The following is a 115,343-nucleotide window of genomic DNA, read 5'->3' as shown; positions in this document are numbered from 1 at the left end:
GCGAATTACATCAGGTGCGGCTTAATGCGCAGGGTGAGCGGGTGACCCTCCTGCTGCGCTGGCGACTGCCAGGCCGTCAGGCTCACCAACAAACGGAGGTCGCATGGCGTTAACCCTTGAGAAACCGCAGTTTGTGAACGCAGACGCCCAAGCCATTACCCGCGAGATGATCGCGGCCTATGAAGCGGCCAGCGGTAAAACCCTGTGGCCCGCGCAGGCTGAGCGGCTATTGATTGACCTGTTCGCCTACCGGGAAACCCTGGTGCGGAGTGCTATCCAGTCAGCGGCTGAGCAAAACCTGGTGGCCTTTGCCCGTGCGCCAATGCTGGACTATCTGGCCGAGCTGGTCGGCGTTTACCGTCTACCGGCGCAACCGGCACGCACTACGGTGGAATTTTCACTGGCGGTCGCGCCCCCGGTGACGATACCGATACCGGCAGGCACACGGCTCAGCGCCACCGACAGCCTGATATTTACCACCGACAGCGAGGTCAGGCTGACGCCGACGGCATCAACGGTGACGGTGAGTGCGACCTGCAGCGAGGCGGGAACAAAGGGTAACGGCTGGCAACCGGCGCAAATCAGCACCCTGATGGAGGCCATCGATGACGGGGATATCCAGGTGACCAATACCACGCCAAGCGAAGGCGGCTCAGACGCTGAGGACGATGCGCATTTGCGGAGCCGTATTCGCCTGGCTCCGGCGTCCTTCAGTACCGCCGGTTCACGCGAAGCCTATCGTTTTCATGCCATGAGTGCCCATCCGGGGATTTGTGATGTGGCGGTGACCCGCCCGAAGCCGGGGACGGTTAACCTGTATCCGCTGCTGACCAGTGGGCTGCCGGACAAGACGATACTCAGCCTGGTAACGGCGCTGTGCTCGGAAGAGCGGGTACGCCCGCTGAATGATACGGTGCAGGTGCTGGCCCCTGAGAAAGTCGACTATGCGATTAGCGCGCAACTGACCTGTTATGCCAGCCAGCCGGGCGCGCCGGTACTGAAACAGGCGCGGCAGGCCGCCGAGCAGTATGTCGCCCGCCAGGCTAAACAGCTGGGTCGGGATATTGTGCCCAGCCAGATTATCGCCGCCCTGTCCGTCCCTGGCGTTTACCGGGTGCAGCTCAGTAGTTTCAAGACCCTTGAGCCGACGGTACTGGCCGCGCAGCAATGGGCGCATTGTAGCGACATTCAGTTAACCCTGGGCGCGGAGAGTGCTGATGACCGATAACAGCCTGTTACCGCCGCTGCTGGCGGCAGAGAAACATTTTCAGGCGCTGGCGGCACAGGCCGCTTGGTTACAGCAGATTGACCTGACGCCGCTGCTGGTTTACCTGCTGGATATGACCGAGGCGTCGGCCTTGCCCTGGCTGGCAGAGCAGCTGGCGTTAACCGGGGTCAATGGCTGGTCTCTGGCAGAATCGGATGATGCGCGCCGGGCGATGCTGAAATCAGCCATCACGCTGCATCGCTATAAGGGTACCCCCTGGTCGATTCGTGCCATGATACGGGCGCTGGGGTTTGGGGAGGTGACGATAACCGAAGGGGGAGCGGCCCTTAAACCGGAACAGGCGACCGCGTATCCCGATAGTGAGACGCACTGGGCGCTGTATCGGGTGATGCTCAATCGGCTTATCACCAATGACCAGGCAGCAAAATTACGCGAGACCCTGGCGGCGTTTGCGCCGGCGCGTAGCGAACTGGTGGCGCTGGATTATACGGCAGTGCCGTTACGCTATAACGCTCAGACGACCTATAACGGGCGCTATAATCATGGCAGCAGTTAATGGTATGCAAAAACACTTAATCTATACACAAAAACAGACTACACTGTGACTAAAAAACCGCCCACGATGGAATAAAGCCCGATGGAGCACGATGAAATGAGTTATTTAAAAGAAACGGCTGCCTGGGAGGACGGTATCTACCAGATAGAGACCTCCGACCCGGTATTGGGCGGGCCAGACGGTATTACCAACCGACCCGCACGTGAACTGGCGAATCGGACCGCCTGGTTAAAGCAGCAATTAAAAGAGGCCGAAGCGGCGTTGACTGCACATACGCGCTCCCGAAACCACCCGGATGCAAGCGTAAGTGAAAAAGGTTTTGTCAGGCTCAGCAATGCCAATCAGAGCAGCAGTGAAACGGAAGCGGCGACCCCGAAAGCGGTAAAAATTGTTAATGACAGGCTGAACGCGGTGATCGACAGTGCACCCTCAACATTAGACACACTGAATAAACTGGCAAAAGCCATCGACAATAACCCTAAATTTGCTGAAAAACTCAATCAGCTTCTTGAGCAGAAGTTATCAAAAAATGACAACGGCGCCGACATCCCGGACAAAAATCAATTTATAAAAAACCTTGGTTTAACGGAAACGGTAGATTGTGCAAAAAATGCACTGGATAAACGGACTGGCGGAACGGTCAATGGCGACATTCTTTCACAGGGTGGCCAAATCGGAATGAAGGGGGATAACAGTAAGCCTTTTATTCTCGCGAATGCTGATGGCAACGTGCGCGCCTATATCTGGAAAGATAAGGGCGGTGATGGAATACACATCAATAACGGTATTGACGGCGGCGGCGATTATATTTTTCATAAAGATGGCGGTTTTCGTGCCCCTTCTTCCGTGTATGCCGGAGCTGCAAGGATAGCCGCTGACGGCAATATCTACGGTAGCATGTGGGGCAATCAGTGGCTGGACGCTTACCTGAAAAAGACCTTCCAGCCCAAAGGGGCCTACGGCAAAGCGAATACAGCGAAGCTCGGGGTCAATGGATGGTTTAAATGCGGGGACACGGGATTAATTATTCAGTGGGCAAGATATGGAAAAGATAAAAGGGAAGGAACCTATGATTTCCCGTTGCCCATGAAATTTCCCAGCGCGGGATTGTTCTGTATCGGCTATGTTGCTTCTGCGATAAATTTTCATGCAGATCGTCAATCACAGTCAGCCCATCTGGTCGATAACGGGATCGTCAGGGTGACGGTGGATAACAGCCTTGAAACCGTGGTTCTGGCGATTGGTTTCTGAAGGAGGTCTGGCCAGTCGATATCCGTGGCTGCGCTGAGATCGATACGATTAAGCAGCACGCGGTATTTTTTCCAGGACAGCAGTAACGCTTTTTCGGCATCCGTTGCCATATCGAGGTCTACGGCGTCCTGAAGAGGTGCAATGGCGGCGGTAGCAATCTGCATCAGCGAGGATTTTCGCTTCTCTGCTGCTGATATCAGATCTTCTTTTGTTGGTGGTGGTATATCTCCCCATGCTGGAAAACCATCCGTACCAACTATACGCTGCTTACCTTTGGGAGACAGATTGCCTGCAAATTCCAGCCAGACATCATCACCGACTTCAACGGTATCTTTGGGAAAGCTGCCTGCCCTGATATAGTCCTGTTTTAATTCTTCAGGGAAAAAAGCATTTTCACCCGGACTGTAGTAATACATGATTAATATCCTATTGCTATCCTGGCTGTAGCCAGGTTGTAGTCAGTTGTAACCTTGATATGCGCCTTATCGACTAATCCGGCAGAGTGTGAACATAGATCTTCACCCATCCCTATAGCTTCAGCAACCCAGCCCAGCGCCCACAGACCTTCATTTGGAAACGGAAGGGGCAGCGGAAGGATTTTCCTGTCAAAGTTTTCGCTATCAGTTTTACCCCACTGGATAATCAATCCCGTGTCCCCGCATTTAAACCATCCATTGACCCCGAGCTTCGCTGTATTCGCTTTGCCGTAGGCCCCTTTGGGCTGGAAGGTCTTTTTCAGGTAAGCGTCCAGCCACTGATTGCCCCACATGCTACCGTAGATATTGCCGTCAGAGGCTATCCTTGCGGCTCCGGCATATATGGAAGAAGGGGCACGAAAACCGCCATCTTTATGAAAAATATAATCGCCGCCGCCGTCATTGCCATTGTTTAGCCGAACGCCATCACCGCCCTTGTCTTTGTAGAGCCACATGCGAACGCTATCATCCTGATTATGAATACCCAGATGCTTGCGGCCATCCCCCTTCAGGGTGATCTGGCCCCCCTGTGACATAATGTCACCATTGACCGTTCCGCCAGTCCGTTTATCCAGTGCATTTTTTGCACAATCTACCGTTTCCGTTAAACCAAGGTTTTCTTAAATCTTGGATTTGGCTAAAATATTGACCTAAACCAGCGATGACAAGGCTTTCGGAGGGAGGATTAGGGGCTAAAATGGCAAAAATTGGCTATATGAGGGTGTCAAAAAATGACCAAAACACCGATTTACAGCAAAAATCCTTGATTTGTGCAAATTGCGAACAGATTTTTGAGGATAAAATCAGTGGAAAAACAGACCAGAGACCCGGATTAAAACGCGCGTTAAACTGCCTGAAATCGGGGGATACTCTGGTGGTCTGGAAGCTCGACAGGCTGGGTCGCAGCATTAAACATTTGATTACTTTAATATCCAATCTGGAAGATGAAGGTATTCATTTTCATAGTTTGACGGATGCCATTGATACCTCTACGTCCGCAGGCCGTTTTTTCTTTCATGTGATGAGCGCGTTAGCACAAATGGAGCGCGAACTGATTGTTGAGCGTACTCAGGCTGGTTTAGCTGCAGCGAGAAGCAGAGGACGTATTGGCGGCAGACCTCAGTCGCTATCTTTTGCACAGCAACAGGAAGCTCAAAAATTATTGGCGAATGGTCATAGCAGAAAACAGCTTGCATTACTGTATGGTGTTTCATTGACCAGCATCTACAAATATTGTCCCGTTGATCGTACCACTCGAACAGGCCAAAGTGCCTCCGATGAAAAATGACAGTGTAATTTCGTTGCACTGATGGAAACAAAAGTAGCCTGTCATTTATCGCACGTTTTGGCTTCAAATATCGCACGCCGCATCAACACGCCAATCGCGCCCGAGGCGAGGAAGTAGCGGATAAAGATATCCGACGTGACCGTTTCGATGAAGTGATCGTAATTCGCCAGCACCGCCGGCACGATGCCGCAGGCACCGTTGGTCGGTGCGGTGACCACACGACCACCGGCCGCATTCTCTTCATTCACCGCCAGCGCAAACATATTGACCCAGTCGATGACGTTCATCGGATCGTTGGAATGTTTGGTCGAGGAGACCAGCAGACGTCGCAGCGACGCCGCCCGGCGCGGCACGCGCAGCGGCCCCGGCAGCACGCCTTCGGTATTCAGGCCACGATCGATACACGCCTGCATGGTTTGCCAGATATTGCCAAAATAGGCGTAAATTTCGTCACGGCTGTGCAGAGCGCCAGCTCGTTTTTCATCACCAGCCCGGAAAGCGACATGCCGGTATCGCGGCAATGACTGAGCAACTCTTTGGCTAAATGGAACGGGTAGGGTACGGCGACCTCATCCAGCACTGACTGACCAAAGTGCGCTTCGTCGACAATAAAGCCGCCGCCAATCGAGTAATAGGTTTTGCGCTCAAGCAGACGATCGCCGGCAAAAGCGTACAGGGTCATGCCGTTTTCATGCAGCGACAGGTTTTCGCTACGGAATACCATGCCGCCCTCACGCGGGAAGTCGACCTCGCGCGCGCCCTGTGCCAGCAGCAGGCGCTCACGCGCTTCAACATCTTTGATAAACACCGGAATGCTGTCGATGTCGACGCTGGCAGGCTCAAAGCCGGCCAGACCCATAATGATGGCAATGTCGGTGTGGTGTCCTTTACCGGTGAGCGACAGTGAGCCGTAGACGTCCACCGCCACGCGCGTCACGTCCTGCAGCTTGCCCTGTTCGATCAGCAGATCAACAAACTGCTTGCCCGCTTTCATCGGGCCAACGGTATGCGAACTGGACGGGCCGATACCCACTTTGAACATGTCAAAAACACTTATCACCGGTGACGCTCCTCACAAATCTTCTTTTCTACGGCGCAGGCTGTTAATGCGGCTAATAGTAATCGCCAGCGGGCGGCAGCGAGCAGCTTTTCGCATGAAATAAACTAATTATAAACCACAGAAATAGTTATCCATATCCCCGGATGTGAACGGGATCAATATTCCGGGCAGTGTGAAACGGGACGGGGGATCAGGGCAGGGCGATCTGCTGACCGAGCGCGCGCAGGATACCGGCGGTCATGCCCCAGATAAAATAATCTTCATACCACGACAGCCACACCTGGTGCTGGTGATGACCGCGGCGCAGCGCTTCTGCGAGCGGCATGGAAAACGCGCTTTCAACTTCATCCGGGTTGAGCCGCAGCGGCAGATGCGGCGGGATGATGCCGACCACTGGCGTGACGGCGAAACCTGTACTGCTGGTGACTGGCGGTAACACGCCGACCACCCGCACCTGTTGCGGCGCGATGCCCATTTCTTCCTGCGCTTCACGCAGCGCGGTGGAGATCAGCGAGTCGTCAGTGGCATCCATCATGCCGCCAGGGAACGCCACCTGCCCGGCGTGTTTGCGCAGCAGCGCGGAGCGGCGGGTCAGCAGCAGTTCGGGCTGGTCGCCATCAATTACCGGCACCAGCACTGCGGCACGGCGTCCGCTGATCACGCTGTGCGCGATCGCCAGCGGCGGCTGCAGCATAAAGCGACTGAGAAACTGCGCCAGCGTCAGCTCCATATCAGGCCTCATCACGCAGACAGGGCAGAATACGGTTGAGCTTGTGCAGCGTCTCCTGATATTCCGTCTCAGCATCGCTGTCAGCCACCAGACCGCCGCCCGCCGCGCAGTACAGCTGCTGGTTTTCGGCAATCAGCGTGCGGATGGTAATGCTGCTGTCCATACGCCCGCACAGGCTGAGGTAGCCGATACTGCCGCACCACGCATTGCGCCGCTGCGGTTCGAGTTCCTCGATGATCTCCATTGCGCGGATCTTGGGCGCGCCGGTAATGGAGCCGCCGGGGAAACAGGCGCGCAGCAAATCGGTAGCGCAGAGCGCGTCTGGCAGCCTGGCCCGCACCGTGCTCACCAGGTGATGCACCGCCGGGAACGGCTCCACCACGAACAGTTCCGGCACGCTGACGCTGCCCGGCTCGGCGACGCGGCCAATATCATTACGCAGCAGGTCCACAATCATCAGGTTTTCCGCCCGATCTTTTTCGGCGCTGGCCAGTTTCTCCGCCTGCAGCCGATCGGCCTGCGGATCGGCCAGACGCGGCAACGTGCCTTTAATCGGGCGGGTTTCAATCTGCTGCTGCTGCAGCGAGAGAAAACGCTCTGGCGACAGACTCAGCACTGCACTGTGCGGCAGACGAATGAAGGCGCTGAACGGCGCGCGGTTGGCGCGGTTGAGACGTAAAAACGCCTGCCACTCATCGCCGCGATAGCTGGCCTGAAAACGCTGTGCCAGATTAACCTGGTAGCAGTCGCCCGCCTGAATGTAGGCCTGCACCGCATGGAAACGCGCGGCGTACTGCGCATAGCTCATATTGGCCTGCCAGTCGCTGGTCAGGGCAAAAGGTTTGGGCTGCGGCACCGCCAGCGCCTGCAGCCACTGCCAGCGCTGATCCGCGTCGTTCAGGGCAATCAGCGTCAGCGTCTGGCGATGGTGATCGGCAATCAGCGCCCAGTCATAAATGCCCACCGCCATGTCCGGCGTGTGTAAATCCTGCTGCGCCCGCTGCGGCAGCGTTTCGAAACGGCGACCGAGGTCATAACCAAACAGACCCAGCGCGCCGCCCTGAAACGGCAGATTCGCATCAAACGCCGGCCGGATGCCCAGCGCGTCCAGCTGCTGCTGCACCAGCTGCAGCGGATCGGCGGTGGAGTGGCTGATGCCTGTGCCGTCGTCGATGGCGGTGCTGTCACCGCGCGTCGTCAGGGTCACTCGCGGGTCGGCGGTGAGAATATCGAAACGGTTATCCGCGTGTTCGGCCTGGCCAGAGGTCAGCAGCATTGCCCACGGACGGTGCGCCAGCGTGGAAAAACGGTGTAAAAGTGTATCGGGCGTATACTGTAGCGAGAGGGTTTTCACGTTCGTTTGGCTAAATCAGTTCAGCAGGCAGGCGCGTAGCTTGGCATATTTTTTTGCTGCTGGCACCTGTTTGTTCAGCGTGGAATAATGCGTCCCCCCCCATTACTGGAGTGCATCATGTTTTCAGGTCTTCCGGCTTTATCGCATGAACAGCAGCAGCAGGCAGTAGAACGTATTCAGGAACTGATGGCCGGCGGCATGTCCAGCGGGCAGGCGATTGCGCAGGTGGCGCAGGAAATTCGCCAGAACCATCAGGGCGAAGCGATTCGGGCGCGCTTCGAAGAGGACGAATAGCGCCCGGCGAGCGTTATAGTGCGGCGATGATTTTGATTTCCACTTTAATAGCGCGGATTCATCAGGCCGGCCTGCACCGTGCAGCGTACCGGCGCATTACCCGGCGAGACCCACGCATCCCAGGCGCGGTTCATCGCGGCAAAGTCCTCTTTGTCCACCAGGAAAATGGTAGCGTCCAGAATTTTGCTTTTAACCGAACCCACGCGCGTCAGGATGCGGTCAATCACCGCCAGCGCGTTGGCGGTCTGCGCTTCCGCATCGTCATCCAGATTCTCCGGCACGCTGGTGTAATAGACGGTCTGGTCATGTACAACCGCTTCGGACATGCGGTGCTCCGCATCAATACGCGTAATGGTCATGCTGTTCTCCTTTATTTTTGCTGCGTTAGCCTGCCATATCCCATGGCCGGCTGTCATCTGTTGTGGTCGCCTGCGGTGAATCCTGACATAATTACAGTAGTTTTAAGAGCAATCGGTGAGGATGTGTGGCAGACGATTTTGCAGCGGATGGCGCGTTAGCGCAGGCGATTCCCGGCTTTAAACCGCGCGCGGCACAGCGCGAAATGGCGCAGGCAGTGAGCGAAGCGGTGCAGCAGGCGGGCGAGCTGGTGGCCGAGGCCGGCACCGGCACCGGTAAAACTTATGCTTATCTGGCACCGGCGTTGCGGGCGAAGAAAAAAGTCATCGTGTCGACCGGTTCCAAAGCGTTGCAGGATCAGCTCTACAACCGCGATCTGACAGCCATTGCCCGCGCCCTGGCGTTCAGCGGCAAAACCGCGCTGCTGAAAGGGCGCTCCAACTATCTGTGCCTGGAACGGCTGGAGCAGCAAAATCAGACCGGCGGCGATCTGATTAACGTGCGCAGCTGGTCATCGGAGACCGTTGATGGCGAAGTCAGCAGCTGCGTCTGCGTCGCGGAAGACAGCCCGATCTGGCCTTACGTTACCAGTACCAACGATAACTGTCTCGGCAGCGATTGCCCGCTGTATAAAGATTGCTTCGTGGTGAAGGCGCTCAAAAAAGCGATGGATGCGGATGTGGTGGTGGTGAACCATCACCTGTTTCTCGCCGACCTAGTGGTCAAAGAGGGGGATTTGGCGAGCTGATCCCGGAAGCCGACGTGATGATCTTCGAGGAAGCGCACCAGCTGCCGGATATTGCCAGCCAGTATTTTGGCCAGCAGCTGTCGAGCCGGCAACTGCAGGATCTCGCCAAAGACATTATCCTTGCCTACCGCACCGAGGTGCGCGATGTGCAGCAGCTGCAGAAATCCGCCGACCGGCTGGCGCAGTGTGCACAGGATTTCCGCCTGACGCTGGGCGAGCCCGGTTTTCGCGGCAATTTGCGCGATCTGCTGAGCGACAACAACATCATGCGTATGTTTACGCTGCTGGATGATGCGCTCGAGCTGTGTTACGACGTAATTAAGCTGTCGCTGGGCCGTTCCGCGCTGCTGGACGCTGCCTTCGAGCGTGCCGCGCTGTATCGCACCCGGCTCAAGCGTTTACGTGCGATTGATGAACCGGGCTTCAGCTACTGGTACGAATGCAGCAGCCGGCACTTTACGCTGGCGCTGACCCCGCTGTCGGTCGCGGAGCGCTTCCGCGAAGTGATGGACGGACGCAAAGCAGGGTAGGTGTTTACCTCGGCGACGCTGGCGGTCAACGAACAAATGAGCCACTTCGCCAGCCGGCTCGGCGTGGATAATGCCCGCACCCTGATCCTCGAAAGTCCGTTTGATTATGCGCAGCAGGCCTTGCTGTGCGTGCCGCGCAACATGCCGGAACCCAACTATCCCGGCGGTGCGCGTCAGCTGGCACGCATGATGAAACCGCTGATTGAAGCCAACAAAGGGCGCTGCTTCTTCCTGTGTACCTCGCACAAAATGATGCGCGAGCTGGCGGCGGAGTTCCGTGCCTCCATGACCTTACCGGTGCTGTTGCAGGGCGAAACCAGCAAAGGGCAGCTGCTCAAACAGTTTCTCGATGCCGGCAACGCACTGCTGGTGGCCACCAGCAGCTTCTGGGAAGGCGTTGACGTGCGCGGTGATGCGCTGTCGCTGGTGATCATCGACAAGCTGCCGTTTACCTCGCCGGAAGATCCACTGCTTAAAGCGCGCATGGAGGATTGCCGTCTGCGCGGCGGCGATCCGTTCAACGATGTGCAACTGCCGGACGCGGTGATCACCCTGAAGCAGGGCGTGGGCCGTCTGATTCGCGATACCGACGATCGCGGCGTGCTGGTGATTTGTGACCAGCGGCTGGTGTCGCGTCCGTACGGCGGTCTGTTCCTTAATAGCCTGCCGCCGACACCGCGCACCCGCGATTTACAGCGTGCGATTGACTTTGTGCGTCAGCCAGAGCAGCACTAATTTGTGCCAGACTGTGGTAAGATGCGTGCCATTTTGATTCTCTGAGGTTGTTATGTCCGCCCGAATTTTAGCCATGGACACCGCGACAGAAGCCTGTTCTGCCGCGCTGCTGAATCAGCAGCAGATCGATGCCCGCTTCGAAATCGCGTCCCGCGATCATACTCAACGTATTCTGCCGCTGGTGCAGGAATTGCTGCAGGCGCAGCAGCTGGAGCTGAGCGCGCTGGACGCGCTGGCGTTTGGCCGCGGGCCCGGCAGTTTTACCGGCGTGCGCATCGGCATTGGTATCGCGCAGGGCCTGGCGCTGGGCGCAAATCTGCCGATGATTGGCGTATCCTCGCTGGCAACCATGGCGCAGGGCGCCTGGCGTTTGACCGGGGCAACGCGCGTGCTGGCGGCGATTGATGCGCGCATGGGTGAAGTCTACTGGGCAGAATATCAGCGTGACGAGCAGGGCGAGTGGCAGGGCGCTGAGAGCGAAGCCGTGCTCAAGCCGGAAGTGGCACAGGCGCGCATCGCGCAGCTGAGCGGCGAGTGGGCCACTGTCGGCACCGGCTGGCAGGCTTATCCGCAGCTACTGGCTGGCGCGACCGGCGCACAACTGCTGACCACCACGGTCACGCTGCCTGCCGCGGAAGATATGCTGCCGCTGGCGCTCAGCGCCTGGCAGCGCGGCGATAGCGTGGCGGTGGAAAATGCTGAGCCGGTTTATCTGCGCAATGAAGTGGCATGGAAAAAATTGCCGGGACGCTAGGCGCCCACGCAACTTATTTTTGCACCTTCAGTCTAACGGAGAAATAACAGGAGAAGTGCTATGCCAATTAGTCGTAAAGGGATGTCTGGCGCTCTGTTAGCCTGTGCGCTATTGCTCAGCGGCTGCGTGTCAGTGCCGGATGCCATTAAAGGGAGTTCTCAGCTTCCACAGCAAGATTTATTACGCGTGATGAATGCGCCGCAGCTGTATGTCGGCCAGGAGTCGCGCTTCGGCGGCAAAGTCGTGAAGGTGACCAACCTCAACGGTCTGACCCGGCTGGAAATTGCCACTCAGCCGCTGGATGACAGCGCGCGACCGCGCCTGGGTGCCGCCTCAATTGGCCGCATTTATGCTGACATTCATGGCTTTGTTGATCCGATCGACGTCAATAATCAGTACGTCACGGTGCTGGGCAACATCAAAGGCACCGAGAAAGGGGAAATTGGCAAAGCCAGTTACAACTTTGTGGTGATTGATGTGCGCGGTTATCAGCGCTGGCATCTGACTCAGCAGGTGATGACGCCGCCGCAGCCCATCGATCCGTGGATTTGGTACGGGCCGACGCGTCGCCATCCCGGCTATTGGGGCCCTAACCCCTACTGGGGCATGAACACCGGCGGTCCGGCGCAGGTCGAGACCATTCTTACCGAATAGCGCTAAACAGGTTTTTTTACGGCCCGGTCGCGGTGCTCGCGAACGGGCCTTTTTATTGGGCGCGCAACCGATGCGCGAAATTTAGTGATGCGCCTCGCAACCTGAAAATGCCGAAACAGGCAAACTGGTACAATCAGTTAAAATATTGTTAACAACACTGATTGCAGAGGCGGCGATGGCTACGCAACAAGAATATCGGGGTGAATCTTTGAACAAGGTTTGGCTGAAACGCTATCCGCCAGATGTACCAGCGGAAATTAACGCAGACCGTTATCCCTCTTTGGTCGATCTTTTCGAACACGCAGCACAACGTTATGCCGATCAGGTGGCTTTCATTAACATGAGCCAGCCGATGACCTACCGCCAGCTGGAGCAGCAGAGCCGCGCCTTTGCGGCCTGGCTGCAACAGGGATTAGGCTTGCAGCAGGGCGATCGCGTCGCGCTGATGATGCCGAATCTGCTGCAGTATCCGGTGGCGCTGTTTGGCGTCCTGCGTGCGGGCATGGTGGTGGTAAACGTTAATCCGTTGTACACACCGCGCGAGCTGAAGCACCAGCTTAACGACAGCGGTGCCAGTGCGATTGTTATTGTCTCCAACTTCGCCCATACGCTGGAAAAAGTGGTCGCGGAAACTCCGGTTAAGCACGTGATGCTGACGCGCATGGGCGATCAGCTGGCGCCGGTGAAAGCCACGCTGGTGAATTTCGTCGTTAAATATATGAAAAAACTGGTACCGAAATAACATCTGCCGGGTGCGGTACCGTTCCGTCATGCGCTGCAGCAGGGCGAGCAGATGAGCTATCATCGTCCTGTGATCAGTAATCAGGATCTGGCATTTCTGCAGTACACCGGTGGCACCACCGGCGTGGCGAAAGGCGCCATGCTGACCCACGGCAACATGCAGGCTAATCTGGAGCAGACCAAAGCCACCTACGGTAAACTGCTGCGCGCCGGCCAGGAGCAGGTGGTAACCGCGCTGCCGCTTTATCACATCTTTGCCCTGACGGTGAACTGTCTGCTGTTCCTCGACCTGGGCGGCACCAACCTGCTGATTACCAACCCGCGCGATATTCCCGACTTCGTTAAAGAGCTGAGTAAATTTCCCTTTACCGCCATCACCGGTGTCAATACGTTGTTCAACGCCCTGCTGAACGATGCCAATTTCAACCAGCTGGATTTCTCCACGCTGCGTCTGTCTGCCGGTGGCGGCATGGCGGTGTAGAAAGCGGTGGCCGGGCGCTGGGAGAAACTCACCGGGCACTATCTGCTGGAGGGCTACGGACTCACCGAATGCTCACCGCTGGTCTCGGTTAATCCGTATGATATTACCTGCCATACCGGCAGCATCGGTTTGCCGGTTCCGTCCACCGACGTGCGCATTGTCGATGATGAAGATCGCGACGTGCCGCCGGGCGAACCGGGCGAGCTTTGCATTCGTGGGCCGCAGGTCATGATTGGCTACTGGCAGCGGCCGGATGCCAGCGAGGAAGTGCTGAAAAATGGCTGGCTGCACACCGGTGATATTGTTAACGTGGATGCCGAAGGGTTTATCCGCATCGTCGATCGTAAAAAAGACATGATTCTGGTGTCCGGCTTTAACGTGTATCCTAACGAAATCGAAGATGTACTGATGCAGCACGCCAAGGTGCGCGAAGCGGCGGCCATTGGCGTGCCGAGCGATCTCTCCGGCGAAGCGGTGAAAGTGTGCATCGTGAAAAAAGATCTGTCGCTGACCAAAGAGGAAGTGCTGGATCATTGTCGCCGTCAGCTCACCGGCTATAAAGTGCCGAAGATTATCGAGTTTCGTGATGAGCTGCCGAAGACCAACGTCGGCAAAATTTTACGTCGCGAATTGCGTGACGAGGCGAAGCGCGAAGCTTAGCACTGGCTTCCGCTTAACGCTCAGGTTAACGCCGGCACCGTCCGGCGTTTTTATTGCTTTTAACATGGAGCGCTGTGCGAGGTTTGCCGCAGCGAGAAAGACAACGTGAATTACACCCTGATCGACCACAATGACCAGCTGGCCGCCGTATGCCAGCAGGCCCGTCAGCATCGCGCCGTGGCGCTGGATACCGAATTCGTGCGCACCCGCACGTACTATCCGCAGCTTGGCCTGATCCAGCTCTTCGATGGCGAGCAACTGGTTCTGATCGATCCGTTAACCATCAGCGACTGGGCACCGTTTATTGCGCTGCTGCAGGATCGTCAGCTGACAAAGTTTCTGCACGCCGGTGGGGAAGACCTCGAAGTTTTCCTGCATCGTTTCGGCTGCCTGCCGGAGCCGATGATCGATACGCAGATTCTGGCCGCTTTCGCCGGGCAGCCGCTGTCGTGGGGCTTTGCCGCGATGGTAAATCATTTCAACCAGATTGAGCTGGATAAGAGCGAAGCGCGCACCGACTGGCTGGCGCGTCCGCTTACCGAGCGGCAGTGCCAGTACGCTGCGGCAGATGTGGCTTATCTGCTGCCGATCGCCCATCAGCTGGTGGCGCAAACCGAAGCGGCAGGCAACATGGCGGCGGCGCTGAGTGAATGCGCTACGCTGTGTCAGCGCCGTCTTGACGTGCTGCAGCCAGAAGAGGCGTGGCGCGATATCACCAACGCGTGGCAGCTGCGTCCACGCCAGCTGGCGGTGCTGCAGCGTCTGGCCGCGTGGCGTCTTAACCTCGCCCGGCAGAAAGACATGGCGGTGAATTTTGTGGTGCGCGAAGAGAACCTGTGGAAAGTCGCGCGCTTTATGCCCGGCAGCCTTGGCGAGCTGGATCATCTCGGCCTGAACGGTCACGAAATCCGCTTCCACGGTAAGGCCCTGGTGGCGATGGTGGTAGAAGCACAGGCGCTGGATGAGTCTGCGTTACCGCCGCCGTTGCCTAATCTGATTGACCACGCGCATTACAAGCAGGCGTTTAAAGCGATTAAAGCGCTGGTACAGCAGGTGAGTGAGCAGACCGGTTACAGTCAGGAGCTGTTAGCATCACGGCGCCAGATTAACCAGGTGCTGAACGTGCACTGGGGACTGAAAAGCGCCACGCGTCCGCCGGAACTGCTGGCAGGCTGGCGGGGTGAGGTGTTGAAAGCCGGTATCGACGAGATTTTACAAACGCTGTAAGCGGTGAGTTTTCCCCTGCGCAACCACGCAGGGGAAAGTCAAGAACCCGCTACAATCATTTAGGAACGTCTTCCGTCTCCGGCAGCGTCACGTTGAGCTCGAGAATAGAGATGTCATCCCCTTTCTGATCCAGCTGCACCGTGACCATGTCCGGGTCAATTTTCACGTATTTACAGATCACTTCCAGGATATCGCGCTTCAGCTGCGGCAGATAGTGGGGCTCACTGTCGCCCCTTCTGCGTTCGGCCACGATAATCTGCAGCCTTTCCTTGGCTATGTTGGCTGTGTTCTTCTTACGGGATAAAAAGAAATCAAGTAATGCCATTGGTTATCCCCCGAACAGGCGTTTCAGGAAACCCTTCTTCTCTTCTTCGATAAAGCGGAAGGGGCGTTCTTCGCCAAGCAGGCGATCTACGGTATCAGCGTAAGCTTTACCGGCGTCAGAGTTTGCATCGAGGATCACGGGCTCACCCTGGTTAGACGCGCGCAGCACCGACTGATCTTCCGGTATCACGCCGACCAGAGGAATGCGCAGGATTTCCAGCACGTCTTCCATGCTCAGCATGTCGCCACGCGTTACGCGTCCCGGGTTATAGCGGGTCAGTAACAGGTACTCTTTTACCGGCTCTTCGCTGTTTTCAGCGCGACGCGATTTCGAAGAGATGATGCCGAGAATACGGTCTGAGTCACGCACGGAAGAGACTTCCGGGTTGGTGGTAATGATCGCTTCATCCGCGAAGTACAGCGCCATCAGCGCACCGGTTTCGATACCGGCCGGCGAGTCGCAGACGATAAAATCGAATTCCATTGCCGCCAGGTCGTTCAGCACTTTTTCCACGCCTTCGCGGGTCAGGGCATATTTATCACGGGTTTGTGAGGCGGGCAGAATATAAAGCTGCTCGGTGCGCTTGTCGCGAATCAGTGCCTGATTCAGCGTCGCATCGCCCTGGATAACGTTGACAAAGTCATACACCACGCGGCGTTCACAGCCCATGATCAGGTCGAGGTTACGCAGACCGATATCGAAATCGATCACCACGGTTTTTTTGCCTTTTTGCGCTAACCCTGTGGCGATGGCCGCGCTTGACGTGGTCTTGCCAACGCCCCCTTTACCCGATGTAACTACAATGATGCGTGCCATAAATGTTGATTTCCTTAACGAAAGAAAAGGGGCCAATTAAGTGTCTGGATGGTGAGCGCGCCCTCTTTAAGGCACAGGCGCGCAGCTTTACCAAAGAATTCCGCCGGGATCTGGTCCATGACCCAGTATTCGCCGGCAATTGAGACCAACTCTGCTGACAGGTTGGTGCAAAAAATCTGGCAGTCGCGATCGCCGCTGGCACCGGCCAGCGCGCGGCCGCGCATCATGCCGTAAATATGAATGTTGCCGTCTGCTACCAGTTCGGCACCGGCGCTGACGCTGCTGGTGACGATCAAATCGGCGTTGCGCGCGTAAATCTGCTGACCGGAACGCACTGGCGTATTGATGATACGCGTTTTGCTGGCCGGTTCGCTGACCGGCGGCGCGACCGCTTCCGGCTCCGGTGCGGGCACGTCAGCACGTTTGCGGTTCTCTTTACCCTCTGACAGCACAGGCAGGCCTGCGCGGGCAATCATCTTTTTCAGGGCTTCATCTTTACAGCCGCTCACGCCCACAATGCGTAAGCCGGTGGCGCTGACGGCCTGCTGCATCTGCTTCCAGTTGATGTCACCGTTCAGGGCTGACACGTTCAGCACCACCGGCGCGTTGTGCAGAAAAGCTGGGGCCTGGTCGATTTTGTCCTGCAGCGCCTGACGAATCACCTCGGGTTGCGAATGGTGCAGATGAACAACTGACAGGGTAAAACTACTGCCCTTGAATTCGATTGGCGATTGCGACATCTGTCCTGACTCAGTCCTGTTTTACTACCCTGAAGTAAACGCCGATAAAATCGTCATTAACACCCGCGGGTCAATATTCGAAGTTCTGCAAGCATGTTATAGTTACTGCTATATTCAGGCAAGTGACGCCCTTAGTTAATTCGAGTAAAAAATATGTTTTGTGTGATCTATAGAAGCCCGCAACGCGACCAGACTTATCTGTATGTAGAAAAAAAAGACGATTTTTCGCGCGTCCCTGAAGAACTGCTGCGCGACTTTGGTAAACCGCAGCTGGCGATGGTGCTGTCGCTCGACCAGCGTGACAAGCTGGCCAACGCTGACATCAATAAAGTGAAGCAGGGTTTAAGCGAACAAGGTTATTATTTGCAGATCCCACCACCGGTTGAAAGTCTGCTCAACATTCATCTTGAACAGGGTAAAAAGTTTAATTCAGATTCATCTATAAAAATATATCATGTAAATATAATCAGTGCTTCGGCATTAATTTAATTGCTCACCTTAACCCATTATTGTGGGCAATAATCGTTGTCTTAAGCGGCGGACCTGATGAACAGGGGAACGGCTTTTGCCGCTTTCCGTCACGTGCGCCTCGATAAACCCGCTAATATAGTGCTCAGCAGCCTGCCACGTTCCGGCGGCTGATGAGACATCTTCGCCAGTGCGGCTGGCACCTAACACAACTCAAGCAGGGGATTAGCATGTATCAGCATCGTAACTGGCAGGGCGCGCTGTTGGATTATCCGGTCAGCAAAGTGGTGTGCGTCGGCAGCAACGATGCAAAGCATATTAAAGAGATGGGCAGCGCCACCCCGAGTGAGCCGGTGGTTTTTATCAAACCGGAAACCGCGGTGTGCGATTTGCGGCAGCTACTGTCGATCCCGGCCAGCTTTGGTGAGGTGCATCATGAAGTGGAGCTGGCGGTGCTGATTGGCGCCACCCTGAAGCAGGCCAGTGAAGAGCACGTGGCGAAAGCGATCGCCGGTTATGGCGTCGCGCTGGATTTAACGCTGCGCGATCTGCAGGCCGGGTTTAAGAAAGCCGGTCAGCCATGGGAGCGCGCCAAAAGTTTCGATAACTCTTGTCCGCTGTCCGGGTTTATCCCGGCGGCTGAATTCAGCGTCGATCCGCAGGATGCCGAACTGAAGCTGGTCATTAACGGCGAGGTGCTCCAGCACGGCACCACGGCAGATATGATCCACAAAATTCTGCCGCTGATTGCTTACATGAGCCAGTACTTCACGCTGCGCGCCGGTGACGTGGTGCTGACCGGTACGCCTGACGGCGTGGGCCCGCTGCGCTCCGGCGATAAGCTGTAAGTGTCGCTGGCCGGTCACGGTATCAGCACCCGCGTGCTGTAATACTTGCATCACCGCACCTGAAGCTTTATAAGGTGCGGTCTTGTTGCTCAACCCGGACCGCTATCATGACCGAACTGCGGATACCGATGAGATTTACTTCACCAACGTCGCCTGCAATCAGCTCAACATCAAGACCTGTCAGTGCCGCAATTATGAGCGTCGCTTCGAGTACGAAGAAGATTGCATCAAGCTGACGCGCGAGAATCTCACCACCTTTAACTGGCTACCGCGTACCTGCGCTTACCGGCTGTTAGGGGAGGGCAAAACGCTGCTGGCGTGGCACCCGCTGATTGCCGGCTCGAAAAAGGCGATGCATGCTCAGCGTATTTCGGTGCGATACATCGCGGTGCGCGAGAGTGAAGTGCGCGATTGGGAAGAACACATTATTGATCGGCCGGATCGTAACGGCTGATAACGCAACAGGCAGCCGCGGCTGCCTGTTTTGTCTGAGACTTAGTTTGACTGGGACTCAGCGACCAAACAGATCGCGACGTTTCGCTTTGAACGGTTGCGCAATCAGCACCAGAACACCCACCAGCAGATAAGCGGCAAAAATCACGATCATCCACTGCGGCATGCTCCAGGTCAGGAAAGTCCATCCGCGTTCAGCGCAGTTACCGCTGGCGACAAATACCGCGGGCAGCCATTTATCCAGCGGCAGCCAGCTCGGGAAGCGAGCAGCAAAATCGCAGGTCACAAACGGGTTGGGATGCAGCTGAATCATGGTGTGCTCATAAGAGAGGCGTACTCCTTCATAAGCGCTGTAGAGCCAGATGGCGATGGCTGCCCAGCGCAGCGGCGTTTTAGGCGCAATTGCACCCACCAGGCCGGCGCCCATGATGCCAAACAGCGTACAACGCTCATAGATACACATTACGCAGGGTTGCAGTCCCATCAGGTGCTGAAAGAACAGCGCAACCATTTCAAAAACCAGGGCGGTCAGGGCCATTAATAACCAGGCACCGCGTCCGCGTGAGCATTGATTCAAGTATCGCAACATATTGCTTTTCCCGTAGCCGTTAATGCATCGCAGTGTAAACCAAAAGCGTACCCGTGCCAGCCAGGCAGGGGAAAAAAATCATGTATAAAAATGACTTATCCCTGATCCACACCAAAAATCGTGGCTTTTAGCACACGGCATCAAAAGCGCCCACGCAAGCGCAGCGTAACCCGTGGCTTTTTTCGCTGCGCAGCTGCTGAATTTTGCGCCAGCGCGCGCTTTTAATCCGCTGGCAGGCTATTTTTTTCGCTATGACCCCTCTGGTATGATGAGTGCCATTACGACAAAGAAAGCAATGAGAAATAAATGCTATGGTGATTAAGGCACAGAGCCCTGCAGGATTCGCTGAAGAGTACATAATTGAAAGCATCTGGAACAGCCGTTTTCCGCCGGGATCGATTCTTCCTGCCGAACGTGAGCTTTCTGAACTGATCGGCGTGACCCGCACCACTCTGCGTGAAGTGCTGCAGCGGCTGGCTCGTGATGGCTGGCTGACCATTCAGCATGGTAAACCCACCCGCGTCAATGACTTCTGGGAAACGTCTGGTCTTAATATCCTCGAAACGCTCGCCCGTCTTGACCACGACAGTGTGCCGCAGTTAATTGATAACCTGCTGTCAGTGCGCACCAATATCGCGTCGATCTTTATCAGCCGCGCGCTGCGCCATCATCCGGATAAGGCGCGTGAAGTGCTGGAGAGTGCGCTGAGCGAGGAAGATCAGGCTGAAGCCTATACCGAGCTGGATTACCGCGCGTTTCGCGGCTTGGCCTTTGCTTCAGGCAACCCGATTTACGGGTTGATTCTCAACGGTCTGAAAGGGCTGTACACCCGCGTTGGCCGTCATTACTTCTCGAATCCGGAAGCGCGTGAACTGGCGCGTAACTTTTATCGTCAGCTGGCGGACCTGTGTGGCAAACAGCCGACGCAGGATCAGATCGTTGACAGCGTGCGTAATTACGGCCGCCGCAGCGGTGAAATCTGGCACAGCATGCAGAAAAGCATGCCGGATGATTTGAGCAGTAAGCGCTAAGTTGGCCCTGCCAAGTAGGGTTTTAGCCGGGCACAATTTTGACTGACCTGACGCATTGGCTGATGCAAGGGCAATCCGCAGGTACCGCGTAGCGGCGCGAGGACCTGGCCCGGCAGCAGCCGATGCGGCAGGTCCAGCGCAACCCTGCGCGTTTTATCTTACTCTCAAAGCGCCGGTCCGCGCGACGGGCAGCGATCCATCAGCTCCACGCTGCCATCTTCGTTCTGCTGTTCCAGATTGACATCAAAACCCCACAGCCGATGCACATGCTTCAGCACATCGCGACGGCTCTTATCCAGCGGGGCGCGCTGCTGCGGCACATAGCGCAGCTTCAGCGAACGGTCACCGCGCAGGTCAACGTTGTACACCTGAATATTCGGCTCCAGATTGCTGAGATTGTACTGGGCCGACAGCTGCTGACGAATCGCGCGATATCCCGCCTCATCATGAATGGTCGCAATCTCAAGATAGTTATTGCGATCGTCGTCTATCACCGTAAATAAACGGAAATCCCGCATCACTTTAGGCGACAGGAACTGGCTGATGAAACTCTCGTCTTTAAACTCCCGCATGGCGAAATGCAGCGTCTTCAGCCAGTCGAAGCCGGCGATGTCCGGGAACCAGTAGCGATCTTCCTCGGTTGGCGACTGACAGATGCGCTTGATGTCCTGGAACATGGTAAAGCCCAGCGCATACGGGTTGATACCGTTATACCACTGGCTGTTATACGGCGGCTGATACACCACGTTGGTGTGGCTGTGCAGGAACTCCATCATAAAGCGCTCCGACACTTTGCCCTCATCGTACAGGTGATTCAGGATGGTGTAGTGCCAGAAGGTCGCCCAGCCTTCATTCATCACCTGGGTCTGTTTCTGCGGGTAAAAATACTGGCTGACTTTACGCACAATGCGCAGCACTTCACGCTGCCACGACTCCAGCAGTGGCGCGTTCTTTTCCATAAAGTACAGCAGGTTTTCCTGCGGCTCAGAGGGATAGCGCGCCGCCTCTACCTGAGTAAACTCTTTTTCTTTGCGTGGCAGGGTGCGCCACAGTGTATTGACCTGGCTCTGCAGATACTCTTCCCGGCTTTTCTGCCGCGCTTTCTCTTCCTGCAGCGAAATCTTTTGCGGGCGTTTATAACGATCGACGCCATAGTTCATCAGCGCATGACAGGAGTCCAGCAGCCGCTCGACCTCTTCCACGCCATAACGCTCTTCGCAATCGGAGATGTAGTTACGCGCAAACAGCAGGTAATCGACAATCGAGCTGGCATCGGTCCAGCTGCGGAACAGATAGTTGTTTTTGAAGAAAGAGTTGTGGCCGTAGCAGGCGTGCGCCATCACCAGCGCCTGCATGGTCATGGTGTTCTCTTCCATCAGATAAGCGATACAGGGATTCGAGTTAATGACGATTTCATACGCCAGTCCCTGCTGGCCGTGTTTATAGCGCTGCTCGGTTTCGATGAACTTCTTGCCGAACGACCAGTGGGCATAATTGATGGGCATCCCCACGCTGGAGTACGCATCCATCATCTGCTCGGAGGTGATCACTTCGATTTGGTGCGGGTAGGTATCGAGCCCATAGCTTTTGGCCACGCGGTCGATCTCCGCTAGGTAGACATCAAGCAGTTCAAAGGTCCAGTCGGGACCGTCACTGAGTCGTTTGCTGCTGCGGGTTGGCTCGTCAAAAATTGTCGTCATAGCGCACCTCTGTTTTGCAAGCGGCAGGCAACAGAGTGTCACCTGTCACGATCGTTAAGACTTCATCCTGAGAAAGACAGCCCAAAAAAACTGAGCGAACACTTCAATGATAGTCCACTGTCGCTTATCCGATGCGGGAACTCAATCGAATTCTTTTGGTACAAAATCATCATAATAGGCGTGCTTTGGTAGCTAATAAGGTTATGTGTTATCTGAGTGATAAATTGCAGCATTAAATCCTGTTTTAAGCGCACAATATGACTGCGGCGCTTTCTCCTGAAAAAAGTGAGATGCTCTGCCTTTCGAATAATCATTCGCTGGTTAACGCTTTTAAGGCACAAAAAACTCTGATTTTTGCGCGACCGCATAATTTCAGTGTGCAGTAAGTGAAAAACATGTGAAATGAAAGGGTCGAATGTAATATCAGTTCAGCCATCGGGTTATGCTAAACCCGATGGTGATACCAGTTAATTATGCTTTTCGCGATGAGGGGCTTATGCGCGTAGTCATTCTGGGTAGTGGTGTCGTAGGGGTAGCCAGTGCGTGGTATCTGGCGCAGGCGGGGCATGACGTCACCGTAATCGATCGCCAGCCCGGCGCGGCGCTGGAAACCAGTGCCGGTAATGCCGGGCAGATTTCGCCCGGCTATGCGGCACCTTGGGCGGCGCCCGGTGTACCGCTCAAGGCGGTAAAGTGGATGTTTCAGAAACACGCACCGCTGGCGGTGCGACTTGACGGCAGCAAGTTCCAGCTGGAGTGGATGTGGAATATGCTGCGCAACTGCGACATGCGTCACTACCAGGAAAACAAGGGCCGTATGGTGCTCATCGCCGAATACAGCCGTGACTGCCTGAAGGCACTGCGCACCAGCACCGGCATTGCCTATGAAGGGCGCCAGGGCGGTACTTTGCAGCTGTTCCGCACGCAGCAACAGTTTGACAGCGCCAGCAAAGACATCGCGGTGCTGCGTGAAGCGGGTGTGCCTTATGAGCTGCTGGAAGCGCATCAGCTGCACTGCGTGGAGCCGGCGCTGACGGGTACCGCACACAAGCTGACCGGCGGCCTGCGCCTGCCGAATGACGAAACCGGTGACTGCCAGCTGTTTACCCAGCGGCTGGCGGCGATGGCTGCCGCAGCCGGCGTCACTTTCCGTTATGACACGTCGGTGGATCAGCTGTTGCGCGAAGGCAATCGCATCTATGGCGTGAAGTGCGGCGATGGGGTAATCAAGGCCGATGCCTATGTCGTGGCGTTTGGCTCTTACTCCACTGCGCTGCTGAAAGACATCGTGTCGATTCCGGTCTATCCGCTGAAAGGCTATTCCCTCACTATTCCGATCAAAGATCCGCAGGGCGCGCCGGTCTCCACCATTCTGGATGAGACCTATAAAGTGGCGGTGACGCGGTTTGACGACCGCATTCGCGTCGGTGGCATGGCCGAAATCGTTGGTTTTAACACCAAACTGTTGCCGGCACGACGTGAAACGCTGGAGATGGTGGTCCGCGATCTCTATCCTCAAGGCGGGTATGTTGAACAGGCTACGTTCTGGACCGGACTGCGCCCGATGACGCCGGATGGCACGCCAATTGTCGGGCGCACGCCGCTGAGCAATCTCTGGCTGAACACCGGGCACGGTACGCTGGGCTGGACGATGGCCTGTGGTTCCGGCCAGTTGCTGGCCGATCTGATTTCGGGACGTAAACCGGCCATCGCCGCCGACGACTTGTCGGTGCTGCGTTATCTGCCGGGTTTTGCGGCCCCGGCATCGCCGCTGCGTAATGCCAGCGCGACGCGCTGATACTTCAGGGAGAGTAAAAACATGTCACGTCCTACGGGTGCCACCATTAATCAACAGGCGCTGCGCCACAATCTGGCGATTGTGCGTCAGGCGGCACCGCACGCGCGCGTCTGGTCGGTGGTGAAGGCCAATGCCTACGGCCACGGCATTGCCCGCGTATGGCAGAGTCTGGCGGAGACCGATGGTTTCGCGCTGCTGAATATGGAAGAGGCGATCCTGCTGCGCGAGCAGGGCTGGAAAAAGCTAATTCTGCTGCTGGAAGGCTTCTTTCACGCCGATGACCTGACGCTGATCGATCGCTATCGCCTGACCACCAGCGTACACAGTAACTGGCAAATTCAGGCGCTGGCGAAGGCGCAGCTGTCGGCGCCAGTCGATGTTTATCTGAAGATTAACAGCGGTATGAACCGTCTCGGTTTTCGTCCGGAACAGGCACAGGCGGCCTGGCACAAGCTGCGTGCGTTGCCCAGCGTGGGAGAAATGACGCTGATGGCGCACTTTGCCGATGCAGAAAATCCTCAGGGCTTGGTGGAGCCGATGCAGCGCGTGGAACAGGCGGCGGAAGGGCTGAATTGCCCGCGCTCGCTTGCCAACTCAGCGACCACGCTGTGGCATCCGCAGGCGCATTTTGACTGGGTGCGGCCCGGGATTATTCTCTACGGCGCGTCACCGAGCGGCGACTGGCAGGATATCGCCAGTACCGGTCTGCAGCCGGTAATGACGCTCAGCAGTGAAATCATTGGCGTGCAGCAACTCAGCGCCGGTGAGGGCGTTGGCTACGGTTATCGCTACCACGCCGCTGCGCTACAGCGTATCGGTATTGTGGCCTGCGGCTATGCTGACGGCTATCCGCGCCATGCACCGACCGGTACGCCAGTCAGCGTTGATGGCATCCGCACGCAAACGCTCGGGGCGATCTCGATGGACATGATGATGATTGACCTTGAACCGTGTCCGCAGGCCGGCATCGGCTCGCGCGTGGAGCTGTGGGGCAACGAGGTGAAAATTGATGAGGTGGCGAAAGCCGCCGGAACGGTAGGCTACGAGCTGATGTGTGCACTCGCGCCGCGCGTCCCGGTTACGCTTAGTTAAGCGCCGTTACCGTACCATGCATGTTCTTACTGCAGCGCTAGGCGATCAGCGCCAGCGCTGCACCCACCAGCATCATTAGCGCTAACGCTGATTTCTCTGCCACCGGTAGCGCCACCATCGCTAGGCTGCCGCCCGGCACCGCCCGCCATCTGAATAAATCCCTGCAGCGCCGCCGCTACACCCGCCTGCTGCTGATATGGCTCCAGCGCATAGCTGGTGGCCGGACCGACGGTGAAGGCCAGGCCGGCCACCGAGATCGCGACCGGAATCATGTACAGCGACCAGTGGGTTTGCTAGGCCGCAGGTAACAGCGTCATCCCCGCCACCAGCAGCAGCGCACCGAGCAGCATGGTGACAAACACCATGGCCAGACAAAACGGGCGGCTCGCCTTGCGAATGGTTTTATTAAAAAAGGCGCTGACCAGCATGATCCAGAAACCGTTGGCGCCAAAGGCAAAGGAGAACTGCAGCGGCGTCAGGCCACCTTCGGTCATTAACACGTGCTGCGCCAGCGAAACGTAGATCAGCACCATGCCGAGCGCGCCCGCGTTGGCAAAGGCGAAAGCGAGAAAGCGCGGCTGCCGGCCGATGGCAGCATACTGCGCCAGCGGCAGCCCTTTAACGCGCAGCGTGTCCGCAGGACGTGTTTCCGGCAGCGCGACCACAACAATGACGCCAATCACCAGCGCATAGCCGCACAGGAACCAGAAGGGCGCACGCCAGCCATAGGCTTCCGCCAGAATACCGCCCAGCAGCGGTGCCAGCGCCGGCACGATGTTCAGCGCACCATTGAGGAAACCATAAGCCCGCGCCGCGGCATCGCCGCTCAGCCGATCGCGCACGCCGCTAAATGCCACCACCGCGCTACAACATACCGCGCAGCCCTGAATCAGGCGCGCCAGGAAGAACACCGGCCAGACGGTGGCGGTTGCGGCCACTGCGCTGCCGATGATGTAGAGCGCGAGGCCGATCAGCGCGATCGGCTTACGGCCAAAATTATCCACCAGCGGACCGGTGACCAGCTGACCGATACCCATCACCAGCAAAAACAGCGGAATGGTGGTCTGGATCAGACTGACCGGGCTATGAAGACCTTCGGCAATCTGCGGCAGCGTGGGGAGGTAGAGATCGATGCCCAGCGGTGCCAGCAGCACCAGGCTCAAAAGGAGTAGGGTAAACTTTTGCATTACGAACCAGTAACGTCCTGTTAAACAGGCGAGAAGGGTAATGAGTCTGCGACCAAAAAGAAAGGGCTAAAACGAAAAGGCGATGTCTGCCGGCACTGCGCAGACATCGCGTCGAGGGTATCAGTAAGCACCGTCGCGGCGCAGCACGACGCCAGCGGTTTTGAATAGGATGGCGATGTCGGTCTACAGCGCCCAGTCCTTCACGTACCAGGAGTCAAAATAGACGCGCGTGTCGTAGTCGATATCGTTACGCCCGCTGACCTGCCACAAACCGGTCATGCCCGGTTTGGCCATCAGATAGTAGTCGACATCGCCCGCGTAGCGTTCCAGTTCGGCTTCAATCACCGGACGTGGTCCCACCAGACTCATTTCGCCGCGAATTACGTTCCACAGCTGGGGCAGTTCATCCAGGCTGGTTTTACGCAGGAAGCCACCGATTTTTGTGATGCGCGGATCGTTCTTCAGTTTGAAATCACGATCCCACTCAGCGCGCGCTTCGGCACTGGTGGCCAGCAGATTCTGCAGCACTTCCTGCGAGTTGGTCACCATTGAACGGAACTTCAGGCACTTAAACTTCACGCCATCCTGACCGATGCGTTCGTGGCCGTAAATGGCATTCCCGCCATCGCGTTTTACCATCCAGCACAGCAGACCGAATACCGGGGCAAGAAACAGCAGCAGCAGGGAGGCAACCACCACGTCGAAGGTGCGCTTGAGGAAACGCGATGAGCGTTTCGCTAGGTTGTTACTGACGCACAGGATCATCACTTCATGGCTGAAGATAAACGACATATCGGTGCCATACAGCGGCACACCGCGCAGCGTAGGGATAACCGAAATTGAGCGGCATTTCATCTTGGACAGAAACTTCAGCCATTTATCGCGCACCACCTTCTGTTCAAATTCGGTGGCGACGATAAATTGCGTGTTGTCACGGTCCATGGTTTGCCAGTTGATGTCTTTCCAGGTAATGACCGGCACGCCGTTAACACTTTCCTGGTGAGGCTCATCATCCAGCGAGATAAACGCCTGCACGTTATAGCCCAGAATCTCCTCGCTCTGCAGCGCTGCGTAGGCTTCCATGGCGTTTTTACCGGAGCCGATGATAATGGTCTCTTTTTGCCACTGACCAGCGCGATTGATGGCACGCTTCACGCCGGCGCGCATCAGCGGCAGCAGCAGCAGGGCATAGGTCCAGCTAAACACCCACACCATGCGCGAGAAGTCCCATTTGGAAAATGGCAATCAGCGCCAGATCCAGCAGCGAAAACACAAACAGCGTTTTGACAATTTCTTTCAGCTCAAACCAGAACGGTTTGCGGTAGGTGTAGTGGCGCATACGCACCCAGAACCAGGCTGTGCACAGCACTGACAGGCCTAACTGTGCGACAAAGCGGTATTCAATTTGCTGCGGCGGAATAAAACTGTCCAGTTCTCCCAAATACCTTGGACGGTGGCCGCGGATAAAAATAATGCCAAATTCAGTGCAATTAAATCCGAAAAGCTGAGTGCCACTTTCGCGATGAGATTTTTGCGCAGTCCGCTCCACGAGCGGGTTGCATCTTCATTACCAATGTACTTGCCATAAAACCTGCTCTCTTTTCTTAAGTAAAAGATGGCCTGACCAGAATCAAGTACGCGCTCAGGAGTCATCCGCTGAAAGCAGAAATAAAATAATATTCAGCGAGATATGAGTCAGTGCTGCCATAAGCGCTGCATGGAAAGGGCCGTTTGAGACGTGATTTACGTCACGAAAAGCTGCAGCAACGTTTAAGAGTATGCAGGAGTTATTTGACAGAGTTAATATGGAAAGAGTCTGAAAAAACAATATTTGATTAAAGTGCAGACTGCCTAATCTGTTGAAAAATAATATTAAAAGTAAAAGATGCTGTGAAATAACAAACTATTTTAAGACTACTTTTCGGAATGACCGCCAGTCAAAGTGAATGGCGGTGAGGAAAATATCAGGCCGGTTTTTTCAATACCCAGCGGTCTTGCTGCTTGTCATAGTGCCCGATCTGCAGATCGACCGGTTCGCCATCAATCCACGCCGGTACGCTGGTTTCATGATCCCAGCCGTCGAGCTGATAACTCAGGCCGGGGTTGGTATGGCAGGGGATGCCGACGGTATCCAGCTTCTCCACATCCATTACTGCATCGACGATCTCATAACTACCAATCTTCACCACGTGTCCCATCATCTTCTCCCGTTTGCTGGGTGGAATAGTGATCATAGACGCTGACACGCAGTTTACGAGCGATACGGCCTCGGATTATTCCTTCTCTTCCCGCACGCGCACCCCGATTTTGACGATTTGGTTATCCTCTTTTTCCGCCACCGTCCACGTCAGCTGGTTCCACTCGACCTGATCCCCAACCACCGGCGTGCTGCCGAGCAGACCCATAATCAACTGGCCGAGCGACTGCTGATCGTTGGTCTCTTCATCGAGCTCTAGGCCATAGATCTGCGCGACATCGCGCAGGCGCGCCTCGGCATCAAGGATAAAGTCACCAAAGAAGCGCTGATCCAGCGCCACCGGCGGCGTCTGGCTGAACATTTTGCCCAGCGCCGGCAGATCGCGCTCGCGGCCAATAACGCACAGCACGTCACCCTCTTTCAGAGGCGTATTGCCGTTGGGGTGCATCAGCGCGTTATCGCGGAACAGGGCGGCAATGCGCGTTTCGCGCGGCATTTGCAAATCGCGCAGCGCGGCGCCGACGCACCATTTGTCGGCGCTGAGCTGATAAACAAACTGCTCCCACGGATTTTCCTGATGGATATCCAGCCCGACGCGGCTGATGGGCGACGCGGTCGGCGGTACCACCACCTTAGCCCGTTTAGCGGCATAGCCCAGCGACGTGCCCTGCAGCATCAGTGACACCAGTACCACGAAGAAGGCGATATTGAAGTAAAGTTTGGCGTTCTCCAGCCCGGCCATCATTGGGAACACCGCGAGGATGATCGGCACCGCACCGCGCAGGCCCACCCAGCTGATAAAGATGCGTTCACGTCCGGTAAAGCCTTTAAACGGCAGCAGCCCGACCAGAATCGACAGCGGACGCGCCACCAGAATCAGCCACAGCGAGAGAATCATCGCCGGCAGCGCGATATGCCACAGGTCAGACGGCGTCACCAGCAGGCCGAGCACGATAAACATACCAATCTGACTCAGCCAGGCCATCCCGTCGAAAGTCTGCAGAATGCCGTGGCGGTTACGAATCGGGCTGTTGCCCAGCAGAAAACCACACAGATAGACCGCCAGAATACCGCTGCCTTCCATCACCGTGGTCAGGGCAAACACGATAATGCCGCCGCTCAGCGCCAGCAGCGGATAGAGCCCTTGTGCCAGGCTGATGCGGTTGATCAGTTGCTGCAGCGCCCAGCCGCCGCCCAGTCCGAGTACGATGCCAAGGCCGAACTGCTGTACCAGATGCACCACAAACATCCAGCTCAGGCCGCTTTGCCCCTGCTGAATCATGTCGATCAGCGTAATGGTAAGAAACACGGCCATCGGATCGTTGCTGCCTGATTCAATCTCCAGCGTGGAACTGACGCGCTCGTTAAGCCCTTTGTCGCCCAGCAGTGAAAACACCGCTGCGGCGTCGGTCGAGCCGATAATGGCGCCAATCAGGAAGCCCTGCATCAGATCGAGTTTAAACAGCCAGGCGGCAGCCAGACCGGTGAGGCCGGCGGTAATCATCACGCCAACGGTGGCCAGCGACAGCGCCGGACCGAGCGCCACCTTGAACGAGCTGGCCTTGGTGCGCATGCCGCCGTCGAGCAGGATGATGGCCAGCGCCAGGTTGGACACTAGATAGGCTACCGGATAGTTATCAAAAGCAATGCCGCCGATGCCGTCCACGCCGGTCAACATCCCCAGCGCCAGGAAAATCACCAGAATCGGGATGCCGAGACGCGACGAGAAGGAACTCAGCAGAATACTTGCTGCGACCAGCACGGAACCAATAATGAACAAACTGTAAATCATGCTGGTATTCAACGGCGTTCTCCTGCGGCGGGGCATAAAAAAGCAAACTGTGGGCAATTCACACAGACAAGGTGAAAAGATAATGCCTTATCAATAGCTTGTCAGCGCTTAATTGCACATTTTTTCATTCTGTAGCGCGCTATCCCATAGAAGGTTAAATCCGCACAGAAAAACAGCAGGGTTTTCAGAGGGGTTAAGCCGGGCGGGGTAAAGAAAAAGCCGGTCGGTGACCGGCTGGTAAACTCAGGCTTCAGCGACCTGTTTGTGGAAAAGCTCACGAAATACCGGGTAGATGTCTTCCGGCTCGCGGATGTGCTGAATGGCAAAGTTATCAAATATCGCCTGCAGATGCTCATACTCGCGCCACAGGGTTTGGTGCGCCCGTCGGGTAATCTCAATGTAACTGTAGTAGCGCACCACCGGCAGAATATGCTTCGCCAGAATTTCATGACACAACGGTGAGTCATCCGCCCAGTTATCGCCGTCCGAAGCCTGCGCCGCATAGATATTCCACTGCGACGGGTCATAACGCTCTTTCACCACTTCGTCCATCAGCTTAAGTGCGCTGGAGACGATAGTGCCGCCGGTCTCCTGCGAGTAGAAGAACTCCTGTTCATCGACTTCTTTCGCCTGAGTATGATGACGGATATACACTACATCGACGTTTTTGTAAGTCCGGCTGAGGAACAGATAAAGCAGGATATAAAAGCGTTTCGCCATATCCTTGGTCGCCTGGTCCATCGAACCGGAAACGTCCATCAGACAGAACATCACCGCCTGGCTGGACGGTTCAGGCCGCTTCTCGAAATTCTTGTAACGCAGGTCAAAGGTGTCGATAAACGGCACGCGCTCAATGCGCGCCCGCAGTTCAGCAATCTCTTTGCGCAGCCGCTCCTCTTCAAGCAATTGCGTCGGCTCGCTGTTCTCGACTTCACTCAGTGTAGCTTCCAGTTCGTGCAGCATACGACGTTTGCCTGCGGTCATGGCGGTACGTCGCGCCAGCGAGTTTTGCAGCGAGCGCACCACGCTGATGTTGGCCGGCACACCATTCGAGGTGAAACCCGCGCGGTGGGTTTTGTACTCATTGAGCTGTCGATGCTGATTTTTGCGCAGATTAGGCAGCGCTAAATCTTCAAACAGCAGATCGAGGTATTCATCCTTCGAAATCTGAAACACAAACTCGTCCTGACCTTCTCCGTCCTGGCTGGCATTGCCCTGACCGCTGCCGCCGCCACCGCCGCCCTGCGGCCGCTCAATGCGGTCGTTTTGCACAAAGTGGTCGTTCCCGGGATGCACGCGATGGCGGCTGCCGCCGCGCCCCTGATGGAAAATAGGCTCGTTAATGTCGTCGATAGGAATCGACACCGATTCGCCACTCTCCACGTCGGTGACCGAACGCTTGTTGATGGCCTCGGAGATCGACTGTTTGATTTGCGACTTGTAACGGCGCAAAAAGCGCTGCCGGTTGACCGCACTTTTATTCTTGCCGTTAAGACGCCGATCGATGAAATAGGCCATAAATTCCCCCAAACTACGCTGTAAGCCAAGCCGGAACGGGTCCTGCCTCCTCAGGCGGCATTGTGGATGCCGCGTAGCTTACCGCTGTCGATTATGACGATTTGCGCACGCGCAGATACCATTCGCACAGCAGACGCACCTGCTTGCGGGTATAACCTTTTTCCATCATGCGATCGACAAAATCGTCGTGTTTTTTCTGTTCGTCCGTGGATGTTTTGGTGTTGAACGAAATCACCGGCAGCAACTCCTCGGTGTTGGAGAACATTTTCTTCTCGATCACCGTGCGCAGTTTTTCGTAGCTGGTCCAGTTTGGATTGCGTCCGTTATTCTGCGCCCGTGCGCGCAGCACAAAGTTGACAATCTCGTTACGGAAATCTTTTGGGTTAATGATCCCGGCAGGTTTCTCGATCTTTTCCAGCTCGGCATTGAGTGATTCACGATCAAACAGCTGGCCGGTATCCGGATCGCGGTACTCCTGATCCTGAATCCAGAAATCCGCGTAAGTGACGTAGCGGTCGAAGATGTTCTGACCATACTTCGAATAGGATTCGAGGTAAGCGGTCTGAATCTCTTTGCCAATAAATTCCGCATATTTCGGAATCAGATAGCCTTTCAGATGTTCCAGATACTTCTCAGCCTGATCCTGCGGGAACTGCTCGCGCTCGATCTGCTGTTCCAGCACGTAAAACAGGTGCACCGGGTTAGCCGCCACTTCGGCATGGTCGAAGTTAAACACGCGTGACAGAATCTTAAACGCGAAGCGGGTCGACAGGCCGTTCATGCCTTCATCCACACCGGCGTAATCGTGATATTCCTGCCACGATTTCGCTTTCGGATCGGTATCTTTCAGGCTTTCACCGTCGTAGACGCGCATCTTCGAGTAGATGCTGGAGTTTTCCGGTTCTTTCAGGCGCGACAGAATCGAGAAGCGCGCCAGCGTTTCCAGCGTGCCGGGTGCGCAAGGCGCGGTGGTCAGCTCACTGTGGTTGAGCAGTTTTTCATAAATTTTGATCTCCTCGGACACGCGCAGGCAGTAAGGCACCTTCACGATGTATACGCGGTCAAGGAAAGCTTCGTTGTTCTTGTTGTTACGGAACGTCACCCACTCTGATTCGTTGGAGTGCGCCAGAATGATGCCGTTAAACGGCAGGGCGGAAATACCTTCGGTACCGTTATAGTTACCTTCCTGAGTGGCGGTCAGCAGCGGATGCAGCACTTTAATTGGTGCTTTGAACATCTCCACGAATTCCATAATGCCTTGGTTGGCGCGGCACAGCGCACCCGAGTAGACGTAGGCATCCGGATCGTTCTGCGCGTGGTTTTCCAGCTTACGGATATCCACTTTACCCACCAGCGCCGAAATATCCTGGTTGTTCTCATCACCCGGTTCGGTTTTGGCAATAGCCAGCTGTTCAAGAATTGACGGCCACACTTTCACGACTTTGAAGCGGGTAATATCGCCGCCAAAGTCATGCAACCGTTTTGCCGCCCACGGCGACATGATGGTGCCAAGGTAACGCCGCGGCACGCCGTACTCTTTTTCCAGAATATTGGCGTCTTCCTGCGGATTAAACAGGCACAGCGGATGGTCATTGACCGGGCTGCGTTCACCGTCAGCACTTAGCACATAGATCGGTACGCGCTGCATCAGCGCTTTAAGCCGTTCGGCCAGCGAGGATTTACCGCCGCCCACCGGGCCGAGCAGGTACAGAATCTGTTTCTTCTCCTCCAGCCCCTGCGCGGCGTGTTTCAGGTAGGAGACGATCTGCTCAATCGCTTCCTCCATACCGTAAAACTCTTCAAAGGCCGGGTAGCGTCCGATGACGCGGTTAGAGAAGATACGGGAAAGGCGAGGCTCTTGGGCAGTATCGACCATCACAGGCTCACCGATGGCCATCAATAGTCGTTCTGCCGCGTTGGCGTATGCACTGCGATCCTGCTTACAGATGGTGAGGAATTCCTGCAGTGTGAACTCTTCGTCCTTGGCAGCTTCATAACGCTGACGATAGTGATCGAATATATTCATAGCGATGCCCGTCCTTTCGTTTTTAGCACAGGTAAAGGAGCGTAATAAGATGCTCTTGCAGCTCCCGGAAGATATTCTTTATTGAGTACAGCAACCCTTATGCCAACCTGACGATTTTTTATCGGGATTCACAATTCTTATGGTTACTCTGCTCGTACAAAAAATTCTCGTCTTACTTTTACTGTAGAAGGCAATCAGAAAAATTGCTCCGTCTTTTCTCCTTATTTAGCGATATATCAATAACAAAGTCTCATAAGCGCTAAGGCCGTCACGCCCTTGCGGCGACAGGTGCGCTGCGTCTCAGACGCTTCTGACAGGATAAAAAGGAAATTAACATTAAAAGTTAAACCAGTGGCAAAATTTGGTTAGACTCTGCGTGTGATTGTTATATTAATGGAATGAATAAATTGTGAACCATTTCAAACTTAAAGCGGTTGCTCTGATGTGTCCTTGCTATTTTGCGGCGTTCAGCACTTACGCTTAACCCGTGTCACTCGGGGCTTCGGTTATTTATGCCCAGTCGCCGTACCGCGGCGGCCAGGACCGATATCTGCCGATCCCGGTCATCAATTATGAGGGGGAAAACTTTTGGTTCCGCAGCCTGCAGGGCGGTTATTACCTGTGGAAAGACCCGCAGAATCAGCTGTCGTTAACGCTGTTAGGCTCGCCGCAGCAGTATGACCCGAAATATAACGATCTGGGCGATATGAAAGGGCTGGACAAGCGTCGCATGACGCTGATGGTCAGCGCGACTTATCGTCATGTTGTGCTGACTGGGGGATTGTGTGTACCGCGCTGCTGGGCGATGTGCTGAATAACCGCAACGGCATGATTTGGGACCTGACCTACCTGTACCGCTTTGATTTCGGCGCGATCAGCCTGACGCTGGGCATTGGCGCAATGTGGAACAGTGCCAACCAAAACCGCTATTACTACGGCGTTTCCGGCCACGAAAGCGCGCGTACCGGCATTGATCGCTATCACCCGGACGACAGCTGGTCGCCTTACGTCGAGATGAACGCCAGCTACCAGATCAGCGAGAGCTGGAACGCCAGCCTGTCAGGCCGTTACACTCGCTTCGCCAGTGAAATCAAAGACAGTCCGATGGTTGATAAGACGGTCAGTTTACGTTGTGGACCGGCGTCAGCTACAGCTTCTGATGACCGCACGAACGCCTCATAATTAGGCGTTTTTGTTACCTTGCACCAATATTGCGCCTTGAAATGGCGCAACAGGAGGTGAGATGAAGACGATTCAGTTTAACGACGATACGCCGTTACCGGCAATCGGTCAGGGCACCTGGTATATGGGCGAAAAACCGGCACAGCGGGCGCAGGAAATCGCTGCGCTGCAGGCTGGACTGGACGCCGGACTGAAACTGATCGATACCGCTGAGATGTATGCCGAAGGCGGCGCGGAAGAGGTGGTCGGCGCAGCGCTGCGCGGACGGCGCGATCAAGCCTGGCTGGTATCAAAAGTTTACCCGCGGAACGCCGGTGAGGTCGATGCGATTGACGCCTGTGAACGCAGTCTGCGCCGTCTGCAGACGGACTATCTCGATCTTTATCTGTTGCACTGGCGCGGTAATGTTCCACTGGAAGAGACCGTGCGCACCATGCAAACGCTGCAGCAGCGGGGCAAAATCCCCCACTGGGGCGTCTCCAATTTTGATAGCGACGATCTGCAGGAGCTGTGGAGTGAGGCCGGAGGGCTGCGTCAGGCGCTGTTTGACGATGCGACTTTGCAGCAGATTGCACAACAGAAGGGCATTAGCATCGCACAGTTGCTGTTGAGCTGGGTGATTCGCCAGCCGGGCGTAATGGCCATTCCCAAGGCGGGCAGCGTGGCGCACGTGCAGGAGAATGCGGCGGCCCTGAATATCACCCTGACCAGCGATGAACTGGCGCTGCTGGATCGCGCCTTTCCGCCGCCGCAGCACAAACTGGCACTGGATGTGGTGTAAACGGCGCGTGCGCCGTTCAGCATTACTTATTGCGGATTCTCAGCGTGACGCCAAGGCGGGCAGGGGTTTCTCCGGCACTTTTCATCGGCTTGTTGATACGCGCCGTCTCCACGCACACCATCGTTTTATAACCATATTAGGCATATCGGCCATGCTGCATGAGAGTGCCGGGCCGGGGTTGTAGGTGACAACGTCACTTTGATAATCGTGATAGACTTCAATCTGGCGCTTACCGGCGCGATCGTGAATCACGCTGCAGTCTTCCGCTGCGGTATGAATGCGATCAACCCGATCGGGATAGGTTTGTTTACCGTCCGCTGCGCTGCCGATGGCATTTTCCTGTACCTTATCGATATAGCTGTTACCGAGCCCGCTAACTTCAACCTGCGCAATGTCCGCCACCTGAAAATAGCTGTGCAGCGCGGCAGTGGCTTCATAATCGCCCTAGGCTTCCAGCTCAATCTCACAGTGTTCAGCAATGCGGAAGCGCGCCAGCAGCGTGAAATCGTGCGGCCACAGTTTTTTCGTTTGTACGTTACTTTCCAGCGTGAACGTCAGCATGACCGCATCTTCGTTCTCATCATGCGCCGTCAGCGTCCACGGCTGATTAAGGGCAAAGCCATGCGCAGGTTCACCCGCCGGACCAAACCACGGCCAGCATACCGGCACGCCGCCGCGAATGGCTTTACCGGTGACGAACGGCGTCTTGTCGCTGAGCCAGATGGCGGGCTGCTGACCGGCCGGCTGCCATGCCAGCAGGTGCGCACCCTGCAGGGCAATGGCGGCGCGCACTTTCGGATGGCTGATCACCAGAATCGGCAATTCACCCATCTGACGCTGCGACAGGTAAGGGGTGATCTGCGTCACCACGGGCAAGTTAAAGAGCGAATTGTGCATTGTCAGACCTTCTCTCATCCAATCGAAAAAAAAAGGGCGACCGAAGTCACCCCTTATCTGTTTAGCCGGTTAGCTTACTTAGCAGCAACCAGTGCAATCAGATCCAGAACCTTGTTGGAGTAACCCGTTTCGTTATCGTACCAAGAAACCAGTTTCACAAAGTTGTCGTTCAGAGCGATACCTGCTTTCGCGTCGAATACGGAAGTCAGGGTTTCGCCGTTGAAGTCGGTAGAAACCACGTCGTCTTCGATGTAGCCCAGCACGTCTTTCATGTCACCTTCAGCAGCGGCTTTGATGGCTGCACAGATGTCTTTGTAAGACGCTGGTTTTTCCAGACGAACAGTCAGGTCAACCACAGAGACGTTTGGCGTCGGTACGCGGAACGCCATACCGGTCAGTTTACCGTTCAGCTCTGGCAGAACTTTGCCTACTGCTTTCGCTGCGCCAGTTGAAGATGGGATGATGTTCTGCGCTGCACCGCGGCCGCCGCGCCAGTCTTTGTGAGATGGGCCATCAACGGTTTTCTGGGTTGCGGTGGTGGCGTGAACCGTGGTCATCAGACCTTCAACGATACCGAACTTGTCGTTGATCACTTTAGCCAGCGGCGCCAGGCAGTTGGTGGTGCAGGAAGCGTTAGACACGATGTCCTGGCCAGCATATTTGTCGAAGTTGGCACCACGAACGAACATTGGGGTGTCGTCTTTAGACGGGCCAGTCAGAACCACTTTCTTCACGCCGGCAGTGATGTGTTTACGTGCGGTTTCGTCGGTCAGGAAGATACCGGTTGCTTCAGCAACAACGTCAACGCCCACTTCGTCCCATTTCAGGTTAGCCGGGTCTTTCTCAGCGGTAACACGGATTTTTTTACCGTTAACAATCAGCGCGCCATCTTTCACTTCTACGGTGCCGTCGAAACGACCGTGTGTAGAGTCATACTTCAGCATGTAAGCCATGTAATCGGCGTCGAGCAGGTCGTTGATCGCGACAATTTCGATGTCAGAACGCTGCTGAGCAGCACGGAAAACGATGCGACCGATACGGCCAAAACCGTTGATACCTACTTTTATAGTCATATATTCCACCAGCTATTTGTTAGTGAATAAAGGTTGGCTGTAAAATTACAAAAACCTTACCAGGCGTCAAGCGGAATCGTGTCAATTGTTGCGACAGGTCAATTCCGGCGCCAGGAATAATTGGGTGCGCAAACGCTTGCGCACCCAATTATTGCGCACCTATCTTACGCCGAATGCAGACTAAAAAGGGATGACTGTTGCAAAGAGTGATCGTCATCACAAAATTGCGCAGTGCTGGTCGGGGCAAAAGCATCCGCACGAAAAAAGACCCGAAAGATGTTGTTCGTTTGTTAGAATACCAGACGATTTTTACAGAATGACACTCTGGAACTCAAAATGGCTAAAGACACCGCACCCGAGGCAAAAATTGCCCAGCTGTCGGAAATGCAGCGCTACGTCACTCAGCATCGCGGAACCGAACCGCCTTTCACCGGCGCGCTGTTGCACAACAAGCAGGAGGGTGTTTATAACTGCTTGGTCTGCAACGCACCGCTGTTTCTCTCCGAAACCAAGTATGACTCCGGCTGCGGCTGGCCGAGCTTTTATCAGCCGTACAACGATGAAGCTATCCGCTATCTGAAAGATGATTCGCACGGTATGCACCGCGTCGAAATCCGCTGCGGTAACTGCGACGCCCATCTGGGCCACGTCTTCCCGGATGGCCCGCAGCCAACCGGCGAGCGTTATTGTGTCAACTCAGCGTCGCTGAACTTTACCGACGAGCAGGGCAATCAGCACGAGGGCTGAGCATGAAGCAGGAACTGGAAGCAATGCTGGCGGCGATGACGCCGGAAGTCTACGAGCGCCTCGCCACCGCAGTGGAAACCGGCAAGTGGCCGGACGGCGTGGCGCTGACGCAGGATCAGAAAGATAACTGCCTGCAGCTGGTGATGCTGTGGCAGGCGCGGCACAACGACGAACTGCAGGACATGACCATCGGTAAAGGCGGCGAGATGGTGATGAAGTCGAAAAAACAGCTGAAGGAAGAGTGGGGAATCGAGTCCGACGTGACTCGCATCAACCTGCATTAACCGGCTGCAGGGCTGGAGAGTTCCAGCCCTGATTTTCAGATAATAACCGCACCCTGCGCCTGCATCTGCGCGATCTCGCTGTCGTCCGGATTGAGATTGACGCCGCGGCAGCCTTCCTGCACCACCTCAACATGATATCCCAGTTCCAGCGCATCCAGCACGCTGTACTTCACGCAATAATCGGTCGCCAGACCCAGCATCACTAGGTCGGTAATGCCGCGCTCGCGCAGCCAGCTGTCGAGCTCGGTTTTGCGGCGGTGCCCGTTATCGAAAAAGGCGCTGTAGCTATCCACATCCACATCGCCGCCTTTATGGAACACCGCATCAATCAGACTGCGATCGAGATCCGGATGGAAATCAGCGCCGTGTGAATGCTGCACGCCGTGATCTGGCCACCAGATCTGGGCCAGACCATTCAGTTCACCGAGCGTATACACCGGCTCGCCAGAGCCCGAGGCAAAGCTGCCGTGATTGGCCGGATGCCAGTCCTGCAATGCCACCACGCATTCCCGCGCGCGCGGAATTCGCGTGCATAGCGATTGGCAACGGCAACCGTCTGGTCACCTTCACGCACGGCCATCGGGCCGCCGGGGCAAAAATCGTTCTGAATATCGATGATTATCAATGCCCGCTTCATGGGATTTTGCTCCGTATCAGTCTTCGGTCAGTTCGCCACGTAAATTCTGCTGCATTTTAGCACGAATTTCAGCGCTGGTGAGGTTCTGGCTTAACAAAAAGTGCAGTTTAGTCAGGATGGCCTCGACGGTAAGATCAAAACCACTGATCACGCCGGCGTGTTCTAGTGCGTTGCCGGTGGCGTAACCGCCCATGTTGACCTTGCCGGACATGCACTGCGTCAGATTCACCACCACAATTCCGCGCTCGCTGGCCTGCTGCAGTTCGGCAAGAAACTCGGCATTTTGTGGCGCGTTGCCCACACCGTAAGAACGCAGAATCAGCGCCTTCACCGGCTGACGCAGGAAATTGCGCACCACGTCGGCAGAGATGCCCGGATAGATCGTCACCACGCCAATCGACTGGGGGGTGATCGGATGGACGATCAGCTCACCGCTGCCGCGCGGTGCCGGCGGCGTATTGAGACGGCGAATGTGGATGCCCGCTTCCAGCAGCGGCGACAGGTTCGGTGACGCGAACGCATTAAAACCGTTGGCGTGGGCTTTGGTGGTGCGGTTACCGCGGAACAGCGTGTTGTTGAAGAACAGCGCCACTTCATTAATCGGGTAATTTGCCGCGACGTACAGCGAGTTCAGCAAATTTTGCTGGCCGTCTGAACGCAGCTCGGCCAGAGGAGTCTGCGACCCGGTGACGATCACCGGCTTGGCCAGGTTCTCCAGCATGAACGACAGCGCCGACGCGGTGAACGCCATGGTATCGGTGCCATGCAGAATGACGAAACCGTCATAGCGATCGTAGTTCAGCTGGATGTCGTCAGCGATTGACTGCCAGTCCTGCGGCGTCATATCCGAGGAGTCAATCAGCGGATTGTATTCGTGGATGGTGAAATCCGGCATTTCCGGACGGTGAAACTCTGGCATCATCGCCAGCTGCTGCTGCAGATGGCCAGAGACCGGAATGTAACCCTGCGCGGAGCGTTGCATACCGATGGTCCCGCCCGTGTAGGCTACATAGATATTTTTCTTTTGCATGAATGGACTCAGACTTGCCGTAAAACGCGCAGTATAAGGGGATTAGCGGGGAAAAGCAGCCCGACCAGCGGCCGGGCTGTAAAGATTAGCGTACGTTGCCGCAGGTCAGGCAGAACGCGTAACGGTTTTGCGGATCGTTGAGATTATTCAACAGGCCCGGCTGCGCCTGCAGCGCGCCCATCACTTCGCTGACCGGTGCCGGCAGCCACACTTTCAGCGCAGCCGGCAGCACGGCCTGCGCCGACGCATTCATCTGGTTAAGCAGCAGATCGATCATCCCCGGATCGTCATGATACCAGCTCAGTTCAGGTTTCGCGACCTTCGCCAGCTCGGCGGCTTTAGCCACTGCATCGTCGAAGTCGCCCAGCGCATCCACCAGCCCATTGGCTTTGGCATCGCTACCGGTCCAGACGTGACCCTGCGCGATGGCATCAATCTGCTGTGGCGTTTTATGGCGTGACGCCGCGACCAGACCGACAAAGTTGCGATAACCGTTTTCAATGGTCAGCTGCATCAGCTGCTGCGCTTCAGTCGGCAGTGCTTTGGTGGTCGACACATCCGCCAGCGGCGAGGTGGCAACGCCGTCGCTGTGTACGCCGATGCTGCTCAGGCTATTCTCCACCGTATTGATCACGCCAAAGATGCCGATCGACCCGGTCAGAGTGCTCGGCGCCGCGACGATATAGTCGGCCGGCGTGGAGATCCAGTAGCCGCCCGATGCCGCCATGCCGCCCATCGAAACCACCACCGGCTTACCGGCATCGTGCGCAGCCGCCAGCTCTTCACGGATGGCTTCAGAGGCCGTTACGCTGCCGCCCGGGCTGTTGACGCGCAGCACGATGGCTTTGATTTTGTCGTCGAGGCGGGCGTCGCGGATCTGTGCAGCGGTGGTGTCGCCACCGACGTTGCCGGCGCTCTCTTCGCCGTCCATGATGGCGCCGCTGGCGAGAATCACCGCAATGTTGCCATCCTGCTGCGTCGGTTGTTTGACGTTGTAGTAATAGATGCTGACGTTGCGGTAGTCATTGCTGGCTTTATCCCAGCCAAAGGTTTTCACCAGCTCGCGATCGGCGGCAGCGCGCGAATCCAGCACATCCACCAGTTTGTTCTCCAGGGCATATTTAGCGGTATCGCCCTGAACTTCCTGCAGACCGCTGATTATTCCCGCCGCCCCCGGGAACAGCTGCTGCGGCGTGATTTGCCGGTTGGCCGACACCGTATTGAGGTAATTCTGCCACAGCTGGCCGACCCAGCGGCCATCAGCATCGCGCGCTTCCGGCGACATATCATCACGCAGGAAAGGTTCAACCGCGGACTTATAGGTGCCGACACGGAACACGTGCGAGCTGACTTTCAGCTTATCCAGCAGGGATTTGTAATAGAGGCCGTTGGTGGCGAAACCATGCAGATCCACCGTGCCCTGCGGGGACAGATAGACCTTCGTGGCGTAGCTGGCGAGATAGTATTGCGCCTGGCTATAGCTGTCGCCGAGGGCAAAAATGGGTTTGCCCGCGTCGCGGAATTCGCGCAGCGCCTTACCAACGTACTGCAGCGAAGGCTGATCGCTGCCGGCAAAATCGCGCAGATCCAGCACCATGCCGGTGATATTTTTATCGCTCTTTGCCTGACGAATGGCATCGACCACATCAAACAACGAATTTTCCTGCAAACGATCGCTGCTGGCACCAAGCAGCTGGCGGCTGATGCGGCTCAGACGATTGCTGACCGACGGTTTGTCCACCAGCACGCCGCTCAGGTCCACTTTCAGCGCACCCTGCTGCACCGGTTCACTGCTGCTGGCGCTGGATAGCTGCAGCCAGATGCCGACGCCGGCCAGAATTAACACAATCAGGAACAGATTCAGGATAAATTCCCGGATAAAATTCAGCACCCGCCAGCTCCAGCGGAACAGGCCAGCAATAATTCGCCACAATGTGCGCATAAACTCTCCATATTCACGTAGCCAGGGCAGCCGGTATGCGGTCTGCCCCGATGTCGGGTTCATCCTAAAGAGCAGCGTGCGAAAAGTCAGCAGGAAATCGCGCCAGACTGTTACAAAAGATCGCGCTGTGCCAAGATTAGCACACGCTTTGTTAATCACGGGAGAATCAAGATGGATGCACTGGAATTACTGGTAAACCGTCGTTCAGCGTCGCGTCTGACCGAGCCGGCACCGGCCGGTGAGGTGCTGCAGAATATTCTGCACGCGGGTATGCGCGCACCGGATCACGGGACGCTGCAGCCGTGGCGCTTCATCATCATTGAAAATGAGGGGCGCGAACGCTTTAGCCATCTGCTGGAGCAGGCCGCACGCGACAGCCAGCTGGATGACAAAGCCATCGGGAAGGCCCGGACGTCACCGTTCCGCGCGCCGATGATCATCACCGTTGTCGCGCACTGCGAAGACTCCACCAAAGTCCTGCGCTGGGAGCAGGTCGTGTCCGCTGGCTGCGCGGTGATGGCGATGCAGATGGCGGTCGTCGCGCAGGGCTTTAACGGCATCTGGCGCAGCGGGCCATGGACCGATCATCCGCAGGTACGCGCCGCCTTTGGCTGCCGCGAGCAGGATGCGATTGTTGGTTTCCTCTACCTCGGTACGCCCCAGCTGAAAGCCAATACCACCGTGGTTGCGCCCGACAGCGAGGCGTTTGTCAGTTATTTCTGACAGACAGCCGCGGGTTTCTGCGGCAAGGTGCATGCAACGACACTGATTGCACAGTCGCTGTGCGAAAGATCGCGCTTAGCGGCGACAGCGCTTACCAGCAGCGGGCAGCCAGGCTAACATAGCCCTCTCTGTTCAGCGCACAAGGAACCCGCCATGAGCGAACCGCTTCGTTTGACGCAATACAGCCACGGCGCTGGCTGCGGCTGTAAAATTTCACTTCAGGTGTTTGAGACCATTTTGCACAGCGAACTGGCTGCCTTTCACGATCCGCAACTGCTGGTCGGCAATGAAACCCGTGACGATGCTGCAGTGTACGATCTTGGCAACGGCACGGCGGTAGTCAGCACTACTGACTTCTTTGATGCCCATCGTTGACGATCCGCACACCTTTGGCCGTATCGCGGCCACTAACGCCATCAGTGATATTTACGCCATGGGCGGCAAACCGATCATGGCCATCGCCATTCTCGGCTGGCCGGTTAATGTGCTGGACGCAAAGGTGGCGCAGCAGGTGGTGGAGGGCGGTCGCGCGGCCTGCCAGGCGGCTGGCATCGCGCTGGCGGGCGGTCACTCAATCGATGCGCCGGAACCGATTTTTGGCCTTGCCGTTACCGGCATCGTTGACGTGGCGCGCGTGAAAAAGAACAGCGCCGCGCAGGTGGGCTGCGAGCTGTTCCTCACCAAACCGCTTGGCATCGGTATTCTGACTACCGCAGAGAAAAAAGGGCTGCTGGTGGCGGTGCAGCCTGACGCTGTCGCGGCGTTTCGCGCGTGCGCCGCGCAGGCTGGCGTTGAGGCCACGGCGATTGGCACACTGCTGCCGGCCGACCGCGCCCATCCACTGATTACTGTAGTCACCTGACGTAAAGGAACGACGCCATTCATGCGTTTGTTTATTGCTGAAAAACCCAGTCTGGCACGCGCCATCGCCGATGTGCTACCTAAACCGCATCGACGTGGCGACGGCTATATTGCCTGTGGTAATGACCAGGTTGTGACATGGTGTGTCGGGCATCTGCTGGAGCAGGCGCAGCCTGACAGCTATGACAGCCGCTATGCGCGCTGGAATCTGGCGGACTTACCCATCATCCCGGATAAATGGCGCCTGCAGCCGCGCCCCTCAGTGGCGAAACAGCTCAAAGTGATTGAGGGGTTACTGCAGCAGGCCAGCGTGGTGGTGCACGCCGGTGACCCGGATCGCGAAGGACAACTGCTGGTCGACGAAGTGCTCGATTATCTGCAGCTGCCGGCTGAAAAGCGCCAGCAGGTGCAGCGCTGCCTGATTAACGACCTCAACCCTGCGGCGGTCCAGCGCGCGGTGAGCCGTTTGCGCGAGAACCGTGAATTCATTCCGCTGTGCGTCTCGGCACTGGCCCGGGCGCGCGCTGACTGGCTGTATGGCATCAACATGACGCGCGCCTGGACGCTGCTGGGCCGCAACGCCGGTTACGACGGCGTGCTCTCGGTGGGACGCGTACAGACGCCGGTGCTGGGGCTGGTGGTGAGGCGCGATGAAGAGATCAAAAACTTTGTGCCGAAGGATTACTTCGAAGTGAAGGCGCACATCGTCACCCCTAAAGAGGAGCGCTTCGTTGCCAGCTGGATCCCCAGCGATGTCTGTGAACCGTGGCAGGATGATGAGGGCCGTTTGCTGCATCGTCCTCTCGCTGACCACGTGCTTGAACGTATCAACGGCAAACCGGCGTGGGTTACTGGCTACAACGATAAGCGGGAGTCGGAAACGGCGCCGCTGCCATTTTCCCTCTCCAGCCTGCAAATCGAAGCGGCGAAGCGTTTTGGTCTGAGTGCCCAGACGGTACTGGACTGCTGTCAGCGTTTGTATGAAACCCATAAGCTGATTACGTATCCGCGCTCGGACAGCCGCTATCTCCCGGATGAACATTTTGCCGGACGCCATGCGGTGCTGAACGCCATTCAGGCGCATCAGCCGGACGTATCACTGCCGGCGGATTTCAATCCGGATCAGAAAAATCGCTGCTGGGACGATAAAAAAGTGGATGCGCACCATGCCATCATTCCTACGGCGCGCGCCAGCAAGGTGAACCTGAGCGACAATGAAGCCAATATTTACGGTCTAATTGCGCGCCAGTATCTGATGCAGTTTTGTCCCGACGCGGTATTTCGCAAATGCGTCATCGACCTCGATATCGGCGGTGGCAAGTTCGTCGCCAAAGCACGTTTTCTTGCCGAAGCCGGCTGGCGTGCGCTGCTGGGCAGTAAAGAGCGCGATGAAGAGAATGACGGCACGCCGCTGCCGGTGGTGAGTAAAGGCGATGAGCTGTTGTGTGAGCGTGGTGAGGTGCTGGCGAAGCAGACTCAGCCGCCGCGGCCGTTCACCGATGCCACGCTGCTATCGGCCATGACCGGTATCGCCCGCTTTGTGCAGGATAAAGAATTAAAGAAAGTGCTGCGTGCGACCGATGGTTTAGGAACGGAAGCGACGCGTGCCGGCATCATAGGATTGCTGTTCCGCCGTACATTTCTGGTGAAAAAAGGTCGCTATATTCACTCAACCGAGGCGGGCAGGGCGCTGATTCATGCGTTACCTGAGATGGCCGCGCGGCCGGATATGACGGCTCACTGGGAGTCAACGCTTACCCGCATCAGTGAAAAAGCCTGTCGCTATGATGAGTTTATGCAGCCGCTGGTCAGTACCTTGATCGGACTGATCGGTGAGGCGCGCCAGAGGCCGTCGCTGCAGGCTTTTCGTGGATTAGCCGCGACCGGAGCGAAGACGCGCAGTAAAGGCAAAACGCCCCGGCGCAAAACGAAGGAGACGGAATAATGCGTTACGCAACGCTGTTCCTGAGTGTGCTGCTGCTGTGCAGCCATGCCGCGCTGGCTAATCGCCAGCCGGAGCCCGCTCGGATGGGCAATACCGACGTGGTGGTGGATATGCCGCCAGAAGTGTGGACGCAGGGGCAGAATCGCCAGCAGAACAACTGCCTGCAGTGCTGTATCTATGAAAATCGCAGCTACTCCGAAGGAGTCGTGGTGAAAGCGGAAGGCGTACTGCTGCAGTGTGCGCGTGACGAAAAAGTGCTGGGCACCAATCCGCTACTGTGGAAAATCATTAAGTAAGCGGGCATGGCGCGCAGGCGCCATGCTGTTCAGTTACAGCTTGAAACTGGACCACACCGGCGCGTGATCGGACGGTTTGTCCATGCTGCGAATAGCGTAGTCGATGCCGCTATCGATGCAGCGCGACGCCAGCGGTGGGCTGGCCAGCAGCAGATCGATGCGCAGACCGCGGTTGTCATCAAATCCTTTGGAGCGATAGTCGAACCACGAGAAGCGATCTGCGGTTTCCGGGTTTTTCTCACGCCACGTATCGACCAGTCCCCACTGCAGCAAACGGTCCATCCACTCGCGCTCTTCCGGCAGGAAAGAGCATTTGCCGGTGCGCAGCCAGCGCTTACGGTTCTCTTCACCAATACCAATGTCCAGATCGGTACTGCTGATGTTCATATCTCCCATGATCAGCACCGGCTTGTCGGCCGCCAGTTGCTGCTCGAGATAGCTTTGCAGGTCGCGATAAAACTTCTCTTTGGCCGGGAACTTGATGGGATGGTCACGGCTTTCCCCCTGCGGGAAGTAACCGTTGATGACGGTTATATCGCCAATCGGGCTGGGAATTTCTGCCATGATCAGACGTCGCTGGGAATCTTCGCCGTCATCGGGAAAACCGCGTCGAACTGCCACCGGCTGCGTCTTGGTCAGCAGCGCCACGCCGTAATGGCCTTTCTGGCCGTGATAGAACATGTTGTAACCCAGCTTGCTGACCTCTTCCAGCGGGAACATATCATCGTGCACTTTGGTTTCCTGCAGGCCGATGACATCCGGTTGATGCTGTTCAACCAGCGCCGCCAGCTGATGAGGACGTGAGCGCAAACCGTTGATGTTAAAAGAGATAAATTTCATTTCACTGCCATTTTTCGTCGCAAATGGTTGCGGCGATGGTAACCAGGTTTGCGGCAAAAGTCATGGCTTGCGTCGTAAGAGCGTGACGATAAGAGCAAGAGGCAGCGCGCGGGTTATTTGTGGTGGGGGACGCAGGATAGCTGGGTGAGGAGGGCGATGCCGCTCAGCCTGGAGGCGTTGATGTGAATATCCAGGTGCGCATTAATGCGCACCCTACAATCCGGGCGACAACAGGGACGATGTGGGTAGAAACCGGTCACATGGGTAACACTTGAGTCCGTATCACTACAGGGCGCCATTGATGGCGACCAGGCATTGCCTGAATTCAGATGTCAACTAGGAGAAAAGTGCAGCATGAGATGGTGGCGGGAGAAGGATTCGAACCTTCGAAGTCGATGACGGCAGATTTACAGTCTGCTCCCTTTGGCCGCTCGGGAATCCCGCCACTGGCCTGAATCTTTATGCCTGAAAGCGGGGCGCATCATACCAAATGCGTTCAGTCTGTAAAGCGCCCGCAGTAAAAAACTCAATCGTTTGCCCACTTTTTACGCGTGACGCTGAAGAGTTGCGCAAATTAGCGCCGCAGTGGTTAAAGAATGATCGTGCGGTTACCGTAAACAAACACGCGCTGGCCCAGCACTTTGTACAGCGCGCGGCTCAGTACATTCTTTTCCACGTCGCGTCCGGCACGCATCATCTCTTCAGCGGTATAGCTGTGATCGACGTTAATCACGTCCTGCATGATGATAGGGCCTTCATCCAGGTTGTCGTTCATGTAGTGCGCTGTAGCACCGATGATCTTCACGCCGTGCTCATAGGCCTGATGATAAGGACGGGCGCCAATGAAGGCTGGCAGGAACGAGTGGTGAATATTGATGATCTGGTTGGGATAACGCTGCACAAACGCCGGCGTCAGCACGCGCATGTATTTCGCCAGCACCACGTAATCCGGCTGATAGCGATCGATCTCATCTGCCATGCGGTTATCGTGCTCTTCGCGCGTCAGGCCTTCATGGCTGACCAGCACGAACGGGATGTCAAAACGCTCGACCAGGGAACGCAGCGTTTCATGGTTGCCAATGACGGCGGCGATTTCCATGTCCAGACCACCAAAAGCGCTCTTCATCAGCAGATCGCCCAAGCAATGTGCCTCTTTGGTGACCAGAATCACCACGCGGCGACGTCCGGCGCTGTGCAGCTCACGTACCGAACCGGCCGGCAGCGCGCTGTCGAGATCAGCCAGCAGCGTGTTGTCGTTGAAAATGCCTTCCAGCTCTGTGCGCATGAAAAAGCGCCCGGTACGGTGATCGACGAACTCATTGTTCTGCACAATGTTCAGTTCGTGCTTGTAGCAAATGTTGGTGATCTTGGCGATCAGATCCTTTGGATCGGGGCAAATGGTCCGTAAAACTTTTCGTTGCATGGTTTGCGCTTGCATCTCGATCAGAGTCCTGTCAAAGCGATGAATAGTGAAGCTGTTGGGCATCTGTCCAGATTAGCCACAACATTTTTTGTATTTTTTATCGGAGCCACAAGGACAGCGATCGTTACGCCCTAACTCCGGCGTTGTTCCGTCGACATAGTACCAGCGTTGATCCTCGCGAAGAAAGCGTGAACATTCATACAGGCTGCAGGTACGGCCTTTTTCGAGATAACGCGCAAAAAAAGTGACGAAGGCTTCATTCTCATGGCTTCCGTGATTACAACGGGTTACATTCAGGCCAAGCCATTCTGTGGTGGTGAAACTTTCGGATAATAGCGTCTCTAGTCCGGCCACGCGCTGGCTGGGATGCCAAGTTTCTACCAGCCAGTCGGCGTTTTGCATAACGTAAGCGCTGTAACGCGAGCGCATTAACTGTTCAGCACGCTGTGGCGTTTGTTGCCCGTTCAGAAAGGGCTGACAACATAGGCTATACTGCTCTCCGCTGCAGCAGGGGCACTTTTCGGACACATCATCTCCTGAGAGTGATTAAAGTTAATGAAAGTGTGCGCTATGTTAGCCGACTGGCCAGCGTGAAGCTACGCATCAGGTTGATCACGAGGTGAGATGAGAAAAGTCAGGATTGGGCTGGCCCTGGGATCGGGCGCTGCCAAAGGCTGGGCGCATATCGGTGTCATTAACGCGCTGGAGCGCACCGGTATTGAGGTGGATGTCGTCGCAGGCTGTTCCGTCGGCGCGCTGGTGGGCTCTGCCTACGTCAACGGCCGGCTGGCGTTGATGGAGAAGTGGGTCAGCGCATTTCGCTACTGGGATGTTATCCGTCTGATGGATCTCTCATGGCAGCGTGGCGGCCTGCTGCGCGGCGACCGGGTGTTTAGCCATATCCGTCAGTTGATCCCTAACGAGCTCATCGAAGACGCGGATAAGCGCTTTGGCGTGGTGGCAACGAACCTCTGCACCGGACGCGAGCTGTGGCTGACCGAAGGTGATTTGCACCAGGCGGTGCGTGCATCGTGTAGTATGCCAGGCTTATTGCCTCCGGTTGGCTACAATGGTTATTGGCTGGTGGATGGTGCGGTGGTCAATCCGGTGCCGATTTCGCTGACCCGCGCGCTGGGCGCTGACATTGTGATTGCTGTTGACCTGCAACATGATGCGCACCTGATGCAGCAGGATCTGCTGTCGGTCACGCCGCAGAGCGGTGAAGAGGCGGCAGAAGCACTGAGCTGGGGCAAAAAACTGCGCCAGCGTCTGATGGGGTTGACCCATCGGCGCGCCAGCCAGTCTCCAGGCGCGATGGAAATTATGTCAACGTCAATCCAGGTATTGGAAAATCGCCTGAAACGTAATCGTATGGCAGGCGATCCGCCGGATGTGCTGATTCAGCCTTTTTGTCCACAGATTTCAACGCTGGACTTTCATCGGGCTGAAGAGGCAATTGCGGCAGGCAAGGCCGCCGTGGAGAAAAAAATGGATGAACTATTACCGCTGGTCCGTAGCAGATAATCAGTTGTTCATTCACGGGGGTTGTGACTTCAGCCAATTCTGAAAGGCGCAACGGCGTTTTATGAACCACTATTGAAATATCTGGTACGCAGGGGGAGAGAATGGAAAAACCGCTAATCGGCAAAAAGATACTCATTGTCGAAGATGAGGTCGTTTTCCGTTCATTGCTGGACACATTGTTAACTGGCCTCGGTGCCAGCACGTTCGAAGCGGGCGACGGACTCGACGGCCTGAATTTACTCGCCGCGCAGTCGGTGGACCTGGTCATCTGCGAGCTGGAAATGCCGCGCATGGGCGGTATTGAGTTTGTCGAGCGTATTCGTACACGCGGTAATAGCGTGCCAATCCTGATCATCTCCGCCACGCAGAACATGGCCGAGATTGCCCACGTGCTGCGCCTTGGCGTGCAGGACGTGCTGCTCAAGCCGCTAAAAAACCTGGAACGTTTCCGTGAAGCGGTGTTTGAGTGCCTCTATCCTTCGATGTTCACCTCGAAAGTGGAGGAAGATGAACAGCTCTTTCAGGACTGGGATGCCCTGGTACGCGATCCGCTCGCTGCCGCCAAGCTGCTCAAACAGCTGCAACCGCCAGTACAGCAAACCATCGCCAGCTGCCGCATAAACTACCGTCAACTCACCATGGCGGAACAGCCGGGCCTGGTGCTGGATATCGCCGCGCTGTCGGATAAAGATCTGGCGTTTTATTGCCTTGACGTGACGCGTGCCGGCGACAACGGCGTGCTGGCTGCATTATTGCTCAGAGCACTGTTTAACGGTTTATTGCATGAGCAACTGTCCGGGCAAAAGCAGCGTCTGCCGGAACTCAATGGTCTGCTGCGCCAGGTGAATATGCTGTTGCGCCAGGCCAACCTGAACGGGCAGTTCCCGCTGCTGGTGGGCTACTATCATCGTCAGTTGAAAAATCTGATTCTGGTTTCAGCCGGTCTGAATGCCACGCTGCACATAAATACTCAGCAAATCCAGCTCAGTAACGGCGTGCCGCTTGGCACTATGGGCAGCACCCATCTTAATCAAATCAGCCAGCGCGCCGATGCCTGGCAATGTCACGTCTGGGGAGCCGGCGGCCGGCTTCGTCTGATGTTATCGTCCGAAGAATAGCCACTCAGATTTATATTTTCCGCGGGTTAAAGACAGGGCCAAAGCTTAGCTTTACACTTGGGTAATAGTCTTAAATTCCGCGGATTAACTCCATCCAGGATAAATCCGTCTGACACTAACTGATATACTTATTTCGTTTTTAAACCGACATATCAAGTATTAACTTAAACGGCCTATTAAGAGAGGTATTTGATGTCTGCCTATAAGTCTAAAGTAAAAAAAGCGGTAATCCCGGTTGCAGGTCTGGGTTCGCGTATGCTGCCTGCCACTAAAGCTATTCCAAAAGAGATGTTACCGCTGGTCGATAAGCCGTTGATCCAGTATGTCGTAAACGAGTGTATTGCTGCGGGTATTAATGAGATCGTGCTGGTTACGCACTCCTCTAAAAACTCCATCGAAAACCATTTTGATACCAGTTTCGAACTGGAAGCGATGCTGGAAAAACGCGTGAAGCGTCAGCTGCTGGATGAAATCCAGGCAATCTGCCCGCCACACGTCACCATCATGCAGGTACGTCAGGGTATCGCCAAGGGCCTCGGTCATGCAGTGATGTGTGCTCATCCGCTGGTCGGTGATGAGCCAGTCGCGGTGATTCTGCCAGACGTGATCATTGATGAGTACGAATCTAACACAACCAAAGATAACTTGGCAGAAATGCTGACGCGCTTCGAAGAGAGCGGTCGCAGCCAGATCATGGTTGAGTCAGTTGCAGATGTTACCGCTTACGGCGTGGTTGACTGCCAGGGCGCGGAGCTGGCACCGGGCCAGAGCGCACCGATAGTGGGCGTGGTTGAGAAGCCAAAAGCCTCGGAAGCGCCATCCAACTTGGCGGTAGTGGGTCGTTACGTGCTGTCTGCAGACATCTGGCCCCTGCTGGCGAAAACCCTTCCGGGTGCCGGCGGCGAAGTGCAGCTGACCGACTCCATCGCCATGCTGATGGAAAAAGAGACCGTAGAAGCTTACCACCTGACCGGCTTGAGCCATGACTGCGGTAACAAACTGGGTTATATGCAAGCTTTTGTTGAGTATGGCGTGCGTCATCCGGTGCTGGGCAAGGATTTCGCTCAGTGGCTCGACGGCGTTGCAGGCAACAAAAAGTAATTCATTAAGCACAGGATAATTCAATGAAAGTCACTGTATTTGGTATCGGCTATGTCGGTCTGGTTCAGGCTGCGGTGTTGGCCGAAGTCGGACATGACGTTCTCTGTATTGATGTCGACGAAAAGAAAGTTGAAAGCCTGAAAAAGGGCATCATCCCAATTTTTGAACCGGGCCTGACGCCGCTGGTTATGTCGAACTATGAAGCGGGGCGTCTGAAATTCAGCACCAATGCAGAAGAGGGCGTAAACCATGGCGTAATGCAGTTTATTGCTGTGGGCACGCCGCCGGATGAGGATGGCTCTGCCGACCTGAAATATGTGACTGCGGTTGCGCGTACTATTGCGCAGCACATGAACGATCACAAAGTCGTCATCGACAAATCTACTGTACCGGTGGGCACCGCTGACCGCGTGCGCGCAGTGATGAGCGAAACGCTGAAGCAGCGTGATGCGAATATTGCGTTCGATTTGGTCTCTAACCCGGAGTTCCTGAAAGAGGGCGCCGCAGTTAACGATTGCATGCGTCCGGAACGTATCGTGGTGGGCACTGACAATGATGAAGTGGTCGAACTGCTGCGTGAACTGTACGAGCCGTTTAACCGTAATCACGATCGTATGATTCTGATGGATATCCGCAGTGCAGAGCTGACCAAATATGCAGCTAACTGCATGCTGGCGACGAAAATCAGCTTCATGAACGAGATATCCAACCTTGCGGAACGCCTGGGTGCTGACGTGGAAAAAGTACGTCAGGGCATCGGTTCTGATTCACGCATCGGTTATCACTTTATTTATCCGGGCTGTGGTTATGGCGGTTCCTGCTTCCCGAAAGACGTGCAGGCGCTGATTCGCACTGCAGAGTCAATCGGCTACACCCCGCGCCTGCTGCAGGCGGTAGAAGACGTCAACGATTCGCAGAAGAACAAGCTGCCGACGTTTATTAAACGTCACTTTGGTGACGATCTGCGTGGCAAGACGTTTGCGCTGTGGGGTCTGGCGTTTAAACCGAACACCGACGACATGCGTGAAGCCTCAAGCCGCGTCCTGATGGAAGCACTGTGGCAGGCGGGCGCAACGGTGCAGGCTTTTGATCCGGAAGCGATGGAAGAAGCCCAGCGCATCTACGGTCATCGTGACGATCTGAAGCTGTGCGGCACTAAAGAAGCTGCGCTGCAGGGCGCCGATGGTCTGGTGATCTGCACCGAGTGGCAGAACTTCCGTGCTCCGGATTTCGACGTGATTAAATCCTCGTTAAAACAACCCGTGATTTTTGATGGTCGTAACCTGTATGATCCGGAGCGTATCAGCAAACGCGGTTTCGTTTATTATGCAATCGGCCGCGGAGCGTCTATTCAAATTGTGTAATAAATGAGGGACGTATGAATTTTCTGGTCACCGGCGCGGCAGGGTTTATTGGTTTTCACGTTAGTCAGCGTTTGCTGGCTGCCGGTCACCAGGTTGTTGGTATCGATAACCTGAATGATTACTACGATGTTAGCCTGAAACAGGCGCGCCTCGACCAGATTACCGCACATCCCGCGTTTACTTTTCTTAAAATGGACCAGGCAGATCGCCAGGCCATTTCTTCCCTGTTTGAACAGCATGCTTTTGCGCGTGTGATCCATTTAGGTGCACAGGCGGGTGTTCGCTATTCCATCGAGAATCCGCACGCCTACGCTGATGTCAACCTGATTGGTCACTTAAATATTCTGGAAGGTTGCCGTCATCATAAGATTGGACACCTGCTGTATGCTTCATCGAGTTCGGTTTATGGCCTGAACCGTAAAATGCCGTTCTCCACGGATGATTCGGTTGATCATCCGGTATCACTTTATGCTGCGACGAAAAAAGCCAACGAATTAATGTCGCATACCTATTCACATCTTTACCAATTACCCACCACCGGATTGCGCTTCTTTACCGTTTATGGTCCGTGGGGCCGTCCGGACATGGCGCTGTTTAAGTTCACCCGCGCGATGCTAGCCGGTGACGCAATTGATGTGTATAACCGCGGTCAGATGACGCGTGACTTTACCTATATTGATGATATTGCCCAAGCGATTGTGCGTTTGCAGGACGTGATTCCGCAGACAGATGAAAACTGGACGGTGGAAAACGGCTCGCCTGCTACCAGTTCGGCGCCGTATCGTGTGTACAATATTGGAAATAGTCAGCCTACCAGCCTGATGACTTACATCGAATCGCTGGAAAAAGCGCTGGGGATTGAGGCGAAGAAAAATATGCTGCCGATGCAGCCCGGCGATGTATTAGGCACCAGTGCCGACACGCAACCGCTGTATGACGCGATAAATTTCTGCCCGCAGACCAGCGTAGAAAAGGGTGTGCAGCGTTTTGTTGACTGGTACCGCGACTTCTATCAGCAATAAGTCGCGATAAAAAAAGGAAGCCGGCGGCTTCCTTTTTTCTTACCCTGTGTAAAACAGAGCACAGCGCCAGGGCTGGCATGCTGCGAAGCACTGGTTCCTTACAGTAGGAAATCGTCCAGTTGCTTACCTTGTTCTTCAATCGCTTTTTTAATCACGACTGGCGTACGTCCCTGACCGGTCCAAGTACGGTTCTCGCCGTTTTCGTCGACGTAACCATATTTCGCCGGGCGTGCCGCACGTTTGGCTTTGCCTGGCGCTTTGGTCTCCGCTAATGCCTGCAGCAGTTCGTTTGGATCAATACCGTCTGCCATCAGCATTTCACGATATTGTTCCAGCTTACGGCTGCGCTCGGCATTTTCCGCCTGGGCAAGAGATTCTTCTTCACGACGTTCATTCACCACAACCTCAAGTTTTTCCAGCATCTCTTCCAGTGTTTCCAGAGAGCATTCCCGAGCCTGCGCGCGCAATGTACGGATATTATTAAGAATTTTAAGTGCTTCGCTCATTGTCCTAATCTCAAAATATAATAAATGGAGTTGTTCTGCCGCCTCATAATTGTGGCGGCGAAAAATAACTGCAATAGCCAGATTAAAAAGCAAAACGTAAAGTTAATGTTGTTAAGCTTTTTAAGGCGCTATTTATTATTCTTTTTATAGATTTGATAGCACAGGTTTTGCAGGGATAAATACCGCTGCGCGCCTTTCGCCCGGGCATCAGCGCTATTTATAATGAATAAAATTGCTGCATGATGACGGCTTTGACATAACGTGCGAAATGTTGATAACGATGCCGCTGATCTATGATGATGGCGTTAATTTGAGCAGTTGATAAAAATAATGCATCGCAACAGTGCAGCAGCTTTTGATAGACTCACGCGCAACAGTTTCGGGCAGTGACAAAAGACATTTTATGGCGCAACTCTATTTTTATTACTCAGCGATGAACGCGGGAAAATCCACCGCACTGCTGCCGTCTTCCTACAATTACCATGAGCGCGGCATGCGTACGCTGGTGTATACCGCGGAAATTGACGACCGCTTCGGCGCCGGAAAAGTCAGCTCGCGTATTGGTCTTTCGTCTCCGGCTTTTTTATATAACGCGCAGACCAACCTGGAAAGTGAAATAGCGGAACAACACGCGAAGCAAACGGTTCACTGTGTACTGGTGGATGAGAGCCAGTTCCTGACGCGTGAGCAGGTGAAAGCCCTGTCGGACGTGGTAGATAATCTGGATATTCCGGTGCTGTGTTATGGTCTGCGTACCGACTTTCGCGGTGAGTTATTTATCGGCAGTCAGTATTTACTGGCCTGGGCCGATAAGCTGGTGGAATTGAAAACCGTGTGTCACTGTGGACGCAAAGCCAGCATGGTGTTACGGCTGGATGCTAAGGGTAAACCGTTCAGCGAAGGGGAGCAGGTGGTGATCGGTGGTAATGAGCGCTATATCTCTGTGTGCCGCAAGCACTATAAACAGGCGATTAATGACGGCTCGCTAAACGCCATTTACGGTTCACAACTGCCTCACGCCTGAATAGCCGCAGCATAAAAAAACCCGCCGCAGCGGGTTTTTTTGTATCAGGCTAATCAGGCCTTTTTGGTTTTCTTCTCACTCTTTACGGCTTTGGCTTCACCCTCAGCGGCAACACTGTTATCTGCTTCTGAGAACTCACGGCCATAGAAGGTATCCAGCATGATTTGTTTGGCAATCAGCGGATAGCGTGGGTTAGCGCCGGTACACTGGTCATCGAACGCATCATCCGCCAGCTTGTCGACTTTGGCCAGGAAGTCAGCTTCCTGAACGCCCGCTTCGCGGATAGAAGTTGGGATACCCAGCTGAGTTTTCATCTCTTCCAGCCATGCCCCAGCAGTTTTTCAATTTTCTGCGCGGTACGGTCACCGGCAGCACTCAGACCGAGATGGTCAGCAATCTCAGCATAGCGGCGGCGTGCCTGCGGACGGTCGTACTGGCTGAAGGCGGTCTGCTTGGTTGGATTGTCATTCGCGTTGTAGCGAATCACGTTACAAATCAGCAGGGCGTTGGCCAGACCGTGTGGAATGTGGAGCTCAGAGCCCAGTTTATGCGCCATGGAGTGACACACGCCGAGGAAGGCGTTGGCGAAAGCGATACCGGCAATGGTCGCCGCATTGTGAACACGCTCACGCGCCACGGGATTTTTCGCGCCGTCACGGTAGCTGGCAGGTAAATTATCTTTCAGCAGCTTCAGTGCCTGCAGCGCCTGACCGTCGGAATATTCGTTGGCCAGTACCGATACGTAGGCTTCCAGCGCATGGGGGACGGCATCCAGACCCCCAAAGGCGCAAAGCGAACGCGGCATCTCCATCACCAGGTTGGCATCGACAATCGCCATATCCGGGGTCAGTGCATAGTCTGCCAGCGGATATTTCTGGCCGGTGGCATCGTCGGTCACTACCGCAAACGGCGTAACTTCTGAACCGGTACCGGAAGTGGTGGTGATGGCCACCATGCGGGCTTTGACACCCATTTTCGGGAATTTGTAGATACGTTTACGGATGTCCATAAAGCGCAGCGCCAGTTCTTCAAAGTGAGTTTCCGGATGCTCGTACATCACCCACATAATTTTAGCCGCATCCATCGGTGAACCCCCGCCCAAGGCGATGATTACGTCAGGTTTGAAGCTGTTCATCTGCTCGGCACCTTTACGCACGATGCTCAGCGTTGGGTCTGCTTCTACTTCAAAGAACACTTCGGATACCGTTACGGGTTTTCAGGCTAATCAGGGCCTTGAAGATGGCGGTAGAGGTCGGGTTGGTGGTGGGCACGATGCCACAAATCAGGCCAATCGGTTCAGCGATGGTGATGGTGCCAAAGGTGTCATCAGTGTCCAGCACGCCACAGGTTTTTTCGTCTTTGTAAGCGTTATAGATATATTCGGAGGCGAAGTGGTTTTTGATTACTTTCATCTTCAAAGATACCCATGCCGGATTCGGCAACGGCCATTTTGGCGAGAGGGATACGGGCATCGGCAGCGGCGAGGGCGGCCGCACGGAAAATGGTATCAACTTGTTCCTGACTAAAATTGGCGTATTCGCGCTGTGCCTTTTTAACACGTTCTACCAGTGCGTTAAGCTCGGCAACATTAGTAACGGCCATAATACTCTCCTAAGGAAGTTAAACTTTTTTAGTAAACAAGCCTGAATCCAGAAGTATAGTCTCGTTACGCTTATGGATAGATAAGGATGGCGATGCCCGTGCCGTTGCTTACTAAAAAGGTTTTTCCGCCAGGATGACCTATGTCACAGGGTTTAGTTTCGATGGGGTAAGATTACCCCTGATGGGGTAGGCAATTTATGATGCAGATCAATTTAACTATCAGTTGACACCTTTCAGCGCTCACTTTTGCAAGTAAAGTTAGCGTCGACGGCTACAGAAGCCGATCTGACCTGCTGCAGGCCGATAATATCGCGCTAACAGTAGCGGAATAAACTGGGATAGTGCTTTAAGTGCAGCATTTATTTCTGCGTTAGCCTCTGGTGTTTCGCCAGGCTTTTGCACTACATTAAGCGCGATTTTTTTCGCCATCACCTGGAGCCCACCGTGACCCCTGCGCTACTCGATCTTTCTGGCTACATTAAATTTTTTGTGGGTTTGTTCGCGCTTGTTAACCCAGTCGGAATTATTCCGGTATTTATCAGCATGACCAGCTACCAGGCGGTGGCGGAGCGCAATAAAACCAATCTGACCGCGAACCTAGCGGTGGCGATTATCCTCTGGACCTTGCTGTTTCTTGGCGACGGTATCCTGCATCTGTTTGGTATCTCGATTGACTCTTTCCGCATCGCCGGTGGCATTTTGGTGGTCACCATCGCCATGTCGATGATCAGCGGCAAGCTGGGTGAAGACAAACAGAACAAGTAGGAGAAGTCAGAAACGGCGATTCGCGAAAGCATCGGCGTGGTGCCGCTGGCGCTGCCGCTGATGGCAGGGCCGGGCGCGATCAGCTCTACCATTGTCTGGAGCTCGCGTTATCACAGTTGGCCAAATCTGCTGGGCTTCTACCTTGGCGATTGCGATATTTGCCTTCTGCTGCTGGTTATTGTTCCGGGCCGCACCGCTGATGGTGCGGGTATTGGGACAAACTGGTATCAACGTAATTACGCGTATCATGGGTCTGCTGCTCATGGCGCTGGGCATTGAATTTGCCGTGACCGGAATGAAAGCCCTGTTTCCAGGATTACTGAATTAACGGCGGTTATTTTTTATCGCTAAGCGTTTTGTGAACCATAATAGTGCAATCAAACGAAATATTGCACCATTATGGTGATTTTATTTGTCGCGCTTAATATCGGCTTAACCTCATCAGTTTTACTACTGGTGTTATCCCGCATACAGCCTAAGCCGTAAAATACTGTGATAATCGTCACAGTATATCCCACTGCTCTGCAAATCATCCGCAGTATCATTCTATAGCTTGCGCTATAAATCTGAATAAATATCCGGGCTTCAGCATTAAAGGCAGCAATATTCGTAAATATTATAAAGTTAGTTGATTAACGAATAATTAACGTGAAAATCAGGCTGTAATTTATTATTTATCAATTTCTTAATTGATAATTCTGCTCAAGAATTAACACTTTTCCTGTGCGCGGCAACGTGATAAAAGAGAATCAGCTAACATTTTTGTGGTTTAGCTTTGGCGTGCGGGCAACGCTTCTGATAATTTTCGGCTCACCGCAAAATTTTTTATCTGCTAGCAACAAATGTGTAAGCTTCTTGCTTACTGCTATCAGGTTTATGTTGAAGGTTGATATTGGTTGATGAAAAGCATGGTAGCGAAAACGGCAGCGCGCACGTTTCTGGCGCTTTGCCTCTCCAGTGCGCTGGCGCAAAGTCAGGCCGCTGAGATCCCAGCCGGGACGTCATTAGCGGATACGCAACGCATCGTTATTAACAATGGTAGCGAAGTTTCCTGGCTTGATCCGCAAAAAGTCGAGGGCGTGCCGGAATCCAATGTGATTCGCAATCTGCTGGAAGGACTGGTTGAGACCGACAACAACGGTCAACGGGTGCCCTGCGTGGCGCAGCAGTGGCAAAATCAGCAGGACCGCATCTGGACGTTCACGCTGCGTAAAGACGCCCGCTCGAGCAATGGTAAGTCGGTCACCGCGCATGACTTTGTCTACAGCTGGCAGCGTCTGGCCGATCCGCGCACCGCCTCGCCGTACGCCAGCTATTTGCAGGCTGCGCACATCAGCAACATTGATGCCATCCTGGCCGGTAAAGCTGCGCCTTCCCAGCTGGGCGTGAAAGCGCTGGACGACCATCATCTGCAGGTTACGCTCTCCGAACCGGTACCGTATTTTGTTGATATGCTGGCTCATACTTCAATGAAACCGGTGTATCGTCCGGCGGTAGAGCAGTGGGGCGATGCCTGGACATAGCCGCAGCACTACGTGGGTAATGGCGCTTACACTCTAGCGGACTGGGTGGTGAATGAGCAGATCGTGGTAAAGCGTAATCCGCACTACTGGGACAATGCCCATACCACGCTGGACGAAGGCGTGTTTCTGGCGCTCACCACTGAGAATAGCGATATAAACCGCTATCGCAGTAGCGGCACCGACATGACCAACAGCGTGGTGCCCGCCCGATATGTTCAAAAAACTGCAGCAGGCGCTGGGAGATGAGGTAAAAGTCAGCCCGCTGCTGTGCACCTTCTATTACGAAATCAATAACAAAAAAGCGCTGTTTGACGACGTCCGCGTACGCAGCGCGCTGAAGTTAACGCTCGACCGCGACATCATCGCTCAGAAAATTATGGGGCAGGGACAGATCTCGGCCTACGGCCTGACGCCGCCCTTTATTCACGGTATTTCCCTCAATACGCCAGCGTGGGCGCAGCAGACACAGGCGCAACGTAACGCTGCAGCGAAGCAGCTGCTGGCGGAAGCTGGCTTTAATGCCCAGCATCCGCTGCGTTTTACCCTGCTGTATAACACCTCAGAACAGAACAAGCGTCAGGCGATTGCGGCTGCCTCGATGTGGCAAAAGAATCTCGGTGCGCAGGTCACGCTGCAAAATCAGGAGTGGAAAACGCTACTGGAGACCCGTCATCAGGCACAGTTTGATATGGTGCGCCTTGGTGTGCGGATTACAACGAGCCATCCAGCTTCCTCAATCTGCTGCTGAGTGGCTCCTCCATCAACACCGCGTTTTATCACAGCGCCGCATTTGATGCGCTGATGGCGCAAACGCTTAATACCGCTGATGACGCGCAGCGCGCGCAACTCTATCAGCAGGCGGAACAACAGCTGGATCGGGATTCACCGAATACCGGTTTACTACCGCGTTAGCGTGCGGCTGGTGAAGCCGTGGGTGGGCGGTTTCAGCGGCAAAGATCCGCAGGATATGCTGGCGCTGAAATACTATTACATAAAGAAACATTGAGTAATGTGACGATCCGGCGCTACAGTCGGGCGTCACGTTACCGTGGTAACCCTGCAGGGTGGTAGTGATCTTCGCGCAGACAGGCGAAGATCTCCCGGAAACGGGGTACGCCGGGCGGTCAGCCGACCCGGTGACGATAATAAAACTGGAGCGTAATAATGAACAACATCACGAAAAAAAGCCTGATCGCCGCAGGCGTACTGGCGGCCATCGGCGCGCTGGCAGGGAATGCTGCACTGGCGGCCAACGTACCGGCGGGTACCGAATTGGCAGCGAAACAGGAACTGGTGCGCGGCAATGGCGATGAAGTGCAGTCGCTGGATCCGCATAAAATCGAAGGCGTGCCGGAAAGCAATATCGCACGCGATCTGTATGAAGGTTTGATCGTGAGCGACAGCAACGGCAAACCGGTTCCGGGCGTAGCGGAAAGCTGGGAGAACAAAGATTACAAAGTCTGGACTTTCCATCTGCGTAAAAATGCCAAATGGTCAAACGGCGAGCCGGTCACCGCGCAGGACTTCGTCTACAGCTGGCAGCGTCTGGTCGATCCGAAAACCGCATCGCCGTATGCCAGCTATCCACAGTATGGTCACATCCTTAATGTGGATGACATCATTGCCGGCAAAAAACCGACCTCCGATCTCGGCGTGAAAGCGCTGGACGACCACACGCAGGAAGTGACGCTGAGCGAGCCGGTGCCGTACTTCTATAAGTTGCTGATTCACTCGGTGATGTCGCCGGTGTATAAGCCAGCCATTGAGAAGTTTGGCGACCAGTAGACGCAGCCGCAGAACTGGGTCGGCAACGGTGCCTTCAAACTGGAATCTCACGTGATCAACGAGCGCGTGACGCTGGTGCGTAACCCGGAATACTGGGATAACGAACATACCGTACTGAATAAAGGCACCTTCCTGCCGATCAACTCCGAAGTCAGCGATGTGAACCGTTATTTCTCGCAGAACGGCAGCGATATCACCTACAACAATATGCCGATTGAGCTGTTTAAGAAACTGCAGCGCGATAACGGTAAAGAGCTGATGGTGAAACTGTATTTGTGCACCTACTACTATGAAATCAACAACCAGAAAGCCCCGTTTACCGATGTCCGAGTGCGTACCGCGCTGAAGCTGGGTCTGGATCGTGACATCATGGTGAACAAAGTGCTGGCGCAGGGGCAACAGCCGGCCTACAGCTTCACACCGCCAGCGACAGACGGCATGGAACTGCTGCCGCCGGACTGGTTCAAGTGGGATCAGAACAAGCGTAACGAAGAAGCGAAGAAACTGCTGGCCGAAGCCGGTTATACCGCTGACAAGCCGCTGACCTTCAACCTGCTGTACAACACCTCCGATCTGCACAAAAAACTGGCGATTGCCGCCTCGTCAATCTGGAAGAAGAACATCGGCGTCAACATCAAGCTGGAAAACCAGGAGTGGAAGACTTTCCTGGATACCCGTCATCAGGGAAACTTCGATGTCTCCCGTGCAGCATGGTGTGCTGACTACAACGAACCGACTTCATTCCTGAATATCATGCTGTCGGACAGCAGCAGTAACACCTCGCACTACAAGAGCGCGGACTTCGACAAAGTGATTCACGATGCGGTCAAAGCAGCGGATGATAAAGCGCGCCTGGCGGATTATCAGAAAGCAGAGCAGATCCTGGATAAAGACAGCACCATCGTACCGGTTTACTACTATGTGAACGCGCGTCTGGTGAAACCGTACGTTGGCGGCTACACCGGCAACGATCCACTGGATAATACCCTGGATAAAAACCTGTACATTATTAAGCATTAATAGCACTCAGGCTATCGACAGTGGCGGTGCTGCGGCGCCGCCTTTTTGACTTTGTGAAGCAACAGCCTGGTAGGTACGGCAATGTTAAAATTCATCCTGCGTCGGCTCCTTGAAGCCATCCCGACGCTGTTTATTCTGATTACCATCTCCTTCTTCATGATGCGACTGGCACCCGGTAGTCCGTTTACCGGCGAGCATACGCTGTCGCCAGAAATCATGGCCAACATTGAGGCCAAATATCACCTCAACGATCCGATCGGCAAACAGTATGTCAGCTACCTGGTACAGCTGGCACACGGCGATTTCGGCCCGTCGTTCAAATATAAAGACTACTCGGTTAACTACCTGGTCGGTCATGCGTTTCCGGTATCAGCCAAACTGGGGCTGGCAGCCTTTTTCCTTGCGGTGGTGCTGGGCGTCACGACGGAGGTTATCGCCGCGCTGAAGCAAAACAGTTTGTGGGATTATGCGGTCATGGGGGTGGCGATGACCGGGGTGGTCATTCCCAGCTTCGTGGTGGCACCGCTGCTGGTACTGATCTTTGCCATCACCCTGCGCTGGCTGCCGGGCGGTGGCTGGAATGGCGGGCAGTGGAACTACATGCTGCTGCCGATGGTGGCGCTGTCACTGGCTTACATCGCCAGTATCGCCCGTATCACCCGCGGCTCGATGATTGAAGTGATGCACTCCAACTTCATCCGCACCGCGCGTGCGAAAGGTCTGCCTTTGCGCCGTATTGTGCTGCGCCACGCGCTGAAGCCGGCGCTGCTGCCGGTGCTCTCCTATATGGGGCCGGCGTTTGTTGGCATCATCACCGGTTCGATGGTAATCGAATCAATTTACGGTCTGCCGGGCATCGGTCAGCTGTTCGTCAACGGCGCACTGAACCGTGACTACTCGCTGGTGATGAGCCTGACCATCCTGTTCAACGCGATCGTTGACGTGCTGTACGCCGTTATCGATCCGAAAATTCGTTACTGATGGTGGAGCTCGCTCATGATGTTAAGTAAGAAAAATAGCGAAGCTCTGGACGCGTTCAGCGAAAAGCTGGAAGTGGAAGGGCGCAGCCTGTGGCAGGACGCACGTCGCCGCTTTATTCATAACCGTGCGGCCCTCATCAGCCTGCTGGTGCTGCTGGTGATTGCGCTGTTCGTGGTGTTCGCCCCGATGCTGGCGCAGTTCAAATATGATGATACCGACTGGGCGATGATGTCTGCACCGCCGGACACCACCTCAGGGCACTGGTTTGGCACCGACTCTTCCGGACGTGACCTGCTGGTGTGCGTGGCGATTGGCGGCCGTATCTCGCTGATGGTCGGCATCGCTTCAGCGCTGATCGCGGTGCTGGTGGGCACGCTGTACGGTTCGCTGGCTGGCTACCTCGGCGGCAAGATTGACTCGGTGATGATGCGTATCTTGGAAATCCTCAACTCGTTCCCGTTTATGTTCTTCGTCATCCTGCTGATCTTCGTTGCCATTCTGGATATGGCGCGTATCGTGCGCGGCCAGACGCTGGGACTGAAGCGCAAAGAGTTTATCGAAGCGGCGCAGGCAGGTCGGCGGCGTTTCTACCGGCAATATCGTGCTGCGTCACATCGTACCGAACGTTCTGGGTGTGGTGGTGTATGCCTCGCTGCTGGTGCCAAGCATGATCCTGTTTGAATCTTTCCTGAGTTTCCTCGGCCTCGGCACCCAGGAGCCACTGAGCAGCTGGGGCGCGCTGTTGAGCGACGGCGCCAACTCGATGGAAGTATCACCGTGGCTGCTGATGTTCCCGGCGGGCTTCATGGTGATGACGTTGTTCTGTTTCAACTTTATCGGCGATGGCCTGCGTGACGCCCTCGACCCGAAAGATCGTTAAGGAGTTTCCCGATGACCCATCATGATACTCAGCAGCCGCTGGCGGCTGCACCTGCGGGAAACGCTAACCTGCTGCTGGACGTTAAAGATCTGCGCGTCACCTTCAGTACTCACGACGGCGACGTGACCGCGGTGAACGACCTCAACTTTTCCCTGCGCGCCGGTGAAACGCTGGGCATTGTTGGTGAATCCGGCTCCGGAAAATCGCAAACCGCGTTTGCGCTGATGGGGCTGCTAGCGAAAAATGGTCGCATTGGCGGCTCGGCGCAGTTCAACGGCAGCGAAATCCTCAATCTGCCGGAAAGCAAACTGAACAAGCTGCGCGCGGAGCAGATTGCGATGATTTTTTAGGACCCGATGACGTCGCTCAATCCGTACATGCGCGTCGGCGAACAGCTGATGGAGGTCCTGAAACTGCACAAAGGCATGAACAGTGCCCAGGCGTTTGAAGAGTCGGTACGCATGCTGGATGCGGTGAAAATGCCGGAAGCGCGCAAGCGCATGAAGATGTTCCCGCACGAGTTTTCCGGTGGCATGCGTCAGCGCGTGATGATCGCCATGGCGCTGCTGTGCCGGCCAAAGCTCCTTATTGCCGATGAGCCAACTACTGCGCTGGATGTCACCGTGCAGGCGCAGATCATGACGCTGCTGAATGAGCTGAAGCGTGAATTTAACACCGCCATCATCATGATCACTCACGATCTCGGCGTTGTCGCCGGGATCTGTGACAAGGTACTGGTGATGTATGCCGGGCGCACCATGGAGTATGGCCGTGCGCGCGATGTGTTCTACCAGCCGGCCCATCCGTACTCGATCGGTTTGCTGAGCGCGGTGCCGCGTCTTGACGCGGAGGGGGAGTCGCTGACCACCATTCCCGGCAACCCGCCCAACCTGTTGCGTCTGCCGCAGGGCGCCTGCGTGCCTGCTTCAAACCGGTGGAGGAGTTAGTATGAGCACCGTAATTGAAGAGAAAAAAGTGTTGCTGGAAATCGCCGATCTCAAGGTGCATTTCGATATCAAAGACGGCAAGCAGTGGTTCTGGCAGCCGCCGAAAACCTTGAAAGCGGTGGATGGTGTCAGTCTGCGTCTGTATGAAGGCGAAACCCTCGGCGTGGTCGGTGAGTCCGGCTGCGGCAAATCCACGCTGGCGCGCGCCATTATCGGTCTGGTGAAAGCCACCGACGGGCGCGTGGCGTGGCTGGGGCGCGATCTGCTGGGCCAGAGCCAGCAAGAGTGGCGTCAGGCGCGCAGTGATATTCAGATGATCTTCCAGGACTCGCTGGCCTCGCTCAACCCGCGTATGACCATTGGTGATATCATCGCCGAACCGCTGCGCACCTACTATCCAAAAATGCCGCGTCAGGAAGTGAAGGATAAGGTTAAAACCATGATGATGAAGGTCGGTCTGCTGCCGAACCTCATCAACCGCTATCCGCACGAGTTCTCCGGTGGCCAGTGCCAGCGTATCGGTATCGTCCGTGCACTGATTCTTGAGCCGAAGCTGATTATCTGTGATGAGCCGGTGTCGGCGCTCGACGTGTCGATTCAGGCGCAGGTGGTCAACCTGCTGCAGAAACTGCAGCGTAAAATGGGCCTGTCGCTGATCTTCATCGCGCATGACCTGGCGGTGGTGAAGCACATCTCTGATCGCGTACTGGTGATGTATCTCGGCCACGCGGTTGAGCTGGCTACCTATGATGCGGTGTATAACGATCCGCAGCATCCGTACACCAAAGCGCTGATGTCGGCGGTGCCGATTCCTGATCCGGACCTAGAGAAGAATAAGCAGATTCAGCTGCTGGAAGGGGAACTGCCGTCGCCAATCAATCCGCCATCAGGCTGCGTGTTCCGTACCCGCTGCCCGATTGCCGGCCCGGAGTGCGCCAAAACCCGACCGCTACTGGAAGGCAGTTTCCGCCATGCGGTGTCCTGTCTGAAGGTTGATCCGCTATAAGAGCGGTGCCATAAACAACAACGCCGGGCACTGCCCAGCGTTTTTTTATGCGCTGCGGCTTATTCACGCCACAGAATATGACACAGCTTATGGTCTTTCTCGCGGCACAGCAGGATGCGCGCGAACACATCGGTAATCGGTTCGCCGTCCGCTTCACCGAGGCCGATCACCACTTCTGAGAAGAAGTCAGGGTTGAGATCGAAATCCACATGTTCCTGCCAGTCTTCTGATGGATCAAACCGCTCGGCGCCGCCGCGCTCTTCAAATTGCAGATTGAACAGAATGATGTCTGCCGGATCGAGGTTATCGCCTGCCAGCTCAAGAAAAATATCGTAAGCCTGTTCCAGCGTTTCATCTTCAGTAAGGCGATTATTTAAATCCATGGTCATTCCTGCTTGCCCTGAGGCGGTAATATTTTCGCTCGTTTTACAGTAAAGGGCTAAAGAAGTAAAACAGTCGTTCGACGATGCGCTGCCACCAGGCACGTTTTGCCCAGCGCGCGCCGTCCAGCAGACGCGAACGGGCGATATAATCATCTTGGACGGTGGCGAGATCGCTACCAAAGCCGTCATCATCCACCATCAGCGTGATCTCGAAATTGAGCCACAGGCTGCGCATATCCAGGTTCACCGTGCCCACTAGGCTGAGCTGACCGTCTACCAGCACGCTCTTGGTGTGCAACAGGCCATCTTCAAACTGATAGATTTTCACCCCGGCTTCCAGCAGTTCAGTGAAGAAGGCGCGGCTGGCCCAGCCGACCAGCAGCGAGTCATTGTGACGCGGTACAACAATGCTCACCTCAACGCCACGCAGCGCGGCGGTACAGATGGCGTGCAGTAAATCGTCGCTCGGCACAAAGTAGGGCGTGGTCATGATCAGCTGCTCGCGCGCCGAATACACCGCCGTCAGCAGCGCCTGATGAATCATGTCCTCCGGGAAGCCCGGACCTGAGGCGATCACCTGAATAGTGTGACCGCTCTCCTGCTCAAACGGCATCACATTGCCGTCTGGCGCCGGCGGCAGGATGCGTTTGCCGGTTTCGATTTCCCAGTCGCAGGCGTAGACGATGCCCATGGTGGTGGCCACCGGGCCCTCCATGCGCGCCATCAAATCAATCCACTGACCCACGCCAGCATCCTGTTTAAAGAAGCGCGGATCCACCAGATTCATGCTGCCGGTATAGGCAATATAGTTATCGATCAGCACCACTTTGCGGTGCTGACGCAGGTCCATGCGACGCAGGAACACACGCCACAGGCTAACCTGCAATGCCTCGACCACATCAATACCTGCGTTGCGCATCATGCCCACCCACGGACTGCGGAAGAACGCCACGCTGCCGGCGGAGTCCAGCATCAGGCGGCAGTGCACGCCGCGCCGTGAGGCAGCCATCAGCGATTCCGCCACATCATCAGCCAGACCACCCGGCTGCCAGATGTAGAACACCATCTCAATATTATGGCGCGCCAGCTGGATATCGCGGATCAGCGCCTGCATCACGTTATCGGCGCTGGTCAGCAGCTGCAGCTGATTGCCTTTAACGCCGGCAATACCCTGACGATGACGGCACAGCTCGAACAGGGAACGCGCCACGTCGCTGTGTTCAGTCGCGAAGATGTGACGACACGGTTTCAGGTCGTTGAGCCATTTGGCGGTCGAGGGCCACATGGTGCGGGCGCGTTCTGCGCGACGTTTACCTAAATGCAGTTCGCCAAACGACAGATAGGCGATAATACCCACCAGCGGCAGAATGTAGATGATCAGCAGCCAGGCCATCGCCGAGGTCACCGCACGCCGCTTCATCAGGATGCGCAGCGTAACCCCGGCAATCAGCAGCCAGTAGCCAAACAGCAGCAACCAGCTGATAAGGGTATAAAATGTGGTCATAAAGTGGACGTCCCGTTCGCGCTTTGATGGGCAAAGTTTACGTGTTGATCTGCGCCAGCGAAACCTTTAATCGTTGATGACGTTTCGATGAAGGTTTCGATAGTGGCCGCGTAACACCAGTGAAACATTCACTATCTGCAGGGCCGCCGCCAGTACCACCAGCATGACGATGTGCTGGCGCGCCTGACGCCAGCCCTGACGGCGCCACAGCCACAGCGCACGACCAATCAGCAGCAGCACCAGCACTAACAACAGAAGGGGCTGCCACTGCATCAGAACACCCGTTTAAACGGTTTAACCGTGACTTTGTCGTATACGCCAGCGGCGATATACGGATCGTCATTGGCCCACGACTGGGCCGTTTCCAGCGATGAGAACTCGGCAACAATCACAGAACCGGTGAAGCCAGCCGGGCCAGGCTCATTACTGTCGACGGCAGGCAGAGGACCGGCGACAATCAGACGCCCCTCATCCTGCAGCAGCTGCAGACGTGCTAGGTGTGCCGGGCGCACAGAGTTACGTTTTTCCAGTGAATCTGCGGTATCTTCCGCATAAATGACGTAAAGCACGATGGGATACTCCCGTTAGACTTGCCGAATTTGCGAGACACGTTAAGTGATCGCGAAACAGAGTGCAAACGAAAGATAATGGGGGCGCGCTGCAGCGCAGGCAGGGTTAAAAAGCGCCTTTCTTTTGGGCTTCAGTAGCGTGCTTATTAAAACTGATTGCTATTTGCATTTAAAATCAGCGCTTCACTCAATGAACATGACTGATATGACGACGTTGACTACGCTTTTTCCAACCGGAACGCCTGTGTCCGTGATTTTATCCGTGCTCCTTCACGGTTCGGTAATCGCCGGCATTCTTTATGCTTCATTTCATCAGACCATTGAGGTTCCTAAAGCGTCTCAGCCTATCAGCATTAGCATGGTAGCCCCCCGAAGTGCAGCCTGAACCTGCACCGGCAGCAGTGACCCCGCCGCCGCCGGAGCCGGAACACGAGCCGGAAGTCGCGCCAGAGCCACCAAAAGCCGAGCCGGTGCCGATCCCTAAGCCGGAACCTAAACCGAAGCCCAAAGTGGAGAAAAAGGCAGAGCCGAAGCCGCGCCAGCAGGTGAAGCCGCAGGAGAATCCGTTTAAACAGGACGCGCCAGCCGCGCAAACGCGCCCCTCTGCGGCACCGAAGAATAACCCGGCCCCGACGCAGATGGTGTCGGATGGACCGAAAGCGATGAGCGTCAGCAAGCCAGAGTATCCGGCGCGTGCGTTCGCGCTGCGCGTTGAAGGACGGGTGCGGGTGAAGTTTTACGTGGGCAGCGATGGGCGCGTCGATAATGTAGAGATTCTGTCCGCCGAGCCGCGCAACATGTTTGAGCGCGAAGTAAAGCAGGCGATGAAGAAGTGGCGCTATCAGCCAGGGCGGCCGGGCAAAGGGTTGACGATGAACATAGTGTTCCGCATTAACGGGGGCGCGAACATCGAGTAAAGCCAGACAGGCAAAGAAAAAGCGGCCATTCCGGACCGCTTTTTTTATACGCTTAATTGCTCCGATTGGCCTGGCCTTCCGGCAGCGGACGGGATTTCCCGCTGTTATCGACCGCCACATAAACAAACACCGCTTCGGTGGCGCAGTAGGTCTGGCCGATCGGTTCGGACGACACTTTTTTAATCCACACTTCCACGTTAATGGTCATCGAGCTATTGCCGGTGCGGATGCAGTGCGCGTAGCAGCTCACCACATCCCCGACGGCGACGGGCTTGAGGAAGGTCATACCATCCACGCGCACGGTCACCACGCGGCCTTTGGCAATCTCTTTAGCCAGTATCGCGCCGCCCATATCCATCTGTGACATCAGCCAGCCGCCGAAGATATCACCGTTGGCATTGGTATCTGCCGGCATCGCCAGGGTACGCGAGACCATCTCGCCTTGCGGCAACTTATGTTTTTCGTCCATTGCTCAGTTCTTCTGCAGGTGAGGACAAGTCCGGCGGAGACCGGGCTGCATAGATGATTTTTGTTCTTGTTGCGGCATCTGTCGCCAGATGTACAGGCCGCTTAACAGCGTAAACAGCAGGGTCAGGCCGGTAAGACCAAACACCTTAAAGTTAACCCAAAACGCTTGGGATAACCAAAACGCGACATAAATATTCGCCAGGCCGCAGGCCAGGAACAACAGGGCCCAGGCGATATTCAGCCGACGCCATACCGTACCCGGCAGCTGCAGCTCTTTGCCAAGCATGGTCTGGATCAGCGGTTGCTGCATAAACCACTGGCTGTACAGCAGCGCCAGCGCGAACAGCGAGTAAATCACCGTGACTTTCCACTTGATGAACTCATCGTTGTGGAACACATAGGTCAGGGTGCCGAACACCGCGACCAGCACAAACGTGAAAATGGTCATCTTTTCCAGCTTGCGATACAGCACCCAGCTGACCACCAGCGCGATACCGGTCGCCACCACCAGCGCGGCGGAGGCGACGAAAATGTCGTACAGCTTGTAGAAAATAAAGAAAACTACCAGGGGAAGAAAATCGAGTAACTGCTTCATAGCGTTTCCAGTCAGGGGCAGGAGCGTTGAGTTACGGCGCCGCCGCGGGCGCCGTAACGCTTAACGTAACAGCATATACAGCCGGTACAAATAGATAATCAGAATGGCTGATACCAAGTTGCCCAGCGCGTTGAGCACCACCGAAGCGATATTGGCAGGCAGCACGGTCAGCGAGGAGAAGAAGAACATCAGCGCAATTTTCGCCAGCAGCCACAGAATAATCGCCGGGGCGATCACCTTAATGTTCTTCCAGACCAGACGCATACTGGCGCGCATCGCACTGAAAATGCCCATTTTTTCACTTGCCAGCATCACCGGCGCCAACGACAGCATAATCGCCAGAATCACACCCGGCACCATCAGTACCATAAAGCCCAGCTGAACCAGCAGGGTGATCAGGAAGGTCTGCACCAGCAGTTTCGGCAGCAGCGGCGCAGAGGCGCCAATCGCGCGCAGCGCGCTGACGCGCTGTCCACTGGATACCATCGGCAGCAGGCACAGCATGCCGCCCAGCAGCAGCGTGTTGCCAATTAGGGCAGCAAAAGTGCCGGCGGCAGAGGCGCGCAGCAGAATGCGTTGCTGATCCGGTGACATGTTCTGGACGATTTCAAACAGCGATGAGGCGCTGCTGTCGGTCTGGCTGAGCAGGGATAACTGATCCTCGCCCGGCGTCAGGGCGTGGCTAACAATTACGGTAATAAACGAGGTCAGCAACGCCATCAGCACGATGGTGACCAGCTGATGGCGCAGAAAATTTCCTGTGTCACGGTATAACGAGCTTGCCGTGATAGACATGTACACTCCTTGAAGGAACCGGGTTAATTAACCCGGCGATTGTACATGTTCTGCAGGCAGGTTGGCACCCGGAATCCCATAACTTTCTGTCATCTCAGGTAAAGAAGGGTGAAAAAGCGCGGGTAAACCATAGCGCGCCCGGGCGCGATCGCAGGCGTCATTCGGCACGCCATTTTCGCCGGACATGGCGAATTCCCGGCACGGTGACGGCCGCTGCGCATAAATACCACAGGAAACACAGCCGCCAATTTCACCCTGCAGCGCCACGCAGCGCGGTGCACGATCGTTGGTGCCGCGCATGTTGCGCATCATCAGGCTTAGGGGGTCCGTCAGTTCAACCGGCACCGCGCCACCACCGTCGTCGGCTTCGGCCCAGTAAAATGAAACGCGAAAATGGGCGCAGCAGGCGCCACAGGTCATACAGGGGTTAAGTAAATCGCTCATCTGATCGCCCGCCACTCCTGAGGCTTCGAACCAAAATCACAAAAGGGGAATAGCAACACAATCACGCCGCGTAATGGCGGCAACAGGATTTTTATGTCCGCTTGTAAAGACAAAATTGATCTGAATCAATTCATTGTTTTATAAATAATTAATTTGAATTAATGCTGATGATCTTTTCGCAAAAAAGGGGTAAATCTTGTGCCGCGATTAACCTCAATACCCTGTTTTCCGGCAAAGGAGTGATTATGAAACTGACTAAATGCAGCGCTGCTGCTGGCGCTGGCGATCCCGCAACTGGCACTGGCTCACTAGGCCGGTGATTTTTTTGTGCGCGCCGGTAGCGCGACCGTTCGTCCGACCGAAGGCTCTGATAATGTGCTGGGTATGGGCGGCTTCAGCGTCAGCTGCCGCCCACCCTGATGGCGCAGTACTACTTTTTCGACAGTCAAAGCGCGCTGCGCCCTTACGTTGGCGTCGGGATCAACTACACCACCTTCTACGATGCTAAGTTCAACCAGACCCGGCAGGATGCGCAGCTGAGCGATTTAAGCGTGAAAGATTCGTGGGGCGTGGCGGGTCAGGTCGGGCTGGATTATCAGATCAACCGCGACTGGATGCTCAACGCGTCATTGTGGTACATGGACATCGATACCGAGGTGAAATTTAAAGCGGCGGGCGAACAGCAGAATATCAATTTCAGCGCCTCGTCATTCAGCAGCTGTGCCTTCACTTTGGTGGTAATGACCGTGTCATCGATGTAACCGCCGGTCCCTTCCTTTGTTGCTGTTGGTGCACAGGCACTTAAGGTGAGCGCCATCACTGCAGCCACTAAAAAACCCGCAACGACTTTGAACAATTTCATTGGTTATCTCCCTGTCATAGATGGTGGTGCACCGTAACGTGACGGCACGCTTAAGTGTGGGCCGTGCCTCGCATTTCGGCAACTCAGGTGCGATGAAAAAGTTTGTCGCAGGGGGAGAAAAAAGGGGGCAAGAAGCAAGAAAGGCCCTGCAGCCTATGCAGGGCCGTGCCAACTCAGCGGGTAGCCGCTTTGAGATCGCTGACGAACGTTTGCAGTTCGCTGAGCAGCGCCGTTGGGTCGTTCTGATTACGCTCGATGATTTTCACGATGGCCGAGCCGGAAATGGCTCCGGCGGCAACCGCCTCTTTCACCTGACCCGGCTCAGAGATGCCGAAGCCCTGCAGCGGCGGCGCAGCATGATATTCGCGCAGCTTCTCGATCAGATGATGCAGCGGCAGGCTGGCGCGATTTTCCGCACCGGTAACGCCGGCGCGTGACAGCAGATAGGTGTAGCCACGGCCATGCGAGGCGATTTCGCGCAGCAGATCGTCATCCGCGTTGGGCGGACAGATAAAGATCGGGGCAATGTTGTGACGCATTGCCGCCTGGCGGAACGGGGCCGACTCTTCCACCGGCACGTCTGCCACCAGCACCGAGTCAACGCCGACCGCAGCGCACTGCGCGTAGAAGTTGTCGATACCTCTGCTGAACACCAGGTTGGCGTACATCAGCAGGCCAATCGGCAGATCGGGGTATTTCTGGCGCACGGTGGCGAGCATTTCAAAACACTGCGCTACGGTGGTGCCGGCGGCAAAGGCGCGCAGCGTAGCGCCCTGAATCGTCGGTCCATCGGCCAGCGGATCGGAGAACGGAATCCCCAGCTCCAGCGCATCCGCACCGCCCGCGACCAGCGCATCAATAATTTTCAGCGACAGCGCTGGTGACGGATCGCCAAGGGTGACGAAGGGCACAAACGCGCCTTCCTGTTTCGCGGACAGACGTTGAAACAACTGGTTATAACGTTCCATCAGATCTCTCCCTTAGCTTTCAGAATATCGTGAACGGTAAAGATGTCTTTGTCGCCGCGGCCGGAAAGGTTCACCACCAGCAGCTGCTCTTTGTCCGGATTTTCGCGGATCATTTTCAGCGCATACGCCAGCGCGTGCGATGACTCCAAGGCCGGAATGATGCCTTCGGCACGACACAGCGTCTTAAAGGCATCCAGCGCTTCATCATCCGTGATTGACACGTAGTCAGCGCGGCCGGTGCTGTTCAGGTGCGCATGCTGCGGACCGACCGACGGGAAATCGAGACCGGCAGAGATGGAGTAAGACTCTTCGATCTGTCCCTCTTCGGTCTGCATCATCGGCGCCTTCATGCCGAAATAAATACCGACGCGACCGTGCTTGAGCGGTGCACCGTGCTCACCGGTGTCAATACCGTGACCAGCAGGCTCCACCCCGATCAGGCGCACGCTGCTCTCTTCGATGAAATCCGCAAACATGCCGATGGCGTTAGAACCGCCGCCGACGCACGCCAGTACCGCATCCGGCAGGCGACCCTCTTTTTCCAGAATCTGCGCTTTGGTCTCTTCGCCAATCATGCGCTGGAATTCACGTACAATGGTCGGGAACGGATGCGGGCCTGCGGCGGTACCGAGCATGTAGTGCGCGGTTTCGTAGCTGCCGGACCAGTCGCGCAGCGCCTCATTACAGGCATCTTTCAGCGTGGCCGAGCCGCTGTGCACCGGAATCACCTCTGCGCCCATCAGCCGCATGCGGAACACGTTGGGTGACTGACGCTCAACGTCTTTCGCGCCCATGTAAATGCGGCATTTCATGCCGAGCAGGGCGCACGCCAGTGCCGACGCCACGCCGTGCTGACCGGCGCCGGTTTCCGCGATGATCTCGTTTTTGCACATGCGTTTTGCCAGCAGCGCCTGGCCCAGCACTTGGTTAGTTTTGTGCGCGCCGCCGTGCAGCAGGTCTTCGCGCTTCAGGTACAGGCGGGTTTTGCTGCCTTTGGTCAGGTTGCTGCACAGCGTCAGGGCCGTCGGGCGACCGGCGTAGTTTTTCAGCAGGTCAGTAAATTCAGCCTGAAACTCCGGATCGCGCTGTGCTTCAACAAAGGCCGTTTCCAGCTGACGCAGTGCTGGCATCAAAATCTGCGGCACATACTGGCCGCCGAACTCGCCAAAGTAGGGATTAAGTAATGTCGTCATCGTGTCCTCTTCCTTATCCGGCCCGCCCGCAGGCGGGCAGACGCAATTAATAGGCGCGCAGCGTGCGGAATACCGCCGCGACTTTACTGGCATCTTTGATGCCCGGCGCGGATTCCACGCCAGAGTTGAAGTCGAGGCCGGCACAGCCGAGCTGAGCGGCTTCGATGCAGTTATCGGCACTCAGACCACCGGCCAGCAGCACATCAGCCAGGTCTTCACCCTGCAGCAGCGACCAGTCAAAGCGCTGACCGCTGCCACCCTGGCTATTATCCAGCACGTAGCGATCAACGTGCGGCCAGTCGCGTGGCGGCAACTGATCTTTAATGCTCAGTGCTTTCCAGATGCACACGCTGGACGGCAGCGCCTGGCGCAGTTCCGCGACGTAGGCTTTATCTTCGTCGCCGTGCAGCTGGACGGCCGCAAGCGATAAACGTGTGGCTAACGTGACAACGTCACTGATAGCCTGATTGCGGAACACGCCGACATACTTCAGCGGCGCGGCGGAGATCACCGCCTGCGCCTGTGCCTCGCTAACCTGGCGCGGCGAACCGGCGGCAAAGATCACGCCGCCATACAGCGCGCCAGCCTGATGCGCGGCCTGCGCATCTTCCGGGCGGGTCAGGCCGCACACCTTGTTATCGCCCAGCAACACGCGGCGCACACCGGAGTCGAGGTCGTGCTCTTCCATCAGCGCCGAGCCAATTAAAAAGCCGTTGGCAAAATGGCTCAGCTCGCGCACCTGGGCATAATTATAGATGCCGGACTCGCTGATCACGGTGACGCCATTGCTGAGACACGGGGCTAGCTGACGCGTGCGATTCAGGTCAATCGACAAATCACGCAGATCGCGGTTGTTGATGCCGACCACTTTAGCTTCCAGCGCGATAGCCCGCTCCAGCTCTTCTTCATTACTGACTTCGGTCAGCACGCCCATTTTCAGGCTGTGCGCCACCGCAGCCAGCTGACGGTACTGCTCATCATCCAGTACTGACAGCATCAGCAGAATGGCATCGGCCTGATAATGGCGTGCCAGGTAAATCTGGTAGGGATCAATAATAAAGTCTTTGCACAGCACCGGCTGTGTTATGGCGGCGCTGACCACCGGCAGAAAATCAAAGCTGCCTTGGAAATATTTCTCATCGGTCAGCACTGACACCGCAGAGGCGTAATGGCGATAGATCCCGGCGATTGTCGCTGGATCAAAATCGGCGCGAATCAGCCCTTTAGACGGGGAGGCTTTTTTACACTCCAGAATGAAGACGGTGCGCGTGCCACGCAGCGCCTCGTAAAAATGACGCTCCGCCGGCTGCAGATCGTTCTGGAAAGAGGCCAGCGGCTGCTGCGATTTACGTGCTTCAACCCACAGGGCTTTATCCTGCACAATTTTTTCTAATACGGTGCCCTTGATACTCATTTCATCCTCTCGCTGCCAGTGCCACAACGCGCTCGTACGCCTGACCGCTGCGAATGGCAGCCATGGCGCGCTCAGCGTTATCGCGCAAATCTTCATTTCCGAATACTTTCAGCAACATTGCGACATTTACCGCAACGGCCTGCTCGTGGGCGGGCTGGCTTTTACCTTGGAGCAAACGCGTCAGAATGTCACGGTTTTCTTCCGGTGTGCCGCCGGCCAGCGCCTCTTTCGGCTGGAAGCTGAAGCCAAAGTCTTCTGGCGTCAGCTGGTAGCTGGTGATCTCACCGTCACGCAACTCTGCGACTTGGGTCGCACTGTGCAGCGCCACTTCATCCATGCCGCCACCGTGCACCACGGCAGCGCGCTGGTAGCCCAGCACTTTCAGCGTCTGGGCTATAGGTAGCACCAGCTCCGGGCTGTAGACGCCAATCACCGCCAGCGGCGGGCGCGCCGGGTTGATCAGCGGACCAAGCACGTTAAACAGCGTGCGGGTTTTCAGCTGCTGGCGCACCGGCATCGCGTGGCGGAAACCGCTGTGATACTGCGGCGCAAACAGGAAGCAGACGTTAAGATCGTCCAGCGCCTGCCTTGCCTGCTGCGCCGGCATGTCGAGATTGATACCGAAAGCGGCTAGCAGATCGGAAGACCCGGACCTGCTGGAGACGCTGCGGTTGCCGTGCTTGGCCACTTTCAGCCCGCAGGTGGCGGCGACAAAGGCGCTGGCAGTTGAAATATTAATGCTGTTGCTGCCATCACCGCCGGTGCCAACGATATCGGCAAAGGTATAGTCCGGACGCGGGAACGGTCTGGCATCGGCCAGCAGCGCGGAGGCGGCACCAGCTATCTCTTCCGGGCGCTCGCCACGCACCTTCATGGCGATCAGCGCCGCTGCCAGCTGCGTCGGCTCCAGCTGTCCGGTAATAATCGCGCTGAACAGCTGGTGGCTCTCGGCCTGGCTCAGCGTTTGCGCCTGATACAGTTTTTCCAGAATAGTTTGCATCATCATCTCCCTGTTATTTCGCCAGCGCCCGGGCCAGTGTTTGCTCCAGCAGACGTGCGCCCTGCGTGGTGAGAATCGACTCGGGATGGAACTGGAAGCCGCACACGCGGTCCGTTTCGTTACGCACCGCCATCACCATGCCGTTATAGCTGGCATTAACCGTCAGTTCCGCCGGCGTATTGCTGCCCACCAGCGAGTGGTAGCGTGCCACCGGCAGCGGGTTGCTGAGGCCGGTAAACATCGCCTCGCCATCATGGGTAATGGCGGAGGCTTTGCCGTGCAGAATTTCGCCCGCCTGGCCGACGTGCCCGCCGTAAGCTTCGACGATGGCCTGATGGCCGAGACAGATACCAATGATCGGCAGCTGACCGCGCAGCGCCTGTAACAGCTGCGGCATGCAGCCGGCATCTTTCGGTGCGCCGGGGCCGGGCGAGAGCATCAGCACCGGGTTTTCCATCTGCTGCAGGCGGTCGATCAGCACCTCTGCCGGGACGTTGTTGCGGTAGATCACCACGTTGTGGCCAAAGGTACGCAGCTGATCAACGAGGTTGTAGGTAAAGGAGTCGATATTATCGAGCAGCAGGATATCGGCCATCAGAAAATCTCCTTGCAGTGATGGGCAGTAGCGATGGCGCGCAATACCGCGCGGGCTTTGTTGCGGCTCTCATCCGCTTCAGCCTGAGGCTGAGAATCCAGCACCACGCCGGCACCGGCCTGCACGGTGGCGACGCCACCTTCCACCCAGGCGGAGCGGATGACGATGCAGGTATCAAGGTCGCCGCTGGCGGTGAAGTAGCCGACCGCGCCGCCGTAGCTGCCGCGCCGTGTGCCTTCTTTTTCCGCAATCAACTGCATCGCGCGCACTTTCGGTGCGCCACTCAGCGTGCCCATGTTCATGCAGGCGCGATAGGCGTGCAGCACATCAAGATCGTTGCGCAGCGTGCCCACCACGCGGGACACCAGGTGCATCACAAACGAGTAACGGTCCACTTTGGTTAAATCCGGCACGTAACGGCTGCCAGGCACACAGATACGCGCCAGGTCGTTGCGCGCCAGATCCACCAGCATCAGGTGCTCAGCCAGCTCTTTATGGTCAGTGCGCATTTCCAGTTCAATACGGCTGTCCAGGTCGCGATCCAGCGAGCCATCCGCATGGCGACCGCGCGGACGCGTACCGGCAATCGGGTAGATTTCGATCTGGCGCGAGCTGGCGTCATACTTCAGCGAGCTTTCCGGCGAAGCGCCGAACAGCGCAAAATCCTGATCCTGCATAAAGAACATGTACGGGCTGGGGTTGCTGTTTTTCAGCGTATCGTATGCCGCCAGCGGTGACGGGCACGGCAGCGAGAAGCGGCGCGACGGTACCACCTGGAAAATTTCGCCGATGCGAATTGCCTGCTGCAGTTCGCTCACCACGTTGCAGTAAGCTTCATCGCTTTGGCTGGTGTTCAGCGTCATTTGCTCGACGCGCTGCACCGGCAGCGCTGGAGCTGGCTGCGTCATCTGACCGTGCAGCTGTTCAATACGGCTCTGCAGACGCTGAAACTCGCTGGTGGACGGTGCAAACAGGCTGGCCTGTAGACGGGCGCTGCGCTGCTGGTGATCGATCACCAGTAACGTTTCGGCGAGGTAGAAACAGTAATCCGGGCAGCTTTGGTCATTGCGCAGCGGCGGCAGATCTTCAAATCCCGCCACCAGATCGTAGGCAAACAGGCCGCCCAGCAGCATGGCTTCACGTTCCTCGGCCGGGCTGTTCACCAGATGCAGAATCAGACGCAGTGCATCAAACACCGACAGCGCCTTCAGGCGGGAGTCTTCATCGTGCAGACCCTCAACCGGCGTGAAATGCAGCTCTCGTCCGTCCGGGCGAACGGCTATGCGCACCTCGGGCGGCAGCGCTTCGTCCAGCAGCGGCAGCAGCGCGCGGCCGTTTTCCGACAGCGCCTGCAGGGTAACAACATTGCCCAGGGCGCTGATGCGCAGCGCGCTGTCGACAATCAGCAGGCTTTTCAGATTCTGCTTGCTGTCGATATCGGCAGATTCAAGCAGCAGAGTTGCCGGACGTGCGCCGCATAATTGATGAAACACTGCGGCTGGATCTTCGCGGTAGGGCGCGGTACCGGTAATCAACTTCAATGTAGGTTTCGCATTAGCCATAATGGATTCTCTGAATTTCGCTCAAAAAAAAGCCCGCTCGGTGGCGGGCTCAGGTATCTGCACTGCGGTTACGCAAAATGTGCATGACGACGTCGCCCGTGAAAGGGATCATCGCGCCACAAACCATTAACATGCGTACCGATAAGAGCCATGATTAAATACCTGTTACGTGTGAACTTGTGTACTAGTTAACTGATTCGGGTAAAAAAAGTCAATACCCTTTTTCAGTTACGGGCAAAATCGTTATCATGCCAGCCGGTTTAATGCAGTCGCTGGAGTGACCTTGTCAGATATCGCCCGTTTTCCGCTTTATGATTTACACAGCCATACCCAGGCTTCTGACGGTTTGCTGACGCCGACCGCGCTGGTGCAGCGCGCCGTTGAGATGCACGTCGGCGTGCCATCATTCTGGCGGCGTGGCGGTGCTGGCCCATCCTGCGCGGTACGGGCTGTCAGCCAAATGGCTGAAGCGACTGATTGCGCATTTTGCCGCAGAAGGCGGCGATGCGATGGAAGTGGCATAGTGTCAGCAGGCACCGAATGAACGTACCCAGCTGGCGAGCTATGCGCGCGATAATCAGCTGGCGGCCTCGCAGGGGGCCGATTTTCACCAACCACCATTATTCAGTTCTTTGTGCTGATTTTGGTGTTTTGCGCCGATTTTCTGTTTGCACAGCTGCAGCTTTGCCGGGAACGCTGCTGGTAACAGACTGGTGAGTCTCTTTAATCTATTGCGGCACTAATCGGCGCGCCATTAAATAAATAAACGGTCTCAGGCAAAACGACGTAATTTCAGCGGGTTGCGCCCACTATCCTGACGCTCTTTACGCAAATCAATCAGACATCTGAATCAATGACCGTGCTGCCCGCTTCAGCCTCCGGATCTCTGGCGCTTTATTATCGGCAGATTAAGGAAAAGGTGTTAACGAAACTGTAGCTGGTGTAAAATCTCGGGCCGTCCGCGCTGGCACTTGGCGCGTAGCGGTCACAGATTCTGATACGGGACCTGGTAACGCCGGTATCTTACCTCTTCATTACCACGACGCTTGGGAAGGCGACAACGAGGCAGCTCCATGAGTGAAAAATTACAAAAAGTATTAGCGCGCGCCGGACACGGTTCGCGCCGTGAAATCGAAGCAATGATTTCAGCCGGACGCATCAGCGTTGATGGCAAACTGGCGACGCTGGGCGATCGCATCGAAAATGACAAAACTCTGAAAATCCGTATTGATGGCCATCTGGTATCGATTGCTGAATCGGCCACCGAGGTGTGTCGCGTGCTGGCGTATTACAAACCGGAAGGTGAGCTTTGCACGCGCAACGATCCGGAAGGGCGCCCAACGGTATTTGATCGCCTGCCGCGCCTGCGCGGTTCACGCTGGATTGCCGTCGGCCGTCTGGACGTGAACACCTGCGGTCTGATGTTGTTCACCACCGACGGTGAACTGGCCAACCGCCTGATGCACCCAAGCCGCGCAGTTGAGCGTGAATACGCGGTGCGCGTATTCGGTGAAGTGGATGACGAAAAAGTGCGTCAGCTGAGCAAGGGCGTGCAGCTGGAAGACGGTCCGGCAGCGTTCAAAACCATCAAATTCTCCGGCGGCGAAGGCATTAACCAGTGGTACAACGTCACCCTGACGGAAGGGTGTAACCGCGAGGTGCGTCGTCTGTGGGAAGCGGTTGGCGTGCAGGTAAGCCGTCTGATGCGCGTGCGCTACGGCGATATTCAGCTGCCAAAAGGTCTGCCGCGCGGCGGCTGGATGGAGATGGAACTGCCGGCGGTCAACTACCTTCGTAAGCTGGTGGGACTGCCGGAAGAGACGGTGACCAAAGTGGCGGTCGAGAAAGATCGTCGCCGCACCAAAGCTAACCAAATCCGCCGGGCGGTGAAACGCCATAGCGCGGTAAGCAATAACAGCCCGCGTCGCAATAGTAATAAACGCGGTGCCTGATCGCTCCCTGACGCCGCGTGCTGCGGCGTCAGACGCTACCAGTCGATTCCCTGCTGTGCCTGAATTCCAGCGTCAAACGCGTGTTTGACCGGACGCATCTCGCTGACGGTATCCGCCAGTTCCAGTAGCGTCCGGTGACAGCCGCGCCCGGTAATGATCACACTTTGCTGCGGCGGACGCTGCTGCAGTGCAGCGAGCAGCTCATCCAGATCGAGATAATCCATACTCACCATGTAGGTGATTTCATCGAGTATCACCAGATCCAGCGACGCGTCTTGCAGCATGCGTCTGGCCTGTTGCCACACCCGCTGGCAGGCGGCCGTATCGCTGGTACGGTTTTGCGTCTCCCAGGTAAAGCCCGTGGCCATCACCTGAAACTCCACGCCGTGCTGCGCCAGCAGATTACGTTCGCCGTTGGGCCATTCGCCCTTAATAAACTGCACGGCAGCCACTTTTTTACCGTGGCCGCAGGCGCGCAGCGCGGTGCCAAAAGCGGCGGTGGTTTTACCTTTGCCGTTGCCGGTAAACACCATCAGGATGCCGCGCGTTTCGGTGGCAGCGGCGATGCGGGCGTCAACCTGTTCTTTCAGCCGCTGCTGGCGTTGCTGGTGACGATCGCTCATGCGCTGGCCGGTCCCGGCTTGCGCCCCGGTTGTGCATCGTAGCTGATGCCGGTTTTACGGCGGCTGTCATCGCCCATCAGATAGAGGTAGAGCGGCATCAGGTCGGCCGGGGTTTTCAGCAGGCTGGCATTCTCCTCCGAGAAGGCGCTGGCGCGCATTTTGGTGCGCGTGCCGCCGGGATTGATGCAGTTCACCCGCAGATGGCGGTTTTTATACTCATCAGCCAGCACCTGCATCATGCCCTCAGTGGCGAATTTCGACACGGCATACGCGCCCCAGCCCGCGCGGCCGGTGCGGCCCACGCTGGAGGTGGTGAACACCAGCGAACCGGCGTCGGATTTCAGCAGCAGCGGCAGCAGCGCCTGCGTTAAATAGAAGGTGGCGTCGAGGTTGATTTGCATCACCTGCTGCCAGACCGCCGGATCGAGTTCCGCCAGCGGCACGATCTCACCGAGAATGCCGGCGTTATGCAGCACGCCATCCAGCCGCGGCACCAGCGCGGCAACCTGTTGTGCCAGTTGCTGGCAGCTTTCCGGTGTGGCGTGCGCCAGATCCAGCAGCAGCGTGGCGGCGGGCTGTTTATTGAGCTGATTAATCGCCTCAGCGGTTTGCTGCAGGGTGGTGGCATTGCGGCCGAGCAGAATCACGCGCGCACCGTAGCGCGCATAGGTCAGGGCGGCTTCGCGGCCGATGCCGTCGGAAGCGCCGGTCACGAGAATGATGCGATTGTCCAGCAGGTCGCTTTTCGGTTGATAATGCACAGCGATGTCCTTTGCAGGTCAGAGGGTTTTTTGGCTTTATGCATCAATTTGGCGCAAGGTACAATCGCCGCAACGCGCATTCTGTGCCGCCTGCCGGCATTTCAGGCGACGAACGGCATCAAAGCGGGTAAACTCAGGGTTTGACTGTAATTCACTGTTTAATAAGGCGGCAGAATGGATTTACTCTCCAGCTATGGATTATTTCTGGCCAAGGCCGTCACCGTCGTGGTGGCGATCGCAGCTATTGTACTGATTGTGCTAAATGCCGCGCTGCGTAAACGTCACAGCGGCGGTCAGCTGCGCTTAACCCATCTCGACGAAGCGTATCGCGAGATGAAAGAGGACCTGCAGCTGGCGAAGATGAAGCCGCAGGCGCAAAAAGTGTGGCTGAAGCAGCATAAGAAAGAAGAGAAACAGAAAGCCAAAGCCGAAAAGCGCAACGCCAAAGCCGGTGTGACTGAAGCGGCGAAGCCGACACTCTATGTGCTGGAGTTCAAAGGCAGTATGGACGCCGGGGAAGTCAGCTCGCTGCGCGAAGAGATCTCCGCCGTGCTGGCGGTGGCGCAGCCGGGTGATGAAGTGCTGCTGCGGCTGGAAAGTCCCGGTGGCGTGGTGCACGGTTATGGCCTGGCCGCGTCGCAGCTACAACGTCTGCGTGATGCGGGGCTGCAACTGACCGCGGTGGTGGATAAAGTTGCCGCCAGCGGTGGCTACATGATGGCCTGCGTCGCGGATCGCATCGTAGCGGCGCCGTTCTCCATCATTGGTTCTATCGGCGTGGTAGCGCAAATCCCTAACTTTAACCGTCTGCTGAAGCGCAACGACATTGATGTGGAGCTGCACACTGCCGGTCAGTACAAACGTACGCTGACGCTGTTTGGTGAGAATACCGAGGAAGGGCGGGAGAAGTTTCAGGAAGACCTGAATGAAACCCATCAGCTGTTTAAAGATTTTGTGCACCAGATGCGTCCGGCGCTGGATCTGGACAAAGTGGCAACGGGTGAACACTGGTATGGTCGTCAGGCGCTGGATCTGGGGCTGATTGATGAGATTGGCACCAGCGATGCGCTGATCATTGCGCGCATGGACCGTTTCAGCGTGCTGGGCGTGCACTTCGCGCGCAGGAAAAAGATGATTGATCGCGTGACCCACAGTGCCAGCGTGGCAGCCGAGCGGCTGATTCTGAAAATCTGGCAGCGCGGTGATAAACCGCTGTTGTGAACAAACCCGGCAGAGGCCGGGTTTTTTTATGCCAGGTGATACTGTGCGGAGAGCACCACGGCAAGGTGCTTAAACACGTTAAACACCGCCGTGGTTTTGGCGGTCGGCAACCTTTCATCGTCGAGGAACCACGGGCCGCGAAACACCAGAACCTTGCCCTGCTGAATCACCTCAATCACCTCAGTGGCTTCCATACCGGCAAAATATTCATCGTGCTGCTGAATGAGCTGATTAGCGATTTCCAGTAGCGCCTAGCGTGAAATGGATTCCGTTTCTGCTGACATTTTCACCTCTTTTTTGACAGCGAATTTTCTCCTTCTATATTACTTGCCTGTCGGTGCGTTCAGCAAATCAGCGTTCTGTCAGAAAACTGGCGAGAAATTAAACACAATGCTAATTAAGTTGCGTAACAGATTTTATAAGGTAGAGTGTGGGCGATTCAGCTTTCAGGGAGATAACACTAGGATGTGTGATACCGTCAGACGGAAAACTCGCTCTTAATCATCAAGTTGCAAATGCCGATGCAATCTGACCAGAGATTGTCCCCGCTGGCTTGAAAAGCAAAAAGTCAGCAGCAATATTGAACCCATTGGGTTTTGGAGCTGCCAATCCTCTCCCGTTTATCAGGACGTTTCCATTAGGTAAAAATACATATGGGTAAAGCACTCGTCATCGTTGAGTCCCCGGCAAAGGCCAAAACAATCAATAAATACCTCGGTAATGACTACGTGGTGAAATCCAGCGTCGGTCATATCCGTGATTTGCCGACCAGTGGTTCAACGGCCCGTAAAAGTGCCGACGGGGAAAAGGCGAAAACCGGCAAGAAAGTAAAGAAAGATGAAAAGGCCGCGCTGGTTAATCGCATGGGCGTTGACCCGTGGCACGGCTGGGAAGCGGACTACCAGATTCTGCCCGGCAAGGAAAAAGTGGTTTCTGAACTGAAGAACCTGGCTGCCGATGCCGACCACATCTATCTCGCAACCGACCTTGACCGCGAAGGGGAAGCCATTGCCTGGCACCTGCGGGAAGTGATCGGCGGCGATGACAAACGCTTCAGCCGCGTGGTGTTTAACGAAATCACCAAAAATGCGATTCGTCAGGCGTTCGAGAAGCCGGGCGAACTGAATATTGAGCGCGTCAATGCGCAGCAGGCGCGTCGTTTTATGGACCGCGTGGTGGGCTATATGGTCTCGCCGCTGCTGTGGAAAAAAATTGCCCGTGGCCTGTCGGCCGGACGCGTGCAGTCGGTTGCCGTGCGTCTGGTGGTGGAGCGCGAGCGCGAAATCAAAGCCTTCGTACCGGAAGAGTACTGGGAAATTGACGCCGATCTGTCGACGCCGAAAGGCGATGCGCTGGCGGTCAGGGTGACGCATCAGGGCGACAAAGCTTTCCGCCCGGTTAACCGCGAGCAAACCGAAGCGGCCGTTGCCATCCTGGAAAAGGCGCGTTACGCCATTCTGGATCGTGAAGACAAGCCGACCAGCAGCAAACCGTCGGCGCCGTTTATCACCTCGACGCTGCAGCAGGCGGCGAGCACCCGCCTTGGTTTTGGCGTGAAGAAAACCATGATGATGGCGCAGCGTCTTTATGAAGACGGTCACATCACTTATATGCGTACCGATTCCACCAACCTGAGTCAGGATGCGGTGGCGATGGCGCGTGGCTACGTGGAGAAAAAATTCGGTAAGAATTACCTGCCGGATGCGCCCAACACCTACGCCAGCAAAGAGAACTCACAGGAAGCGCACGAAGCGATTCGTCCTTCTTATGTCAACGTTGCCGCTGAGCAACTGAAGGATATGGAAGCGGATGCGCAGAAGCTGTATCAGCTGATCTGGCGCCAGTTCGTGGCCTGCCAGATGGTGCCCGCGCAATATGATTCCACCACGCTGACCGTCGGCGCGGCAGATTTCAAACTGAAAGCGAAAGGGCGTACGCTGCGTTTCGACGGCTGGACCAAAGTGATGCCGGCGCTGCGTAAAAATGATGAAGATTTGACGCTGCCGCCGGTGAACGTGGGCGACACGCTGGATCTGAAATCCCTGCTGCCGGGCCAGCACTTTACCAAACCGCCGGCGCGCTTCAGCGAAGCTTCGCTGGTGCGCGAGCTGGAGAAGCGTGGCATTGGCCGACCGTCTACCTATGCTTCGATCATTTCCACCATTCAGGATCGCGGTTACGTGCGGGTGGAAAACCGCCGCTTCTACGCCGAGAAGATGGGGGAGATTGTTACCGATCGTCTGGAAGAGAACTTCCGTGAGCTGATGAATTATGATTTCACCGCGCACATGGAAGACAGTCTCGACCAGGTCGCGAATAACGAAGCGCAATGGAAAGCGGTGCTGGATTCATTCTTCAGTGATTTCAGCCAGCAGCTGGAGCAGGCGGAGAAAGATCCGGAAGAGGGCGGCATGCAGCCGAACCAGATGGTGCTGACCTCCATCGACTGCCCAACCTGTGGACGCAAAATGGGTATTCGCACCGCCAGCACCGGCGTGTTCCTGGGCTGTTCTGGTTATGCACTGCCGCCGAAAGAGCGCTGCAAGCAGACCATTAACCTGATCCCGGAAAACGAAGTGCTTAACGTGCTGGAAGGCGATGATGCCGAAACCAACGCGCTGCGCGCCCGTCGTCGCTGCCAGAAGTGCGGCACCGCGATGGACAGCTACCTGATCGACAACGGCCGTAAACTGCACGTTTGTGGTAATAACCCGGAATGCGACGGTTATAAAATCGAGCAGGGTGAATTCCGTATTAAAGGTTATGACGGTCCGATTGTTGAGTGCGAAAAATGTGGCTCTGAAATGCACCTGAAGATGGGGCGTTTTGGTAAGTACATGGCCTGTACCAACGAAGAGTGTAAAAATACCCGTAAGATTCTGCGTAACGGCGAAGTCGCGCCGCCGAAAGAAGATCCGGTACCGCTTCCTGAGCTGCCGTGCGAAAAATCGGATGCGTATTTTGTGCTGCGTGACGGAGCTGCGGGCGTGTTCCTGGCCGCTAACACCTTCCCGAAATCGCGTGAAACCCGTGCACCGCTGGTGGAAGAGCTGCAGCGCTTTGCTGACCGTCTGCCAGTGAAACTGAAATATCTGGCCGAAGCGCCGGCAGTGGATCCGGAAGGCAATAAAACGCTGGTGCGTTTTAGCCGTAAGACCAAACAGCAGTATGTTGCCTCAGAAAAAGAGGGCAAAGCTACCGGCTGGTCGGTTTTCTATATCGACGGTAAGTGGCAGGAAGCGAAGAAGTAATCTCCCTACAGACCAGCGTTCGCTGGCCTTTTTCCCATACGTATAGCTAATCGTTCTACATTCTTACGTTAACTGATATAGTAGTTATAGCTTATTGCATTTTGCTGACTCGCTTTCCCTCATTATTACGCCATCAGGGCGGATACACGCCTGCAGGGAATGCACCTCTGTCGCTATCGGGAAGATATAACAATGAAATTGCAGCAGTTGCGTTACATCGTTGAAGTCTTTAACCACAACCTCAATGTCTCCTCCACAGCAGAGGGGCTGTATACCTCGCAACCGGGCATCAGTAAGCAGGTGCGCATGCTGGAAGATGAGCTGGGCGTGCAGATTTTTGCCCGAAGCGGCAAACATCTGACGCAGGTGACGCCAACGGGCGAAGAGATTATCCGTATCGCCCGCGAAGTTTTGTCCAGAGTGGATGCGATCAAATCGGTTGCCGGTGAACACACCTGGCCAGATAAAGGATCGCTGTACGTGGCCACGACCCACACTCAGGCGCGTTATGCACTGCCTGGCGTAATCAAAGGCTTTATCGAACGCTATCCTCGCGTTTCCCTGCATATGCATCAGGGTTCGCCCACACAAATTGCTGAGGCGGTCTCCAAAGGCAATGCCGATTTCGCCATTGCCACCGAAGCGCTGCACCTGTACGACGACTTAATTATGCTGCCGTGCTATCACTGGAACCGTGCCATTGTGGTCACGCCGGATCATCCGCTGGCGGGGAAATCCAATGTGTCGATTGAGGAGCTTGCTGATTTCCCGCTGGTGACTTACACCTTCGGTTTTACCGGCCGCTCAGAACTGGATACTGCCTTTAACCGTGCCGGTTTAACGCCGCGTATTGTTTTTACCGCGACCGATGCCGACGTGATCAAAACCTATGTGCGTTTAGGCCTGGGTGTAGGGGTGATTGCCAGCATGGCGGTGGACCCGGTTTCCGATCCGGATCTGGTGCGCATTGAAGCTTCAGAAATCTTCACCAATAGCACCACCAAGATTGGTTTCCGGCGCAGCACCTTCCTGCGTAGCTATATGTATGATTTCATTCAGCGCTTCGCGCCGCATCTGACGCGAGACGTGGTGGATGCTGCCGTGGCGCTGCGCTCAAACGAAGATATTGAAGCGATGTTCCGCGATATCAAGCTTCCTTTCAGGTAATCACCTAACTCATTATTTTTGCGGGATGTCCAGCGACTTCCCGCACACTTCCCGCCGCTTAGCACCAGCAGAACCTCAAAAAATTCCATTATTTTTTTGTAAATGAAACATTCGTCACATGCTTTTTCATTGTTATTTATTAAATGCGAATCAGTACACAATTTTTAGCTTGCCGCTTTGCGGACTGCCAGGAATATTCCCATACTCCAGTTAAGAGCTGGTGAGAAAGGGCTTTTTAACTGGCTCGTTAAATTAAACTCAAATTTAGAGTGGATCTAATTTTGGTTTAAGCCAAAGCTTCCTGGGAACTGAGTGAACAGCAGCGCAGCTTTATTGAATCATTCATGGATCCGAAGTCTAAATAACGCAGTCTGCGTCCAATTCTTATTAAGACATACTGTCGCGCATTTTACCGGACTCTCCGGTGGGCACGTTAAAAGCCCGTCCTTTAACACTCAGCATCTAAAAAAACGGTGTCATCAGTACAACGCTGATGACGATGGCTTTTTGTTGGCCGCGATCCGGGAGGAGTGACAGATGAATACCACAACTTTTTCATGGCTCAGCGTTTATGCCTTCTCAATGGCCTTTTGGGCTGCGGCCGTCTGGGCCGTCCTGTAATTCGCTAATCCTGCCAGTTAACGCTTTCTGAATGCCCTGACATTTGTCAGGGCATTTTTCGTTGCGGTTTTGTTTGTCAATTCGTGTTGTTATCAAAACGTTAACGAAAATGTGGTCTATCTTTAAGCTAAACCTTGCACTCTCTGAGGTTTAGCAGAAGAGCCCATAAAAGGAGGAGTTATGTCGTTAACGTTACGTGAGCAGAGTCAGGATGCGCTGGAAGTAGGGGCAAAAAAATATCATTACTACAGCTTGCCGAAAGCCGCTCAGCAGGTCGGCGATATTAATCGCTTACCAAAATCCCTCAAGGTTCTGCTGGAAAACCTGCTGCGCTGGCAGGATGAAGATTCCGTAACGGCAGCAGATACTCAGGCGCTGGTGGCGTGGCAGCAGACTGCACATGCCGATCGCGAAATTGCTTATCGTCCGGCGCGCGTGTTAATGCAGGATTTCACCGGCGTACCGGCCGTGGTTGACCTGGCGGCGATGCGTGAAGCCGTTAAGCGGCTGGGCGGTGATGTGGCGAAAGTTAATCCGCTGTCACCGGTCGATCTGGTGATTGACCACTCGGTCACGGTCGACCACTTTGGCGATGACGATGCGTTTGAAGAAAACGTGCGCTTAGAGATGGAACGCAACCACGAACGCTACGTTTTCCTGCGCTGGGGGCAAAAAGCCTTTAACCGTTTCCGCGTCGTGCCGCCTGGCACCGGTATCTGTCATCAGGTCAATCTGGAGTACCTCGGCAAAGCCATCTGGCATGAAACGTTGGACGGCAAAGAAGTGGCTTATCCGGATACGCTGGTCGGCACCGATTCCCATACCACCATGATTAACGCCCTGGGCGTGCTTGGCTGGGGCGTGGGCGGCATTGAAGCTGAGGCCGCCATGCTGGGCCAGCCGGTTTCAATGCTGATTCCCGATGTGGTGGGTTTCAAGCTGACCGGCAAACTGCGCCCCGGTATCACCGCCACCGACCTGGTATTAACCGTGACGCAGATGCTGCGCAAGCACGGGGTGGTCGGTAAGTTTGTCGAATTCTACGGTGACGGACTGGCCGATCTACCGCTGGCGGATCGCGCAACCATCGCCAACATGGCGCCGGAATATGGTGCAACCTGCGGTTTCTTCCCGATTGATGAAGTAACGCTCAGCTACATGACGCTCACCGGGCGCGATGCGCAGCAGGTTGAGCTGGTGGAAGCCTATGCAAAACAGCAGGGGCTGTGGCGTAAACCGGGCGATGAGCCCATCTTCACCAGCACGCTGGCGCTGGATATGGCTGAGGTAGAGTCGAGCCTCGCCGGTCCGAAGCGTCCGCAGGACCGCGTTTCCCTCGGCGACGTACCGGCGGCCTTTGACGCCAGTAACGAGCTGGAAGTGAATCACGCGCAGAAGCCGCACAAAACGGTCAGCTATCTGGACAGTGAAACCGGCGACCGCATCCAGCTGGATGATGGCGCCGTGGTGATCTCCGCGATTACGTCCTGTACCAACACCTCCAACCCCAGCGTATTGATGGCGGCTGGCCTGCTGGCGAAAAAAGCCGTCGAGCGCGGGCTGATGCGCAAACCCTGGGTAAAAGCCTCGCTGGCACCAGGATCAAAAGTGGTGTCTGATTATCTCGCCGTGGCGCAGCTGACCCCGTATCTTGATGAGCTGGGCTTTAACCTGGTGGGTTACGGCTGCACGACCTGCATCGGTAACTCCGGTCCGCTACCGGATGAGATCGAAAGCGCGATAAAAGAGGGCGATTTGACGGTGGGTGCCGTGTTGTCCGGCAACCGCAACTTCGAAGGGCGTATCCATCCACTGGTGAAAACCAACTGGCTGGCGTCTCCGCCGCTGGTGGTGGCGTATGCGCTGGCGGGCAACATGAAGATCAACCTGCAGACTGACCCGATCGGTCAGGATCAGCAGGGCAATGACGTCTATCTGAAGGATATCTGGCCATCGCCGGAAGAGATTGCCGCATCGGTACAGAAAGTTACCAGCGACATGTTCCATAAAGAGTACGCTGAGGTGTTCGACGGCACGCCTGAGTGGCAGCAGATCAAAGTCAGCGAAGCCGCGACCTATGACTGGGACCAAGGCTCAACCTATATTCGTCTGTCACCGTTTTTTGACGATATGGAAAAAACGCCGCAGCCGGTGCAGGACATTCACGGCGCGCGGATCCTAGCGATGCTCGGTGATTCGGTGACTACCGACCATATCTCCCCGGCTGGCAGCATTAAAGCGGAGAGTCCGGCGGGGCGTTATCTGCTGGCGCACGGCGTTGAGCGTAACGACTTCAACTCGTATGGCTCACGACGCGGCAACCACGAAGTCATGATGCGCGGTACTTTCGCCAACATCCGTATTCGCAACGAAATGGAGCCTGGCGTAGAGGGCGGTTATACCCGGCACTATCCGAGCCAGGAACAGCTGGCTATCTACGATGCGGCGATGAAATATCAGGAGGAGGGCGTACCGCTGGCGGTGATCGCCGGGAAAGAGTACGGCTCCGGCTCAAGCCGCGACTGGGCGGCGAAAGGTCCGCGCCTGCAGGGCGTGCGCGTGGTGATTGCCGAATCGTTCGAGCGTATTCACCGCTCTAACCTAATCGGCATGGGCATTTTACCGCTGGAGTTCCCGGCGGGCGTGACGCGTAAGACGCTACAGCTGACCGGGGAAGAGCGTATCGACGTGGTAAATCTGGCGCAGCTGCAGCCCGGCTGCAGCGTCCCGGTGACGCTGACGCGGGCTGATGGCAGCCAGCAGACGCTGGAAACCCGCTGTCGTATTGATACCGGTAATGAGCTGACCTATTACCAGAACGATGGCATTCTGCATTACGTGATACGCAATATGCTCAACTAAAAAACAAAGCCGGGCATGCCCGGCTTTATTATTGACGCTAACAGCGTGTGTCGCTGAGGCTCTTTGCAAGTGTGCGCACCGCCGCGTTACGATTTCGGCAGCAGATGTCCCATCTTCTCGGCTTTCGTATCGAGATAGTGCGCATTTTTCGGGTTACGGCCAACGATCAGCGGCACGCGCTCAACGATATTGATGCCCGCTTCTGACAGAATCTCCACTTTGCGCGGATTATTGGTCAGCAAACGTACTTCATTAATGCCCAGCAGTTTAAACATGTCGGCGCACAGGGTGAAGTCACGCTCATCGGCGGCAAAGCCCAGCTGATGGTTCGCTTCCACCGTGTCGTAGCCCTTGTCCTGCAACGCATAGGCGCGAATTTTGTTCAGCAGCCCGATGTTGCGGCCTTCCTGACGATGGTACAGCAACACACCGCGTCCTTCTTCCACAATGGCGGTCAGCGCCGCTTCCAGCTGGAAGCCGCAGTCGCAGCGCAGGCTGAACAGCGCATCGCCGGTGAGACATTCGGAGTGGACGCGCGCCAGCACCGGATTGTGATCGCTAATATCACCATAAACCAGCGCGACGTGGTCGTGGCCAGTTGCCAGTTCTTCAAAACCAACCATCAGGAAATCTCCCCATGGCGTGGGCAGTTTGGCTTCTGCTACCCGTTTTAGCTGCATGTGACTCTCCAGAACCTTCAGAGGATGCGCTATCATCATGATAACGCACGGGCCCGACTGGCCCGACGAAACTGCCTATATTGTGCCACAACCTGAACCAGGGCCGCTAATCAGTCAGAGTGATTGTAGTGATAAAGCACAATTATCTAAGCCGCAACGGGTATGTTATTCTTTTTTCAACTAAAGTTATGCAATACACCTGTCAGGTCGTGAAACAATAAAGGGACGAGATGTTAAAAATTGTGCAACGCACCACGCTGGGCGCGTTTTTATTATTGCTGATGCCGCTGGGGGTATGGCTTTCCGGCTGGCAGTGGCAACCGGGGGAGAGCGGGCATCTGTTGCGCGTGCTGTTCTGGATCACGGAAACAGTCACCAGTCCGTGGGGCACGCTGACCAGCCTGATTCTGAGCGGCTGGGTATTGTGGTGCCTGCGCTTTCGCCTCCGGCCGGCCATTCTGTTGTTAATTATCATGAACGGCGCGATTCTCGCCGGTCAGTCGACCAAAACTTTTATCAAAGAGCAGGTGCAGGAGCCACGGCCGTATGTGGTCTGGCTTGAGCACAGCCACGGCGTCAACGAACAGCAGTTTTATCAGCTGAAAAGGCAGCAGCGCGGCGAAATGGTGTCCGCCTTGCTCGCCAATGACACAAAGCTGCCCGCTTGGTTAAAAAATCACTGGGCGTTTAAGACGGGCTTTGCTTTTCCGTCTGGCCATACCATGTTTGCCGCCAGCTGGGCGCTGCTAGTGATTGGCCTGTTATGGCCGCGCCGGCATGTTGTCACGGTGGTGGTGCTGTTTGTCTGGGCTACGCTGGTAATGGGCAGCCGGCTGGTACTGGGCATGCACTGGCCGCGCGATCTGGTGGTCGCAACGCTGATCTCGTGGCTGCTGGTGACGCTGGCAACCTGGCTGGCGCAGCGCTTTTGTGGCCCGCTCAGCGTGCCGCCGGAAGAGCAGCGTGAGATTGCCGGGCGCGATGACGGATTGTAATTTCTCTCTTTGCCCCCATATGATTGATTGTACTTGCAGAAAGGGCACTAACTGCTGCGCGGATAAGCAGCAACGGCGGCACTTTTTTGGCATACTCTAACGGATAATCTCACGACAGGACGCATTGTGAAATATTTGCTGATTTTTCTCGTGGTTTTGTTCATTTTCATCATCTCCGTCACGCTCGGAGCGCATAATGACCAGATTGTCACTTTCAACTATCTGCTGGCGCAGGGCGAATTCCGCATTTCAACCTTGCTGGCCTGCCTGTTTGGTGCCGGATTTTTGCTGGGCTGGGCGATCTGTGGCCTGTTCTGGCTGCGCATTCGTGTTTCGCTGGCGCATGCACAGCGCAAACTGAAGCGCATGCAGGCGCAAAATGAACAATCTGTTGCGGTTAATAACGGATCCACTGCAGTGCGTCGGGATTAATGTTCGATGCTTGAATTGCTGTTTCTGCTTCTTCCTGTCGTGGCGGCGTACAGCTGGTATATGGGCCGCCGCAGTGCGCAACAGGATAAGCAACAGGAAGCTAACAGTCTGTCACGCGAATACGTGGCAGGGGTCAACTTTCTCCTTTCTAATCAGAAGGAGAAAGCGGTCGATCTGTTCCTTAATATGTTGAAAGAGGACAGCGGCACCGTTGAAGCCCACCTGACGCTCGGTAACCTGTTCCGTTCGCGCGGCGAAGTCGACCGCGCCATCCGCATCCACCAGTCGCTGATGGAAAGTGCGTCGCTTACTTACGATCAGCGTCTGCTGGCCATCCAGCAGCTGGGACGCGACTACATGGCCGCCGGCTTGTACGATCGCGCCGAAGACATGTTCAGTCAGCTGATCGATGAAATCGATTTTCGCATCAGCGCGCTACAGCAGCTGCTGCTGATTCATCAGGCGACCAGCGACTGGCAGAAAGCCATCGAAGTGGCGGAGCGGCTGGTAAAACTCGGCAAAGATAAGCAAAAGGGCGAAATCGCTCATTTCTACTGCGAGCTGGCGCTGCAGGCGCTGAGCAGTGACGACCTCGATCGTGCCATGAGCCTGTTGAAAAAGGGTGAAGCGGCCGACCACCAAAGCGCGCGCGTTTCCATCATGATGGGACGTATCCTGATGGAGCAGGGCGAATATGCGAAAGCGGCGCAGCGGCTGCAGCGCGTGCTGGAGCAGGACAAAGAGCTGGTGAGCGAAACGCTGCCGATGCTGGAAACCTGCTATCAGCGACTGGAGCAGTCTGACCGCTGGGCGCAGTTCCTGCAACGCTGCGTTGAAGAGAACACCGGCGCTGCGGCCGAACTCTATCTGGCGGACATTCTGGAACAGCAGCAGGGGCAGGAAGCGGCACAGCTCTACATTAACCGTCAGCTGCAGCGCCATCCCACCATGCGAGTGCTCCATCGTCTGATGGATTTCCACCTGCATGAGGCAGAAGATGGCCGCGCCAAAGAGAGTCTGATGGTGCTGCGCGACATGGTTGGCGAACAGATTCGTACTAAACCGCGCTACCGCTGCCAGAAGTGCGGCTTTACCGCGCACGCCCTCTACTGGCACTGCCCATCGTGCCGCGCCTGGTCTTCCGTTAAACCGATTCGCGGACTCGACGGCCTGTAAGCTGGCCGCGTTTGTTGAATATGTATAAAGCATAGTAGTTACAACATACTAATAGAGAAATTACCACCACCACCTAAAAACCGTGCAACACCTCGTCAAACAGCAAGGCAATCGCCGTCACAACGTTGTCGTGGCCGGATTGCACGAGTAGAATGCTTGCCGTTTGTCCATCGCGCCTGCGGGTGCCAGCCTCTGAGGAAACGTTATGCCTGTTACTCACTCACCGATTCTAGTGGCACTCGACTATCATGATCTCAATAGCGCACTGCAGTTCGTCGACCGTATCGATCCGGGCCAGTGCCGTCTGAAAGTGGGTAAAGAGATGTTTACCCTGTTTGGACCGTCGCTGGTGAAGACGTTGCAGGCGCGCGGTTTCGAGGTATTCCTCGATCTTAAATTTCATGACATCCCGAACACGACGGCGCATGCGGTCGCGGCGGCAGCGGATCTCGGCCTGTGGATGGTCAACGTGCATGCCAGCGGCGGGGCGCGGATGATGAGTGCGGCACGTGAAGCGCTGCTGCCGTTTGGCAGTGATGCGCCCTTGCTGATTGCGGTAACGGTGCTGACCAGCATGAACGAAGACGATCTCAAAGGTCTTGGCATCACCTTATCGCCGGCGCAGCAGGCTGAGCGTCTGGCACGGCTGACGCGCGAATGTAGCCTTGATGGCGTGGTGTGCTCGGCGCAGGAAGTCGCGCACTTTAAACAGGTTATCGGGCAGGATTTCGCGCTGGTCACGCCGGGTATTCGCCCGGCGGGTAGCGAGGCCGGCGATCAGCGTCGCATCATGACGCCGCAGCAGGCACAACAGGCCGGCGTGGATTACATGGTGATTGGGCGACCGATCACCCAATCTGCCGATCCGGCGCAGACGCTGCAGCAAATCCTGCACAGTTTACAGGAGGGCTAATGGCTCAGGACAATCCGCTGGTTTACTCCACCGAAACCGGCCGTATTACACATAGCGAAGAGAAACTGCAGCGACCGAAAGGCGATGGCACCGTGCGCATTCAGCGCCAGACCAGCGGGCGTAAAGGTAAAGGCGTGTGTCTGATCACCGGCATCGATCTCGATGATGACGCGCTGGCAAAGCTGGCGGCCGAGCTTAAGAAGAAGTGCGGCTGCGGCGGGGCGCTGAAAGAGGGCGTGATTAAGATTCAGGGCGATAAGCGCGATTTGCTCAAAACGCTGCTGGAAGCCAAAGGCATGAAGGTTAAACTGGCGGGCGGTTAATGAAAGCGGGCCACGCAAGGTGGTCCGATGTGACGTAGATGCGCTGCGTAGCCTGCTACAATATTATTATTAATCAACCTGATGGCCAATAATGCCGCCCACCGCGGCGCCACCGACGGTACCCAGCGCGCTGCCGTTGGTGAGCACCGATCCACCAATAGCACCGGCACCGGCGCCAATCGCCGTGTTACGGTCACGTTACGCCCTGAAGTTGTTCACCCGATGCATTCAGGCGGTGCTTTTCCTTTAGCCTACACGCTGGCGCACAACCCGTTGCGCGCGTTGTACGCGCTGGTTCATCTCGCTGGCGAACACGCAGAATTTGCCGCGCCCGTTCTCTTTAGCGTGGTACATCGCGGTATCGGCGTTACGAATCAGACTTTCGCGATCTTCGCCATGCAGCGGGGCGAGGGCGATGCCAATCGAGCAGCCGCTGTAGACTTCGATCAGCCCGATACGGAACGGTTGACGCAGCCGCTCCAGAATGCGTGATGCCGATGCCATCGCCTCCAGAGCCGCCTGACTGGTGTGCTCAGCCAGTACCACAAATTCATCACCGCCGAGGCGCGCCAGCGTCTGGTTCTTGCCGAGACAGCTGAGGATCGCCAGCGACACCGCCTGCAGCAGCTGGTCGCCAAACATATGGCCGTAGGCATCGTTTACCTTCTTGAAATTGTCGAGATCGAGGTAAACCACGCCGGTCTGGCTGCCGTTAGCCAGCTCCAGTGCCAGGCTAATTTGCTGATGGATAGCGTTGCGATTCGGCAGGCCGGTCACCGTGTCGGTATTGGCCATAACGCGTAAGCGCTCCTGCGCACGGCGCTCTTCTGTGATGTCGGTTCCGGAACAGATGAGGAAAATTTCATTTTTTCCGCTACCGCTGTGGACGAACTTATTACGAAACAGAAACAGTCGCTGACCTTTTGGGGTTTTAACCCAGCGCTCCACTTTATAGGAGTTGCCGTCGCGAAAGAAGCCGGCGATGTTGCGGCGCGACGCCTGCGCTTCCTGTTTGGTCATAAACAGCTGAAACACATTGCGGCCAATCACTTCCTGCTCTTTCAGGCCGGTGTACTCTTCGCTCAGGCGGTTAAAACGCTGAATAGCACCAGAAAATCCTGCACCGCGCCGGCCACAGCATCACGCCGACCAGAATCCAGATGGTGCCGGGCAGAAAACCCATCTGCGCCGCCAGGATCGGCCCGACCAGCGGACCGGCACCGGCGATCGCGGCAAAGTGGTGGCCAAACAGCACCCATTTGTTGGTAGGAACATAGTCCAGCCCGTCATTGAAGCGCTCTGCCGGCGTGCGGCGCCGGTCGTCCAGCTCCAAAATGCGCCTAGCGATAAATAGGCTGTAGAAGCGATACGCAATGCTGTAGCAGGCGACGGAGGCTATCACCAGCCAGACGGCATTAACGTGCTCGCCGCGACTGAGCGCCAGCATGGCGAACGCAGCCGCACCAATTAACGCCACCGCTAACCAGATCAATCTGGTTCTGACGTTGTTCATGAGTTAACTCCTTGTAGAGACGGGGAAAAAAGGCGATCGGAATACAACAAGTTAAAAGTAATGTAATGAATTGTTAACGACAGTGAATCGGATCAGAAGTGTGAAGCGGGAAACAAATTTAACAACTGCTCAGGCAGGCGGGGAAAAATGCGGGATAACGGCTATTATCCCGCACGATTTCATGCTCAGGCGGCCGGACGGGCCACCACGCTGCGTGTTTCCATGCGCACTTCGGCGATGGTCACATCAATCACATCGGTCACGCGGTAGGCCACTTCACCTTTGATCTGCACGGTGCCGCTTTCCTGCGAGCACACCAGTTCGTCACGCACGGCGTGAATGAACGGGGCAGGGATAAAGGCGACCGCACCGTTCTCCAGCAGGCGCACGCGCATGCCGCCGCGCGAAACGTCGATGATCTCCGCGCTGAATTTGCGGTCAGTGCCGGCAAACGGTGCGAGGAAGCGCGCGTACAGCCAGTCACCGACATCGCGCTCGGCCATGCGGTTGAGACGGCGACGCTCACTCATGATCAGGGTCACGTCATCCTGTGGCCGCGCAATGCTTTCGCCGCGCACAATAGCCTTCAGCAGACGATGGTTGATCATGTCGCCGAATTTACGAATCGGTGAAGTCCAAGTCGCGTAGGCGTCGAGGCCGAGGCCAAAATGCGGGCCCGGTTCGGTGCTGATTTCGGCGAAACTCTGGAAACGACGAATGCGGCTGTCGAGATACTGGGTCGGCTGCGCATCAAGCTGACGACGCAGCTGACGGAAACCTTCCAGCGTGGTAATGGCCTGCGGATCAACCGTGATACCGTGACCGGCCAGCACGCCAGCCGCCTGTTCCGCGTTCGCCTGGTCGAAACCGGTGTGCAGGTTGTAGATACCGAAGCCAAGCTTCTCCTGCAGCACTTTAGCGGCGCAGACGTTCGCGAGGATCATCGCTTCTTCCACGATGCGGTTAGCGATGCGGCGCGGTTCCGCAATGATATCCAGCACTTCGCCTTTCTCACCCAATACGAAGCGGTAGTCAGGGCGATCTTTAAACACCAGTGCATGCGTCTGACGCCACTCGCCGCGCGCCAGGCACAGGCGATGCAGCAGGCGAATCTGCTGCGCGATGGTGTCATTTTCCGGCTGCCAGCTGCCGCTGTTCTCCAGCCAGTCCGACACTTCGTCGTACACCAGCTTGGCTTTGGATTCGATCCACGCGGCAAAGAAGTGGGCATCGTCAGCTAGGCTGCCATCCGGCAGTACAGTGACGCGACACACCAGCGCCGGACGCTTCACGTTAGGGCGCAGCGAGCAGACATCATCTGACAGTTCGCGCGGCAGCATCGGGATGTTAAAGCCCGGCAGATAGTTGGTGAAGGCGCGTTTGGCGGCCAGCTGGTCGAGTTCGCTGCCGGCAGCAACGTAAGCGGTCGGGTCGGCAATGGCGATGGTCAGCGCCAGCTTACCTTCTGCCAGCTCTTCGACATACAGCGCATCGTCCATATCTTCGGTGCTGGCGCTGTCGATGGTGACAAAGTTCAACACCGTGAGATCTTCACGCTGCAGCTGTTCGTCCAGCATCTCACCAAAGCCCACTTCCGGCGCTTCGCGCTCCAAATTGTGGCGCGACAGCGTGACCCACCACGGCGCGAGGTGATCGTCCGCGGTGACAACAAATTCGGTCAGTTCAGCATAGAACCCGCGATCGCCTTTCAGCGGATGGCGGCGCATCTCTGCTACGGCCCAGTCACCGTTCTGGAAATCGTGGGTCAGGCCTCGCACGGCACGGCACTGAATCGCGTCTTTCAGCAGCGGATGATCCGGCACGATAGACAGGCGGTCATCTTTTTTCTGCACGCGGCCGACAAAGCGCATCAGGAACGGCTCAATCAGGGTTTCCGGCTCCGCGCTCTCGCGGTCTTTATCAGTGTGGATCACGGCGGAAATGCGATCGCCGTGCATCACTTTCTTCATCTGCGGAGGGGGAATGAAGTAGCTTTTCTGAGCGTCAACTTCGAGGAAGCCAAAGCCTTTTTCCGTGCCTTTCACAACACCTTCGGCGCGCGGGGTCTGCGCGTGAAGCTTCTCTTTCAGCTGCGCGAGCAGCGGGTTATCCTGGAACATAATATATTTAGTTTCGTGGCCTAAGAACGGTGGACAGTTTTACGCAAATCAGGTCCGCGCGGCAAGGCTAAAAGGCGAAAAAGCCGCTTTACGCGGCTTTTTACTTTCTGGTAACGCGGAGAACTCAAGCGATACGCTGGGTGGGCGCGGCGGCGGTCAGCGCCAGCTTCACCGGTACCGATTTGGAGGTGGGCGTGCCGCTGCCGTCACCGTAGCTGGAGAGCGGTATCAGCGGATTGGTCTCCGGATAGTAGGCGGCGAGGTTACCGCGCGGAATATTATACGGCACCAGCTTAAAGCCGCTGACGCGACGCGTCAGACCGTCATTCCACAGGGTTTCAATGTCAACCAGCTGCCCTTCGCTGAAACCGAGTGACGCCATGTCGTCCGGGTGGATGAACACCACTTCACGCTGACCGTACACGCCGCGATAGCGGTCATCCAGGCCGTAAATGGTAGTGTTGTACTGGTCATGCGAGCGCAGCGTCTGCAACGTGAACGGCACTTCAACGTCATTGCCCAGCTGCGGGAACAGCGAGGTCGGCAGCGCCGCCGCGCTGAATTCTGCCTGACGCGATGGCGTATTGAAGCGCAGTTCTGCGGTGGCGTTACCGAGGTAAAAGCCGCCGGGAATATCACACTGACGGTTAAAATCAGCGAAGCCGGGGATGGTCGCCGCAATGTGATCGCGAATAACGTTATAGTCAGCGGCCATGCCGAGCCAGTCGATGTAGTCGCTGCCCAGCGTCGCGTGCGCGATACCGGCCACAATGGCTGTTTCCGAGCGCTGCGTTTCCGCCAGCGGAATGCCGACACCTTCTGAGGCATGCACCATGCTGAACGAATCTTCCACGGTGATGAACTGGTTGCCGCTGGCCTGGCGATCGCGCTCGGTACGGCCCAGCGTCGGCAGAATCAGGCCTTCGTGGCCCGGTACCAGATGGCTGCGGTTCAGTTTGGTGCTGATGTGCATCGTCAGACCGCAGTGCTGCAGCGCTTCTTCGGTAACCGGTGAGTCCGGCGCCGCCGCAGCGAGGTTACCGCCCAGCGCAATCAGCACCTTGACTTCATCACGCAGCATGGCGTTGAGCGCTTCAACCGTGTTATGACCGTGCTCGCGCGGCGGTTCAAAAGCAAAATGCGCGCCCAGCGCATCGAGGAACGCTTTCGACGGTTTCTCGTCGATGCCCATGGTGCGATTACCCTGCACGTTACTGTGGCCGCGCACCGGACACAGACCCGCGCCTTGTTTGCCGAGCTGGCCAAACAGCAGCTGCAGGTTAACGATTTCCCGTACGGTATCGACCGAGTGTTTGTGCTGAGTAATGCCCATCGCCCAGGTGATGATCACCCGTTCGGCGCTCTGGTATATGGCAGCGGCTTCGCGAATCTGGGCTTCGCTCAGGCCCGACTGCTGCACAATCTGCTCCCAGCGGGTCTCGTCCACGGCCGCCAGATAATGCTCAACGCCCTGGGTGTGGGCGTCAATAAATGCCTGATCGAATATGCCTTTTTCACCGGCGGCCAGCCGTTTACGCTGCTCTTCCAGCAGCGCTTTGACCATCCCGCGCACCGCCGCCATATCGCCGCCGAGGTTGGGCTGATAATAGGCAGAACTGATGTTGCCGGCCATCGACGTCACCACTTCCAGCGGCTTCTGCGGATCGGCAAAACGTTCCAGGCCGCGCTCACGCAGGGTATTGAAGGTCACGATTCTGGCGCCGTGATCGGCGGCGTGACGCAGGCTGTGCAGCATGCGCGGATGGTTAGTGCCGGGGTTCTGGCCAAAGACAAAAATCGCATCAGCGTGGTCGAAATCGTCCAAGCGAATGGTGCCTTTACCGACGCCAATGCTGCGTTTCAGTCCGGTGCCGCTGGCTTCGTGGCACATGTTGGAGCAGTCAGGGAAATTGTTGGTGCCCAGTACGCGGCCAAACAGCTGGTACAGCCACGAGGCTTCATTGCTGGCGCGACCGGAAGTGTACAGCTCCAGCTGGTCCGGATGATCCATCGCCTGCAAATGCTGCGCGATCAGCGCGAAGGCGTCATCCCAGCTAATCGGCTCATAGTGATCGGTCGCGCTGTTGTAGCGCATCGGGTGGGTCAGGCGGCCCTGATACTCGAGGAAATAGTCGCTCTGCTGATACAGGGTGCTGACGCTGTGGCGGGCAAAAAATTCTGGCTCGACGACGCGGCGTGTCGCTTCCCAGGTCACGGCTTTCGCGCCGTTTTCGCAGAAGCTGAAAGTGCTCTTGTTATCATCGCCCCAGGCACAGCCCGGGCAGTCAAAGCCGCGCGCTTTGTTCATGCGCATCAGGTTACGCATGTTTTTCAGGGCGGCTTTACTGTCAAGGACAAAACGGGTGGTGGCTTCCAGCGAGCCCCAGCCGCCCGCAGCGGCGCGATAGGGCTGAATCTTACGTTTAAATTTCATGATAGTCGCAGGCTTATTGTTTATGAATTGTTATCAGAATGTGACTTCTGTTGGTGAGAAGTGTGCGACTGACGGCAAAAGTTGTCTAATTGATTGACTTAATGGTGCGATAGTTAACGTTTATCGCGCGGCAGTGGTGAAAGCGTGATCGGCATCATAAATTATCCGCTGCCGCGCGCCGGCGGGTAAGTGTGCGGCCAAATACTGGCTAATAATTGCTCTTTCCGTTAGCAAAAGGGCGCGCTCCATGAAGCAACTTGCCAGTCAGGTTCACGCATTCGGCAAAGCCTTAATGATGCCGATCTCCGTCATTGCTGCCGCCGGTATCTTTCTCGGTCTGGCCGCCGCGTTGCAGAATCCGGCGATCACCGGTGAAGCATTTGCCAGTTTGCAGGTGCCGCAGTTGATCATCGGTTTTATTCGTAAAGTGGCGGGCGCACTGTTTGCCAACCTGCCGGTATTTTTTGCCGTCGCCAGCGCGATTGGGCTGGCCAAAGCGGAGAAACCCACCGCCGCTTTTGCGGCAGTGTTACGGGCCGCAGGTCGAGAAGATCGCTAACGAGGTGAAAAGTGCGCTCGGCGTCGCCTGATGCCGGGCGTTACCGTTAATCATGCGGGTCGCGACCGGTGGCGACCCGCCGCGTCTCCGCGCATGCATCACAAGCTATCCGCCTGAGCAATCCGCCTGACAACGCAGAAATTTCTTCGCTGAGTGCGCGTTGGGGCGCGACGAGTTTTGCTACCATAACGCGATAAAAATTCGACGGTGGATAAGAAAATCGACATCAAGCAATTGATTTACCTTTGCAATCTGGAGCGCGAGCGCCATTTTGGCCGGGCGGCAGAGGCCAGTTTTGTCAGCCAGCCCACGCTCTCGATGCGGCTTAAAAACCTTGAGGGCGAGCTGGGGCTGTCGCTGATCAATCGCAGCAACAACTTTGACGGCTTCACGCCAGAAGGGGAACGCGTTCTGACGTGGGCGCGCGAAATTGTTTCGGTGTATCAGGGACTGAAGCTGGAAGTGGAGTCGCTTAAACACGGCGTAAACGGCACGCTGCGGCTGGGCGTGATGCCACAGTGCAGCGTGGCGCTGCCGGCATTACTGAAGGCGGTGGAAGCTCGCTATCCGCAGCTCGACTATCGCGTTTCCGCCATGAGCGCCGATCAACTGCTGGAAGCGCTTAACAGCCACACCGTGGACGGCGGTATCGGCTTTTTTGAGCTGACGTCACTGCGGGAACTGCATTTCCAGACCGCGCTGCTCAACGATCGCGGCGTGGAAGCCATTTTCCATCCCGATCATTTCCCAGCGCTGCTGCAGCATGAGCGGCTGTCGCTGCACACGCTGGCGAGCCAGCCGCTGTGTCTCGCCGAGCCAACGCGCTATTTCCGGCGTTACCTCGACGGACAGCTGCGCGAAACCGGCGTGCTGCCGCGGGTGATTGTGGAAAGCGCTTCTGTGATGCAGCTGATTCAGAGTGCGCAGGTTGGCCTGGGAGTCATGGTGTCGCCCTGCGGCCATCTGCTACCGGAAATGCTGCACCATCTGGCGCGCCGGCCGATTGATATCGCGCCGATGGGGCGTCAGGCAGCGCTGGTGATTGCCGAGCCGGGCAGGGCGTCGCCGCTGTCGCAGCACTTCTTTGACGAAGCACGACGCCACCTGGCGGATTAGCGCGCTTCGCCCAGCGCCATCAGCAGTCGATCCTGCCAGCTGGCAAATGCCACCGCCTGCATCAGCTTGAACAGGCGCTCGCTGCCCCAACCCGCGTTTAACAGCGGCTGCAGATGGGCGGCACTGAAGCGCTCCGGCAGCCGGGTAAGCTGGGCGCTCAGCGCGATCACCTGCTGCGTCAGGCTATCATCGCTAGCCTGATCCACATCGTGCAGCAAACGCGTGCGCCAGCCGTTCGCCAGCTGCGCGAACTGGCGTCGGCAGCCCAGTACGCGCGCGCTGACTGCCTGAGCCAGCTGTTCCTCTTCCCCACAATAAGCCTCAAGCCGCTGACGCAGCGTCGCCCAGCCATACAGCGCCTGGGCATCGTGCACCAGCAGCCAGACAGCGTCGTCGAGTCCGGCCATACCCTGACAAAAGGTCACCGCCGCCAGCTGGTCAGCGCTGGCTCCTGACTGAACAGCGCAGCATCGGCGTCGGCGGGCGGCGTGACGCCAGGGATCCAGCGCACCGGAAAGCCCATCATCGCCTGAAGCGCGGCGACCACGCGCGCCTGATAGCTGACGGAACCCACCACCTGGTTGAGCGTAACGATATCGGGTTCAGTCAGGCCTACCGCATCCAGTGCGCTGATGCTGCTGGCGGTAATCAGCTCAGGCTGCATCGCCAGCTGGCGCGCATACTGCGTGATTTGCGTCAGACGATCATTGCTTTCGCGCGAAGAATCCGGTCCCGGCAGCGGATTAAGCCGCGCCGAGTAGTGATTGCACAGCCGCTACACGCCAGCCACCTGCGCCACCGTGAGTGCGGTGCTGAGACGATCGTACAGCGTTAGCGTGTGGGTCAGCGAGGTGCTGACCGCATCGTGCAGCAGGGTATGGCTCAGGTCGCGTGCCGCCTGCAGCACAGGCTGAAAGCGCTGCAGCAGCGGCTGCAGTGCGCTGGCTTCCTGCTGCAGGCCGAGCAGAAAACGGTCATCAATATGAGCGGCTTCGGGAACCAGGGGAGCAGCAGCGGACGTATGCGGGCGAGTCTGGCTTTCATAAAAGCCAGTGGTCATGGCCGGGAGAACGGCGGTGTTCCATGGTCATTCCTTTCGCAAAAAACGGACTGAGTGCACAACAGGCAAATCTGAAAAGCGCATCGCCACTCAAGGGCTAGCTTATCGTCGCTGAACGGCTGTCCACGGCAAAAGAATGATGGGGAATAATTAATAGCGTGTGGCTATAAAGCGGGGAGAGAAAAGAAAAAGGGCGAGCACCTGGCTCGCTCGCAGAACTTATTTCAGTTCCAGCTCGTTCATCGCGGCAATGCTGAAGCCGCCATCCACGTGCACCACTTCACCGGTGATACCACCCGCCAAGTCTGAGCACAGGAAGGCCGCAGAGTTACCCACGTCTTCGATGGTGACGGTACGGCGAATCGGGGTTACCGCTTCGCAGTGTGCCAGCATCTTACGGAAATCTTTGATGCCTGATGCGGCCAGGGTACGGATTGGACCGGCTGACACGGCGTTAACACGCACGCCTTCCGGACCCATCGCGTTCGCCATGTAACGCACGTTGGCTTCCAGCGACGCTTTCGCCAGACCCATCACGTTGTAGTTCGGAATAGCGCGCTCTGCACCCAGGTAAGAGAGGGTCAGCAGTGCTGCGTTCGGGTTCAGCATCGCGCGGCACTTTTTAGCCATTGCCACAAAGCTGTAGGCGCTGATGTCGTGCGCGATTTTGAAGCCTTCACGGGTAACGGCGTTCACGTAGTCGCCATCCAGCTGGTCGCCCGGGGCGAAGCCGATGGAGTGAACAAAGCCGTCAAATTTCGACCAGGTTTTTGCCAGTTCAGTGAACAGGGCAGTGATGCTCTCGTCTTCTGCCACATCGCACGGCAGAACAATGTCTGAACCCAGTTCTTTAGCGAACTCTTCCACGCGACCTTTCAGTTTGTCGTTCTGGTAGGTGAAAGCCAGTTCTGCGCCCTGTTTGTGCATCGCCTGCGCAATACCGTAGGCGATGGAAAGTTTACTGGCAACGCCAGTAATCAGAATGCGCTTACCGGAAAGAAAACCCATAGCTGTAATCCTTATGGTCATTGTTGTTGGCGGTCGCGATGATTAAAAATTGTGCGACCGACGTTAATCGACGTGCGGATTCTAGCACGTCTGTATCAAATGGGGTAAATCGCGCCGCGTTTGCGCTAGCGCGGTAGCACTCAACGCTCGCGCCGCCACGCCTCGGCGGTTAACGCTTCGCCAAAATGGCTGGCAATCAGCCGTTTGGTTAAGTCGTGCAGCGGCGAGGCCAGTACGTCAGCGGTGCCGCCGCGCTCCACCACTTCGCCCTGATGCATCACCAGCACCTGATCGCTGATGTGCTTCATCATGCCAAGATGCTGAGTGACATAAATATAAGCGATGCCGTGTTTCTCCTGCAGCTCCAGCATCACGTTCACCAGCTGCGAACGCATGGTCATGTCCAGCGAGGCGAGGGCTTCATCGGCGACAATCACCTTCGGCTGCAGAATCAGCGCGCGCGCCAGCGCCAGACGCTGCTTCTGTCCGGGTGCCAGCATGTGCGGATAATAGCCGGCGTGGTCGCGCAGCAAGCCCGACCTGATGCAGCGTGGCGATGATGCGCTTTTCGCGTGCCTCATCATCAAGATCGGTATTCAGCCGCAGCGGAAAATCAAGGATCTGGCTCACGCGCTGGCGCGGATTGAGCGACGTCGACGGATCCTGAAAAATCATGCGAATCCGCTGGCTGCGGTAGCCGTAATCGCCATAGGAGAGCGGGTGATCGTCGATCAGCATCTCACCTTCGCTTGGCGCCACCATGCCGCTCAGCATCTTCGCCAGCGTGGATTTGCCCGAACCGTTCTCGCCGATAATGGCCAGCGTCTGCTTTTCGCGCAGGGTAAAACTGACGTTTTTCACCGCTTCAACATGCTGGCGCCGAAACAGCCCGGTGCGGTAGCGGTAGGTTTTGCTCAGGTTGCGCACTTCCAGCAGGGTTTCCATTATTGGCTCTCCATATTCAGCGGGAAGTGACAGGCATAAAGATGCGCTTTAGTGCCGCTCAGACGCGGCGTTTCGATGCATTTACGCTGCGCGTAAGGGCAGCGCGAACCGAGACGGCAGCCAATCGGCAGATGTTCCAGCGACGGTGTCGCGCCGGACAGCGTATTCAGGCGGCTTTTATGCGGCAGCGCGCGGCCAAAGTCGGGCATGGCGCGGATCAGCGCCTGAGTATACGGATGGTGCGGCGTTTCCATCAGATCGTCACTCTGCGCGGTTTCCACCGTTTGTCCGCAGTACATCACGTTGATGCGGTCCGCCCACTGAATCATGGTGCGCAGGTCATGGCTGATCAGCAAAATCGTGGTGTTGTTATTCTGATTGAGGCGGCTCAGCAGACGGAAAATCTGCGCCTGCGTGGTGGGTTCCATGGCATTGGTCGGCTCATCGGCAATCAGCAGGCGCGGCTGATTAGCCAGCGCGATGGCGATCATCACCTTCTACAGCAGCAGGAAACCGCCGACTTTTATCAAAAGTACGGCCTGATTGCTCAGCCACTTGATGTAAAGCCGACCTTTTATCGCGGCCTGCAGGTGGCACAACAGTAACCCTTTGTGCGCCGGTATTTGGCGAAAAGGCGTGATGCGCGTAGCATGGCGGCATCAAATCCGCGGCGGATAACCCAATGTTAATCGAAACCTTTGATGGTCATAATGACCTGTTGCTCAACCTGTGGTTGCATCATCGCGACGATCCGGCCGCTGCCTTCTTTGCCGGTATCGACAAGGGACACCTCGATTTTCCGCGCATGCAGCAGGGCGGTTTTGCCGGCGGATTGTTTGCGCTGTTTGTGCCGCCGCAGCGCTACGTCAGCGAAGTGGCGCCGCAGCTGGCCGGTGAAGCGTGGCAGCCGCTGGAGATCCTGTGGCAGCAACTGAAGATTCTGAAAACGCTGGTTGCACGTTCTGACGGCCGGGCGCGCCTGTGCCTCAGCACCGCCGATATCGCCGCCTGCCGGCGCGACGGTGTGCTGGCGATGGTGGCGCACATTGAGGGCGGCGACGGCGCCGACCTTACCGCCTTCTGGCAGGCGGGCGTGCGCAGCATCGGTCCGTTCTGGAACCTGGAAAATCGCTTTGGCGCTGGCGTCACCGGCGCGTTTCCCGGTTCGCCGGATAGCGGCCCGGGGCTGACCGCCGACGGCGAGCGTCTGATCGCGCTGGCGAATCAGCAGCGCATGATGATCGACGTGTCGCACATGAATGAAAAAGCGTTCTGGGACACGGCTCGGCTCTCATCCGCGCCGCTGGTCGCCAGCCACTCGAATGCGCACGCGCTGTGCGCGCAGCCGCGCAATATTACCGACGACCAGCTGCGGGCGATACGCGATAGCGGTGGAGTGGTCGGCATTAATTTCGGCAACGCCTTTCTGCGCGCCGACGGTAAGCGCGACGATGACGGTGGCTTGATCGAAATTGTTAAACACTGTGAGCATCTGATGACTATTATGGGAAGCGATCACGTCGCGCTGGGGTCGGATTTTGACGGCATCAGCGTGCCCGCAGAGCTTAAAGATGTCACCGGTTTGCCGCGGCTGTATGCGCTGATGCGCAGTCTCAACTATGATCAGGCATTGCTGGAACAACTTGCCTAGGGCAACTGGCAGCGGGTATTGCAACAAATCTGGCAGGCGTAAGTGTATTTCCTTACGCAATCAGGGTTGATCTGCTCGCTACATTGGCGCAACATCGCCCCGCGTTATCCATTGCTGGCGGAAGCCTTGTTTTCGCCGCAATGTTTTTAGCAGAGCCTGCTCTGCGTTTTAAGACTATGAGGAAGAATATTATGTGGAAAAAACCTGAGTTTGTTGACCTGCGTCTGGGCTTGGAAGTGACACTGTACATCTCCAACCGCTAAGACGTCCTGCCTGCCGTTCATGCGGGCATTTTCTTTTCCTGCTTCGGTCCTTCACATGTTTATTAAAGTCCTCGGTTCGGCGGCTAGCGGTGGCTTTCCGCAGTGGAACTGTAACTGCGCCAACTGCAGCGGGCTGCGTAACGGCACGATCCAGGCGCAGGCGCGCACCCAATCCTCAATCATTGTCAGCGATAACGATACCGACTGGGTGTTGTGCAACGCTTCGCCGGACATCAGCCAGCAAATCGCCCGGACGCCGGAACTGGTGAAACACGGCGTGCTGCGCGGAACGGCGATTGGCAGCATTATTTTGACCGACAGCCAGATCGATCACACCACCGGTCTGCTGAGCCTGCGTGAGGGCTGCCCGCATCAGGTATGGTGCACGCCGGAAGTGCATGCCGACCTCACCAGCGGCTTCCCGATTTTTACCATGCTGCAGCACTGGAACGGCGGCCTGCTGCATCGTGCGCTCACGCCGTTTCGCGTTAACGTCTGCGCCAGCCTGCAATTCACCGCCATTCCAATTCTCAGCAATGCGCCACCGTATTCGCCGTATCGCGCTCATCCGCTGCCGGGACATAACGTGGCGCTGTTTATCGAAAACACCGCCAGCGGGCAGACGCTGCTGTATGCGCCGGGCTTCGGCGCAGAGGATGTGGTGCTGCTGCGCGGTGACTGGACACAACCGGATCCGGCCATCGGCGAGTTCCTGCGCCGCCGCGATCGCGTAGCGATCCCCTTTAACCAGATTTACGGCCCGGCACTGCCGCACGGCCAGATTTTATCGCCGTTATTAAGTCGTGATGCGGTGATTTCAACACTCTCTGAGGCAAAAAAATGATGAAAAAATCCCTGTTACTTTCGCTGATGTTACTGGCGGCACCAGCCCTGGCCGCCGCGCCGTTTACACCCGAGCAGGAGGCGCGCATCAAACAGCTGATTCGCGAAACCCTGGTGCAAAATCCGGCGATTCTGGCGGAAGCCGCCGATGCATTTGATAAAGAAGCCGCGCGCCAGCAGCAAAACGTGGTCGCGCAGATGGTAGAGAAAAACCGCGCGGCGCTGTTTAACGACGCCGGCTCACCGCGCATCGGTGCAAAAAAACCGGCACTGACGCTGGTCTATTTCACCGACTACAACTGCGTCTTTTGCAAAAAGTTTGAGGCGGACATCGAAAAACTGCTGCACAACTATCCGCAGGTGGCCGTGGTGCTGAAGCCGCTGCCGTACCGCGCTGAAAGCTCGCTCAGTTCGGCGCGTCTGGCGCTGACGGTGTGGGATCAGCAGCCGAATAACTTTCTTAAGCTGCATGAACGACTGATGGCAAAAAAAGGCAACCATGATGAAGCCAGCATCGCCGCCGCGCTGGACAGAAATGGCATCAGCCTGTCGGCGCCGAGCACGGCCAGCCTCGACACCATCAACCTCAACCTGACGCTGGCGCAGCAGCTCGGTGTGCAGGGTACGCCCGCCACGCTGGTTGGCAATCAGCTGATCAGCGGGGCAGTGCCTTATGCACAGCTGGAAGCCGCGGTAAAAGGTGCGCTGCAGGCTCAGCCATGAGCCGGGTAACGCGCTGGCTGCGCGAAGGCGTGCTGTTGTTGCTGATGGCAGCACAGCGAAGATCGCTATGACTGGGCAACCATCAACCTGCGCGCATCCCAGGCGATTACTGAAAACTTTGCGCTGCAATATGAAGCGTCGTGGCTGTATATGGACCTCAAACCCAATGGTCGCAGCTATCAGCATGGCGGCAGCATCGCGACGTACAACGCGGTGAAGGGCGATGTATATAAGCTGACCTTTGCGCCAACGTTTAAAGTCGGCAACATCAACGACATGCTGGTGCGGCCGGAGATTCGCCTGTTCGCGACCTGGATGAACTGGTCTAAAGCGCTGGACAACTATGCGCTGAACGATGATTTCGGCAGCGCGGACTTTACCGCTGGCGGCAACTGGAACTTTGGCGTACAGGCAGAAGTGTGGTTCTGAGATCGCACTTCGCGCTGACCGGCAGAAGGAGTATGCTTTTCAGCTGCCGGGCTGGCGCTTTATTGTCTACGACGGCAACGATATCAGCCTGTACTGCAATCGACACAACGGCGACGATCGACAGCACGCGGCCGCACTGCTGGCTGATTTACAGGCGCGCCAGCAACTGCAGGCGCAGCCGTGGAATGGCGCGGTCGGTGCGACGCAGCTGGCGTGGCTGGAAACGCAGCTTATCGAGGCCCGGGCCTGCGGCCAGCAGGTGGTGGTGTTCGGGCATTACCCGCTGGCTCCGTGCTACAGCCACAGTCTGCTCAACGGTGTGCAGCTGGCAAAGCTGTTCTGCCGCTATGGCGTGCGCGCCTGTTTTGCCGGCCACGATCACCGCGGCGGCTATCATCGCCGCGCGGATACAGTGTTTATAACCCTGCAGGGGATGCTGGATGGCCCGTCGCGCGTGCCCTTTGCGATGGTGGAACTGACGGGCGAGACGTTGCGGCTGCGGGGATGGGGCGGCGAAATCAGCCGCGAAGAGGTAAACGGTGCCGCGCCGATCGCTAGCCGGCCAGGTTAAAACTGTTGTCAATGCGCAATAAAATCTCAGCCGTCGAGACTGATCCATCCAGACAAAGGGTGATCCAATGCTTTTTGTTCATATGGTAGCCCGGGAAATAAACCTCTCCATCGACCAGCGAAGCGATCGCCTGCGGCGAGACTTTAATATTGACGATTTCAATCAGGCTATCATCCGATCGGCCCAGCTTGCTGCTTTGAATCGTCAACAGCGCGCCGAACCACTTTTGATTATCTTTGCGGCGAAAGATGGCGTTTTTAGGAAAGCGCGGCCATAAGAATTCCAGCTCACTCTGATACTGCTGCTTTAGGTGCTGAATGATCGCATCGGCCTGAGGTGTTTTGAAATTCTTCTGCGGGAAACGCTGAGTAACAGCGATGAAACGCTGGATGAAGAGCGGGAAGCCGTGCGCGTGATGCTGGGTAAACGCGTCGATGGCATCATCGTCGCGCCGTGCAGCTCATTGTTTGAGGATAACGAACATCTTCGCCAGGTGCTGGCAGAAGGGCGTTCATTAATGATGTTCGACCGGGCAGTGCAGGGGATGGAGGTGGAGACCATCCAAGCGAACTTTGTCGCGGTGGCCAAACAGGCGACGGAGCTGTTGCTGGCGGCTGGGCATCAGCGTATTGCTTATCTCTCCAGCATGCGCAGCGCTGCACCATATTCGCCGGCAATCACACTGGGCCCCACGCCGGTGGCGCAACGTGTTAGCGGAATGATTGACGCCTACCGGGCCGCGGGTAAGGAACTGGACCCGGCGCTGATTCGGCTTAATGCACTCAGCGAAGCCATCAATGTGTGAAAATTTATCTCAGTGGTGCGATGCTATTCTAAATGATTATGACTTTCTCACAGGTCATTCGTGATGCATCAATGGCAGACCACTCACGGAAAAATTAAGCAGAACCAGCGATTAGTGCCTGTTATTCCTTTTTTTTGGGTGGTGAGTTTTCAGTTAAGAATTTGCGTGCTCAGCAATCTGTAACAGCAATGCGAGCAAGGGGAAGTATTGCAATTCAGATTAGAGATGTGCCAGATGGTGGAACTATAAAACTAAATGTTGATGACTGAGAAATGCTTAGGTGCTGCTGAATGAATTCTGTGTAGTGAAAAGAAGAATTTTCCTTAGCGATGCCGTTTTTTTATTCAATGCCGGAAGGGATAGATACAAACATTGTTGAATAGATGACAGCAACGCGCAGTGTCAGTATAAATTATAACGCCGTGGAGACAAACGGACCAGTGGGATAAGTTTTCACATAGTGAAGTCGTGGTGGAATGAGTTGTGTGCCTGGTAAGAGGTGTGAAGGGCGAAACTGAAGGATTAAGATACGTGATTAGATATCTTATTTAACATAATAGACATTAAGCGAAGTTGCGGGGTAGAGGAGCTAATTTTGACCTCAACGATCTCTACGCCTTGCGCGCGCTGGTGGAGTACGGCAACTTTCGTCTGGCGGCGGAGTCGATCTGCCTGTCGCAGTCAGCGCTCAGCCGCAGAATTGAAAAGCTGGAAGCGGCGCTCTCACTCAGGCTGGCGCCGGCCAGCTGAAAGCGCTGCCAGGTGACTTCCACCAGACGCATCGCTTCGGCATCCGGGCACTGCGAACCGCGCTGCTGATACACGCTGTCGAGCCGCGCAAACAGCGCCGGGTTAATTATCGGGCACGCTTATGGTGCAGGGCTGCACTGTAAACGTGCAGGAAAGATCCTGCAACACGCCGCTCACGCTTTTCATGAGCGCCGCTGCGGGGTTAATGCTAAGGTGTGGCAGAGAACCTGAAATCGTATAAGGAACAGTGAGATGATTATTTTTGTTACCGGTGCTACCGCCGGTTTTGGTCAAAGTATCACCCGCCGCTTCATTGCTACAGGTCACAAAGTGATCGCCAGCGGACGCCGTGCTGAGCGTTTGCAGGAATTAAAACAGGAACTGGGCGACAACCTGTACACCGTGCAGCTGGATGTGCGTAATCGCGCGGCTATCGAAGAAGCCATCGCCGCCCTGCCCGCCGAATGGCGTGATATCGATGTGCTGGTTAACAATGCCGGGCTGGCGCTGGGCGTCGAACCGGCGCATAAAGCCAGTGTTGAAGACTGGGAAAATATGATCGACACCAACAACAAAGGGCTGGTGTATATGACGCGCGCCGTGCTGCCTGCCATGGTGGAACGCAACGTCGGTCACATCGTCAACATTGGCTCGATTGCCGGCAGCTGGCCGTATGCTGGCGGCAACGTGTACGGTGCGACCAAGGCGTTTGTGCGCCAGTTCAGCCTCAACCTGCGCACCGACCTGCACGGCACCGCGCTGCGCGTCACCGATATCGAGCCTGGCCTGGTGGGCGGCACCGAGTTTTCGAACGTGCGCTTCAAAGGTGACGATGGCCGCGCGGATGCGGTGTATGAAGGCACCACCGCGCTGACGGCGGAAGACGTGACGGAAGCGGTCTATTGGGTGACCACGCTGCCAAAGCACGTCAACATCAACACGCTGGAAATCATGCCGGTGACGCAAACCACCGCCGGACTGAAAGTGTTTAAAGGATAAGCAAGCTTCGCGTGGCGGCCCGTCGGGTCGCCCTGCGCGGCCGGTTCAAGCCTTGCCCCAGCCGATAACGATAATCAGCATGCCGCTGAACGCCACCAGCGCACCGACCCAATCCCAAGCACTCAGCCTGACCCCATCGACCAGCCGCAGCCTGATCAGCGCCGTTAACACATAGACGCCACCATAAGCCGCATACACTCGGCCGCTGGCTGCCGGATGCAGGGTCAGTAGCCAGACAAACAGCGCCAGGCTGGCTGCGGCCGGTAACAATAGCCAGGCGCTCAAACCACGCTTCAGCCACAGCCACGGCAGAAAACAGCCGGTGATCTCGGCAATCGCAGTGATAAAAAACAGCAGCGCGGTTTTCACCAGCATACAAAGTCTCTCTGATCGTTAAACAAACCGCTCACCGCTGGTGAGCAAAGAAGCAGCGATGATATACTGACAAACAGTGTTGTGACAGCCGCCCTGCGCGCTGTGCTGGAGTTAACGAAAGGAAATGACGATGAAAAAACTGTTTTCCGCCCTGCTGGCTACCACGCTGACCGCCAGCGTATTGCTGACTGCGCCGCTGGCTGTCGCTAAGACGGATCGCCTGATTATTGAAGATGGCAACAACGCGGCCAGCAACGAGGCGGCGCGTCAGAGCAAAGAGCAGTGGAACGATACGCGCAACCTGCGTAACAAGGTGAATACCCGCGTGGAGAAAGAGTTCGATAAGGCAGACCGGGCCTTTGATACCCGCGACGCCTGCGAAAAAAGCTACAACGTTAAT

General features: G+C 56.2%; 88 protein-coding genes, 1 tRNA gene, 34 pseudogenes and 1 other annotated feature (2 of these 124 only partly in view). Of the genes and pseudogenes, 64 read left to right on the top strand and 59 right to left on the bottom strand.

What is annotated here, in order from left to right; all coding sequences use genetic code 11:
• The 4 genes from AC6I8M_RS07080 to AC6I8M_RS07065 form a co-directional block, all read left to right on the top strand.
• Positions 1-113, top strand: the final stretch of a protein-coding gene (locus AC6I8M_RS07080; protein ID WP_010616688.1) for a GPW/gp25 family protein. Its footprint begins 250 nt before the window's first position; only the last 113 of its 363 coding nucleotides appear in the window; the start codon falls outside the window, past its left edge; the stop codon is at positions 111-113.
• Positions 104-1,228: a baseplate assembly protein gene (locus tag AC6I8M_RS07075; protein WP_022549429.1), complete on the top strand. Its 1,125-nt coding sequence runs from the start codon at positions 104-106 to the stop codon at positions 1,226-1,228. The genes AC6I8M_RS07080 and AC6I8M_RS07075 overlap by 10 nt, the downstream gene beginning before the upstream one ends.
• Positions 1,218-1,784: a phage tail protein I gene (locus tag AC6I8M_RS07070; RefSeq protein ID WP_022549282.1), complete on the top strand. Its 567-nt coding sequence runs from the start codon at positions 1,218-1,220 to the stop codon at positions 1,782-1,784. The genes AC6I8M_RS07075 and AC6I8M_RS07070 overlap by 11 nt, the downstream gene beginning before the upstream one ends.
• An 81-nt stretch (positions 1,785-1,865) precedes the next feature.
• A complete protein-coding gene (locus AC6I8M_RS07065) occupies positions 1,866-3,035 on the top strand; it encodes a tail fiber protein (RefSeq protein ID WP_498013719.1) in 1,170 nt (389 codons plus the stop codon).
• Here the strand turns inward: AC6I8M_RS07065 and AC6I8M_RS07060 are convergent.
• Both AC6I8M_RS07060 and AC6I8M_RS07055 read right to left on the bottom strand, forming a co-directional pair.
• Positions 2,942-3,451: a tail fiber assembly protein gene (locus AC6I8M_RS07060; protein ID WP_022548508.1), complete on the bottom strand. Its 510-nt coding sequence runs from the start codon at positions 3,449-3,451 to the stop codon at positions 2,942-2,944. The two genes, AC6I8M_RS07065 and AC6I8M_RS07060, sit on opposite strands and share 94 nt — an antisense overlap.
• 2 nt (positions 3,452-3,453) lie before the next feature.
• Positions 3,454-4,047 carry a tail fiber protein gene (locus AC6I8M_RS07055; protein WP_022547402.1) on the bottom strand — a complete coding sequence of 198 codons (594 nt, stop codon included), beginning with the start codon at positions 4,045-4,047 and terminating at the stop codon, positions 3,454-3,456.
• A gap of 161 nt (positions 4,048-4,208) precedes the next feature.
• Here AC6I8M_RS07055 and AC6I8M_RS07050 point away from each other — a divergent pair, with 161 nt between their 5' ends.
• Positions 4,209-4,799 (top strand): recombinase family protein, encoded by a 591-nt coding sequence (locus AC6I8M_RS07050; RefSeq protein ID WP_041387358.1) that lies wholly within the window; start codon positions 4,209-4,211, stop codon positions 4,797-4,799.
• 77 nt (positions 4,800-4,876) lie between these two features.
• Here the strand turns inward: AC6I8M_RS07050 and AC6I8M_RS07045 are convergent.
• The 3 genes and pseudogenes from AC6I8M_RS07045 to pabB form a co-directional block, all read right to left on the bottom strand.
• Positions 4,877-5,859, bottom strand: a pseudogene (locus AC6I8M_RS07045) (L-serine ammonia-lyase); the annotation flags it as partial.
• Positions 5,860-6,049: 190 nt separating this feature from the next.
• Entirely contained in the window at positions 6,050-6,589 is a 540-nt protein-coding gene (locus tag AC6I8M_RS07040; RefSeq protein ID WP_010616387.1) for a CoA pyrophosphatase, read from the bottom strand.
• A 1-nt stretch (position 6,590) separates the two neighbouring features.
• Complete coding sequence (gene pabB, locus AC6I8M_RS07035; RefSeq protein ID WP_022547796.1) at positions 6,591-7,943, bottom strand: aminodeoxychorismate synthase component 1; 1,353 nt, start codon at positions 7,941-7,943, stop codon at positions 6,591-6,593.
• A gap of 117 nt (positions 7,944-8,060) precedes the next feature.
• Between pabB and AC6I8M_RS07030 the strand changes: the two genes are divergently transcribed.
• Positions 8,061-8,237: a YoaH family protein gene (locus AC6I8M_RS07030; RefSeq protein WP_010616389.1), complete on the top strand. Its 177-nt coding sequence runs from the start codon at positions 8,061-8,063 to the stop codon at positions 8,235-8,237.
• 13 nt (positions 8,238-8,250) lie between these two features.
• Here AC6I8M_RS07030 and AC6I8M_RS07025 read toward each other — a convergent pair.
• Positions 8,251-8,596 (bottom strand): annotated as a pseudogene (locus tag AC6I8M_RS07025) (RidA family protein).
• Between the two features lie 125 nt (positions 8,597-8,721).
• Between AC6I8M_RS07025 and yoaA the strand changes: the two are divergent.
• From yoaA to rnd, 5 genes and pseudogenes are all read left to right on the top strand, one after another.
• Positions 8,722-10,607 (top strand): annotated as a pseudogene (gene yoaA, locus AC6I8M_RS07020) (DNA repair helicase YoaA).
• Between the two features lie 52 nt (positions 10,608-10,659).
• Positions 10,660-11,361, top strand: coding sequence for a tRNA (adenosine(37)-N6)-threonylcarbamoyltransferase complex dimerization subunit type 1 TsaB (gene tsaB / locus AC6I8M_RS07015; RefSeq protein ID WP_022547800.1), 702 nt, complete (start codon positions 10,660-10,662; stop codon positions 11,359-11,361).
• A 60-nt stretch (positions 11,362-11,421) separates the two neighbouring features.
• Positions 11,422-12,015: a Slp family lipoprotein gene (locus tag AC6I8M_RS07010; RefSeq protein ID WP_010616392.1), complete on the top strand. Its 594-nt coding sequence runs from the start codon at positions 11,422-11,424 to the stop codon at positions 12,013-12,015.
• A gap of 208 nt (positions 12,016-12,223) precedes the next feature.
• Positions 12,224-13,897, top strand: a pseudogene (gene fadD / locus AC6I8M_RS07005) (long-chain-fatty-acid--CoA ligase FadD).
• Positions 13,898-14,002: 105 nt separating this feature from the next.
• Positions 14,003-15,124, top strand: a complete 1,122-nt coding sequence (gene rnd / locus AC6I8M_RS07000; protein WP_010616393.1) for a ribonuclease D — start codon at positions 14,003-14,005, stop codon at positions 15,122-15,124.
• Between the two features lie 55 nt (positions 15,125-15,179).
• Here the strand turns inward: rnd and minE are convergent, their stop codons facing one another.
• From minE to minC, 3 genes are read right to left on the bottom strand one after another with little or no spacing between them, the layout of a single operon-like run.
• Complete coding sequence (gene minE / locus AC6I8M_RS06995) at positions 15,180-15,449, bottom strand: cell division topological specificity factor MinE (RefSeq protein WP_010616394.1); 270 nt, start codon at positions 15,447-15,449, stop codon at positions 15,180-15,182.
• Between the two features lie 3 nt (positions 15,450-15,452).
• Positions 15,453-16,265: a septum site-determining protein MinD gene (gene minD / locus AC6I8M_RS06990; protein ID WP_010616395.1), complete on the bottom strand. Its 813-nt coding sequence runs from the start codon at positions 16,263-16,265 to the stop codon at positions 15,453-15,455.
• A gap of 14 nt (positions 16,266-16,279) precedes the next feature.
• Positions 16,280-17,005, bottom strand: coding sequence for a septum site-determining protein MinC (minC, locus tag AC6I8M_RS06985; RefSeq protein ID WP_010616396.1), 726 nt, complete (start codon positions 17,003-17,005; stop codon positions 16,280-16,282).
• A gap of 153 nt (positions 17,006-17,158) precedes the next feature.
• On the opposite strand from minC, the pseudogene AC6I8M_RS06980 reads away from it, so the two are divergent.
• From AC6I8M_RS06980 to AC6I8M_RS06970, 3 genes and pseudogenes are all read left to right on the top strand, one after another.
• Positions 17,159-17,428 (top strand): annotated as a pseudogene (locus tag AC6I8M_RS06980) (YcgL domain-containing protein); the annotation flags it as partial.
• A 275-nt stretch (positions 17,429-17,703) separates the two neighbouring features.
• Positions 17,704-18,321 (top strand): fumarylacetoacetate hydrolase family protein, encoded by a 618-nt coding sequence (locus AC6I8M_RS06975; protein WP_010616398.1) that lies wholly within the window; start codon positions 17,704-17,706, stop codon positions 18,319-18,321.
• 82 nt (positions 18,322-18,403) lie between these two features.
• Positions 18,404-18,775 (top strand): YcgN family cysteine cluster protein, encoded by a 372-nt coding sequence (locus tag AC6I8M_RS06970; RefSeq protein WP_022547807.1) that lies wholly within the window; start codon positions 18,404-18,406, stop codon positions 18,773-18,775.
• Between the two features lie 57 nt (positions 18,776-18,832).
• Here the strand turns inward: AC6I8M_RS06970 and dsbB are convergent, their stop codons facing one another.
• Complete coding sequence (gene dsbB / locus AC6I8M_RS06965) at positions 18,833-19,363, bottom strand: disulfide bond formation protein DsbB (protein WP_498013718.1); 531 nt, start codon at positions 19,361-19,363, stop codon at positions 18,833-18,835.
• A 311-nt stretch (positions 19,364-19,674) separates the two neighbouring features.
• Between dsbB and fadR the strand changes: the two genes are divergently transcribed.
• Positions 19,675-20,394, top strand: coding sequence for a fatty acid metabolism transcriptional regulator FadR (fadR, locus tag AC6I8M_RS06960; RefSeq protein WP_010616402.1), 720 nt, complete (start codon positions 19,675-19,677; stop codon positions 20,392-20,394).
• A gap of 164 nt (positions 20,395-20,558) precedes the next feature.
• Here fadR and AC6I8M_RS06955 read toward each other — a convergent pair whose 3' ends face one another.
• The gene (locus AC6I8M_RS06955; RefSeq protein WP_010616403.1) at positions 20,559-22,094 is read right to left on the bottom strand and encodes a SpoVR family protein; all 1,536 of its coding nucleotides are present in this window, start codon (positions 22,092-22,094) and stop codon (positions 20,559-20,561) included.
• Between the two features lie 496 nt (positions 22,095-22,590).
• On the opposite strand from AC6I8M_RS06955, the gene AC6I8M_RS06950 reads away from it, so the two are divergent.
• Both AC6I8M_RS06950 and dadX read left to right on the top strand, forming a co-directional pair.
• Positions 22,591-23,892 carry a D-amino acid dehydrogenase gene (locus AC6I8M_RS06950; RefSeq protein ID WP_010616404.1) on the top strand — a complete coding sequence of 434 codons (1,302 nt, stop codon included), beginning with the start codon at positions 22,591-22,593 and terminating at the stop codon, positions 23,890-23,892.
• A gap of 21 nt (positions 23,893-23,913) precedes the next feature.
• Positions 23,914-24,984 (top strand): catabolic alanine racemase DadX, encoded by a 1,071-nt coding sequence (gene dadX / locus AC6I8M_RS06945; protein WP_010616405.1) that lies wholly within the window; start codon positions 23,914-23,916, stop codon positions 24,982-24,984.
• Positions 24,985-25,021: 37 nt separating this feature from the next.
• Here dadX and AC6I8M_RS06940 read toward each other — a convergent pair.
• The 6 genes and pseudogenes from AC6I8M_RS06940 to yeaG all read right to left on the bottom strand — a co-directional run bounded on the left by AC6I8M_RS06940 (position 25,022) and on the right by yeaG (position 33,704).
• A pseudogene (locus AC6I8M_RS06940) lies at positions 25,022-26,171 on the bottom strand (multidrug effflux MFS transporter).
• Between the two features lie 120 nt (positions 26,172-26,291).
• Positions 26,292-27,757: pseudogene (gene wbaP, locus AC6I8M_RS06935) on the bottom strand (undecaprenyl-phosphate galactose phosphotransferase WbaP).
• Positions 27,758-28,135: 378 nt separating this feature from the next.
• Complete coding sequence (locus tag AC6I8M_RS06930; RefSeq protein WP_022547813.1) at positions 28,136-28,369, bottom strand: DUF1480 family protein; 234 nt, start codon at positions 28,367-28,369, stop codon at positions 28,136-28,138.
• Positions 28,370-28,444: 75 nt separating this feature from the next.
• Entirely contained in the window at positions 28,445-30,172 is a 1,728-nt protein-coding gene (locus tag AC6I8M_RS06925; protein ID WP_010618751.1) for a potassium/proton antiporter, read from the bottom strand.
• A 231-nt stretch (positions 30,173-30,403) separates the two neighbouring features.
• The gene (locus AC6I8M_RS06920; RefSeq protein WP_010618752.1) at positions 30,404-31,678 is read right to left on the bottom strand and encodes a YeaH/YhbH family protein; all 1,275 of its coding nucleotides are present in this window, start codon (positions 31,676-31,678) and stop codon (positions 30,404-30,406) included.
• A 91-nt stretch (positions 31,679-31,769) separates the two neighbouring features.
• Positions 31,770-33,704 carry a protein kinase YeaG gene (gene yeaG, locus AC6I8M_RS06915; protein WP_010618753.1) on the bottom strand — a complete coding sequence of 645 codons (1,935 nt, stop codon included), beginning with the start codon at positions 33,702-33,704 and terminating at the stop codon, positions 31,770-31,772.
• A gap of 409 nt (positions 33,705-34,113) precedes the next feature.
• On the opposite strand from yeaG, the pseudogene AC6I8M_RS06910 reads away from it, so the two are divergent.
• Both AC6I8M_RS06910 and AC6I8M_RS06905 read left to right on the top strand, forming a co-directional pair.
• Positions 34,114-34,864 (top strand): annotated as a pseudogene (locus tag AC6I8M_RS06910) (MipA/OmpV family protein).
• An 83-nt stretch (positions 34,865-34,947) separates the two neighbouring features.
• Positions 34,948-35,667 carry an aldo/keto reductase gene (locus AC6I8M_RS06905; protein ID WP_010618756.1) on the top strand — a complete coding sequence of 240 codons (720 nt, stop codon included), beginning with the start codon at positions 34,948-34,950 and terminating at the stop codon, positions 35,665-35,667.
• Between the two features lie 22 nt (positions 35,668-35,689).
• Here the strand turns inward: AC6I8M_RS06905 and AC6I8M_RS06900 are convergent.
• Positions 35,690-36,564, bottom strand: a pseudogene (locus tag AC6I8M_RS06900) (D-hexose-6-phosphate mutarotase).
• Between the two features lie 74 nt (positions 36,565-36,638).
• Positions 36,639-37,637 carry a glyceraldehyde-3-phosphate dehydrogenase gene (gapA, locus tag AC6I8M_RS06895; RefSeq protein WP_010618757.1) on the bottom strand — a complete coding sequence of 333 codons (999 nt, stop codon included), beginning with the start codon at positions 37,635-37,637 and terminating at the stop codon, positions 36,639-36,641.
• 336 nt (positions 37,638-37,973) lie between these two features.
• On the opposite strand from gapA, the gene msrB reads away from it, so the two are divergent.
• On the top strand, positions 37,974-38,384 hold the full coding sequence (msrB, locus tag AC6I8M_RS06890; protein WP_010618758.1) for a peptide-methionine (R)-S-oxide reductase MsrB: 411 nt from the start codon (positions 37,974-37,976) through the stop codon (positions 38,382-38,384).
• A 2-nt stretch (positions 38,385-38,386) separates the two neighbouring features.
• Positions 38,387-38,668 carry a YeaC family protein gene (locus tag AC6I8M_RS06885; protein ID WP_010618759.1) on the top strand — a complete coding sequence of 94 codons (282 nt, stop codon included), beginning with the start codon at positions 38,387-38,389 and terminating at the stop codon, positions 38,666-38,668.
• Between the two features lie 35 nt (positions 38,669-38,703).
• On the opposite strand, the pseudogene pncA reads toward AC6I8M_RS06885, so the two are convergent.
• The 3 genes and pseudogenes from pncA to sppA form a co-directional block, all read right to left on the bottom strand.
• Positions 38,704-39,305: pseudogene (gene pncA, locus AC6I8M_RS06880) on the bottom strand (bifunctional nicotinamidase/pyrazinamidase).
• A 16-nt stretch (positions 39,306-39,321) separates the two neighbouring features.
• Positions 39,322-40,335: an asparaginase gene (gene ansA, locus AC6I8M_RS06875; protein WP_010618761.1), complete on the bottom strand. Its 1,014-nt coding sequence runs from the start codon at positions 40,333-40,335 to the stop codon at positions 39,322-39,324.
• An 85-nt stretch (positions 40,336-40,420) separates the two neighbouring features.
• Positions 40,421-42,277 carry a signal peptide peptidase SppA gene (sppA, locus tag AC6I8M_RS06870; RefSeq protein WP_010618762.1) on the bottom strand — a complete coding sequence of 619 codons (1,857 nt, stop codon included), beginning with the start codon at positions 42,275-42,277 and terminating at the stop codon, positions 40,421-40,423.
• A gap of 171 nt (positions 42,278-42,448) precedes the next feature.
• On the opposite strand from sppA, the gene AC6I8M_RS06865 reads away from it, so the two are divergent.
• From AC6I8M_RS06865 to AC6I8M_RS06850, 4 genes and pseudogenes are all read left to right on the top strand, one after another.
• Positions 42,449-43,000 (top strand): NAD(P)H nitroreductase, encoded by a 552-nt coding sequence (locus tag AC6I8M_RS06865; protein ID WP_010618763.1) that lies wholly within the window; start codon positions 42,449-42,451, stop codon positions 42,998-43,000.
• Between the two features lie 153 nt (positions 43,001-43,153).
• Positions 43,154-43,733, top strand: a pseudogene (gene selD, locus AC6I8M_RS06860) (selenide, water dikinase SelD); the annotation flags it as partial.
• 150 nt (positions 43,734-43,883) lie between these two features.
• Positions 43,884-45,806, top strand: coding sequence for a DNA topoisomerase III (locus tag AC6I8M_RS06855; RefSeq protein ID WP_010618764.1), 1,923 nt, complete (start codon positions 43,884-43,886; stop codon positions 45,804-45,806).
• The gene (locus AC6I8M_RS06850; RefSeq protein WP_498013717.1) at positions 45,806-46,102 is read left to right on the top strand and encodes a YnjH family protein; all 297 of its coding nucleotides are present in this window, start codon (positions 45,806-45,808) and stop codon (positions 46,100-46,102) included. The genes AC6I8M_RS06855 and AC6I8M_RS06850 overlap by 1 nt, the downstream gene beginning before the upstream one ends.
• Before the next feature lie 33 nt (positions 46,103-46,135).
• On the opposite strand, the gene xthA is transcribed toward AC6I8M_RS06850, so the two are convergent.
• The 4 genes from xthA to AC6I8M_RS06830 form a co-directional block, all read right to left on the bottom strand.
• A complete protein-coding gene (gene xthA, locus AC6I8M_RS06845; protein WP_010618766.1) occupies positions 46,136-46,942 on the bottom strand; it encodes an exodeoxyribonuclease III in 807 nt (268 codons plus the stop codon).
• A gap of 360 nt (positions 46,943-47,302) precedes the next feature.
• Positions 47,303-47,387, bottom strand: a tRNA-Tyr gene (locus tag AC6I8M_RS06840).
• A gap of 144 nt (positions 47,388-47,531) precedes the next feature.
• On the bottom strand, positions 47,532-48,380 hold the full coding sequence (gene purU, locus AC6I8M_RS06835) for a formyltetrahydrofolate deformylase (RefSeq protein ID WP_010618903.1): 849 nt from the start codon (positions 48,378-48,380) through the stop codon (positions 47,532-47,534).
• A 57-nt stretch (positions 48,381-48,437) separates the two neighbouring features.
• Complete coding sequence (locus tag AC6I8M_RS06830; RefSeq protein ID WP_041387125.1) at positions 48,438-48,893, bottom strand: YchJ family protein; 456 nt, start codon at positions 48,891-48,893, stop codon at positions 48,438-48,440.
• A 96-nt stretch (positions 48,894-48,989) separates the two neighbouring features.
• On the opposite strand from AC6I8M_RS06830, the gene rssA reads away from it, so the two are divergent.
• From rssA to AC6I8M_RS06805, 5 genes are all read left to right on the top strand, one after another.
• Positions 48,990-49,889 carry a patatin-like phospholipase RssA gene (rssA, locus tag AC6I8M_RS06825; protein WP_010618905.1) on the top strand — a complete coding sequence of 300 codons (900 nt, stop codon included), beginning with the start codon at positions 48,990-48,992 and terminating at the stop codon, positions 49,887-49,889.
• 101 nt (positions 49,890-49,990) lie between these two features.
• A complete protein-coding gene (gene rssB, locus AC6I8M_RS06820; RefSeq protein WP_498013716.1) occupies positions 49,991-51,007 on the top strand; it encodes a two-component system response regulator RssB in 1,017 nt (338 codons plus the stop codon).
• Positions 51,008-51,199: 192 nt separating this feature from the next.
• Positions 51,200-52,108: a UTP--glucose-1-phosphate uridylyltransferase GalU gene (galU, locus tag AC6I8M_RS06815; protein WP_010618907.1), complete on the top strand. Its 909-nt coding sequence runs from the start codon at positions 51,200-51,202 to the stop codon at positions 52,106-52,108.
• A 23-nt stretch (positions 52,109-52,131) separates the two neighbouring features.
• Positions 52,132-53,472, top strand: a complete 1,341-nt coding sequence (locus AC6I8M_RS06810) for a UDP-glucose dehydrogenase family protein (protein WP_010618908.1) — start codon at positions 52,132-52,134, stop codon at positions 53,470-53,472.
• Positions 53,473-53,486: 14 nt separating this feature from the next.
• Positions 53,487-54,494: an NAD-dependent epimerase gene (locus AC6I8M_RS06805; protein ID WP_010618909.1), complete on the top strand. Its 1,008-nt coding sequence runs from the start codon at positions 53,487-53,489 to the stop codon at positions 54,492-54,494.
• Positions 54,495-54,592: 98 nt separating this feature from the next.
• Here AC6I8M_RS06805 and hns read toward each other — a convergent pair whose 3' ends face one another.
• A complete protein-coding gene (gene hns, locus AC6I8M_RS06800; protein ID WP_022547822.1) occupies positions 54,593-55,000 on the bottom strand; it encodes a histone-like nucleoid-structuring protein H-NS in 408 nt (135 codons plus the stop codon).
• Positions 55,001-55,403: 403 nt separating this feature from the next.
• Here hns and tdk point away from each other — a divergent pair, with 403 nt between their 5' ends.
• Positions 55,404-56,024 (top strand): thymidine kinase, encoded by a 621-nt coding sequence (tdk, locus tag AC6I8M_RS06795; protein ID WP_022547823.1) that lies wholly within the window; start codon positions 55,404-55,406, stop codon positions 56,022-56,024.
• Positions 56,025-56,077: 53 nt separating this feature from the next.
• Here tdk and AC6I8M_RS06790 read toward each other — a convergent pair.
• From AC6I8M_RS06790 to AC6I8M_RS06780, 3 genes and pseudogenes are all read right to left on the bottom strand, one after another.
• A pseudogene (locus tag AC6I8M_RS06790) lies at positions 56,078-57,225 on the bottom strand (iron-containing alcohol dehydrogenase); the annotation flags it as partial.
• Positions 57,209-57,436: a hypothetical protein gene (locus AC6I8M_RS06785; protein WP_498013715.1), complete on the bottom strand. Its 228-nt coding sequence runs from the start codon at positions 57,434-57,436 to the stop codon at positions 57,209-57,211. The pseudogene AC6I8M_RS06790 and the gene AC6I8M_RS06785, both read right to left, overlap by 17 nt.
• A complete protein-coding gene (locus tag AC6I8M_RS06780; RefSeq protein WP_498013714.1) occupies positions 57,393-57,626 on the bottom strand; it encodes a hypothetical protein in 234 nt (77 codons plus the stop codon). Before AC6I8M_RS06780 ends, AC6I8M_RS06785 begins: the two co-directional genes overlap by 44 nt.
• Before the next feature lie 444 nt (positions 57,627-58,070).
• Here AC6I8M_RS06780 and AC6I8M_RS06775 point away from each other — a divergent pair.
• The 7 genes and pseudogenes from AC6I8M_RS06775 to oppF all read left to right on the top strand — a co-directional run bounded on the left by AC6I8M_RS06775 (position 58,071) and on the right by oppF (position 66,533).
• A pseudogene (locus AC6I8M_RS06775) lies at positions 58,071-58,719 on the top strand (YchE family NAAT transporter).
• A 571-nt stretch (positions 58,720-59,290) separates the two neighbouring features.
• A pseudogene (locus AC6I8M_RS06770) lies at positions 59,291-60,920 on the top strand (ABC transporter substrate-binding protein).
• Between the two features lie 158 nt (positions 60,921-61,078).
• Positions 61,079-62,719 (top strand): annotated as a pseudogene (oppA, locus tag AC6I8M_RS06765) (oligopeptide ABC transporter substrate-binding protein OppA).
• An 81-nt stretch (positions 62,720-62,800) separates the two neighbouring features.
• Positions 62,801-63,700, top strand: a complete 900-nt coding sequence (oppB, locus tag AC6I8M_RS06760; protein ID WP_010617730.1) for an oligopeptide ABC transporter permease OppB — start codon at positions 62,801-62,803, stop codon at positions 63,698-63,700.
• Positions 63,701-63,715: 15 nt separating this feature from the next.
• A pseudogene (gene oppC / locus AC6I8M_RS06755) lies at positions 63,716-64,580 on the top strand (oligopeptide ABC transporter permease OppC).
• Positions 64,581-64,591: 11 nt separating this feature from the next.
• Positions 64,592-65,532 (top strand): annotated as a pseudogene (oppD, locus tag AC6I8M_RS06750) (oligopeptide ABC transporter ATP-binding protein OppD).
• Positions 65,529-66,533 (top strand): murein tripeptide/oligopeptide ABC transporter ATP binding protein OppF, encoded by a 1,005-nt coding sequence (gene oppF / locus AC6I8M_RS06745; protein WP_010617727.1) that lies wholly within the window; start codon positions 65,529-65,531, stop codon positions 66,531-66,533. The pseudogene oppD and the gene oppF overlap by 4 nt, the downstream one beginning before the upstream one ends.
• Positions 66,534-66,592: 59 nt before the next feature.
• Here oppF and AC6I8M_RS06740 read toward each other — a convergent pair whose 3' ends face one another.
• The 4 genes from AC6I8M_RS06740 to AC6I8M_RS06725 form a co-directional block, all read right to left on the bottom strand.
• Complete coding sequence (locus AC6I8M_RS06740) at positions 66,593-66,922, bottom strand: HI1450 family dsDNA-mimic protein (protein WP_010617726.1); 330 nt, start codon at positions 66,920-66,922, stop codon at positions 66,593-66,595.
• A gap of 37 nt (positions 66,923-66,959) precedes the next feature.
• On the bottom strand, positions 66,960-68,420 hold the full coding sequence (gene cls, locus AC6I8M_RS06735) for a cardiolipin synthase (RefSeq protein WP_010617725.1): 1,461 nt from the start codon (positions 68,418-68,420) through the stop codon (positions 66,960-66,962).
• A gap of 66 nt (positions 68,421-68,486) precedes the next feature.
• Entirely contained in the window at positions 68,487-68,693 is a 207-nt protein-coding gene (locus tag AC6I8M_RS06730) for a hypothetical protein (protein ID WP_498013713.1), read from the bottom strand.
• Positions 68,693-68,989 (bottom strand): YciI family protein, encoded by a 297-nt coding sequence (locus tag AC6I8M_RS06725; protein WP_010617723.1) that lies wholly within the window; start codon positions 68,987-68,989, stop codon positions 68,693-68,695. Before AC6I8M_RS06725 ends, AC6I8M_RS06730 begins: the two co-directional genes overlap by 1 nt.
• 205 nt (positions 68,990-69,194) lie before the next feature.
• On the opposite strand from AC6I8M_RS06725, the pseudogene tonB reads away from it, so the two are divergent.
• Positions 69,195-69,906 (top strand): annotated as a pseudogene (gene tonB, locus AC6I8M_RS06720) (TonB system transport protein TonB).
• Between the two features lie 52 nt (positions 69,907-69,958).
• Here the strand turns inward: tonB and yciA are convergent.
• The 4 genes from yciA to AC6I8M_RS06700 are packed head-to-tail and all read right to left on the bottom strand — an operon-like array spanning position 69,959 to position 72,208.
• The gene (gene yciA, locus AC6I8M_RS06715) at positions 69,959-70,375 is read right to left on the bottom strand and encodes an acyl-CoA thioester hydrolase YciA (RefSeq protein WP_010617721.1); all 417 of its coding nucleotides are present in this window, start codon (positions 70,373-70,375) and stop codon (positions 69,959-69,961) included.
• A gap of 3 nt (positions 70,376-70,378) precedes the next feature.
• Positions 70,379-70,969 (bottom strand): septation protein A, encoded by a 591-nt coding sequence (locus AC6I8M_RS06710; RefSeq protein WP_010617720.1) that lies wholly within the window; start codon positions 70,967-70,969, stop codon positions 70,379-70,381.
• 60 nt (positions 70,970-71,029) lie between these two features.
• Positions 71,030-71,764, bottom strand: coding sequence for a YciC family protein (locus tag AC6I8M_RS06705; RefSeq protein WP_010617719.1), 735 nt, complete (start codon positions 71,762-71,764; stop codon positions 71,030-71,032).
• A 27-nt stretch (positions 71,765-71,791) separates the two neighbouring features.
• Positions 71,792-72,208 carry a YkgJ family cysteine cluster protein gene (locus AC6I8M_RS06700; protein ID WP_022547837.1) on the bottom strand — a complete coding sequence of 139 codons (417 nt, stop codon included), beginning with the start codon at positions 72,206-72,208 and terminating at the stop codon, positions 71,792-71,794.
• Between the two features lie 267 nt (positions 72,209-72,475).
• On the opposite strand from AC6I8M_RS06700, the pseudogene AC6I8M_RS06695 reads away from it, so the two are divergent.
• Positions 72,476-72,969: pseudogene (locus AC6I8M_RS06695) on the top strand (OmpW family outer membrane protein).
• On the opposite strand, the pseudogene AC6I8M_RS06690 reads toward AC6I8M_RS06695, so the two are convergent.
• The 6 genes and pseudogenes from AC6I8M_RS06690 to AC6I8M_RS06665 all read right to left on the bottom strand — a co-directional run.
• Positions 72,903-73,070 (bottom strand): annotated as a pseudogene (locus AC6I8M_RS06690) (BON domain-containing protein); the annotation flags it as partial. The pseudogenes AC6I8M_RS06695 and AC6I8M_RS06690 sit on opposite strands and share 67 nt — an antisense overlap.
• 173 nt (positions 73,071-73,243) lie before the next feature.
• Positions 73,244-74,038 (bottom strand): tryptophan synthase subunit alpha, encoded by a 795-nt coding sequence (gene trpA / locus AC6I8M_RS06685; protein WP_010617716.1) that lies wholly within the window; start codon positions 74,036-74,038, stop codon positions 73,244-73,246.
• Positions 74,038-75,231: a tryptophan synthase subunit beta gene (trpB, locus tag AC6I8M_RS06680; protein ID WP_058948716.1), complete on the bottom strand. Its 1,194-nt coding sequence runs from the start codon at positions 75,229-75,231 to the stop codon at positions 74,038-74,040. The genes trpA and trpB overlap by 1 nt, the downstream gene beginning before the upstream one ends.
• Before the next feature lie 46 nt (positions 75,232-75,277).
• The gene (trpCF, locus tag AC6I8M_RS06675; RefSeq protein WP_010617713.1) at positions 75,278-76,645 is read right to left on the bottom strand and encodes a bifunctional indole-3-glycerol-phosphate synthase TrpC/phosphoribosylanthranilate isomerase TrpF; all 1,368 of its coding nucleotides are present in this window, start codon (positions 76,643-76,645) and stop codon (positions 75,278-75,280) included.
• 1 nt (position 76,646) lies between these two features.
• Positions 76,647-78,240 (bottom strand): annotated as a pseudogene (trpD, locus tag AC6I8M_RS06670) (bifunctional anthranilate synthase glutamate amidotransferase component TrpG/anthranilate phosphoribosyltransferase TrpD).
• On the bottom strand, positions 78,240-79,802 hold the full coding sequence (locus AC6I8M_RS06665; RefSeq protein ID WP_010617710.1) for an anthranilate synthase component 1: 1,563 nt from the start codon (positions 79,800-79,802) through the stop codon (positions 78,240-78,242). The pseudogene trpD and the gene AC6I8M_RS06665 overlap by 1 nt, the downstream one beginning before the upstream one ends.
• A gap of 23 nt (positions 79,803-79,825) precedes the next feature.
• Positions 79,826-79,930 (bottom strand) — a sequence feature (Trp leader region).
• A 267-nt stretch (positions 79,931-80,197) separates the two neighbouring features.
• On the opposite strand from AC6I8M_RS06665, the pseudogene AC6I8M_RS06660 reads away from it, so the two are divergent.
• Together AC6I8M_RS06660 and rluB are read left to right on the top strand one after the other, a co-directional pair.
• A pseudogene (locus tag AC6I8M_RS06660) lies at positions 80,198-80,419 on the top strand (PHP domain-containing protein); the annotation flags it as partial.
• A gap of 456 nt (positions 80,420-80,875) precedes the next feature.
• Positions 80,876-81,754: a 23S rRNA pseudouridine(2605) synthase RluB gene (gene rluB / locus AC6I8M_RS06655; protein ID WP_010617708.1), complete on the top strand. Its 879-nt coding sequence runs from the start codon at positions 80,876-80,878 to the stop codon at positions 81,752-81,754.
• 35 nt (positions 81,755-81,789) lie between these two features.
• Here the strand turns inward: rluB and cobO are convergent, their stop codons facing one another.
• Both cobO and AC6I8M_RS06645 read right to left on the bottom strand, forming a co-directional pair.
• Positions 81,790-82,377, bottom strand: coding sequence for a cob(I)yrinic acid a,c-diamide adenosyltransferase (cobO, locus tag AC6I8M_RS06650; RefSeq protein ID WP_058948717.1), 588 nt, complete (start codon positions 82,375-82,377; stop codon positions 81,790-81,792).
• Positions 82,374-83,138, bottom strand: a complete 765-nt coding sequence (locus AC6I8M_RS06645; RefSeq protein ID WP_010617707.1) for a YciK family oxidoreductase — start codon at positions 83,136-83,138, stop codon at positions 82,374-82,376. Before AC6I8M_RS06645 ends, cobO begins: the two co-directional genes overlap by 4 nt.
• A 174-nt stretch (positions 83,139-83,312) precedes the next feature.
• Here AC6I8M_RS06645 and sohB point away from each other — a divergent pair, with 174 nt between their 5' ends.
• Complete coding sequence (gene sohB / locus AC6I8M_RS06640; protein WP_010617706.1) at positions 83,313-84,359, top strand: protease SohB; 1,047 nt, start codon at positions 83,313-83,315, stop codon at positions 84,357-84,359.
• A gap of 26 nt (positions 84,360-84,385) precedes the next feature.
• On the opposite strand, the gene AC6I8M_RS06635 is transcribed toward sohB, so the two are convergent.
• Positions 84,386-84,604, bottom strand: a complete 219-nt coding sequence (locus tag AC6I8M_RS06635) for a DUF2498 family protein (protein ID WP_195910858.1) — start codon at positions 84,602-84,604, stop codon at positions 84,386-84,388.
• A gap of 408 nt (positions 84,605-85,012) precedes the next feature.
• Between AC6I8M_RS06635 and topA the strand changes: the two genes are divergently transcribed.
• The 4 genes and pseudogenes from topA to acnA all read left to right on the top strand — a co-directional run bounded on the left by topA (position 85,013) and on the right by acnA (position 92,260).
• Entirely contained in the window at positions 85,013-87,610 is a 2,598-nt protein-coding gene (gene topA / locus AC6I8M_RS06630) for a type I DNA topoisomerase (RefSeq protein ID WP_058948718.1), read from the top strand.
• A gap of 192 nt (positions 87,611-87,802) precedes the next feature.
• On the top strand, positions 87,803-88,777 hold the full coding sequence (cysB, locus tag AC6I8M_RS06625; RefSeq protein WP_010617704.1) for an HTH-type transcriptional regulator CysB: 975 nt from the start codon (positions 87,803-87,805) through the stop codon (positions 88,775-88,777).
• Positions 88,778-89,073: 296 nt separating this feature from the next.
• A pseudogene (locus AC6I8M_RS06620) lies at positions 89,074-89,142 on the top strand (YciX family protein); the annotation flags it as partial.
• A 436-nt stretch (positions 89,143-89,578) separates the two neighbouring features.
• Positions 89,579-92,260 carry an aconitate hydratase AcnA gene (gene acnA, locus AC6I8M_RS06615; RefSeq protein ID WP_010617703.1) on the top strand — a complete coding sequence of 894 codons (2,682 nt, stop codon included), beginning with the start codon at positions 89,579-89,581 and terminating at the stop codon, positions 92,258-92,260.
• 86 nt (positions 92,261-92,346) lie between these two features.
• Here acnA and ribA read toward each other — a convergent pair whose 3' ends face one another.
• Positions 92,347-92,940: a GTP cyclohydrolase II gene (gene ribA, locus AC6I8M_RS06610; protein ID WP_010617702.1), complete on the bottom strand. Its 594-nt coding sequence runs from the start codon at positions 92,938-92,940 to the stop codon at positions 92,347-92,349.
• A 230-nt stretch (positions 92,941-93,170) separates the two neighbouring features.
• Here ribA and pgpB point away from each other — a divergent pair, with 230 nt between their 5' ends.
• The 5 genes from pgpB to yciH all read left to right on the top strand — a co-directional run bounded on the left by pgpB (position 93,171) and on the right by yciH (position 96,779).
• Positions 93,171-93,935 (top strand): phosphatidylglycerophosphatase B, encoded by a 765-nt coding sequence (gene pgpB, locus AC6I8M_RS06605; protein WP_010617701.1) that lies wholly within the window; start codon positions 93,171-93,173, stop codon positions 93,933-93,935.
• Between the two features lie 126 nt (positions 93,936-94,061).
• Entirely contained in the window at positions 94,062-94,367 is a 306-nt protein-coding gene (locus AC6I8M_RS06600; protein WP_010617700.1) for a LapA family protein, read from the top strand.
• 6 nt (positions 94,368-94,373) lie between these two features.
• Positions 94,374-95,543, top strand: a complete 1,170-nt coding sequence (lapB, locus tag AC6I8M_RS06595; RefSeq protein WP_010617699.1) for a lipopolysaccharide assembly protein LapB — start codon at positions 94,374-94,376, stop codon at positions 95,541-95,543.
• Between the two features lie 205 nt (positions 95,544-95,748).
• Entirely contained in the window at positions 95,749-96,456 is a 708-nt protein-coding gene (gene pyrF, locus AC6I8M_RS06590; protein WP_022547842.1) for an orotidine-5'-phosphate decarboxylase, read from the top strand.
• Positions 96,456-96,779, top strand: a complete 324-nt coding sequence (yciH, locus tag AC6I8M_RS06585) for a stress response translation initiation inhibitor YciH (RefSeq protein ID WP_010617697.1) — start codon at positions 96,456-96,458, stop codon at positions 96,777-96,779. The genes pyrF and yciH overlap by 1 nt, the downstream gene beginning before the upstream one ends.
• A 69-nt stretch (positions 96,780-96,848) precedes the next feature.
• Here yciH and AC6I8M_RS06580 read toward each other — a convergent pair.
• From AC6I8M_RS06580 to AC6I8M_RS06560, 5 genes and pseudogenes are all read right to left on the bottom strand, one after another.
• A pseudogene (locus AC6I8M_RS06580) lies at positions 96,849-96,977 on the bottom strand (glycine zipper 2TM domain-containing protein); the annotation flags it as partial.
• Positions 96,978-97,064: 87 nt separating this feature from the next.
• Positions 97,065-97,889: pseudogene (locus tag AC6I8M_RS06575) on the bottom strand (diguanylate cyclase domain-containing protein); the annotation flags it as partial.
• Positions 97,880-98,292 (bottom strand): annotated as a pseudogene (locus AC6I8M_RS06570) (carbon starvation CstA family protein); the annotation flags it as partial. The pseudogenes AC6I8M_RS06575 and AC6I8M_RS06570, both read right to left, overlap by 10 nt.
• A gap of 185 nt (positions 98,293-98,477) precedes the next feature.
• The gene (locus AC6I8M_RS06565; RefSeq protein ID WP_498013712.1) at positions 98,478-100,412 is read right to left on the bottom strand and encodes an exoribonuclease II; all 1,935 of its coding nucleotides are present in this window, start codon (positions 100,410-100,412) and stop codon (positions 98,478-98,480) included.
• Between the two features lie 124 nt (positions 100,413-100,536).
• The gene (locus tag AC6I8M_RS06560) at positions 100,537-102,846 is read right to left on the bottom strand and encodes an FdhF/YdeP family oxidoreductase (protein WP_010617693.1); all 2,310 of its coding nucleotides are present in this window, start codon (positions 102,844-102,846) and stop codon (positions 100,537-100,539) included.
• A gap of 247 nt (positions 102,847-103,093) precedes the next feature.
• Between AC6I8M_RS06560 and AC6I8M_RS06555 the strand changes: the two are divergent.
• Positions 103,094-103,378, top strand: a pseudogene (locus tag AC6I8M_RS06555) (PTS transporter subunit EIIC); the annotation flags it as partial.
• 246 nt (positions 103,379-103,624) lie between these two features.
• On the top strand, positions 103,625-104,521 hold the full coding sequence (locus AC6I8M_RS06550) for a LysR family transcriptional regulator (protein WP_041387510.1): 897 nt from the start codon (positions 103,625-103,627) through the stop codon (positions 104,519-104,521).
• On the opposite strand, the pseudogene AC6I8M_RS06545 reads toward AC6I8M_RS06550, so the two are convergent.
• From AC6I8M_RS06545 to AC6I8M_RS06530, 4 genes and pseudogenes are all read right to left on the bottom strand, one after another.
• Positions 104,518-105,606: pseudogene (locus AC6I8M_RS06545) on the bottom strand (CMD domain-containing protein). The gene AC6I8M_RS06550 and the pseudogene AC6I8M_RS06545 sit on opposite strands and share 4 nt — an antisense overlap.
• A 194-nt stretch (positions 105,607-105,800) precedes the next feature.
• Entirely contained in the window at positions 105,801-106,589 is a 789-nt protein-coding gene (gene fabI, locus AC6I8M_RS06540) for an enoyl-ACP reductase FabI (protein WP_010617689.1), read from the bottom strand.
• A gap of 140 nt (positions 106,590-106,729) precedes the next feature.
• Positions 106,730-107,534: pseudogene (gene sapF, locus AC6I8M_RS06535) on the bottom strand (putrescine export ABC transporter ATP-binding protein SapF).
• A pseudogene (locus AC6I8M_RS06530) lies at positions 107,534-108,031 on the bottom strand (oligopeptide/dipeptide ABC transporter ATP-binding protein); the annotation flags it as partial. The pseudogenes sapF and AC6I8M_RS06530, both read right to left, overlap by 1 nt.
• 191 nt (positions 108,032-108,222) lie before the next feature.
• On the opposite strand from AC6I8M_RS06530, the gene AC6I8M_RS06525 reads away from it, so the two are divergent.
• The 6 genes and pseudogenes from AC6I8M_RS06525 to AC6I8M_RS06500 form a co-directional block, all read left to right on the top strand.
• Positions 108,223-109,185: a membrane dipeptidase gene (locus tag AC6I8M_RS06525; RefSeq protein ID WP_318285055.1), complete on the top strand. Its 963-nt coding sequence runs from the start codon at positions 108,223-108,225 to the stop codon at positions 109,183-109,185.
• A gap of 191 nt (positions 109,186-109,376) precedes the next feature.
• On the top strand, positions 109,377-109,448 hold the full coding sequence (gene pqqA, locus AC6I8M_RS06520) for a pyrroloquinoline quinone precursor peptide PqqA (RefSeq protein ID WP_010617686.1): 72 nt from the start codon (positions 109,377-109,379) through the stop codon (positions 109,446-109,448).
• Between the two features lie 55 nt (positions 109,449-109,503).
• A pseudogene (locus tag AC6I8M_RS06515) lies at positions 109,504-110,136 on the top strand (pyrroloquinoline quinone biosynthesis protein PqqB); the annotation flags it as partial.
• 155 nt (positions 110,137-110,291) lie between these two features.
• A complete protein-coding gene (locus AC6I8M_RS06510) occupies positions 110,292-111,014 on the top strand; it encodes a DsbA family protein (RefSeq protein ID WP_058948719.1) in 723 nt (240 codons plus the stop codon).
• Positions 111,015-111,062: 48 nt separating this feature from the next.
• Positions 111,063-111,443 (top strand): annotated as a pseudogene (locus tag AC6I8M_RS06505) (carbohydrate porin); the annotation flags it as partial.
• 31 nt (positions 111,444-111,474) lie between these two features.
• Positions 111,475-112,014: pseudogene (locus tag AC6I8M_RS06500) on the top strand (metallophosphoesterase family protein); the annotation flags it as partial.
• On the opposite strand, the gene AC6I8M_RS06495 reads toward AC6I8M_RS06500, so the two are convergent.
• Positions 111,998-112,264: an MmcQ/YjbR family DNA-binding protein gene (locus tag AC6I8M_RS06495; RefSeq protein WP_498013798.1), complete on the bottom strand. Its 267-nt coding sequence runs from the start codon at positions 112,262-112,264 to the stop codon at positions 111,998-112,000. The pseudogene AC6I8M_RS06500 and the gene AC6I8M_RS06495 sit on opposite strands and share 17 nt — an antisense overlap.
• Positions 112,265-112,324: 60 nt before the next feature.
• Between AC6I8M_RS06495 and AC6I8M_RS06490 the strand changes: the two genes are divergently transcribed.
• The 3 genes and pseudogenes from AC6I8M_RS06490 (at position 112,325) to ydfG (ending at position 114,568) form a co-directional block, all read left to right on the top strand.
• Positions 112,325-112,819, top strand: coding sequence for a substrate-binding domain-containing protein (locus AC6I8M_RS06490; protein ID WP_022547848.1), 495 nt, complete (start codon positions 112,325-112,327; stop codon positions 112,817-112,819).
• Between the two features lie 573 nt (positions 112,820-113,392).
• Positions 113,393-113,554: pseudogene (locus AC6I8M_RS06485) on the top strand (helix-turn-helix domain-containing protein); the annotation flags it as partial.
• Between the two features lie 267 nt (positions 113,555-113,821).
• A complete protein-coding gene (gene ydfG, locus AC6I8M_RS06480; protein WP_010618462.1) occupies positions 113,822-114,568 on the top strand; it encodes a bifunctional NADP-dependent 3-hydroxy acid dehydrogenase/3-hydroxypropionate dehydrogenase YdfG in 747 nt (248 codons plus the stop codon).
• Between the two features lie 45 nt (positions 114,569-114,613).
• On the opposite strand, the gene AC6I8M_RS06475 is transcribed toward ydfG, so the two are convergent.
• Positions 114,614-114,940, bottom strand: a complete 327-nt coding sequence (locus AC6I8M_RS06475; protein ID WP_041387521.1) for a YnfA family protein — start codon at positions 114,938-114,940, stop codon at positions 114,614-114,616.
• 133 nt (positions 114,941-115,073) lie between these two features.
• Between AC6I8M_RS06475 and AC6I8M_RS06470 the strand changes: the two genes are divergently transcribed.
• Positions 115,074-115,343: the 5' portion of a DUF1283 family protein gene (locus AC6I8M_RS06470; protein WP_010618460.1), read on the top strand. It continues 66 nt past the right edge of the window; 270 of the gene's 336 nt are visible here — the first part of the coding sequence; it begins with the start codon at positions 115,074-115,076; the stop codon falls past the right edge of the window.

The sequence above is a fragment of the Type-A symbiont of Plautia stali genome (genome assembly GCF_059731155.1).
Note: the sequence above shows the minus strand (reverse complement) of the source record. Positions and strands in the feature narration are given on the sequence as shown.

Bases quoted from the DNA above. Each gene is read 5' to 3' on its own strand.
- AC6I8M_RS07075 (WP_022549429.1), top strand. From the start codon at position 104: ATGGCGTTAACCCTTGAGAAACCGCAGTTTGTGAACGCAGACGCCCAA.
- AC6I8M_RS07070 (WP_022549282.1), top strand. From the start codon at position 1,218: ATGACCGATAACAGCCTGTTACCGCCGCTGCTGGCGGCAGAGAAACAT.
- AC6I8M_RS07065 (WP_498013719.1), top strand. From the start codon at position 1,866: ATGGAGCACGATGAAATGAGTTATTTAAAAGAAACGGCTGCCTGGGAG.
- AC6I8M_RS07060 (WP_022548508.1), bottom strand. From the start codon at position 3,451: ATGTATTACTACAGTCCGGGTGAAAATGCTTTTTTCCCTGAAGAATTA.
- AC6I8M_RS07055 (WP_022547402.1), bottom strand. From the start codon at position 4,047: ATGTCACAGGGGGGCCAGATCACCCTGAAGGGGGATGGCCGCAAGCAT.
- AC6I8M_RS07050 (WP_041387358.1), top strand. From the start codon at position 4,209: ATGGCAAAAATTGGCTATATGAGGGTGTCAAAAAATGACCAAAACACC.
- AC6I8M_RS07040 (WP_010616387.1), bottom strand. From the start codon at position 6,589: ATGGAGCTGACGCTGGCGCAGTTTCTCAGTCGCTTTATGCTGCAGCCG.
- AC6I8M_RS07030 (WP_010616389.1), top strand. From the start codon at position 8,061: ATGTTTTCAGGTCTTCCGGCTTTATCGCATGAACAGCAGCAGCAGGCA.
- tsaB (WP_022547800.1), top strand. From the start codon at position 10,660: ATGTCCGCCCGAATTTTAGCCATGGACACCGCGACAGAAGCCTGTTCT.
- AC6I8M_RS07010 (WP_010616392.1), top strand. From the start codon at position 11,422: ATGCCAATTAGTCGTAAAGGGATGTCTGGCGCTCTGTTAGCCTGTGCG.
- minE (WP_010616394.1), bottom strand. From the start codon at position 15,449: ATGGCATTACTTGATTTCTTTTTATCCCGTAAGAAGAACACAGCCAAC.
- minD (WP_010616395.1), bottom strand. From the start codon at position 16,265: ATGGCACGCATCATTGTAGTTACATCGGGTAAAGGGGGCGTTGGCAAG.
- minC (WP_010616396.1), bottom strand. From the start codon at position 17,005: ATGTCGCAATCGCCAATCGAATTCAAGGGCAGTAGTTTTACCCTGTCA.
- AC6I8M_RS06975 (WP_010616398.1), top strand. From the start codon at position 17,704: ATGTATCAGCATCGTAACTGGCAGGGCGCGCTGTTGGATTATCCGGTC.
- dsbB (WP_498013718.1), bottom strand. From the start codon at position 19,363: ATGTTGCGATACTTGAATCAATGCTCACGCGGACGCGGTGCCTGGTTA.
- fadR (WP_010616402.1), top strand. From the start codon at position 19,675: ATGGTGATTAAGGCACAGAGCCCTGCAGGATTCGCTGAAGAGTACATA.
- AC6I8M_RS06955 (WP_010616403.1), bottom strand. From the start codon at position 22,094: ATGACGACAATTTTTGACGAGCCAACCCGCAGCAGCAAACGACTCAGT.
- AC6I8M_RS06950 (WP_010616404.1), top strand. From the start codon at position 22,591: ATGCGCGTAGTCATTCTGGGTAGTGGTGTCGTAGGGGTAGCCAGTGCG.
- dadX (WP_010616405.1), top strand. From the start codon at position 23,914: ATGTCACGTCCTACGGGTGCCACCATTAATCAACAGGCGCTGCGCCAC.
- AC6I8M_RS06930 (WP_022547813.1), bottom strand. From the start codon at position 28,369: ATGGGACACGTGGTGAAGATTGGTAGTTATGAGATCGTCGATGCAGTA.
- AC6I8M_RS06920 (WP_010618752.1), bottom strand. From the start codon at position 31,678: ATGGCCTATTTCATCGATCGGCGTCTTAACGGCAAGAATAAAAGTGCG.
- yeaG (WP_010618753.1), bottom strand. From the start codon at position 33,704: ATGAATATATTCGATCACTATCGTCAGCGTTATGAAGCTGCCAAGGAC.
- AC6I8M_RS06905 (WP_010618756.1), top strand. From the start codon at position 34,948: ATGAAGACGATTCAGTTTAACGACGATACGCCGTTACCGGCAATCGGT.
- gapA (WP_010618757.1), bottom strand. From the start codon at position 37,637: ATGACTATAAAAGTAGGTATCAACGGTTTTGGCCGTATCGGTCGCATC.
- msrB (WP_010618758.1), top strand. From the start codon at position 37,974: ATGGCTAAAGACACCGCACCCGAGGCAAAAATTGCCCAGCTGTCGGAA.
- AC6I8M_RS06885 (WP_010618759.1), top strand. From the start codon at position 38,387: ATGAAGCAGGAACTGGAAGCAATGCTGGCGGCGATGACGCCGGAAGTC.
- ansA (WP_010618761.1), bottom strand. From the start codon at position 40,335: ATGCAAAAGAAAAATATCTATGTAGCCTACACGGGCGGGACCATCGGT.
- sppA (WP_010618762.1), bottom strand. From the start codon at position 42,277: ATGCGCACATTGTGGCGAATTATTGCTGGCCTGTTCCGCTGGAGCTGG.
- AC6I8M_RS06865 (WP_010618763.1), top strand. From the start codon at position 42,449: ATGGATGCACTGGAATTACTGGTAAACCGTCGTTCAGCGTCGCGTCTG.
- AC6I8M_RS06855 (WP_010618764.1), top strand. From the start codon at position 43,884: ATGCGTTTGTTTATTGCTGAAAAACCCAGTCTGGCACGCGCCATCGCC.
- AC6I8M_RS06850 (WP_498013717.1), top strand. From the start codon at position 45,806: ATGCGTTACGCAACGCTGTTCCTGAGTGTGCTGCTGCTGTGCAGCCAT.
- xthA (WP_010618766.1), bottom strand. From the start codon at position 46,942: ATGAAATTTATCTCTTTTAACATCAACGGTTTGCGCTCACGTCCTCAT.
- purU (WP_010618903.1), bottom strand. From the start codon at position 48,380: ATGCAAGCGCAAACCATGCAACGAAAAGTTTTACGGACCATTTGCCCC.
- rssA (WP_010618905.1), top strand. From the start codon at position 48,990: ATGAGAAAAGTCAGGATTGGGCTGGCCCTGGGATCGGGCGCTGCCAAA.
- rssB (WP_498013716.1), top strand. From the start codon at position 49,991: ATGGAAAAACCGCTAATCGGCAAAAAGATACTCATTGTCGAAGATGAG.
- galU (WP_010618907.1), top strand. From the start codon at position 51,200: ATGTCTGCCTATAAGTCTAAAGTAAAAAAAGCGGTAATCCCGGTTGCA.
- AC6I8M_RS06810 (WP_010618908.1), top strand. From the start codon at position 52,132: ATGAAAGTCACTGTATTTGGTATCGGCTATGTCGGTCTGGTTCAGGCT.
- AC6I8M_RS06805 (WP_010618909.1), top strand. From the start codon at position 53,487: ATGAATTTTCTGGTCACCGGCGCGGCAGGGTTTATTGGTTTTCACGTT.
- hns (WP_022547822.1), bottom strand. From the start codon at position 55,000: ATGAGCGAAGCACTTAAAATTCTTAATAATATCCGTACATTGCGCGCG.
- tdk (WP_022547823.1), top strand. From the start codon at position 55,404: ATGGCGCAACTCTATTTTTATTACTCAGCGATGAACGCGGGAAAATCC.
- AC6I8M_RS06785 (WP_498013715.1), bottom strand. From the start codon at position 57,436: ATGAAAGTAATCAAAAACCACTTCGCCTCCGAATATATCTATAACGCT.
- AC6I8M_RS06780 (WP_498013714.1), bottom strand. From the start codon at position 57,626: ATGGCCGTTACTAATGTTGCCGAGCTTAACGCACTGGTAGAACGTGTT.
- oppB (WP_010617730.1), top strand. From the start codon at position 62,801: ATGTTAAAATTCATCCTGCGTCGGCTCCTTGAAGCCATCCCGACGCTG.
- oppF (WP_010617727.1), top strand. From the start codon at position 65,529: ATGAGCACCGTAATTGAAGAGAAAAAAGTGTTGCTGGAAATCGCCGAT.
- AC6I8M_RS06740 (WP_010617726.1), bottom strand. From the start codon at position 66,922: ATGACCATGGATTTAAATAATCGCCTTACTGAAGATGAAACGCTGGAA.
- cls (WP_010617725.1), bottom strand. From the start codon at position 68,420: ATGACCACATTTTATACCCTTATCAGCTGGTTGCTGCTGTTTGGCTAC.
- AC6I8M_RS06730 (WP_498013713.1), bottom strand. From the start codon at position 68,693: ATGCAGTGGCAGCCCCTTCTGTTGTTAGTGCTGGTGCTGCTGCTGATT.
- yciA (WP_010617721.1), bottom strand. From the start codon at position 70,375: ATGGACGAAAAACATAAGTTGCCGCAAGGCGAGATGGTCTCGCGTACC.
- AC6I8M_RS06710 (WP_010617720.1), bottom strand. From the start codon at position 70,969: ATGAAGCAGTTACTCGATTTTCTTCCCCTGGTAGTTTTCTTTATTTTC.
- AC6I8M_RS06705 (WP_010617719.1), bottom strand. From the start codon at position 71,764: ATGTCTATCACGGCAAGCTCGTTATACCGTGACACAGGAAATTTTCTG.
- AC6I8M_RS06700 (WP_022547837.1), bottom strand. From the start codon at position 72,208: ATGAGCGATTTACTTAACCCCTGTATGACCTGTGGCGCCTGCTGCGCC.
- trpA (WP_010617716.1), bottom strand. From the start codon at position 74,038: ATGGAACGTTATAACCAGTTGTTTCAACGTCTGTCCGCGAAACAGGAA.
- trpB (WP_058948716.1), bottom strand. From the start codon at position 75,231: ATGACGACATTACTTAATCCCTACTTTGGCGAGTTCGGCGGCCAGTAT.
- trpCF (WP_010617713.1), bottom strand. From the start codon at position 76,645: ATGAGTATCAAGGGCACCGTATTAGAAAAAATTGTGCAGGATAAAGCC.
- AC6I8M_RS06665 (WP_010617710.1), bottom strand. From the start codon at position 79,802: ATGGCTAATGCGAAACCTACATTGAAGTTGATTACCGGTACCGCGCCC.
- rluB (WP_010617708.1), top strand. From the start codon at position 80,876: ATGAGTGAAAAATTACAAAAAGTATTAGCGCGCGCCGGACACGGTTCG.
- cobO (WP_058948717.1), bottom strand. From the start codon at position 82,377: ATGAGCGATCGTCACCAGCAACGCCAGCAGCGGCTGAAAGAACAGGTT.
- sohB (WP_010617706.1), top strand. From the start codon at position 83,313: ATGGATTTACTCTCCAGCTATGGATTATTTCTGGCCAAGGCCGTCACC.
- topA (WP_058948718.1), top strand. From the start codon at position 85,013: ATGGGTAAAGCACTCGTCATCGTTGAGTCCCCGGCAAAGGCCAAAACA.
- cysB (WP_010617704.1), top strand. From the start codon at position 87,803: ATGAAATTGCAGCAGTTGCGTTACATCGTTGAAGTCTTTAACCACAAC.
- acnA (WP_010617703.1), top strand. From the start codon at position 89,579: ATGTCGTTAACGTTACGTGAGCAGAGTCAGGATGCGCTGGAAGTAGGG.
- ribA (WP_010617702.1), bottom strand. From the start codon at position 92,940: ATGCAGCTAAAACGGGTAGCAGAAGCCAAACTGCCCACGCCATGGGGA.
- pgpB (WP_010617701.1), top strand. From the start codon at position 93,171: ATGTTAAAAATTGTGCAACGCACCACGCTGGGCGCGTTTTTATTATTG.
- lapB (WP_010617699.1), top strand. From the start codon at position 94,374: ATGCTTGAATTGCTGTTTCTGCTTCTTCCTGTCGTGGCGGCGTACAGC.
- pyrF (WP_022547842.1), top strand. From the start codon at position 95,749: ATGCCTGTTACTCACTCACCGATTCTAGTGGCACTCGACTATCATGAT.
- yciH (WP_010617697.1), top strand. From the start codon at position 96,456: ATGGCTCAGGACAATCCGCTGGTTTACTCCACCGAAACCGGCCGTATT.
- AC6I8M_RS06565 (WP_498013712.1), bottom strand. From the start codon at position 100,412: ATGTTCCAGGATAACCCGCTGCTCGCGCAGCTGAAAGAGAAGCTTCAC.
- AC6I8M_RS06560 (WP_010617693.1), bottom strand. From the start codon at position 102,846: ATGAAATTTAAACGTAAGATTCAGCCCTATCGCGCCGCTGCGGGCGGC.
- fabI (WP_010617689.1), bottom strand. From the start codon at position 106,589: ATGGGTTTTCTTTCCGGTAAGCGCATTCTGATTACTGGCGTTGCCAGT.
- AC6I8M_RS06510 (WP_058948719.1), top strand. From the start codon at position 110,292: ATGAAAAAATCCCTGTTACTTTCGCTGATGTTACTGGCGGCACCAGCC.
- ydfG (WP_010618462.1), top strand. From the start codon at position 113,822: ATGATTATTTTTGTTACCGGTGCTACCGCCGGTTTTGGTCAAAGTATC.